Source organism: Marinovum sp., assembly GCF_034669705.1.
GTDB lineage: Bacteria > Pseudomonadota > Alphaproteobacteria > Rhodobacterales > Rhodobacteraceae > Marinovum.
The window spans coordinates 1-110257 of sequence record NZ_JAXMOR010000015.1 but is presented as its reverse complement, the minus strand read 5'-3'; the positions used below and the strand labels follow the sequence as shown (position 1 = coordinate 110257).

Sequence of the window (110257 nt, the reverse complement as noted above, 5' to 3'; positions counted from 1 at the left end):
GTGCCGCCCAGAACCTCTTCGGCATGCGGCGTGACCGCGCGCATCACCGTGTCGGTCGAGCCGCCGGCCCCCCACTGGATGATGCCCTGAATTTCCTTTTCCGGGTACTCCGCCGCCGCGGTGGTCGCGGTCAGTGCAAGCGCACCGAGGGCGCCGATGATAACGCGTTTCATAAATGTCCTCCCAAGGATCGTTGAAATGGGACAGGCGCCTGCCCTGCCCGAAGGTTAACACCGGGGTAAGCCGATGCAAGAAGCCGCATGTGACGTGACGCTCCCGGGGTCTGCCGGGCAGAGACCGGCCGGCCGGCTTGCGCGCACCGCGGCGGCGCCTATCTATGCCCTCATGAGCGATCTCGCCACCGATATCTCTGCCTGCCGGCTCTGCGCCGAGCGCTTCGCCGCGACCCGGACCCGCCATGCCCCGCGCCCGGTGGTCTGGTTCGCGCCCGAGGCGCGTCTGCTGATTGCCAGCCAGGCACCGGGGCTCAGGGTACACGAGGCCGGCATGCCGTTCTGGGACCGCTCGGGCGACCGGCTGCGCGACTGGCTGGGCGTCGACAAGGACACGTTCTACGACCGCAGCCGGATCGGCATCCTGCCCAACAGCTTCTGCTTTCCCGGCTATGACGCCAAGGGCAGCGACCTGCCTCCGCCGCCGCTCTGTGCGAAAACATGGCATGCGCGGGCCATGGCGGTGATGCCCGACCTGCGGCTCAAGCTGCTGATCGGCGGCCATGCCCAGCGCTGGCATCTGAGCACGCGGCGGCCGGTGACCGAGGTGGTGCGCAACTGGCGCGATGCGCCCGAGAACACGATCCCGCTGCCGCATCCCTCGTGGCGCAACACCGCCTGGCTGAAGAAGAACCCCTGGTTCGAGACCGAGCTGGTGCCCGAGCTGCAGCGCCGGGTGCGCGCGGTGCTGGCGGGCTGAGGCCTTGCCACCGGGCGCGCAGCGCAATACCCGAGAGCAACGCACCCGGGCGAGCCCCGTCCGGGCCAAGGAGATGCCGAGATGACCGATCCCACGCCGCTCGATCTGGCCCATGCCGCGATGGAGGCCGCGCCCGAAGACGAAGCCGCCCGCCTGCGGTTCTACGAGAGGCTGGCCGATGGCGAGGTCTTTCTGCTGCTGGCACGCGATCCCGATGGCGAGGCGGTCGAGCCCGAGCTCTTCGACGTGGCCGACGCCCGCTTTGTGCTGGTGTTTGACCGCGAGGAGCGGCTGGCGCAGTTCACCGGCCGGATTTCGCCCTATGTGGCGCTCTCGGGGCGGGCGATTGCCGGCATGCTGACGGGTCAGGGCATCGGACTTGCGGTCAACCCAGAGGTGGCGCCGTCGCAAATCCTGATCCCGCCAGAGGCGGTCGACTGGCTGGCCGAGACGCTCTCTGGCGGCCCGGCCGAGGCCGAGGCGCGGCCCGAGGAGATCACCGCGCCGCGGGGCCTGCCCGATGCGCTGCTGACCGCGCTCGATGCCAAGCTGGCGGCGGCCGGCGGGCTGGCGCGTTTTGCCTATCTCGCCGGCGTCACCTACGAGGGCGGCGCGCGGGGCCACCTGCTGGGCTTTGTCGAGGCCGCCCCGGGGGCCGAGCCGGCGCTGGCGCTGGCGATCAACGAGGCGCTGACTTTCTCGGGGCTTGAGGCGGCGGCGCTCGACGTGGCCTTCTTTGCCGCCTCCGATCCGATGGCGGCGCGGCTGGCACGCCATGGGCTGCGCTTCGACCTGCCGAAACCGCCCGAGGCCGAGGCCCGCCCGGCCCCGGGCAGCGACCCCGACAAGCCGCCGATCCTGCGCTGAGCCGGGGGCGCACCGCCGCACCCGCCCCCCGTGACAAGCCAGAGCCCGCCGCCTATAAGGCGGCAACCCCCACGTTTCCAAGGACGACATTCATGACCATCCAGGTTTTCGGCCACAAATCTCCCGACACCGATTCCACCGGCGCCCCCCTCGTCTGGGCCTGGTATCTCTCCGAGATCAAGGGCACCCCGGCCGAGGCCAAGCTGCTGGGCGAACCCAACACCGAGGCCGCCTTCGTGCTGCAGCACTGGGGTCTCGACAAGCCCGAGATCATCTCGGGCGTCGAGGCCGGTGCTCCGGTGGTGATCGTCGACACCAACAACCCGGCGGAACTTCCCGAGGGGATCAACGACGCCGACATCCAGGCGATCATCGACCACCACAAGCTGGTCGGCGGGCTGGAAACCAAGGGCCCGATCGACATCCGCATCGAGCCGCTCGCCTGCACCGCCACCCTCATGTACAAGATGATCGGAGACGACCTCGCGCAGGCGCCCAAGGCGATCAAGGGCGCGATGCTGTCGTGCATCCTCTCCGACACGCTGGAATTCCGCTCGCCCACCACGACGCAGGAAGACACCGCAATCGCCCATGCGCTGGCCAAGGACCTGGGCGTCGATATCGCCGATCTGGCCGAGAAGATGTTTGCCGCGAAATCCGATGTCTCGGCGTTTACCGATGCCGAGCTCTTGCGGATGGACAGCAAGGAATATGCCGTCGGCGACACCAAGTTCCGCGTCTCGGTGCTGGAAACCACCTCGCCCAAGATCGTGCTCGACCGCAAGGACAGCCTGATGCGCTCGATGGAGGATGTGGCCAAGGAAGACGGCGTCGATCAGGTGCTGCTGTTTGTCGTCGACATCCTGAACGAGCAATCCACCCTGCTGGTGCCCAACGACCTTGTGAAGTCCGTCGCCGCCAAGAGCTTTGACGCCGAGGCCACGGGTGACACGCTGGTCCTGCCCGGCGTGGTCAGCCGCAAGAAGCAGATCATTCCGAACCTCAAGGTCTGATCGCCGTGGGCCTGTTCGGCTTTGGCAAATCCGCGGGCGCGCTGCCGGACCTCGGCGCGCTCCCGGTCGAACAGGCCATTGCGCGGCTCAGGGCCCTGCCGGCCGCGCAGATGAACCGGGCCGCGGGTTCGGTGCTTTATTCCGCCCGCGCCCGGCCTGCCGCCCTCGACGATCAGATCGCCCTGTTTGACGCTATCGCCGCCCTGCCCGGCCTCGCCGCGCATCACCGCGCCAATGCCCGCATCGCCCGCAGCCACAAGGCGCTGGAACTGGGCGACGCGGCCGCGCTCTCAGCGGGCCTGCCGGCGCTGCTGGCCCTGGGCCCCGAGATCGCCGGGTTTCCCCCAAGCGACGACATCCGGCAGGATCGTTGCCACGTCACGTTTTCAAGAGCCTACGTCGGGCTCAACGCGGCGCTGATGCTGGGCGACGGCGCGCTGCTCTCCGAGCTGATGGACGAGGCCCTGGCAGCCGCCCGGCACCATCTCGATGCGCCCCTGCCCGGCGGCTTCTACCGCAGTTCGGCCAATGTAATGCGCTGCCTGGCCTTTGCGCTGGTCGCGCGGCGGCATGGCACCGAACCGGCGCAGCGCGCGGCTCTGGCGACGCTGGCGCAGCAGGTCTTTTCCCGCGCGCTCGACCTGCGTCCGCCGGCAGGGCGCAGCACCAAGGCCCGCAAGGTCGCCACCGGCATCCCGATGCCCGACGCGGAGTTCATGCGGACGGCGGCGCTGGCGCAGCTCCTGACCCGATGGGCCGAGGCCAGCGCAGGCGGGACGCTGGACGAGACCATCGGCGCGCTGGCGGTGGCGCAGCGCACGCCAGACCAGCGCGACAGGCTAAGCGCCGCCTGGCAGGCTCAGCGACAGTAGGCACCGCCGCGGTGGCGCGCGGTATCGTAGTGGAAATGATCTTCGTGATAGCCGTCGGACCCCGGCCCGAGCGTGGTGCCGAAGGTGCCGCAGGCGGTCTTGTGCGCCCGGCGCAGCGCCGTTCCCTTGGCCCCCCGCCCCCAGTCGCGCAGCACGTTGAGCGTGTCGCCATTGACCAGCACGACCTCGGAGATGTCGATCGCCCTCGCCTTGCCGTGCTCGCTGATTTTGGCGCCGGGGCGGTTGTTGCGGGTGCGGCAGGCATAATGCGCGGCGACCCGCAGGCCGGCGACGCCGCCGCCCAGCTTGCCCACCGCCGGGCGCAGCCCGATGTCGACCCAGGCCTGCAATGCCTTGGCGGTGCCGCAGGTCAGCACCGCCTGCTGGCTGAGCCGCACCCCCGAGACCGCCGAGACCCGCACCGCCCGCTCGGTGCCGCAGCCGGCAATGCGGCCGGCGACCGGGCCGATCTCCTCGCCCTCGATCCCGGGCACGCCGCACAGCTGGCCGCGCAGCGGCTCGCGCTGGGCCATGGCCCTTTTCAACAGCCCCTCGGGGCGCAGCGTCGGCCGGGGCGAGCGCAGCGGCCGCGCCGGCAATGGCGGCAGCAATTGCACTGGCGACATGGTGGAGAGAAAGAAGCCGACCGACCGCGCCAGCGGCCGCTGGCTGGTCTCGGGGGCGGCAGCGCCGGCGGCACTGGCAAGCACCCCCGCGGCCACCATCGGCAAGAGCAGCCGTGTCAGAACCCGTCTCGCCAATCGCCGCATGAAACCTGCCCCTCGTTACCCTACATCTCGCCCGACATCACATGTCGTGCTTCTTCGCCCGGCCGAAATCGGGGGCGTCCGTGTCCTGTCCGGCCTCGATGATACCACGGCGGATCGCCCGCGTCCGGGTGAAATAATCGAACAATTCCTCACCGTCGCCGGTGCGGATGGCGCGCTGCAGGGCAAAGAGCTCTTCGGTGAACCGGCCCAGCATCTCGAGCGTCGCCTGCTTGTTGGTCAGGAAGACATCGCGCCACATGGTCGGGTCGGAGGCGGCGATCCGGGTGAAGTCGCGGAAACCGGCGGCGGAGAACTTGATCACCTCCTGATCGGAGACCCGCGACAGGTCGTCGGCGACGCCCACCATGGTATAGGCGATCAGGTGCGGGATGTGGCTGACCACGGCGCAGACCAGGTCGTGGTGCTCGACCTCCATGCGTTCGCAATTGGCGCCGAGCGCGCGCCAGAAGGTCTCGACCGTCTCGACGGCGGCCATGTCAACGCCCTCGGGTGGCACGATCAGGGTCCAGCGGTTGTCGAACAGCGAGGCAAAGCCCGCCTCGGGCCCGGAATGCTCGGTGCCGGCCATCGGGTGGCTGGGCACGAAATGCACGCCGTGGGGGATATGCGGCGCGACCGCCTCTACCACCGCGGCCTTGACCGAGCCGACGTCGATCACCGTGGCGCCCGGTTTCAGATGCGGCGCGATCGCCTCGGCCACGCCGCCCATGGCGCCCACAGGCACCGCCAAAACGATGAGATCGGCATCCATGACCGCCGCCTCGGCGCTGTCGCAGACCGTGTCGCAAAGCGCGATCCGCCGAGCGGTGTCGCGGGTGGCCTCGGAGCGGGCATAGCCGCTGATCTCGCCCGCCACGCCGCCGCGGCGCATGGCATGCGCCAACGACGAGGCGATCAGCCCGAGACCGATCAGCGCCACCTTGCCATAGACCTGCGCCATCAGCTGCCCTCCCGCCAGCGCGTGAGCGCGGCGATCACCCGGCCGGTCTGGTCGGCGTCACCAACGGTGATCCGCAGCCCCTCGGGAAAACCGTAGCCGGTGACCCGGCGCACCAGGATGCCCTCGGATTGCAGCGCCCGGTCGGCCGCCGCGGCCTCGGCCTCATCGGCAAGGCGGGCCAGCACGAAATTGGCGTCGCTGTCGTCGCAGGCGATGCCCATCTGCCGCAGCGCGCCGGTGAGCCGGGCGCGCTGGTCGGCGTTGAGGGCGGCGCAGTCGCGCATCCAGTTGCCATCGCGCACCGCTGCCTCGGCCGCTGCCATTTGCAGTTCCGACAGGTTGAACGGCTGGCGCAGCCGGCGCAGCACGTCAATGATCTCTTGCGGACCATAGCCCCAGCCGACACGCAGCCCGCCGAGCCCGTAGATCTTGGAAAACGTCCGCGTCATCAGCACGTTGGGCCGCTGGGTGGCAAGGCGGGCACCGCCATCGTAGCCCTCGGCATATTCCGCATAGGCGGCATCGATCACCAGGATGACGTTTTCCGGCAGGCCATCGGCCAGCCGCGTGAGCGCGTCGTCGCTGAGCCGGGTGCCGGTGGGGTTGCCGGGGTTGGTGAGCAGCACGATCCGGGTGCGGTCGGTCACCGCGTCAAGGATGGCGTCGACATCGACCCGGCGGTCGGTCTCGGACACGCAGACCGGGGTGGCGCCGCTCATGTGGATCAGCACCGGGTACATCGAGAAGCCATGCTCGGTGTGGATGATCTCGTCGCCCGGGCCGGCAAAGCCCTGGGTCACGAATTGCAGCACTTCGTCTGAGCCGACGCCGCAGATGATCCGGTCGGGGTCGAGCCCGTGGACCTCGCCGATGGCGCGGCGCAGGGCGGCGTGATCGGTCGAGGGATAGAGATGCATCCGCCCCGCCGCCGCCGCCATCGCCTCTTGCGCGGCCGGCGGCACGCCGAGAGGATTCTCGTTCGACGACAGCTTGAGCACGTCGTCACGGCCGGCGATCTGCGACTTGCCGCCTTCGTAGAGGGCGATCTCCATGATCCCGGGTTGCGGGGTGATCAGCGTCATGAGGGGGCTCCTTTCCGGGAAACCTCTTAGAGCGCTCCGCCCGGCAAGGGAAGGTGCTGCTTGGCCGCGGTGCTTTTGTGCGCCTGGCCTGCCCTGGGGCGTGGTCGCGGGTGTCGAAGGGGGAGGCGCCGGATCAGGTCCGGCGCGGGGTCGCTGCGGTTGGCGGGGGTCGTGCAGAGTGCCGCGAGCCGGGCCAGTGGCTGCCCGCGGGGTGCCGCTTTGACGGTGGTGACTTGACACTTTATGGCAACAAAATCCGTAGAACCTTTATGGGAACCGCCTGCAGTAGCCAAAGCGGCAGCCCGTCACGCCGAAAGCGTGCCACTATCATCGGCGCACCATTGGTGCGACGGGGCGGGCAGCCGCTGGCCTCTCACACTTTGCAGGCAAAGTGCTGTCGGCAGGCGTTTGCGCTGCAAACGCCGAGAGACCGGCGGGCTGCAGCCTTGTTCCGGGCCGGCGTCCCCCAGCAGCAGGAGGCGGGTCGCGGCAATGCCCGGCTCAGCTTGCCAGCACGTTGCGGAACAGCCAGGGGTCGCTCTCGTCGATCTCCTCGGGGAAGTGCTCCCAGCGGTCCTGAAGCGGCGTCCAGTCGGTGTAATGCGCCTCGACCGGGCCGAGATAAGGCCGCTGCACCTCGAGACAGCGGGCATGGTCCATCTCGTCGGTCTCGACAATCCCAGCCTGCGGGTTCTCCAACGCCCAGACCATCCCCGCCAACACCGCCGAAGTCACCTGCAACCCGGTGGCATTCTGATAGGGCGCCAGGTCGCGGGTCTCTTCGTTGGACAGCCGTGAGCCGTACCAGAGCGCGTTCTTCTCGTGACCGAAGAGCAGCACGCCCAACTCGTCGATGCCTTCGACGATCTCGTCCTCGGTGAGGATGTGGTGCTTTTGCTGCTGCTGGCCCGAACCGAACATCTCGTGCAGCGACAGCACCGCGTCGTCCGAGGGGTGATAGGCGTAGTGGCAGGTCGGACGGAACTCCGGCGCGTGGCCCTCGCCCACCGTGTAATAGTCCGAGATCGAGACCGCCTCGTTATGGGTCACAAGGAAACCGAACTGCGGGCCGGGGGTGGGGCACCACGAGTGCACGCGGGTGATCGCGCCGGGACGCTCCAGCCAGATCGCGGACTGGCAGCCTTTGTCCTGACGATGGGCGTTCTCGGGGAACCAGGTCTCATGCGTGCCCCAGCCAAGCTCGGCCGGCTGGAAGCCCTCGGCAATGAAGCCCTCGACCGACCATGTGTTGACGAAGACGCCCCGCGGCCGCGGCGTGCGGCGGGCCTGGGTGTCGCGCTCGGCGATGTGGACGCCCTTGACCCCGAGCGATTGCATCAGCTTCGCCCAGCCGTCGCGGTCCGCAGGCGTCTCGGTCTCGCGGCCGGTGTCCTTGGCCAGGGTCAGCAGCGCCTCCTTGACGAACCAGCTGACCATGCCGGGATTGGCGCCGCAGCAGGAAACGGCAGTGGTCCCGCCGGGGTTGGCCGCCTTCTCGTCGCGCACCTTCTGGCGCAGGGCATAGTTGGTGCGCGCGGCATTGTCCTCGGTGTCGAAGTAATAGCCCGCCCAGGGCTCGACCACGGTGTCGATATAGAGCACGCCCAGCTCACGGCAGAGCTTCATGATATCGAGCGAGGAGGTGTCGACGCTGAGGTTGACGCAGAAGCCTTTTCCGTCCGGGAACAGCCCGCCCAGCACCTCGCGATAGTTCTCGGGCGTCAGCGCGGTGTCGACGAAGCTCAGCTTGTGCTGGCGCAGGAAGTTGTGATGGCCCTTGTCGGGCTCGATCACCACGAACTGATCCGCATCATATTCGAAGTGCCGTTCGATCAGCGGCCAGGTGCCCTTGCCGATCGAGCCGAAGCCGATCATCACGATGGGCCCGTCAATGCGGCCGTAGATGGGATAGTCCTGTGTCATGCGCCCACTCCCCGGGGTCTGAATGAACAAAAGGCCGCGCTGACGAGCGCGGCCTTTCGGAACATCGGTGCCAGAACGGATTAGTTCTGAGCGTAATATTCGATGACGAGATTCGGTTCCATGACGACCGGGTACGGCACGTCCGACAGGCCGGGGGCGCGCACGAAAGTCACCTTCAGCTTGGAGTGGTCGGCGTCGATGTAATCGGGCACGTCACGCTCGGGCAGCTGGGTGGCTTCGAGGATTGCCGCCATCTGCTTGGATTTCTCGCGAACCTCGATCACGTCGCCCTCTTTCACACGGTAGGAGGGGATGTTGACCTTCTGGCCGTTCACGGTCACGTGGCCGTGGTTCACGAACTGGCGCGCGGCAAACACGGTGGCGACGAACTTGGCGCGGTAGACCACGGCGTCGAGACGGCGCTCGAGCAGGCCGATCAGGTTCTCACCGGTGTCACCCTTCACACGTTCGGCTTCGCGGTAGATGCGGCGGAACTGTTTCTCGGTCAGGTCGCCGTAGTAGCCTTTCAGCTTCTGCTTGGCGCGCAGCTGCAGACCGAAGTCCGACAGCTTGCCCTTGCGGCGCTGGCCGTGCTGGCCGGGGCCGTATTCGCGGCGGTTCACCGGGGACTTCGGGCGGCCCCAGATGTTTTCGCCCATGCGGCGGTCGATCTTGTACTTGGCAGAGGTGCGTTTTGTCACCGTCTGGTCTCCTTTATATTGGCATGTCGGCTTGTTCCGAAAACCGGTTGCCACTTCTCGGGCCGAAATCGCGTCTCCGCCTCGGACCGTAAGTGCGCGCCGGACCCGGAAAGGGCCTCGTGCCATCTGCAAAGGGCGTTGTCCTCTAAGACCTCGGTTCCGAGGCTTCGACAGGCATCCCCTTGCGGGGGCCACCAACACCAATGAAGCCGCGCGTATACACCAGCCCATGGCAGAGTCAACAGCGCCGGTCCCGGTTTCGGCCCGGCTTTCGGCGCCGAGGCTCAGCCGCGGGCCAAAGCGGCGCAGGCGGCGTGGCGCGGGCAGCAGGTCAAGTGGTCGTTGACCAGCCCGCAGGCCTCCATGAAGGCATAGGTGATCGTCGGGCCGCAGAACCGGAAACCCGCCTTCTTGAGATCCTTCGACACCTGCTCCGAGAGCGGCGTGAACGGCGGCACCTCGGCATCGCTGGCAAAGCGGTTCTGCAACGGCACCCCGTCAACATAGCGCCACAGGAAGTCGTCGAACCCCTGCCCCAGCTCGAGATAGGCGCGGGCATTGGTGATCGTGGCCTCGATCTTGCCGCGGTGGCGGATGATGCCGGGGTTGGCCAGAAGGCGCGTCACCTCGGGCGCGCCCCATCCGGCGATCACCTCCGGGTCGAAACCGGCAAAGGCGGCGCGGAACGCCTCGCGCTTCTTGAGAATGGTGATCCAGCTCAGCCCGGCCTGAAAGCCGTCGAGGATCAGCTTTTCCCAGAGCGCGCGGGCGTCATATTCCGGCACCCCCCATTCAGTGTCGTGATAGGCGATGTAGATCGGCTCCGGCCCGGCCCAGCCGCAGCGCCTGCTGTCATGATCCATCTGCGCCTCCGCTTTTGTTGGGCGATGTAAACCCGAGATTAAACCTTGTTGCCCAGATTGGCCCTGACCGCAACGGAGGGTCCGGCAATGGATGAGCGAGCGAGGCAGCACGCCCCGCGCAGGGAAAGCCGCAACGCGCTGGCAGAGGCGCTGATGCTGCGCGACGGCGACACCCTGCGCATGGTCGAGGAGGCGGTGCGTCACAAGCAGGTGATGCTGGCCTATCAACCGGTGGTGCAGGCCCGCCGCCCCGACCGCATGGCGTTCTACGAGGGGCTGATCCGGGTGCTGGACGAAACCGGGCGGGTGATCCCCGCCGCCGAGTTCATCGACACCATTGAAGAGACCGAGACCGGCCGCCGGATCGACTGCCTGGCGCTGGAAAAGGGCCTGCTGGCGCTGGCGCGCACGCCCTCGCTGCGGCTGGCGATCAACATGTCGGCCCGCTCGATCGGCTACCGGCCCTGGACCCGCACCCTCGAGCGCGGGCTCAGATCCGATCCGACCGTGGCCGAGCGGCTGATTCTCGAGATCACCGAAGGCTCGGCAATGCTGGTGCCAGAGCTCGTCATCGGCTTCATGTCGGACCTGCAGAAACGCGGCATTGCCTTCGCGCTCGACGACTTCGGCGCCGGCTTTACCGCCCTGCGGCATTTCAAGCGGTTCCAGTTCGACATCCTCAAGATCGACGGCCAGTTCATCCGCAACATCCACGCCGACCCCGACAACCAGGTGCTGACCCAGGCGATCCTGTCGATCGCGCAGCAGTTCGACATGTTCACCGTGGCCGAGAATGTCGAAAACGCCGAGGATGTTGCGACACTTACCGCGATGGGCGTCGATTGCCTGCAGGGCTATTTCTTCGGCGCTCCAACGGTCTCGCCCGGCTGGCTGGCCCCGCGCGAGAGCCGCGCCAGCGCCTGACAGTGATGCTTTTTCGGGCAGTTTGAGAACACCTCGCCGCGAGCGCCGCCCGCGGGCACGGAACGGTTGTGAGAACGGCAGGCATAGGCTATTTCATCGTCTCGAGCGGCGGGGGGATATCGGGCCGCAAGGTGAGGTCCTGATATCGTCCCTGCGCCACAAACGGTGAAGGAAGAAACCATGACCAATGTCGTTATCGCCTCGGCCGCCCGGACCCCTGTCGGGTCTTTCCTGGGCTCGTTTGCCAATACGCCCGCCCATGACCTCGGCGCCACCATGCTCCGGGCGCTTGTCGAGCGCGCCGGCATCGACGGATCCGACGTGAGCGAGACCATCCTCGGCCAGGTTCTGACCGCAGGCCAGGGGCAGAACCCGGCCCGCCAGGCGCATATCAACGCCGGTTTCCCGCAGGAATCCGCCGCCTGGGGCATCAACCAGGTCTGTGGCTCGGGCCTGCGCGCCGTGGCGCTCGCCGCCCAGCACATCCAGCTTGGCGATGCCACGATCGTGGCCGCCGGCGGCCAGGAAAACATGTCGATGTCGCCCCATTGCGCCAACCTGCGCCAGGGCCAGAAGATGGGCGACATGAAATACATCGACACGATGATCCGCGACGGACTCTGGGATGCCTTCAACGGCTATCACATGGGCCAGACCGCCGAGAACGTGGCCGAGAAGTGGCAGATCAGCCGCGACCAGCAGGACGAATTCGCCGTCAGCTCGCAGAACAAGGCCGAGGCCGCTCAGAAGGCCGGCAAGTTTGCCGATGAGATCGTGCCCTTCACCGTCAAGACCCGCAAGGGCGACATCGAGGTCAAGGACGACGAATACATCCGCCATGGCGCCACCATGGAAGCGATGCAGAAGCTGCGCCCGGCCTTCACCAAGGACGGCTCGGTCACCGCGGCCAATGCCTCGGGTCTCAATGACGGTGCCGCCGGTGCGCTGCTGATGTCGGCCGACGAGGCCGAGCGCCGCGGCATCGAGCCGCTGGCCCGCATCGCCTCCTATGCCACCGCCGGGCTCGACCCGTCGATCATGGGCGTCGGCCCGATCTATGCGTCGCGCAAGGCGCTGGAAAAGGCCGGCTGGAAGGTCGAGGACCTCGACCTGGTGGAAGCCAACGAGGCCTTCGCCGCCCAGGCCTGCGCGGTCAACAAGGACATGGGCTGGGATCCGGCGATCGTCAACGTCAACGGCGGCGCCATCGCCATCGGCCATCCGATCGGTGCCTCCGGCGCCCGCGTGCTCAACACCCTGCTGTTCGAGATGAAGCGCCGCGACGCCAAGAAAGGCCTCGCCACGCTCTGCATCGGCGGCGGCATGGGCGTGGCGCTCTGCGTCGAACGGCCCTGATTCATGCGTCGGCCGGGGCGACTCGCCGCCCCGGCCACCCCGCGAAAAGCTTAGGATAAATCTTGTCGCGTCCGAATAGCGCAATAAAGTTGCGCGGTATTTTGTGACGCGGTACCCCTATTACAATGCAGTTTGATTTGGAGGAAGATCATGGCACGAACAGCACTCGTCACCGGAGGATCGCGCGGCATCGGCGCGGCGATTTCCAAGGCGCTCAAGGAACAGGGTTGCACGGTGGTCGCCACCTATGCCGGCAATGACGAGGCCGCGGCCAAGTTCACCGAGGAAACCGGCATCAAGACCTACAAGTGGAACGTCGCCGATTACGACGAATCCAAGGCCGGGATCGAAAAGGTCGAATCCGAGGTCGGCCCGATCGACATCGTGGTCGCCAACGCCGGCATCACCCGCGACGCGCCGTTCCACAAGATGACGCCGCAGCAGTGGAAAGAGGTGATCGACACCAACCTCACCGGCGTGTTCAACACCGTCCACCCGATCTGGCCCGGCATGCGCGAGCGCAAGTTCGGCCGCGTCATCGTGATTTCCTCGATCAACGGCCAGAAGGGCCAGTTCGCCCAGGTGAACTATGCCGCCACCAAGGCCGGCGATCTCGGGATCGTGAAGTCTCTGGCCCAGGAAGGCGCCCGCGCCGGCATCACCGCCAATGCCATCTGCCCGGGCTACATCGCCACCGAGATGGTGATGGCCGTGCCGGAAAAGGTCCGCGAATCGATCATCGGTCAGATCCCCGCAGGCCGTCTCGGCGAGCCCGAGGAAATCGCCCGCTGCGTGAGCTTCCTCGCCTCCGACGACGCCGGCTTCATCAACGGCTCGACGATCTCGGCCAACGGCGCGCAGTTCTTCGTCTGAGCGTCTTTGCTCCGCGCCCGCCGGGCAGCTGAACACCACCAGATGGCCGGTCCCCGCGACCGGCCATTTCTTTGCAGGCCCCAGTGCGGCAGATGCCAAGACAGCAAAAAGGGGCGGAAAACCGCCCCTGTCCAGTCACTTCGCGGCCGGCCCGGGGCCGGCGCACGGGTCACAGCAGACGACACGCCGCGGCGTGCCGTCGCCGGAGTGTCTTAGTGAACTTGCTCCGCAATCCGCGAAATTTCTTCCTTCAGTCGCAACTTCTGCTTTTTGAGGTCCGCGATCGTCAGGTCATCCGTACCGGGCGCCCGCTGGGCTTCCTCCACCCTGTCCGACAGTACCTGATGCTTCTTCTTCAATTCGTGCAGGTGCGAACTCAAGCTCATGAGGATCCTCCTATGGTATCGTGTGGACTCTCAGTGCAGCACATATTTCCGGTTGTGTCACGCTGCGTCTGCGAAAGCCTGCAAGCCGCCGCCTATGCCAGACCGGACGCCGCGCCGAACGGCAAGGCTGCCCCGTTTCGCAGCACATCCGAGATCACCGGCGCATAGTCGTCGCCGTCGCCGGCATGCACTGCGCCGCAATGCAGCACCAGCGGCGCATGCAGGCGGAACGCCGCCCCGCCGCCCTTGCGCCCACGCAGCAGCACCAGCCGCGCCGGGCGGCCCGCTCGCGGCGCCAACGGCTGCACCTCGAGCGATCCCAGCCGGCCTTCGCAGCCCGCCAGCATCTCCGGCAGCCGCTCGGCGCGCTGGATGACAGTGGCAGTACCGCCGGGCTTCAGCCGCCGCGCCGCCACGGCGATCCAGTCCGACAGCGCCAGCGCCTCGCCACGGCCGGTCTCGCGCCCGGCGTCGGGGCTGGCGGAACTGTTGTCGCGCCGGAAATACGGTGGGTTTGCAATCACATGGTCGAAACTGCGGGCCTTGAGCGCAGCGGGAAGCGTGGTCAGGTCGGCGGTGGTGATCTCGACCGAGAGCCCGTTGCGCGCCGCGTTCTCGCGCGCCAGCAGCGCGTATTCGGGCTGCAGCTCGACCCCATCCAGTCTCAGCCCCGGCACCCGCGCGCCCAGGCACAAAAGTGCCGTGCCGACACCGCAGCCCAGCTCCAGCACCGCCTGACCGGGCCGCGCCGCGACGCTGGCCGCCAGCAGGACCGGATCGATGCCGGCGCGATACCCCCGGCGCGGTTGCAGGATCTGCAGCCGGCCGCCGAGAAAGCCATTGTCGGTGGTCTCAGTCGAGACGGATGTCATGGTCATGCATCAGCACCCGGGCGCGCGCCAATTCATCTCTGCGCACCATCAGCCGGCGCGGCAGGATGCCGATCGATCCTTCGAGCACGCTCATATTTACGTCCAATTCAAACCATTCTATACCCTCGTCCTGCAACAGGGCGGTGGCATAGGCGATGACGGTGATGTCATTGGTGCGCAACAGCTCTTCCATGTCGGCGATGTAAGGGCAAGGCGGCGCGCATGTCGAGCCTTGTGACGGGAGTGTGATGAGCTTGGACAATGCGGTGGCAAAACCTCACGAACGGCTGGCCGAACTCCTCGCCGGTGATCTCGAGGCCGTGGGCTGCGTGATCCGCGCCCGCATGGCGTCGAAACACGCGCCACGCATCCCCGAGGTGACGGCGCATCTGGTCGATGCCGGCGGCAAGCGGCTGCGGCCGATGCTGACGCTGGCCTGCGCGCGGATGTGCGGCTACGAGGGCGAGGATCACGTCAAGCTGGCGGCGACGGTGGAATTCATCCACACCGCGACGCTGCTGCACGATGACGTGGTCGACGAGAGCGCCCAGCGCCGCGGCCGACCCACGGCGAACCTGCTCTGGGACAACAAGTCGAGCGTGCTGGTGGGCGATTACCTCTTTGCGCGCGCCTTTCAGCTGATGGTCGAGCCGGGCGATCTGCGGGTGCTCGACATCCTGTCGAACGCCGCCGCGACGATTGCCGAGGGCGAGGTGCTGCAGCTTTCGGCCGCGCAGAACCTGGCCACCGGCGAGGACATCTACCTGCAGGTGATCCGCGGCAAGACCGCCGCGCTGTTTTCCGCCGCGACCGAGGTCGGCGGGGTGATTGCCGGCCGTCCGGAGGCCGAGGTGCAGGCGCTGTTCGACTTCGGCGATGCGCTGGGGATCGCCTTTCAGATGGTCGACGACCTGCTGGATTACTGGGGCTCCGAGGCCACCGGCAAGAACGTCGGTGATGATTTCCGCGAGCGCAAGCTGACCCTGCCGGTAATCAAGGCGGTGGCGCTGGCAGACACCGAGGAACGCGCCTTCTGGAAGCGCACCATCGAGAAGGGGCAGCAGGACGAGGGCGACCTTGAACACGCACTGGTGCTGCTCGACCGGCACGGCGCGCTCGAGGCGGCGCGTCAGGACGCGCTGGCCTGGGCCGACAAGGCACGCACGGCGCTGACCCGCCTGCCGGAGCATCCGATCCGCGAGCTGCTCGACGACCTTGCGAGCTACGTGGTGGCCCGGGTCAACTGACGCATTCCCGTCCCGGGCCCGACCCGGGACCTCATGGTTTTCAGCACGCGAGAGGCCCCGGATCAGGTCCGGGGCGCAGGGTCAGGCCAGCCGCGCCGCTGTCACCCACCAGTCGGGCTGCGCCTGTTGCAGCCGGTGCGCCGCCGCCTCGGCGGCTGTCCGGTCCGCGAACAGCCCGAAACAGGTGGCGCCAGACCCCGACATCCGCGCCAGCCCGGCGCCTGCCCGTGTCAGCGCTGCGAGGACCGTGCCGATCACCGGCGCCGCGGCCAGCGCCGGCGCTTCGAGATCGTTGCGCTGATCGCCCAGCCAGCGGACCAGCTCCCCGCCCGCGGGCAGTGCCGCCATCGGCGGGTTCTGCTTCGACGCCAGGCCGCGAAACACGACCGGGGTGGGCACTTCGACGCGCGGGTTGACCAGCACCGCATGCAGCACCGGCAGGGTCAGCGGCTCCACAGCCTCTCCGATCCCCGACATCCGCGCCGCGCGCGCCAGCAGGCAGACCGGGACATCGGCCCCGAGCGCCAGCGCATCGCCATCAAACGGTCGGTCAAAGGCCGCCGCCATCGCCCGCAGCACCGCCGCCGCGTCGGAAGAGCCGCCGCCAATCCCTGCCGCGGCTGGCAGGCGCTTGTCGAGAGTGATCGCCACCGGTGCGCCGAAGGCCTGCGCCGCGCGCCAGCAGAAGTTGCGGGCGTCCTCCGGCACGCCCGAGGCCATCGGACCGGTCACGCACAGCGACATCTCATCCGCCGGCGTTACCCGAACCACGTCGCCCACATCGGCAAAGACCACCAGCGACTCGAGCAGGTGATAGCCATCGGCGCGCTGGCCGGTGACATGCAGCGTCAGGTTGATCTTCGCCGGGGCGAAGGCCTCAGTCGGCGCCATACTCCACCACCTCGAGCGGCGGCGCGCCCTCCTCGGCCAGCACCGCATCGAGCCCCACATCCAGCTTGCGGCGGATGCGCTCGGGGTCGGCCTCGCCGTCGGGATCATCGGGATCGACAAAGCTCAGCGCCCGGTGCCACTGGAACCGCGCCTCGAGCTTGCGGCCCACCGCCCAGTAGACATCGCCGAGGTGATCGTTGACCACCGGATCGACCGGCATCAGCTCGGCGGCGCGCTCCATGTGGCCCACCGCCTCGCCATAGCGGCCAAGGCGGTAGAGCACCCAGCCGAGGCTGTCGACGATATGGCCGGACCCGGGCCGCATCTCGACCGCGCGTTCGATCATCGCCAGCGCCTCGTCGAGGTTCTGCCGCTTTTCGACCAGCGAATAGCCGAGGTAGTTGAGCACCTGCGGCTGGTCCGGGCTGAGATCGAGCGCGCGGCGGAAATCGGCCTCGGCCTCGGCCCAGTCGTCGCGCCGCTCATGGGCGATGCCGCGGGCGAAGAACACGAACCACTGCGCCTGTTCCGGCTCGCCATAGAGCGTCACGGCGCGGTCATAGGCCTCGACCGCGGCGTCGTAATCGGCCTCGCCGCGATAGAGATCGCCGAGCGAGACATGCACGATCGGCAGGTCACCATGGGTCTCTGCCAGCGCCTCGAGCGTGGCGATCGCACCGCCGATATCGCCAGAGGCGCGCAGCGCGTCGGTCTTGCCCAGCGCCGCGGCGTGATAGGCGGGGTGATCCTCGGCCACCCGATCATAGGTCGCCACCGCCAGCTCGTGGCGGCCCAGATCCTCCATCAGCTGCGCGGTCAGCAGGATGGCGTCGACATGGCCGGGCCGCAGGTACTCGGCGATCTGGGTATAGAGCAGGGTGTAGTCGTCGCCTGCCTCGCCCTCGAGCGCGCCGGCGATGGTATAGAACACCTCGGCCATGCCCTCGCGCGGCGAGCTGACGATGTCGAAGCTCACCGGCGCCTCGGCCTGCAGCGCCTCGCGCAGGGCGCTGAGGCCGGGGTCGAGCCGGGCGTTGAAGCTCTTGTCCATCAGCGCCGCCGCCTCGTCGTTGCGACCCAGCTGGCTCAGCACCTGCACCCGCGCGACAATGCCGCGCCGGGTCAGCAGCGCGCCGCCGGCAGCGTCGTCCGACATGATCTCGGCGGCGCGTTCGAAATCGCCGACCGAGGCCAGCGCCAGCGCCTTGTGATAGGCGGCAAAGCTGCCCAGCCCCTTTTCTTCGGCAACGTCGTCGAAGGCCACCAGCGCAGCGCTCATGTCGCCCTGCCCGAGCCGTGCCCAGGCGGCGAGCAACCCGTCGACCAGCGGGCCGATGCCGCGGCTGTCGTCGATCATCGCGAGAATGTCGCCGTAGCGGCCCTCATGGGCGTGGCCGGCGGTCAGCGCCATCTGCGCCAGTTGCGAGCGGATGCCCATCTCCTCGAGCTGGCGGGCATGGCCAAGCGCGCGCTCGACCTCGCCCAGCGACAGGCGGGCGGCGCCGGCGGCCTCGATCAGGCTGGGGTTTTCCGTGTCGAGCGACAGGGCCTGTTCGTAGTAATCCGCCGCCGCCTTGAAATCGGTCTGATAGCCGGCCTGCCGCGCCGCCAGATAGGCGCCCGACAGGGTCGCGGCCGTGGCCGGCGCCGCCGTGGCAAGCGCAAGGCCCGTGGCCACGATCCATCCAAATCTCTTCGCTGTCACCCGCTGCTCCTCATTCGCTTGCCATCAACCTAGATTGGTGTCGGTAAACAGGCAATGCAGCGGGCCGATATATCCCCTCGTCGGCGATTTCACGTCACCGTGAGGGGGAGGGTCAATGGCGTCGCGACAGCCTGTCGTGCATCTGGCGCACCAGCCGGCTCGCCGTTGTCTCGCAGAGCGCCGGGAACACCGCGTGCACCAGCGCCGCACCGCCGGCCAGAAACAGCAGCCCGGCAAACCCCAGGGCAAAGCGCATGTGCTGGAAATAGCTCTCGTTGACCGAGGCGGGGTGGGCGGTGAAGAAGGCGACGGGGCCGGTGGGTGCAGACATGAGGTTCTCCGTTTCTGGTTGCCTGCAGTCTAGCGCCGCCGGGCCGGGCGCGGATCCCATTCCGCCTTGCCAAACGCAGGTTTCCCGGGACATCATCCCAATCATGACACAACTCGACCCATTCGATCTCAAGATCCTCGCCGCCTTGCAGCGCGATGCCACGCAAAGCATGGATGCACTGGCCGAGGCCGCCGGCCTGTCGCGCAATGCCTGCTGGCGGCGGATGCGCAACCTCGAAGAGCGCGGGGTGATCCGCAAGCGGGTGGCGCTGCTCGATCCGCAGCGCGCCGGCTGTCCTCTGCAGGCCTTCGTCATGGTGCGGACCAATGCCCATGATGCCGATTGGATGGAGAAATTCGACCGCGCCGTCAGGGTGCTGCCGGAAATCATCGGCGCGCATCGCATGACCGGCGATCTGGACTATGTGTTGCGGGTGCGGGTCGCCGATGTGCCGGCCTATGATGCCTTCTACAAGAAGTTGATCGCCATGGTGCCGGTTTCGGATATCTCTGCCAGCTTTGTTATGGAAGACATCAAGGACACCACCGAACTGCCGCTCTAGAGCCGGAGACCCCATGACCGACACCGAGATTGCCACCACCGCCGAGGCCTATGAGGCGACCGCCCTGCCCCGCCGGCTCGAGGCGCATACCGACGACAGCCCGCGGGGCGTGCGTGACGATTGTGTCACCGACCGGCCGGTGGCGCACAAGAGCGCGGCGGAATGGGCCTACGAGCGGCTGGTGCTCTATATCCGCGACTTCGAGGCCGATCTCGACAATGCCCATGAGGTGGCGATGGGGTTCACCGGCTCGCAGGCCGGGGTGATGCGGATCGAGGGCATGGGGTTCTTCGATCCCGACATCCTCACCTTCTACGGCACCGATCCGCAGGGCGGGCGCAGCCAGCTTGTGCAGCACGTCAGCCAGCTCAACGTGATGCTGCGCGCGCTGCCGAAACTGGTCGAGACCGAGGCGCCGCGGCGGATCGGCTTCCGGCTGGCGCAGAAGCTCGAGGATGCGGCCCGCGACCCGGTTGAAGAAGCGACATAATCGCGCGCCGAAGGAGGCGTGACAGGCCGAAAGGAATCCGCTACATCCGCGGACGAACCAGTTCAGAGGAAGTGACAGATGGCTGATCACAAGCACGGCGAGATGGACATCACCGTCCAGGAAGAAACCTTCAACGGCTTCGTCAAGGCGACGATCCGGGTCGTGGTGGCCTCGATCCTGATCCTGCTGTTTCTCGCGATCTTCAACTCCTGACACCTGGCCGGGGCCTGACAGATGAACAAGCTGATCGCGGCCTGCCTGGGCCTCGCGCTTCTGGCGGGTTGCGCGGCCACGCCGGACCGGTCGCGGCAGGATGACCTTGCTGTGGTGCAGCGCGCCGCGTATCGCCACGATGGCCCGCCGGCGCTGACGCTCTACACGATGATCAACAATCGCACCGGCGCGGGGGCGCATTCCAGCCTGATGATCAACGGCTCGCAGCGGGTGATCTTCGATCCCGCCGGCTCGGTCCAGCACTCCCAAATCCCCGAACGTGGCGACGTGCTCTATGGCATCACGCCGCGGATCGAGGAGTTCTATGCCCGCGCCCACGCCCGAGAGACCTTTCACGTGGTGATCCAGCGGATCGAGGTCGATGCCGCCACCGCCGAGAAGGCGCTGCAGCTGGCGATGGAAAATGGCGCGGTGAGCCAAGCGTTCTGCGCCCAGGCCACCGGCGCGATCCTGCGCCAGCTTCCGGGGTTCGAGAGCATCCGACCCACGTTCTTTCCGGTGGGTCTCAGCGAGCAGTTCGGCGCCCTGCCCGGCGTGACGAGCCGTACGCTGCGGGAAAACGATTCGGACGACAAATCCGAGGCGATCGCCCGGTTCGATGCCGAACAGCGGGCGCGACAGGGTCAATAAACCCATCCCTCCAAAGGGACGTCTGGCCTCAAAAAGGCGACAGGCCCGCTTCCCTCAGCCCAGCAGGTAGAGACTGAGATAGAGCCCCGTGGCCCCCGCCACGATGGCCGCCAGCACGTTGCGCGTGACCAGCCCCACCAAGATCGTCGCGGCGGCGGCGATCATCCGCGGGCCGTCCGGGCTGCCGCCGGTGGCCGCCGGCCAGACCACCAGCGGCGCCACCAGACCCGGCAGCAGCGCCACCGCGGTATAGCGCAGGTGGCGCAGCACCCAGGCCGGCAGGTTGCGGGCGCCGACCATGCCGGTAAAGCTGAAGCGCAGCAGGAAGCTGCCCAGCCCGAGGCCCACGATCACCACCCAGATCTCCGACGTCGTGATCATTGCACCGCCTCCGTCCCGCGGCGGCGGTTTTCGATCTGCCGCTCGGCCTCGGCCCCGGCCATCATCGCCGCGACACCGGCGACCAGCAGCCCGAGATTGTAGGGCAGGAAGGCAAAAAGCAGCGCCATCACGACCGACACCAGCGCTGCGATCACATGCGGCAGGGTGCGCAGCATCGGCGCAATGATGGCGAGAAAGGTGATCGGAATGGCGAAATCCAGCGCCATCCACTCCGGCACGCTCTTGCCCAGAAGCGCCCCCGCCACCGTCGCCGCCCACCACAGCGGCGAGACCGCCAGCGCCGCGCCGAGGAAATAGGCCACCCGGTTGCTCACCGGCATCGCCGGCTCCCTCTCGAAGGTGACCGAGCTGACCGCGAAGCTCTGGTCGAGGGTGAAATAGGCCACTAGCGCCCGCTGCCAGACCGGTGCGGCGCCGAGATAGGGCGTCAGCGCGGCGGAATACATCGCCATCCGCAGGTTGACCGCCAGCGCCGAGATCAGCACGATCACCAGCGGCACATCCTCGGCCATCAGCTGCAGCGCGGTGAATTGCGCCGCACCGGCGATCACCACCACCGAGAAGGTCAGCACCTCGAAGACGTTGAGCCCGGCCTCGGTGGCGACCACGCCGAACAGTGCGCCGAAGGGAATGATGACGAGGATGAAGGGCGCGCCGTCGCGCATCCCGCGCCAGAAATCGCGTTTGGGGGTGGAGGGTGGCATGGCTCTATCCTAGGTTCGCCCAAGCCCTACTAAGAGACGCCGGGAGACGCAATTGCCCACCGACCGTGACCCCCGCCCCTATCTCATCGCCCCCGACCCCGCCGCGCCACGCCTGACGCGGGCGGTGCGCGGGGTCGATCATACCGGCACCGAACAGGAGATCTCGGTGGTCGAGGAACGGCCGCTGACGATCTATCTCAATGCCCAGGAGATCGTCACCGCGATGACCATCGGCGACTACCCCGAGTACCTGGCGCTCGGTTTCCTGCGCAACCAGGCCATGCTGGCCGATGACGACGAGGTGACGGGCGTCGACTATGACGCGGATCTCGAGGTGGTGGTGGTGCGCACCGCCCGCCAGACCAGCCACGAGGACAAGCTGAAGAAGAAGACCCGGACCAGCGGCTGCGCCCTGGGCACCGTCTTTGGCGACATGATGGAGGGGCTCGAGGGGCTGACCCTGCCCGCAGCCCGGCTGCGCGCCAGTTGGCTCTATGCGCTCTCGGCGCGGATCAACACCACCCCGTCGCTCTACCTCGAGGCCGGGGCGATCCATGGCACCGTGCTCTGCCAAGAGGACCGCCCGCTGGTCTACATGGAGGACGTGGGCCGGCACAACGCGGTCGACAAGATCGCCGGCTGGATGCTGCAGGAGGGGGTCTCGGGGGCCGACAAGATCCTCTACACCACCGGCCGGCTGACCTCGGAGATGGTGATCAAGACCGCGCATATGGGCATTCCGGTGCTGGCCTCGCGCTCCGGCTTTACCGCCTGGGGGGTCGAGATCGCCCGTCAGGTGGGGCTGACGCTGATCGGCCGGATGCGCGGCAAGCGCTTCGTCTGCCTCTCCGGCGAAGACCGCATCGACTGGGACGTCGACCCCGAGACCGTGCCGGACGAGCCGAAAAAGAGCCGCCGCAAGGGCGCCGGGTCGTGAGCGTGCTCGGCGTGATCCTCGCCGGCGGTCAGGCGACGCGGATGGGCGGCGGCGACAAGGGGCTGCTCGCCCTGGGCGGTGACACGATCCTCGGCCATGTCACCCGCCGGCTGGGGCCGCAGGTGGCGGCGCTGGTGCTCAATGCCAATGGCGATCCCACGCGCTTTTCGGGGTTGGGCCTGCCGGTGGTGGCCGACAGCATCCCCGGTTTTGCCGGGCCGCTGGCCGGGGTGCTGGCCGGGCTCGACCACGCCGCCGCGCAGGGCTACGACCGGATCGTCACCGCCGCCGCCGACACGCCGTTCCTGCCCGCTGATCTCGTGGCGCGGCTCGAGGCCGAAAGCCGCGGCCAGGTCCATCCGCTGGTCCTTGCCGCCACGCCGCGCGCCGCCGGCGAGGCGACCAGATCGATGTCGCAGTCGGGCCTCGTGCGCCACCCGACCTTCGGCCTTTGGCCGGTGGCGCTGCGCGATGACCTGCGCGCCGCCTTGGCCGACGGGCTGAAAAAGGTGGTGCTCTGGACTGACCGCCACGGCGGCCGCGAGGCGCGCTTTCCCGACCCTGAGGCCTTCTTCAACGTCAACACGCCCGAGGACCTGGCGCAAGCGGAGGCGCTGCTGGCATGAGGCTCTATGGCGTGACCGGCTGGAAGAACTCCGGCAAGACCGGGCTGATGGAGCGGCTGGTCGCCGAGATCACCGCCCGCGGCTTCACCGTCTCGACGGTGAAACACGCCCACCACAGCTTTGACGTCGACCAGCCAGGCAAGGATTCGCATCGTCACCGCATGGCCGGGGCGGCGCAGGTGCTGCTGGCCTCGCGCAACCGCCTGGCGCTGATGACCGAGCTGCGCGGCGAGGACGAGCCGCCGCTCGAGACCCTGCTGACGCAGCTCGCGCCCTGTGACCTGGTGCTGGTCGAGGGCTACAAGCGCGACCGTCATCCCAAGATCGAGGCCCAGCGCGCCGCCACCGGTCAGCCGCTGATCGCACCGGGGGATCCGACGATCCGCGCCGTGGCCTCGGATGCGGCGCCATCGCTCGACCGGCCGGTGTTTCACCTCGACGACACCGGCGCGATTGCCGATTTCATCCTGCGGGAGGTGGGATTGTGAGCTTTGACACCATTGCCATTCTCGACTGGTCCGGCGGCAATGACCGCGGCCCGCGCCCCAAGGCCGATGCGATCTGGCTGGCCGTGGTGCGACAGGGCGTGGCGGAGGAGCCGGTCTATCTGCGCAACCGGCAGGTGGCCGAGGCGGCGCTGTCGGAACTGATGGCCGAGGAACAGGCGGCCGGGCGGCGACTGTTTCTGGGCGTCGATTTCCCCTTCGGCTACCCGCAGGGCTTTGCCGAGGCGCTGACCGGCCGGGCCGATCCGCTGGCGCTCTGGGACTGGTTCGAGACCCGGATCGAGGATGCGCCGAAGTCGAACAACCGCTTCGATCTGGCCGGCGAGATCAACCGGCGCTTCGGCGGCACGGGCCCGTTCTGGAGCAACGGGCTGCCGCGCGACATCGACGGGCTGCCGCGCACCAAGCAGGGCTACCGCAATCCCTTTCCCGACCGGCGGGCCTGCGAGGACCGGGCCAACGGCGCCTTCACCTGCTGGCAGATGGCCGGCGCCGGCGCGGTGGGCTCGCAGGTCTTCATGGGGCTGCCGGTGCTCGAACGGCTGCGGCGGCGTTTCGACGTGGCGGTCTGGCCGTTCGAGCCGCTCGACCGGGCGGTGGCCCTGGTCGAGGTCTGGCCCTCGCTGCTGGCACCGCGCATCGCGGCCGAACGCGCGCCCGGCGAGATCAAGGACCGCGCCCAGGTGCGGGTGCTGGCCCGGGGGATTGCCGATCTGCCGGCCGAGACGCTGACGGCGATGCTGGATGTCACCGCGCCGGAGGAAGGCTGGATCTTCGGGCTGGGCTTCGAGGCGGCGCTGGCCGGCCCTGCCCTCGCCCCGCCGCCGCTGTCGAACGACTGCTTTGCCTTGCCGCCGGGGGTGGACTGGGTGCCGGTCGATGACGCGCTGGCGCATCTGCGCGACACGCTCGACCCGGTGGTCGCGGTCGAGGAGGCGCCGCTCGACGAAGCCGAGGGCCGCATCCTGGCGCAGGAGATCACCGCCCGCCGGTCGAACCCGCCGCAGGCCAATTCGGCGGTCGACGGCTATGGCTTTGCCGGTCCGCTGCCCGAAGGCGTCGCCCGCCTGCCGCTGGTCGCGGGCCGGGCCGCCGCCGGGGTGCCCTTCGCGGGCGCCGTGCCGTCGGGACAGGCGCTGCGCATCCTCACCGGCGCTGCCCTGCCTGTGGGGGTGGACACGGTGGCGCTGCAGGAAGACGTGACCACCGATGGCGGGCAGATCGCCCTCAACGGCCCGCTCAAGCGCGGCGCCAATGCGCGGCGGGCGGGCGAGGATGTCGGCGCGGGCGACACGGTGCGGCGCGCCGGGCGACGGCTGACGCCGGCGGACCTGGCGCTGCTGGCGGCGGTCGGGCATGGCGCGCTGCCGCTCAGGCGGCGGCTCAGGGTCGGCGTGCTCTCGACCGGCGACGAGATTCGGCCGCCGGGATCAGAGGCCGGACCGGGGCAGATTTTCGACGCCAACCGCCCGATGCTGCTGGCGCTGGCGCGGCGCTGGGGGTTCGCGGCGGTGGACCTCGGCATCGCGCCGGACGACCGCGCCGGCCTGCGGGACCGGCTCGATGCCGCGGCGGCGCAGGCGGATGTGGTGCTGAGCTCCGGCGGGGCCTCGGCCGGCGACGAGGACCACATGTCGGCGCTCTTGCGCGAGGAAGGCGCGATGCAGCTCTGGCGGATCGCGGTCAAGCCGGGACGGCCCCTGGCGCTGGGCACCTGGGGGCGCGTGCCGGTCTTCGGTCTGCCCGGCAACCCGGTGGCGGCGCTGGTCTGTGCGTTGATCTTTGCCCGGCCGGCGCTCGAGGTGCTGGCCGGCGGCGACTGGTGTGTGCCGCAGGGCTTCGACGTGCCGGCAGGCTTTGCCAAGCTCAAGAAGCCGGGGCGACGGGAATACCTGCGGGCACGGATGCGCGGTGGGCGGGCCGAAGTCTTCGGCTCTGAGGGCTCCGGCCGGATCAGCGGACTGAGCTGGGCCGAGGGGCTGGTGGAACTGCCCGACGGCGCGGCGGAGATCGCCGAGGGCGATCCGGTGCGGTTCCTGCCGTTCGCGAGTTTCGGGGTCTGACGGGCGCGGAGCTCAAGAGGTCCCGGGTCAAGCCCGGGAGGGCGGCGCGCATGGTGACCGCGCCCCGGCCCCCGAGCCGGGGCCTCTGGGTTGCGGGTGATGAGGTCCCGGATCAGGTCCGCGACGGAGATCCGGGGAACTGCGTCTCGGGCATCGCGTCACGGTCTCTGCGTCGTGAATCAAGAGCTCCCGGGTCAAGCCCGGGACGGGGGAGCGCTCCCTGACCGCGCCCCGGCCGCCGAGCCGGGGCCTCTGCCTCAACCGCAGGGATCAGTCGAGGAACGGCGTCAGTCGAAGGTGCCGGCCACCCGGCCCAGCAGCATGAAGGCGCGGGAGGTGCGGGTGTTGGAAAAAGCCGCCACCTCGGCATCCGAGGCGCGTTCGGAAAAGCTCTGAAACGCGCGGTCATAGACCCGCAGGAAATGATGCGCCGCGTCGCGGAAGATCGGGTCCTGCTTCATCCGGCCGGCCGAAAGCGCCAGCGACGAGCGGTCGCGCACTCCGCCGAGACCGGCGATGGCGCGGCCCCGTGCACCTTCGGCAAAGCGCCGCCAGACGTCGGGCTTGGCCATGTCGGGACGCAGGTCGTCCATGTAGATGCCGTCCTGGCTCAGCAGGGTCAGCACGTCCTGCGCCGCCTGCACCAGCTGCGCGGTGGGCCGGTGCTTGAGCGCCCGGCGCAGGGCGGAAAAGCCCTCGCGGTCCTCGGCGGTCTCGGGGAAGTTCAGCGCGCGGATGAAATCATCGTTCGACAACTCCGGCGTCAGGGCCTCGGCCGGGGTGCCGAGCGCCAGTGCCGGCTGGTCGTCGACCTGGGCCTGCGGCGGTGCCATCGGCGGCTTGCCGGACGGCTGGGCCGGGCGGTGGCTGCCGATCTCTCGGGTCGAGGAGAACATCGCCAGCGTTGCCTCTGCCTTGCGCTGGGCCGCCGCGATCTCGTCGAGCTTGCGACCGACCGAGGTGGCCGAGGCGCCGCCCTGGCTCTGGCTGACATAGGCGTGGCGCAGGGCGTCGATCGCGGTCTGCAGCCGCACCGCCTCGTCGCGCATCACCTTGGAGGCGCGCGCGGCAGTGGCGGCGACCCAGATCATCCCCACCGGCATGAAGACCGCCAGCATGGTCATCAGAAAGCGCAGCCCGTCTTCGCCGTCCGTGCTGGGCTCGAGCACCACGAAGAACACCGCCGCCCCGAGCAGCCAGATCAGTGACAGCGCCACCGCGACCACCTCGACCCCGCTGACCTGCGGGCCGCGGCTGCGGTCGTAGATGCCCAAGGGCGTGGGCGCCGAGGGCGCGAGCCTCGCGCCGGCCTCGGGGGTCTGTGTCTCGGATGTCGCGTCGGGCATGGCCGGGCTCTTCATGATGGGGCGCGCAAGGGGAGAGTTCTCGGGGCGCGCGCCGTCAGATATAGGCGATCTTGAGGATTTCGTAATCCTTTGTCCCGCCGGGTGTGCGCACTTCGACGCTGTCGCCCTCTTCCTTGCCGATCAGGGCGCGGGCAATCGGCGATTTCATGTTCAGCAGGCCCTTTTCCACATTGGCCTCATGCTCGCCGACGATCTGCCAGGTCTTTTCCTCGTCGGTCTCTTCATCGACGACGGTGACCGTAGCGCCGAACTTGACCGATCCCGAGAGCTTGGTCGGATCGATCACCTCGGTCAGGCTGAGCACGCCTTCGAGTTCCTTGATCCGGCCCTCGATGAATCCCTGCTTTTCCCGCGCCGAATGGTACTCGGCGTTCTCCTTCAAATCCCCCAGTTCACGCGCCTCGGCAATCGCCTGGATCACCGCGGGGCGCTCGATGGATTTGAGCGTCTTCAATTCTGTCTCGAGCGCGGCATGGCCGGCGCGCGTCATAGGTATCTTTTCCATTGGCCTTACCAGAAAGGGCCGCCAGCCCTGTGCGGGGCGGCGGCGAATTCATCACAGCTCGTTTCAGCGACATTGCCCCGAGCATCGGACCGGATGCAAGGGTGATTTGCCCGCATGGGCAAAGCCCCGCGTGATTCGCCGCCGCGGCAGAGCTTGGGCGCTAACATCAGGAAATTGCGCCTCGCGGGCCGAAATTGTTCGATTATGACGCAGCGCCGGACGTTGACCGGAGGGCATTTTCCGGGCAGGACTCTGCGGATCATGATGCAGGTGCAGCACAGGCCAGGGGGATGAGATGAGCGACGTGACGCGCGAAGCGATGGAATACGATGTGGTGATCGTGGGCGCGGGCCCCGCCGGGCTCTCGGCCGCGATCCGGCTCAAGCAGCTCGACGCCGATCTCGAGGTGGTGGTGCTGGAGAAGGGCTCAGAGGTGGGTGCGCATATCCTCTCGGGCGCGGTGCTCGACCCCTGCGGTCTGGATGCGCTGATCCCCGACTGGAAGGACAAGGGCGCGCCGCTCACCGTGCCGGTCAAGGACGACAATTTCTACATGCTGGGTGAGGCCGGCAAGGTGCGGGTGCCGAACTGGCCGATGCCCAAGCTGATGTCGAACCACGGCAATTACATCGTCTCGATGGGCAACGTCTGCCGCTGGATGGCCGAGCAGGCCGAGGCGCTCGGCGTCGAGATCTTCCCCGGCATGGCCTGCTCCGAGCTGGTCTATGGCGCGGATGGCGAGGTCAAGGGCGTGGTCGCCGGCGAGTTCGGCCGCAACCCCGATGGCAGCGAGGGCCCCAGCTACGAGCCCGGCATGGAACTGCACGGCAAATACGTTTTCCTCGGCGAGGGGGTGCGCGGCCATCTGTCGAAGGAGGTGATTGCCAAATTCGACCTCTCCGCAGGAAAGGAACCGCAGAAATTCGGCCTCGGCATGAAGGAGATCTGGGAGATCGACCCGGCCAAGCACCGCGAGGGCTCGGTCACCCACACCATGGGCTGGCCGCTGAATGCCAACGCCGGCGGCGGGTCGTTCATCTATCACCTCGACAACAACCAGGTCTACGTCGGTTTCGTGGTGCACCTGGGCTACAAGAACCCGCATGTCTTCCCCTACATGGAATTCCAGCGGTTCAAGCATCACCCGATGGTGGCCGAGTTGCTCGAGGGCGGCAAGCGCGTGGCTTACGGCGCGCGGGCGATCACCGAGGGCGGCTGGCAGTCGATGCCCAAGATGGTGGCGCCGGGCGTGGCGCTCCTGGGCTGTTCGGTGGGCATGGTCAACGTGCCGCGGATCAAGGGCAACCACAACGCCATGCTTTCGGGCAAGGCGGCGGCCGAGGCGGCCTTTGCGGCGATCAAGGCGGGGCGCGCCTCCGACGAACTGTCGGACTACGAGACCGAGGTCCGCGAGGGCGCGATCGGCCAGGACCTCAAAAAGGTGCGCAACGTCAAGCCGATGTGGTCGAAATGGGGGCTCACCGCTTCGCTGGCCTTTGGCGGGCTCGACATGTGGACCAATTCGCTGTTCAACGCCTCTTTGTTCGGCACCATGGCGCATGGTACGTCCGATGCTCTGGCGACCGAGCCGGCGGCCAAGCACAAGGCGATCGACTACCCCAAGCCCGACGGCAAGCTGAGCTTTGACCGGCTGACCAACGTGGCGTTCTCCTTCACCAACCACGAGGAGAGCCAGCCCTGCCACCTGCGGCTGATCGACCCCTCGGTGCCGATCGACGTCAACCTGCCGAAATACGCCGAACCGGCGCAGCGCTATTGCCCGGCCGGGGTCTATGAGGTGGTCGAGAAGGGAGGCAAGCCGGAGTTCGTGATCAACTTCCAGAACTGCGTGCATTGCAAGACCTGCGACATCAAGGACCCGTCGCAGAACATCAAATGGGTGACCCCGCAGGGCGGCGACGGGCCGAACTATCCGAACATGTGAGATAGGCGCCTGAGCCCGGTCGACGCTTTGCGGAAGCCGGGCCAGCGGCTGCCCGCGGGGTGCCGCTGCAACGGTCATGTATTCCACTTCATGCCGGCAAAGTCCGTACGACCTTTGATCGGAGCGCTTGGCTCAGCCAAAGCGGCAGCCCGTCGCGCCGGAGGCGCGCCAATACTTTGTGGCGCACCTTTGGTGCGACGGGGCGGGCAGCCGCTGGCCCGGCGGCCTTCGGCCTTGTTCCGGGCCCGTTGCGATGGGATCCGTGCCTGCCTACCGAGGCGCCGCCGCCCGCCGCAGCCGGTCGTTGATCGCCCGGCCCAGCCCGACCTCCGGGATCGGCGCCACCGCGATCACCCGCGCCCCCTGCCCGTCAAGCGCATGCAGCGCGCCGAACAGCCGCGCCGCCGCCTCGTGCAGATCACCGTTGGCCGACAGGGTGCACGCCCCGCCCACAGGCCCGAAGCCCAGCAAGACCTCGCCCTCCCGCGCTTCGGTGGCATTCATCCGCAACCCCGCCTGCGGCGCGTAATGCGACAGCAGCTGGCCGGGCGCATTGGGCGCCTCGGCCGAGCCGCCCTCGGCCAGCCTCTCGCCCAATAGCGCCTCGAGCGCCTCTACCGGCAGCCCGCCGGGCCGCAGCAGCACCGGCGCGGGCGCGAGGCCAAGGATCGTCGATTCCACCCCGACCTCGCAAGCCCCGCCGATCAGCACCGCCTCGATCGCCCCGTCCAGACCGGCCAGCACGTGTTCGGGCACGGTCGGGCTGATCCGCCCCGAGGGGTTGGCTGAGGGCGCCGCCAGCGGCCCGTCGACGGCGCGCAGCAGCTCCTGCGCCAGCGGATGTGCCGGCACCCGCACCGCCAGGGTGGACAATCCGGCAGTCACCAAAGGCGAAATTCCGGCCCCGTCGCGCAGCGGCAGCACCAGCGTCAAAGGTCCCGGCCAGAAGGCCTGCGCCACCCTGTCAGCCGTGTCGTCCCAGATCACGTAGCGCTGCGCCATCGCGATATCCGCCACATGGGCGATCAGCGGATTGAAGCTCGGCCGGCCCTTGGCGGAATAGATCCCCGCCACCGCCGTGCCGTTGCAGGCATCGGCGCCAAGGCCATAGACCGTCTCCGTGGGAAAGGCGACGCGCCCGCCGGCGCGCAGCAGCGCCGCCGCCCGCGCCACCCCGCCCGAGGCCGGGTCAAGCCGTTCTGTCTGGATTTGGCTCATGGATCGTGACGCCGCGTTCTGGTTGCCGCTCAAGTGGCCGAGCGTATAGCTGTTGACCAACCGAAAGCAAAGCCTTTGCAAGGGGGTATTCCCATGGCCTATTCCGCCCCGCTGAATGATTACGACGTGATCTTTCGCCATGTCGTGCCACTGGCCCCCGTCACCGCGACCGAGCGGTTCTCGGAAGCCACCGGCGACATGGCGCAGGCGGTGCTCTCGGAAGCCGCCAAGCTCTGCGAGGAGAAGCTCTCGCAGTATCAACGCAATGGCGATCTGCACCCGGCACGGCTGGAAAACGGCGTGGTGCGCACCTCGCCGGGCTTTGCCGAGGGTCACAAGGCCATCGGCGACGGCGGCTGGATCGGCATGTCGGCCAGCCCCGAGCATGGCGGCATGGGCCTGCCGATGATGCTGACTACGGCGGTCAACGACATGCTGTCTGGCGCCTGCCTGTCGCTGCAACTGGCGCCGCTGATGAGCCAGGGCCAGATCGAGGCGCTGGAAAACCACGCCTCCGACGACCTGAAGGCGCTCTATATCCCCAAGCTGATCTCGGGCGAATGGACCGGCACGATGAACCTGACCGAGCCGCAGGCCGGATCGGACGTCGGCGCGCTCAGGACCAAGGCCGAGCCGAACGGCGATGGCACCTACGCGGTCTCTGGGCAGAAGATCTACATCTCCTGGGGCGACAATGACTTCGCCGGCAACGTCTGCCATCTGGTGCTGGCCCGGCTGCCGGACGGCAAACCCGGCACCAAGGGCATCTCGCTCTTCCTGGTGCCGAAGTTCCTGCCCGACGACGCGGGCAACCCGGGCACGGCCAACAGCCTGCGGGTGGTCTCGCTCGAGCACAAGATGGGGCTGCATGGCTCGCCCACGGCGGTGATGGAATATGATGGCGCCACCGGCTGGCTGGTGGGCGAGGCGCATGACGGCATGCGCGCCATGTTCACCATGATGAACAACGCCCGGCTCGGCGTCGGCGTGCAGGGGCTGGGCCAGGCCGAGGCGGCGACCCAGGCGGCGCTGGCCTATGCGCTCGACCGCAAGCAGGGTCGGACCCCGGTCGACGGCGGCAGCGGCACGATCATCGACCACGCCGACGTGCGTCGCATGCTGGCCGAGATGCGCGCCGATACATTTGTCGCCCGCGCCATCGCGGTGGCCTGCGCCCAGGCGATCGACATGGGCCAGGCCACCGGCGATCCGGCCTGGACCGCGCGCGCCGCGCTGCTGACGCCGATCGCCAAGGCCTTTGGCACCGAGACCGGCATGCGCGTCGCCGAGACCGGCGTGCAGGTGCATGGCGGCATGGGATTCATCGAGGAGACCGGCGCGGCGCAATTCTACCGCGACGTCCGCGTGACGGCGATCTACGAGGGCACCAACGGCATTCAGGCGATGGACCTTGTGGGCCGCAAGATGATGGACGGCGGCGAGGCGATGAATGCGCTGCTCGACGAGGTCGAGGCCCATGCCGAAGGCCTGCGCGCCACCCTGCCCGACCTGGCCGAACCGGTCTGGCAGGCCTCGGAAACCCTGCGCGAGACCGTCGAGGCGCTGGTGGCCAAGAGCGACCTGAACGAACGTTTCGCCGGCGCGGTGCCCTTCCTGATGGGCTTTGCCCGGGTGCTGGGCGGGCATTTCCACCTCAGGGCAGCCGAGGCCGAGGGTGCCGACAGCGCCCGTGGCCGGTTGGCGCGGTTCTACATCGAGCGGCTCCTGCCGGAACACGCCAGCCTGCTCGAGCAATCGCGCGCCGGCGCGGCCTCGCTCTATGCGCTGCGCCCCGAAGACCTGGCCTCCTGATGATGGACGGCGGGACCTCCGGCATCCGGTATCCTTGGCCAGAGCCGCCTGCCGAGGGCGCCGCCACCGAGGTGGCCCCCGGTGTGCTGTGGATGCGGCTGCCGCTGCCGATGGCGCTGGATCACGTCAATGTCTATGCGCTGGATGACGGCGACGGCTGGACGGTGATCGACGCCGGCATGGCCTCGAATCGCAGCCGCGCGATCTGGCAGACCCTGCTGGACGGGCCTTTGGCAGGCAAGCCGCTGCGCCGGATCGTCTTGACCCATCACCACCCCGATCACGTCGGGCTTGCCGGCTGGTTCAAGGCCGAGCATGGCGCCGAGCTCTGGGCCACCCGCACCGCCTGGCTGATGGCGCGGATGCTGACGCTGGACGAGCAGCACAGCCCCACCACCGAGACCCTGGAGTTCTGGCGCGCCTGTGGCATGGCGCCGGAGATCCTTGCCCGGCGCAGCGCCGACCGGCCGTTCAACTTCGCCGACGTGGTGGCGCCGCTGCCGCTCGGGTTTCGCCGGCTGGCCGAGGGCCAGGAGGTCAGCATGGGCGGCCGCCGCTGGGCGGTGCGCATCGGCAATGGCCATGCCCCGGCGCATGCCACCTTCTGGAGCCTTGACGACAACCTGGTGATTGCCGGCGACCAGATCCTGCCGTCGATCTCGTCGAACATCGGCGTCTATGCCACCGAGCCCGAAGCCGATCCGGTGGCCGACTGGCTGGAAAGCTGCGAGCGGTTCCTGCCGCTGGCGCGCGAGGATCACCTGGTGCTGGGCGGCCACAAGCTGCCCTTCACCGGGCTGCCGCTGCGGCTGCACCAGCTGATCGACAACCACCACGGCGCGCTCAAGCGCCTCTTGACCTGTCTCGAGACGCCGAAGACCGCCTGCGAGTGCTTCGCGCCGCTGTTCAAGCGCCGGATTGGCGAGAGCGAATACGGTCTGGCGATGGTCGAGGCGATGGCGCATTGCCTGCACCTCTGGCACGCGGGCCGCGCGACGCGGGAGATCCGCGCCGACGGCGCTTGGGTCTGGCACAGCGTGGCGCAGTAGTCGCGGCGTCGCTGCAAGAGGTCGCGATTGGGCGTGGATGGATCACCCCGCGCCCCGGACACCACCGCGCGCCCCGGGCCCGCTCCGGGGCCTCATGGTCGCCGCAAGAGGTCCCGGGTCGAGCCCGGCACGGCGTTGTTGGCTCGCGCCTGCGCCCCGCACACCCCCCGCGCGCCCCGGACTTGATCCGGGGCCTCCCGGTTTGAAGGCGAGGTCCGCGCTCACCCCCGGCACGGCATTGTTGGCTCTCGCCCCCGTCCCGCCCACTCACACGCGCCCCGGACTTGATCCGGGGCCTCTCGGCTTCCAAACGAGGTCACGGCTCACCCCTGTGACGGCGAGGTGGGATCGCTCCCGCGGCTCACCCTTCCAGAGCCCCGGACCTGCTCCGCGGCCTCAGGATCGCCGCAAGCAGCCCCGACCCACCCCCGTGATCACTGGGCCAGCACACGCCTCACGCATGCCCCGCGGTCGCCGAGAGCGCCAGCGCATCCACGCCAAGCACACCCAGCGCCGCCTCCCATTTTTCCGCATCCGGCCGATCAAAGATCAGCGCTGCATCGGCCTCGCAGGTCAGCCAGCCGTTCTGCCCCAGCTCCATCTCGAGTTGGCCCGGCCCCCAGCCGGCATAGCCCAGCGCCACCAGCCGGCGGCGCGGGCCGCGGCCGGCGCCGATCTCCTCGAGGATGTCCATCGTCGCCGTCATCGACACCGCCGCGTCGACCTTGAGCGTCGCCACCGGCGATTCGTAGTCCGGCGTGTGCAGCACAAAGCCCCGCCCCTGCTCCACTGGCCCGCCGAAATGCATCGGCGCGCGGCGGAAATCATCGGTCACCGGCACCTCGAGCTGCTCGAGCAGCTCACCGAGGCCGAGGTCGGCCACCGGCTTGTTGAGGATCAGCCCCATCGCCCCCTCGGGCGAATGGGCGCAGAGATAGACCACGGAATGGGCGAACCGCGGATCCAGCATCCCCGGCATCGCGATCAGCAACTGGCCGGTCAGTCCGCTGTCATCTGCTGTGGTCATGGGCTCGGTCATCGCCTCTGTGCTCCCCTTGCTGCCTTGCGGTCAAAGATGGGCCGTGGGGCCACATGACGCAAGGCTCGCCACAACGTGAGTTGGATTTCACCCGCCTTTCCCGCATCTGATATCGCATGATGCGACATCTCCTGACCTTTCTGGCGCTTGTTCTCGGCCTCGCCGGGCCCGCCCTCGCCCAGAGCCCCGTGGCCGACCTGACCCGGTCCGACATAACCCGCGGCGAGGTCGCCCGTGCGGCGTTGATCCCCGGCTGGCGGCAGGCGGACGGCAGCCATGTGGCCGGTCTGCTGATCGATCTGGCGCCGGGATGGAAGACCTATTGGCGCAGCCCCGGCGATGCCGGCATCCCGCCGCGCTTCGACTGGGCCGGCAGCCGCAATGTCGCCGGGCTGCGCACCCTGTGGCCGACGCCCAAGGCGATGGACCAGAACGGCATGACCTCGATCGGCTATCCCGGCGACGTGGTGATCCCGCTGGTGATCCGCCCCGACAGCGCCGGCAGACCGATCACCCTGACGGGCCGGATGGAGCTTGGCGTCTGCAAGGAGGTCTGCGTGCCGGCCGAGGTGCGGTTTTCCGCCAGCCTGACCCCCGGCGGCGCCCGCGATCCGCGGCTGGTGGCGGCGCTGGTCGACCGGCCACTGACCACGCGCGAAGCACGGGTCGGCCGGGTGACCTGCCGGATTGCGCCGATCAAGGGCGGCGTCGCGCTTACTGCCGACATCGCCATGCCGAGCGCCGGTGGGCGCGAATACGTGGTGGTCGAGACCGCCAACCCGGCGATCTGGGTGGCCGAGGCCCAAACCCGGCGCACCGGCCCGGTGCTGACCGCGCGCACCGAGATGCAGCACGTCGAGGGCGCGCCCTTCGCGCTCGACCGCGCCGGCCTGCGGTTCACCGTGCTGGGCAGCAGCCACGCCGTCGACATCCGTGGCTGCGTGGCCGGCTAGGCCAGCGCCCGGCGCAGCTCCGGCGGCAGGCGCAGCACCTGGCCCTCGGACCCCAGCACCACCACCGTCACCAGCGCCTCGAACAGCAGCGCCGCGCCGCGCAGCACCTGCTGGCGCAGAACCATGCGCGCGCCGCCGATCCGCTCGGGCGTGGTCAGCACCATCAGGTCATCGCCGTAATGCGCCGGGCTCAGGTAGTCGCATTCGATCCGCCTGACGACAAAGACCTGCCCCGAGGCCTCCCGCATCGCCCGCTGGTCGATGCCCAGCGCGGCCACCCATTCGCTGCGGCCGCGTTCGATGAACTTGAGGAAATTGGCGTGATAGACGATCCCCGCCATATCGGTGTCCTCGTAATAGACCCGGCAGTCGAAACGGTGCATCGCAAATCCCCTGTTGCCCGCTCCCGTCAAACCACCCCGCGGCCTCTCGCGCAAGCCGCGGGGGCCAATTCCCCAATGGCCCCGCGCCGATGCCGCAACGCCGGTTGATTGGCGGGGGATTGTCAGAGCTTGTCTCGACTGGTCAGCCCACCCGACCCGGCGGCTGATCTGCGAAATGCGCCACTCGGTCTTCGGCGGGTCCGGCTGGCACCGGGCGACCTCGACCGACAACGAGAGACTGTCTGACGCGCCGAAACCCGACCGGCGGCGATCCTGCCTCGGAATCCCGGCCCATCAGACCGGCCGGGCGCGCGTCGACCGGAAGGCCTGCGCGACAGCGGACCGGGCCCTGAGGTCTAGCCGGGCAGATTTACCCGGGCGGACAGCCGCAGCGCATGGGATGGGTCTTCAGCAACCGCCGGCATCACCGGATCATAGGCCGCCCGGATCACCGCGCCGATCTCGGGGCGCAGCACCGTCCGGCCGCCGGCGATGGCCAGCGGCGAGACCTCGGCAAAAGCCTGCTCGGACCACAGCAGCATCACCTGCACCACCTGCCCCAGCGCCAGATCCTCGGCCGGTATCGCCGCCAGCGTCTTGTCCATCCGCAAAAAGACGAAGGCGGCCTTGATCGCGCCCTGCGCATCGAAGCGGAAGGCCCGGTACTGGGTGGCGCCGGCCTGCTTCAGCCGCGCCACCAGCGGCGCCAGATCCGGCACCAGCTTGTCGAGATCGGGCACTTCGGTCAGCTCGTCCCAGTCGCGGAAGAAGAAGAACATGCAGTTCGAACCCAGCTCCGGGTCGGTCTCGGCCATGTGGTGACCGGCCATGGCAACCACCGCCTCCATCGCGCCCTTGATCACCGGCAGGGTCTCTTCGGTGACGCCAAAGACGATGGGCGCGATCGGCCGGCCCCAGCGGGCAAACAGGTAGCGCCCGTCGGCGCGGGAGAACAGCGGGGTAATGTCGTCTGGCGTCAGCATGGCGCCGTCCTTAGCACCGGGCGGCGGCGGGATAAACCGGGCTCTGCACGGCTCTGTGCATTCCTGCAGAGACGGTTGCGCGGCGGATGGTCTCGCCTTTGTGCGCGACCGGGCGTAAGGCACTATCATGTTGCGCCTGTTCCCTCTGTCCGATGCCGATGACCTGCCTGTCTGGCAGCGGCCGGTGGTGCTGCTCTTCGTGATGGCGGCGGCAATGCCTGTGGCCTTTGCCACCTGGTCGGCGCTGCTCAACAACTTCGTCATCGAGGTGGCGGGTTTTGACGGCAAGGATATCGGCTGGCTGCACACGGTACGCGAGATCCCCGGGCTTCTGGCGGTGGGCGTGATCGCGCTGCTGCTGCTGATGCACGAACAGGTGCTGGGGGTGGTGTCGCTGCTGCTTCTGGGGGTGGCGACGGCGCTGACCGCGTATTTCCCCTCGATGGGCGGCATCCTGACGATCACCATGCTGTCGTCGATCGGCTTTCACTACTACGAGACGGTGAACCAGTCGCTGCAGCTGCAATGGCTCACCAAGGCCGAGGCGCCGCGGGTTCTCGGCCTGCTGCTGGCGGCCGGCTCGGCGGCGACGTTGCTGGCCTATGGTGCCATCGTGCTCACCTGGGAGGCGCTGGGCCTGTCCTACGCCGATGTCTACCTGATCGCCGGCGGCATCACCGCCCTGCTGGCGGTGCTGGCGATGCTGGCCTATCCGCGGTTCGAGGCGCGCGAGCCACAGATCAAGACGCTGGTGTTGCGGCGGCGCTACTGGCTCTATTATCTGCTGCAGTTCCTGTCCGGCGCGCGACGACAGATCTTCGTGGTCTTCGCCGGCTTCATGATGGTTGAACGCTTCGGCTTTGCGGTGCATGAGGTCACCGCGCTGTTCCTGATCAATCTGGTGGCCAACATGATCTTTGCGCCGCTGATGGGCCGCGCGGTGGGGCGGTTCGGCGAACGGGCGACGCTGCTGTTCGAATACGCCGGGCTGATCGCGGTGTTTCTGGCCTATGGCGGCATCTACCACTTCGGCTGGGGCGTGCTGCTGGCGGCCGCACTCTATGTCATCGACCACCTGTTCTTTGCCCTGGCGCTGGCGCTCAAGACCTACTTCCAGAAGATCGCCGACCCGCGCGACATTGCCCCCACTGCCGCCTTGGCCTTCACCATCAACCATATCGCGGCGGTGTTCCTGCCGGCGGCGCTGGGCTATCTCTGGCTGGTCTCGCCCGGCGCGGTCTTTGTGGCGGCGGCCGGGATCGCCTTGGCGTCGTTCCTGCTGGCCCTGCTGATCCCGCGCCATCCGGCGCCGGGTCACGAGACGATCTTCGCCAGCCCACTGGCCACCGCACCGGCCGAATGAGAGATCGCCTCGTCCCGGACCTGATCCGGGACCTCCCCCGCCAGTCAAGAAGCCCCGGCGCGGCGGCCGTGGCACGCGACCCGCTGGACGGAGCGACGGACACCCGCACCGGCCCAGTAGAGCATCACCCGTCCCGGACCTGATCCGGGACCTCTCCTGCCAGCCAAGAGGCCCCGGCGCGGCGGCCGGGGCGCGCGACGCGGCAGACAAGACGCGGCTGGCCTTGGCGGCCGCTTCGGGCTAGAGACCGGAAACCCCATGTCACGAGGCCCCAAATGCCCACTTTCACCGCCTTCACCACCCTCACCGGAAAAGACCAGGCCCATGCCCTTGGCGAGGCGATGGAGCGGCTGGAGCCCGAGCCCACTGGCATCGGCGTCTTCGAGATGGAAGACGGCTCGGGCCTGTGGGAAATCGGTGGCTATTTCACCGAAGCGCCCGATGCCGCGGCGCTGGCGCTGCTCACCGCGGCCTTCGGCGCCAGAGAATTTGTCGTTTCGGAACTGCCGGAGACCGATTGGGTCGCCAAGGTCCGCCGTGACCTCGCACCGGTCGAGGCCGGGCGCTTCTTTGTTTATGGCAGCCATGACGCCGACAAGGTGCCCGAAGATGCCGAGCCGCTGCTGATCGAGGCCGCCATGGCCTTTGGCACCGGCCATCATGGCACCACCCTGGGCTGCCTGCGGGCGCTCGACCGGCTGGCCAACGAGGGCTTCGAGGGGCAGCGCGTGGCCGACATCGGCTGCGGAACCGCGGTGCTGGCGATGGCGGCTGCGCGGATCTGGCCGCAGACGGTGCTTGCCTCCGACATCGACCAGGTGGCGGTCGACGTGGCCCTGGCGAATGTCCGTGCCAACGGGCTCGAAGGCCGTGTCACCTGCCTCGAGGCCACCGGCTTCGATCACCCCGAGATCGCCGACCGCGCGCCGTTTGATCTGGTGTTCGCCAATATCCTGATGGGACCGCTGATCGCGCTGGCGCCCGACATGGCGCGGCATCTCGGGACGCAGGGCTATGCCATCCTCTCGGGCATTCTCAACGAACAGGCCGACGAGGTGATTGCAGTTTATGCCGAAAATGGTATCAATCTGGTGCAACGCGAAGAGATTGTTGAATGGACGACCCTGACCCTTCGCAAAGCGGGCTGATTTGCAGGGTATTTTCGATCAAACCAGCGATTTCGCCTCAAATTTGCCTTATTTGCATCGCATAAAAGACGCTGTGTCTGGTGGGGGCCAGATAAATAGAGGCTGTCATGTCGGAAACATTGTTTCATTTCGACAAACGTGTGAATCGCATTGCCAAGAAGAATCGCAAAATGGCGCGCGGGCACGTTAATTTCATTGATCGTACAGGGCTGGTCCGTCAACGCCCGCGCCGCAGCCTGTCGGCTGTGCCACTGCGCGGCCTTCTGGTCATCGGGCTGGGTTTCGTAGGCTTCAAGGGGCTGCTGATCGCCCATCAGGGGCCGGTACAATATGAAGAAAAGCTGGCGCTGCTGGCCGAAGGCTCGATTTTCGAGCAGGGCGCAGCCTGGGCGATGCAGATCGAACCCGCCTCGCAGACGCTGGCCCGTTTTCTGTCACCGCTGCTCTGAGCGTCAGACCGCGGTGACCGGGCCATCCCCGGTCCGTGACGGTCCGCTTGCCAAGTTTGGTTAACCAGTGCCCCGATCCGGCGTGCCGCAGGCCTTTCGGATCGGCTTCGGGCGGCTCACCCCACGCACCCAGACACATGAGCCGCATTTTCGGACTTACCCGCCCTCTTTAACGAGTAAAGGCCGCGACTTCATCTGAAGGCGCGGCCCGAAACCGGTTGCATGCAGGTACTCTCAGCGCGCGCCGTCGCGCGCCACACGGTCGATATCGGCGCGGGTCAGGCCAATGTCGTCGAGCTCGGCTGCGGTCAGTTTCGACAGCATCGTCCGGGTCTGGCGGGCGTCGTTCCATTCCTGCACGGCCGAGATCATGGCAATGATGACGCGACCGATGCGTTCGGCAACGCCGGCAATGGCGATATGGGCGTGGCTCTGTTCGGATACTGCCATTGTTTTCGCTCCTGGGCTAAAGCGCCATGGCGGCGCGTGTTTTCATTCTGCGCAATTAATGGGCAAAATCGGCCCCCGCAAGCGACGTGATTGCAATCCCCATATGCGTTTTCCGCATGGCTTGCCGTCCCGACAAGACTCTGAAACAAATCAATAAATTACGGTTTTCGATGTCGCTTTCGGCCATTTGCATGTCGCTTCCGGGTGGTGCGGATGCGCCACCGACGGACCTACCGATGCGCCAGGGTCACGGGACGGAGCCTTGCGCCGGGGCTGCCGGATAAGATTGGCCTTTGTTCCCGGTTCGTGCTAGCGAGGCAAAAAAGCAACAAACGGGGCAGTCATGCGGGTTCTGGGCATCGATCCGGGTTTGCGCAACCTGGGCTGGGGCGTGATCGACGTCACCGGCAACAAGCTGTCGCATGTGGGCAACGGCGTCTGCCACTCGGAGGGCCGCGATCTCGCCTGCCGGCTGGTGTCGCTGCACGACCAGCTCTCGGCGGTGCTGGCGCGGTTTGCCCCGACCACGGCGGCGGTGGAACAGACCTTCGTCAACAAGGATGCGGTGGCGACGCTGAAACTGGGCCAGGCCCGCGGCATCGCGCTCTTGGTGCCGGCGCAGGCCGGGCTCGCGGTCGGCGAATACGCCCCCAACGCGGTCAAGAAATGCGTGGTCGGCGTCGGACACGCGGACAAGAAACAGGTGGCCCACATGGTCAGGATGCAATTGCCCGGCGTGGTGCTGGCCGGCCCGGACGCAGCCGACGCGCTGGCCATCGCCATCACCCATGCGCTCTATTTCCGCTCGCCGGCGCTGCGCGAGGTGGCCCGATGATCGGCAAGCTCTCGGGTCGGATCGATTACCGCGGCGAGGATCACGTGCTGCTCGACGTGCGCGGCGTGGGCTACGTAGTCTATTGCTCAGAACGCACCCTGGCCACCCTGCCCGGCCCCGGCGAGGCGGTGGCGCTCTACACCGACATGGTGGTGCGCGAGGACCTGCTGCAGCTCTACGGCTTCCCCTCTCTGGTCGAGAAGGAGTGGCACCGGCTGCTGCTCACCGTGCAGGGTGTCGGCGCCAAGGCGGCGCTGGCGATCCAGGGCGCGCTGGGGCCCGAAGGCGTCAGCCGGGCGATCGCATTGGGCGACGTGACGGCAATCAAGGCGGCCAAGGGGATCGGTCCCAAGACCGCGCAGCGGGTGGTGCATGAGCTGAAAGACAAGGCGCCGGCGGTGATGGCCATGGGCGGCGCCCAGGCGGCCGAACTCGGCGATGTCGAGGAAGCGGTGATCGCACCGGCGCGCCCGGCGAAACCGGCAAAAGCCGCGCCCCGGGCCTCCAACGCCCAGGCCGAGGCGCTTTCGGCGCTGAGCAACCTCGGCTACGGTCCCGGCGAGGCGGCGGGCGCGGTGGCGCAGGCGGCAGGCGAGGACCCCGAGGCCGAGACCCCGGCGCTGATCCGCGCGGCGCTGAAGCTTCTGGCACCGAAAGGATGAGCGGCGCGAGGAAAGCCCGCACGGGCTTGAGGAGCCTCTGAGATGAGCGAACCGGACCCCACCCTGCGCCCCGAAGAGCGCCCAGAGGATTACGACCGCGCCCTGCGGCCGCAGCAGCTTGGTGATTTCATCGGCCAGGCCGAGGCGCGCGCCAACCTGCGGGTCTTCATCCAGTCCGCGCGGCAGCGCGGCGAGGCGATGGACCACACGCTGTTTCACGGCCCCCCCGGCCTTGGCAAGACGACGCTGGCGCAGATCATGGCGCGCGAGCTCGGCGTCAATTTCCGCATGACCTCCGGTCCCGTTCTGGCCAAGGCCGGCGATCTGGCGGCGATCCTGACCAACTTGGAAAACCGCGACGTGCTCTTTATCGACGAGATCCACCGGCTCAATCCGGCGGTCGAGGAGGTGCTCTACCCGGCGCTCGAGGATTTCGAGCTCGATCTGGTGATCGGCGAAGGCCCGGCGGCGCGCACCGTGCGGATCGAGCTGCAACCCTTCACGCTGGTCGGCGCCACCACCCGCCTCGGCCTGCTCACCACGCCGCTGCGCGACCGCTTCGGCATCCCGACACGGCTGAATTTCTACACCATCGACGAGCTGCACGAGATTGTCAGCCGCAACGCGATCAAGCTCGGCGTGCCGGCCGATGACGCCGGCGCGCGCGAGATTGCGCGTCGCGCCCGCGGCACGCCGCGGATTGCCGGCCGGCTGCTGCGCCGGGTGGTGGATTTCGCCGTGGTCGACGGCGATGGACACATCACCCGCGAACTGGCCGATGGCGCGCTGACCCGGCTGGGCGTCGACAACCTTGGCCTCGACGGCGCCGACCGGCGCTATCTCACGCTGATTGCCGAGAATTACGCCGGTGGCCCGGTGGGGATCGAAACGCTCTCGGCCGCGCTCAGCGAAAGCCGCGATGCGCTGGAAGAGGTGATCGAGCCCTACCTTCTGCAACAGGGCCTGATCCAGCGCACCCCGCGCGGCCGGATGCTGGCGCAGAAGGCCTGGACCCACCTCGGCCTGCCCGCCCCGCGCCCGCCGGGACAGACCGACCTGTTCGGCTGATCGCCGCGCGCTACCATCCACGCGTTGACTGTTGCGGTGGCTTCGGCATTCTGCGCCAACGCCGCGGCGCTCGACCGCTTGACCCATGACAGGAGACCGACCCGTGACCGACGATCTTCACAGCGCCCGCAGCGATTTCCCGCCCGGCTTCCTCTTCGGAGCCGCCACTGCCGCCTACCAGATCGAAGGCGCCAGTTTTGGCAGTGCCGGCCCGAGCCATTGGGACAGCTTTGCGGCTACTCCCGGCAATGTGGTCGGCGGCGATGACGGCTCGATCGCCTGCGAACATTACCACCGCTGGCCGGAGGATCTCGACCTGATGCAGGCGGCGGGCTTTGACGCCTACCGCTTCTCCACCTCCTGGGCGCGGGTGATGCCCGACGGCACCGGTACGCCCAACCCCGAAGGACTGGATTTCTACGACCGGCTGGTCGACGGTGTGCTCGAGCGCGGCATGAAGCCATATCTCACGCTTTATCACTGGGACCTGCCCGCGGTTCTGGCAATGAAGGGCGGCTGGACCAATCGCGACATCGCCGGCTGGTTTTCGAACTATGCCGAGGTGGTCTATGACCGCATCGGCGACCGCGTCGCCGCCACCGCCACCATCAACGAGCCCTGGTGCGTCGCCTGGCTGTCGCATTTCGTCGGCGTCCATGCGCCCGGCCTGCGCGACATCCGCGCCGCCGCCCATGCCATGCACCACGTGCTGCTGGCCCATGGCACCGCGATGCAGGCGTTGCGCGCCAAGGGCGCGAAGGATCTCGGCATCGTGCTCAACTTCGAGACCGCCAGCCCCGCAACCGACACGCCCGCAGACATCGCCGCCGCCGGCCGCGCCGATGCGATCTTCAACCGCTGGTTCATCGAGGCGATGACCGGCCAGGGCTATCCGCAAGAGGTGCTCGACGGCATCGGCCCGCATATGCCCGCAGGCTGGCAGGACGACTTGGACACCATCGCCCAGCCGCTCGACTGGCTTGGGGTCAACTACTACACCCGCGCGCTCTATGCCGATGCGCCCGACATGCCCTGGCCCGCCTGTCGCGCGATCGAAGGCACGCTGCCGAAAACCGCCATGGGCTGGGAAATCCGCCCCGAAGGGCTGCGCGAGTTTCTCGTCCGGATGGGGCAAGGCCCGGCCCGCGGTCTGCCGATCTACGTCACCGAGAACGGCATGGCAGGCGATGACATCCTCGAAGGCGGCGCGCTCCATGACCCGGTGCGCATGGGCTTTATCGACGGCCACCTTGCCGCCGCCCGCGAGGCCATCGCCGAGGGCGTCGACCTGCGCGGCTTCTTCTACTGGTCGCTCTTGGACAACTACGAATGGGCCTTCGGCTATGCCAAGCGCTTCGGCATCGTCCACGTCGATTACGACACGCAAAAGCGCACGCCAAAGGCCTCCTACCACGCGCTGTCCCGCGCGCTGGCGCGCTAGCTGACGGCCCGCGCGTCAGAAAAAGCTCTGCGGATCGATATCCACCGCCAGCCGCAGCGAGCCGCGCAGCGGGAACTGGCCGATCCATTCGGCCAGCGCCCCCTGCAGCGCCACCCCCTTGTCGGCCTTGACCAACAGCCGGACCCGGTGGCGCCCGCGCACCCGGGCAATCGGCGCGGGCGCCGGGCCAAAGACCTGCGCGCCCACCCGCCGCAGCGCTGCGTCATTGCGCGCCAGCGCGGTGCCGAGATCATAGGCCGGCTGCGCCTCCTCGGCGGAAATGATGATTCCCGCCAACCGGCCGTAGGGCGGCACCCCCGCGGCGCGGCGCTCGTCGGCCTCGGCCTGCCAGAAGCTCTCCTCGTCGCCGGCGATGATCGCCCGGATCACCGGATGCTCGGGCTGGTGGGTCTGGATCAGCGCCCGGCCCGGCTTTTCCGCCCGCCCGGCCCGCCCGGCCACCTGCCGCACCAGCTGAAAGGTCCGCTCGGCGGCGCGCAGGTCAGAGCCATGCAACCCGAGGTCGGCATCGATCACGCCCACCAGCGTCAAGAGTGGAAAGTTGTGCCCCTTGGCCACCAGCTGGGTGCCGATGATGATATCGGCCCCGCCGCCGGCAATCTCCTCGATCTGCGCCTTCAGCGCCCGGGCCGAGCCGTACATGTCAGACGAGAGCGTCGCCACCCGCGCCTGCGGAAACAGCGCCACCGCCTCCTCGGTCAGCCGCTCGACCCCAGGCCCGACGGCGGCCAGCCGGTCTTCGGCCTCGCAGGAGGGGCAGGCCCCGGGCACCGCCGTGCTCTCGCCGCACTGATGGCAGACCAGCCGCTTGAGAAACCGGTGCTCGACCATCCGCGCGTCGCATTGCGGGCATTCGATCTGGTGACCGCAGGCGCGGCAGAGCGTGATCGGCGCATAACCACGCCGGTTGATGAAGAGAAGCGACTGCTCGCCCCGCTCGAGCCGCGCCTCAACCGCCTTCTGCAACGTCGGCGACACCCAGCGATCTGACGGCAGGCTCTCGGCCCGCATGTCGATCGCCCGCATCTCCGGCAGCACCGCCTCGCCGAACCGCGAGGTCAGCTCGATCCGCGTGTATTTGCCGGCCTGCGCATTGGCCCAGCTCTCCAGCGAGGGTGTGGCCGAGGCCAGCACCACCTGTGCCTCCTCCAGCGAGGCGCGCAGCACCGCCATGTCGCGCGCATTGTAGAGCACCCCGTCGCCCTGCTTGTAGGAGGTGTCATGCTCCTCATCGACGACGATCAGCCCGAGGTCGCGGAACGGCAGGAACAACGAGGACCGCGCGCCCACCACCATCTGCGCGCCGCCCTCGCCGACCATCTTCCAGCAGCGCCGCCGCTCGGTCTGGGTGATGCCCGAGTGCCATTCCGCCGGCTTGGCGCCAAACCGCGCCTCGACCCGGGTGAGGAACTCCTGGGTCAGCGCGATTTCGGGCAAGAGCACCAGCGCCTGTCGGCCGCGCCGCAGGCACTCGGCGACCGCCTCGAGATAGACCTCGGTCTTGCCCGACCCGGTGACCCCGCGCAAAAGCGTCGTCGAATAGCCCTGCGCCGCGCCGTCCTGCAGATGCGCCACCGCCCCCGCCTGGTCATCGGTCAGCGCCTTGCCCGGCAGGGCGGGATCGAGCGGCAGGTAGGGCGTGTCGCGCGGCGCCTCCTCCTCGAACACCACGCCCTGCGCCGCCAGCCCCTTGACCACAGAGGTCGAGACCCCGGCCATCTCGGCCAGCTCCTTGAGGGTGAAACTCAGCCCGCCATAGTCCTCGAGCACCTCGAGCACCGCCCGCCGCGCCTTGGTGTCGCGATCGGGCAGCCCCTCGCCGCGGCGATAGACCTTGCGGCTGCCCGGCGGTGCGCCCAGGCCCGGCGCCCGGGTTGCCAGCCGCAGCATCGCCGGCAGCGGCGTCAGCGTGTAGGCGCCGGCGCGGGTCAGAAAGGCGCGCATGCCGTCGCGCATCGGCGCCGCATCGAGCACCCGCAAGACCGGCCGCAGCTTGGCGCGGTCAAACCCGCCCTCGCCCTCGCCCCAGACCACCCCCAGCATCCGCCGCGGTCCCAGCGGCACCTCGACAAAGGCGCCGAGGTGACAGCCGCCCTCCGGCGCGAGGTAATCCAGCACGCCGGCCAGATCGCCCATCGCCTGGGTCAGCAGCACCCCGATCCGGTCGCCTTCGTCGAAATAGCTGCGGCTCATCCGGCCCTGCCCCTCACGCCTGTCATCTCAGCCGAGAGGTATGCCACCCACCCCCGATTGCCAAGCCGGTCCCCCGCGGCGCGGGCGCGTCCCGCCCTTCTTCCGGCCCCAAATATACCCGGGGAGCTTGAGGGGCTGGCCCCGCACTCCCGCCGCCGGCCCGAAACGCCCCCGCCGGCGTTCTCCACAGCCGTCGCAACCCCACCGTTGACAGAAAGGCACAACCTGAAGAAAACCGTCAAAGCCGCTCGAAAAGCTGGCGAAAACCGCACCGGCGCCTGCTAGCCTCCGGCAACCAGCCAGGGATTCGCCAAAGGGACACGCATGACCTCCAGCCTAAAGATCGACGACGACCTCCGCGCCAGGATCATCTCGCGCCCCTCGGTGATCCTTGACGACAAGGACCTGATGCATGCGCTGATCGCCGCCAACGAAAAGGCCATGGGCAGCAATATCGTCGACCTCCGCGGCATTGCCATGGAACGGCTCGAACGTCGGCTCGACCGGCTCGAGGACACCCACCGCAGCGTCATCGCCGCCGCCTACGAGAACCTCGCCGGCACCAACCAGGTGCACCGCGCCATCCTGCGCATGCTCGATCCGGTGGATTTCGAGACCTTCCTGCGCGGTCTCGGCGGTGAGGTGGCCGATATCCTGCGGGTCGACGCGGTGCGGCTGGTGCTGGAAAGCGCGGAACGCGCCGAGGACGACCCGGCGCTCAGACGGCTGGGCGACGTGCTGATGGTGGCCGAGCCGGGCTATGTCTCGAACTATGTCACCGAGGGCCGGATGGGCGGGCTGCGCCCGGTCACCCTGCGCCAGCTCGCGACCGGCGACCCGGCGCTGTTTGGCGCCCGCGCCGGCGACATCCGCTCGGAGGCCTGCCTGGTGCTTGATCTCGGCGAGGGACGGCTGCCCGGCATGCTGTCGCTCGGCGCCGAGGATCCGCATCTCTTCACCCCGCAACAGGGCACCGACCTGCTGGCCTTCTTTGCCGGCGTCTTCGAGCGCGCCATGCGCCGCTGGCTGGCGTGAGCGCGCCGGCCACCTTCATCTCTCCGGCAGCGCGCGATGCGCTGGACGACTGGCTGACCCAGGCCCGCGCCCTCAAGGGCCGGGCCGAGAACACCGTCGAGGCTTACCGCGCCGACGTGCTGGGCTTTCTCGCCTTCATGACCGAGTACCACGGCGGCACCCAGGGCCTCGGCCCGCTGTCGCGGATCACCCTGCGCGACATGCGCGCCTGGATGGCGCATACCCGCGGCCCCGATGTCGGGCCGCGGACGCTGGCGCGCAAGCTCTCGGCGGTCAAAAGCTTCTACCGCTGGTTGGCCGAGCGCGAGGGCTTCGAGCCGACCGCCGTGCTCTCGACCCGGGCGCCGAAATACACCCGCAGGCTGCCCCGCCCGCTGGCCGAGGACGCCGCCCGCGCGATGATCGACACCGTCGAGCTGCAGAGCCAGACCGGCTGGATCGCCGCCCGCGACATGGCGGTGGTGACGCTGCTCTATGGCTGCGGGCTGCGGATCTCGGAGGCACTGGGGCTGAACCGCGGCGCGGCACCGCTGGGCGACAGCCTGCGGGTGCTGGGCAAGGGCCAGAAGGAGCGGATCGTGCCGGTGATCCCAGTCGCCGCCCGCGCCGTCGATGGCTATCTGGCGCTCTGCCCCTTCGACCTCGACGCTGATGCGCCGCTGTTTCTCGGTGCGCGGGGCGGCCGGCTGAACCCGCGGCTGGTGCAGAAGGCGATGCAGCAGGCCCGCCTGCAGCTCGGCTTGCCTGCCACCGCGACGCCGCACGCCATGCGCCACAGCTTTGCCACCCATCTGCTCAACGCCGGCGGCGACCTTCGGGCGATCCAGGAGCTGCTCGGCCATGCCTCGCTGAGCACCACCCAAGGCTACACCGGCATCGACAGCGCGCGGCTCCTCGAGGTGTATGACAGGGCGCATCCGAAGGCCGGCTAGCCCGCGGCGGTGGGTTGCAAACCCACCCTACGCAGCGGAGCGATGCCGGGGCGGGTCGCATCCCACGGTCCCGAAATGCAGCGCACCCCGAAGGGTGGATCAACAACAAGCGATCCCAAAGCCGCATGTCCCGTAGGGTGGGTTTGCAACCCACCGCCCCCACAGACCCGCGCATCTCATAGGGCGGAGATCGCTCTGTGCGGGTGTCATCTGTCGTTTTCCCGTTTCAACGTGCCGCCCCGGGCCTGCCCGGTCCCGCCGCCGCAAGTCTCGCGCCTGTTTCCTCCCTCATGCGCCGCACCGGCGCTGACAGGGCCGCACCCGGCCTGAAACACACCTCTGTCGCGCGCAGTTTGCTGCGCCGTCGCAACGGGCGTTCACGCGTAATTTCATCACCCTGCCAGTGCTTTCGATTGAATCCAGCGGCCATATCGGGGATGACAGGTCAATGACCGATCTGCGCGCCCTCTCGATCCACTGGCTCACCGCGACCGGAGCCGTCTTTGCCATGCTGGCGCTGCTCGAGGCGGTGCAGTCGAACTGGCCGATGATGTTCGTCTGGCTGGTGGTGGCCTTTGCGGTCGACGGCATCGACGGGCCGCTGGCGCGCAAATATGACGTCAAACACCGCGCCCCGCGCTTTGACGGCGTGCTGCTCGACCTGATCATCGACTACCTGACCTATGTGTTCATCCCCGCCTTCGCGCTGTTTCAGTCCGGCCTGCTGCCCGGCTGGCCCGGCTGGATGGCGATCATTGTGGTCACATTTGCCAGCGCGCTCTATTTCGCCGACACCGGCATGAAGACAAAGGACAATTCCTTTGCCGGCTTTCCCGGTTGCTTCAACATGGTGGTGCTGGTGATGTTCGCCCTCGCACCGCCGCCGCCGGTGATCCTGGCGATCGTGCTGGTCTGCGCGGTGGCGATGTTCCTGCCACTGAAATTCATCCACCCGGTGCGCACCGAGCGTTGGCGCGCGGTCTCTTTGCCGATGGCGCTGGCCTGGACCTTCTTTGCCGGCTGGGCCGCCTGGGTGAATTTCCACCCGCAAAGCTGGGCGCATTGGGGCCTCGTGGTGACCTCGCTCTACCTGATCTCGGTGGGCATCGTGCAGCAGCTCTTGCCAGAGACCCCGGCGTGAGCAGCCCCGACGTCGCGCCGCGCGCCGACGTTTCCCTGCTGCGCCTGATCGGGCTGACGGCGCTGGTGATGGTGGCTTTCGCGGCCAATTCCGTGCTCAACCGCATGGCGCTCGAAGGCGGCGCCGGCCCGTCGAGCTTTGCCCTGATCCGGCTGATCTCTGGGGCGGCGATCCTCGCCCTGCTGGTGCTGCTGCGCGGCGAGGGGCGCGCGCTGCGGCCGGCCCGCGCGGTCTGGCCCGGGGTGGCGACGCTGACGCTCTATATCCTCGGCTTCTCCTTTGCCTACCAGACCCTGCCCGCCGGCATCGGCGCGCTGATCCTGTTTGGCGGGGTGCAGATCACCATGTTCGCCGGCGCGGTCGTGGCGCGCGAACCGCTGCCGCCGCTGCGCATCCTCGGCGCGGTGATCGCCTTTGCCGGTCTGGCCTGGCTGATGGGGCCGGGGGCCGAACGGCCCGACCCGCTTGGCGCGGCGCTGATGCTGGCGGCGGCGCTGGGCTGGGGGCTGTTCTCGCTGATCGGCCGCAAGCGCGGCGCGGCGCTGGCCACCATGAGCGCCTCCTTCCTCTGGTCTGTACCGCTGGGCCTCGCGGCCTTTGCCCTCTGGCCCGATGACACCGATCTCGCCGGCGTGGCGCTGGCGGTGACCTCCGGCGCGGTGACCTCGGGGCTTGGCTATGCGCTGTGGTACGCCGTTCTGCCGCAGCTGCGCGCCGCCACCGCCGCGGTGGTCCAGCTCACGGTGCCGATCATCGCCATGGCCGGCGGCATGGTCTTTCTCGCCGAACCGCTCACCCTGCGCTTCGCCCTCTCGGCGCTTTTGGTGCTGGGCGGCGTGGCGCTGTCGCTGCGCGCAAGGTAACCCCTTTCCGTCGGCCGCCGCGCCGCCTATCTGAGAGCCCATGCGCCACGTCCTCGCCCTCGCTCTCCTGCTGCTGCCCGGCCTCGCCCGCGCCGAGTGCATCGTTTTCCTGCACGGACTGGCGCGCAGCGAATACAGTTTCGCGGTGATGGAGCAGGTGATGCGGCTCGAAGGCTATCGCACCGTGCTGCCCTCCTACCCCTCGACCTCGGCCGATGTCGAGACGCTGGTCGGCCGCACCCTGCCAGAGGCGCTGGCCGAATGCGGCGAGGAGACCACGCATTTTGTCACCCACTCGATGGGCGGCATCCTGCTGCGGGTCTGGCTGCGCGATCACGGCACCCCGGAAAACCTCGGCCGCGTGGTGATGCTCGCGCCGCCCAATCACGGCAGCGAGCTGGTCGACGAACTGGGCGGGCTCGAGCTGTTCCGCTGGATGAACGGCCCCGCCGGGCTGCAGCTCGGCACCGATCCCGAGAGCCTGCCGCCGCAGCTGCCGCCGATCGAGGCCGAGCTCGGGGTGATCGCCGGCAACCGCTCGCTCAATCCTTATTTCTCCTCGCTGATCGCGGGGCCTGATGACGGCAAGGTCTCGGTCGTCTCGACCAAGGTCGCTGGCATGGACTGGCACATCACCCTGCCCGTCACCCATACCTTCATGATGAACAACCCGCGGGTGATGCAGCAGGTGCTGCTGTTCCTGCGCGAGGGCCGGTTCGACCCCGAGATGGACCTCGCCGACATGCTGTTCGGAGACGACGATGCCGATTGACCTCACTTTCACCGGCGCTCGCTGGCTCGCGCCGGAAGGGCTGCGTGACGACCCCCTGTCAGTCTGCGGCGGGCTTGTGGCCGAGGGAGACGGGCGCGCGGTCGAGCTGCCCGGCAAGCTGATCCTGCCCGGCATCGTCGACCTGCACGGCGACGGGTTCGAGCGTCACCTCGCCCCGCGCCGCGGCGCGATGACCAACCTCGCCGCCGGGCTGGTCTCGGCCGAGGCGGAGCTCGCCGCCAATGGCATCACCACCGCGGTGCTGGCGCAATTCTACTCGTGGGAAGGCGGGCTGCGCAGCCCCGAGTTCGCCACGCGCATGCTCGAGGCGCTGGCTCGTGCCCGCCCCGCTCTCGACACCGACCTGCGGGTGCAGCTGCGGCTCGAGACCCATATGCTCGACGACTTTCCCGCGGTGCTCGCGCTGCTGGCCCGACATGACATCCGCTACGTCGCCTTCAACGACCACCTGCCGCATGCCCGGCTGGCGGCAGGCCGTTCGATCCCGCGGCTCACCGGCACCGCACTGAAATCCGGCCGCAGCCCGGAGGCGCATCTGGCGCTGATGCAGGCGCTGCATGCCCGCGCGTCCGAGGTGCCGGCCGCCCTCGATACGCTCTGCGCCACGCTGGGCCAGCGCGGCATCCGCTGCGCCAGCCACGACGATGCGACCGCCGAGGACCGCAGCACCTGGGCCGCGCGCGGCGCCCTGATCAGCGAATTCCCCGAGACCCGCGAGGCCGCCCTCGCCGCCCATGCCGAGGGCCAGCCGGTGATCCTCGGCGCGCCCAACGTGGTGCGCGGGGCCAGCCACAAGGGCAAGGTCTCGGCGCGGGCATTGGTCGAAGAGGGGCTCTGCCGGGCGCTGGCCTCAGACTACCACTACCCCGCCCCGCGCAACGCGGTCTGGGAGCTGGTCGATCTTGGGGTACTGGACCTGCCGGCGGCCTGGGCGCTGGTCTCCGCCGGCCCGGCCGGGGTGCTGGGGCTGGAGGATCGGGGTCGTCTCGCGCCCGGCAACCGCGCCGACCTTCTGGTGCTCGATGCCGAGACCCGCCGCGTCGAGGCCACGCTCTGCGGCGGAGTTTTCACCTATCTGTCGGGCGACACCGCGCGCCGCCTCACTGGCGCGTAACCCCGTCCCAGACCTGATCTGGAACCCCGCCCGGCCCACGACCAAGAGACCCCGGCACAAGGCCGGGGCGTGTGTCGTGCAAAAACTCGCCGTCCCGGACCTGATCCGAGACCTTGCCCAGCCCGCAACAAAGAGCCCCCAGCGCAAGGCCGGGGCGTATGTCATGCAAAACCTCGCCGTCCCGGACCTGATCCGGGACCTCGCCCAGCCGTCAACCAAGAGGCCCCGGCGCAAGGCCGGGGCGTATGTCGCGCAAAACCTCGCCGTCCCGGACTTGATCCGGGACCTCACCGTCGCAACTTCTGACTCAACGGACCCCTAGGCCGCACGCCCAACGTGCCAGCCTCAACCCTGAGCCTGCACCCGGTTCACATGCCCCATCTTCCGCCCCGGCTTGACCTCGGTCTTGCCGTAGAGATGCAGGCTGGCATGCCGCTCGCCGGCGATCTCCGCCACCCGGTCCATGTCGTCGCCGATCAGGTTCTCCATCACCACGTCCGCATGCCGCCCGCCATCGCCCAGCGGCCATCCCGCCACCGCACGGATATGCTGCTCGAACTGGTCGACGGCACAGCCGGCCTGCGTCCAGTGTCCGGAATTGTGCACCCGCGGCGCGATCTCGTTCACCACCAGGCCCCGCCCGGTGACAAACAGCTCGACCCCCATCACGCCCACATACTCCAGCGCATTGAGGATCCGCCCCGCCAGCAGCACCGCATCGGCCTGCATCATCGGCCGGATCTCGGCCGGCACCGTGGTGGTGCGCAGGATTCCGCCCTCATGCACGTTTTCGCCCGGATCGAAACAGGCCACCTCACCGGTGACCCCGCGCGCGGCAATCACCGAGATCTCGCGCTCGAAGTCGACAAACCCCTCCAGCACCGCCGGCGCCCCGGCCATGTCGGCCAGCGCCTGATCGGCCGCGTCGGGCGACATGATCCGCGCCTGTCCCTTGCCGTCATAGCCGAAGCGCCGGGTCTTGAGGATCGCCGGCGTGCCGATCCGGTCCAGCGCCGCCGCGAGCGAGGCCGCATCACTGACATCGGCATAGGGCGCCACCGTCAGCCCCAGTCCGGACAGGAAATCCTTCTCGATCAGCCGGTCCTGACTAACCCGCAGCGCCTCGCGGCCGGGGCGGATCGGCCGCAGCGCCTCGAGCACGTCGAGCGCGGCGGTGGGGATGTTCTCGAACTCATAGGTAATGACGTCGACGCTCTCGGCAAAGGCCTTGAGTGCCGCCGTGTCGTCATAGCCGGCGGTGGTCACCCGCCAGGCGACGTCGCCGACAGGCGGATTGGCCCCCGGCTCGAAGACATGGCAGCGAAAGCCCAGCCGGCTCGCCGCCACCGAGAGCATGCGGCCCAGCTGGCCGCCGCCGAGAATGCCGATCACCGCGCCCGGCGCCAGAGCCTCACTCATCGACAGGCACCTCCGGGATCGAGGCCGAGAGCGCCGCGCGCCAGGCGTCGAGCCGCTCTGCCAGGCCGGGGTCCTGCAGCGCCAGGATGCCTGCCGCCATCAACCCGGCGTTCTTGGCCCCCGGTGCGCCGATCGCCATGGTCGCCACCGGGTAGCCGCGCGGCATCTGCAGGATGGAATAGAGCGAATCGACGCCCGAGAGCGCCCGGGTCTGCACCGGGACGCCGATCACCGGCACCCGGGTCTTTGACGCCATCATGCCCGGCAGATGGGCCGCGCCACCGGCGCCGGCGATGATCACCTGCAAGCCGCGATCCACAGCCGTCTTGCCATACTCCCAGAGCCGGTCCGGCGTCCGATGCGCCGAGACGATGCGCGCCTCATAGGCCACGCCCAGCTCGTCCAGCACATCCGCTGCTTCCTTCATGGTGGGCCAATCCGACTGGCTGCCCATGATGATGCCCACTACCGGCTCTGTCATCGCCTTCCCTCGCTTTAGGAAGGCCGCACTATAGCCAGAGCGCCCCCTTTGGCAACGCCCCCGCCCGGCACACCGGCGCCATTTTCGCGCCTCCAGCCCTTCTTCTGTTCAAAAATACCCTCGGGGGAGGCCGCAGGCCGGGGGCAGAGCCCCCAAACCCCGAACGATCCCCACCGACGCCAGCCCAGCGGCGCCCTGCGCCGACGGTCGTCACGGGAAATACTTCCCCCCGCGGGCGTCCAAAGACCCGTGCGAGCCGTAATACCCCCTACAGAGACCCGCAGTCCCCTGCGCTCCGCTGCCGCGCCCTCAGGCGATGATATCCGGCAACAGTCGGTCCTCGATCTGGGCGATCCTGTCCTTCAGCAGCAGTTTCTTCTTCTTCAGCCGCTGGATGGTCAGCGCATCGGCCCGCCCTTCGGCCTGAAGCGCATCAATCGCCTCATCCAGATCGCGGTGCTCGCGCTTGAAGACCTCAAGTTCAACCCGCAGGACCTCGTCGGTCTTCATCGCCAGTTCCGACTGCATGTTCATGCCAAAGCTCTCCATCGCGGGCCAGGTTTCAGAATAGAGCGTCCAAAGGCTTTTGGCAAAGGTCTTGCAGGCCGCCGGATGCCGCCCCATATTCGTAGCGAACCGGCTGCCGCTGACGGGGCCGGTCAAGAGATGTCGCTTTGCCAAAGGACGTGTCATGACAAAACTGACCCTGGGCTCATACCCCCATATGCTGGGGTTCGAGCAGCTGGAGCGCCTGCTGGAACGCACGGCGAAGACCGGCAACGAAGGCTACCCGCCTTTCAATATCGAACAGACCTCAGACCATTCCTATCGCATCACCCTGGCCGTGGCCGGGTTCGCCGAGGCCGATCTCTCGATCACCGTCGAGGACCGCCAGCTGGTGATCCGCGGCCGCCAGCGCGATGACAATGGCGAGCGGGTCTTTCTGCATCGCGGAATCGCGGCGCGCCAGTTCCAGCGCAGCTTCGTGCTGGCCGATGGCGTCGAGGTCGGCGAGGCGGTGATGGAAAACGGGCTGCTGCACGTCGACCTGACGATGCAACGCCCCGAAACGGTGGTGCAGACCATCAATATCAGGAAAGGGTGACTGTCATGAACACGAGCTATGATTTCGGCCAGGATCTGCCGCGCAACATCGTCTACGTCAAGCCGGTGGCGGTCGCCGACCTGCCAGAGGAAATCCGCAAACAGGCGCAGGGCGCGACGACGCTCTACGCGGTGCACCGCGAGGATGGCGAACAGCTGGCACTGGTGGCCGACCGCAAGCTGGCCTTCGTGCTGGCGCGCCAGCATGACATGGCGCCGGTGGCCGTGCACTGATGGCAGAGCATGCCGTCGATTGGGTCGATGCCTTCAGCGCGCGGCCCTTCGGCGGCAACGGCTGCGCGGTCGTGCATGACGCAGCCGGGCTCGACGCCGAGACCTGCAAGGCCTTCGTCCGCGAGACCTCGCTGGTGGAATGCACCTTCCTCGGGCCCTCCGACACGGCCGATCTCAAGGTCCGCTACTTCCTTGCCAGCGGCGAGATCCCCTTTGCCGGCCACCCCACCGTGGCCAGCGTTGCGGCGCTGCTGCATCGCGGGCTGGCGGAACCCGGCCGGATGGTGCTTGAGACCGGCGCCGGACTGGTGCCGATCGAGGCCTCCCGCGGACCGGCCGGGCTCGGCGTGACCATGACCCAGATCGCGCCGGTCTTCGGACCGGAGCTGCCGCGGGCGATGGTGGCCGAGGTCCTGAGCCTTGCGCCAGAGGACATCCTCGCGCCGCCGCAGATCGTCTCGACCGGCCTGCCGTTCTGCATCACGCTGCTGCGCGACCTCGATAGCGCCCTGGCCGCCCGGCTCGATGTCGCGGCGCTGACCCGGATGATGCGCCACCTGGGGACCGGGCCGGGCGAGATGAGCGAGCCCTATATCATCGTGCGCCAGGGCATGACCGGGGCGGGCGACAGTTTTGGCCGGCTGCTCCTGCCGCCGCCCAACCCGCCGGAGGATGCCTTTACCGGCTCGGCCACCGGCGCGGCCGCGGCCTGGCTCTGGCATCACGGTCTGATCGAGCGCCCGCGCTATATCGCCGAACAGGGCCACGGCATGGGGCGGCCGGGATCGGCCGAGGACGAGGTGCTGGGCCCGCGGGATGCGATCACCGGGGTGCGGGTGTCCGGGCGGGCGCATGTGCTGATGAGCGGGACGCTCTACCTCTGAATGACCGCCACACGACAAAGGCCGCGGAGTCATCCACGGCCTTTTTCTTTATGTTGACCTGCTCCTCGGCCCCTGCGGCGCCTCCTCGCGAAGACGCCCGCAAGGGCGGAGGAGCGCCGCCGTCAGCCGGCGATCAGCCCCATGCTCTCGAGCTTCAGGATCACCTGGTGGGCGCAGTTGTCGACATCGACGTTCTCGGTCTCGACGCTGAGCTCGGGGTTGGCGGGCACGTCATAGGGGTCCGAAATGCCGGTGAACTCCTTGATCTTGCCTTCGCGGGCCAGCTTGTAGAGCCCCTTGCGGTCACGCCGTTCGCATTCCTCGAGCGCGGTCGCCACATGCACCTCGATGAAGGCGCCGAACTGCTCGACATCCTCGCGCACCGCGCGCCGCGTGGTGGCATAGGGTGCGATCGGCGCGCAGATCGCGATGCCGCCGTTCTTGGTGATCTCGCTGGCGACATAGCCGATGCGGCGGATGTTGAGGTCGCGATGCTCCTTGGAGAAGCCCAGCTCGGAGCTGAGGTTCTTGCGCACGATGTCCCCATCGAGCAGCGTCACCGGCCGCCCGCCCATCTCCATCAGCTTGACCATCAGCGCATTGGCAATGGTCGACTTGCCCGAGCCCGACAGGCCGGTGAAGAACACGGTAAAGCCCTGCTTGGCCCGCGGCGGACGGGTGCGGCGCAGCTCGGTGACCACTTCGGGAAAAGAGAACCACTCGGGGATCTCGAGGCCTTCCTGCAGACGCCGGCGCAGCTCGGTGCCCGAGATGTTGAGGATGGTGACGTTGTCGCGGTCCTCGATCTCGTCGGCGGGTTCGTATTGCGCGCGCTCCTGGACATAGACCATGTGCTTGAAATCGACCATCTCGACGCCGATCTCGGACTGGTATTCGCGGAACAGGTCCTGCGCGTCATAGGGGCCGTAGAAATCGTCACCGGCCGAGTTCTTGCCCGGACCGGCATGGTCGCGGCCGACGATGAAATGGGTGCAGCCGTGGTTGGCGCGGATCAGGCCGTGCCAGACCGCTTCGCGCGGGCCGGCCATACGCATGGCGAGGTTCAGCAGGCTCATGTTGGTGGTCGACTGCGGGTACTTGTCGAGCACCGCCTCGTAGCAGCGCACGCGGGTGAAGTGATCGACATCGCCCGGCTTGGTCATGCCCACCACCGGGTGGATCAGCAGGTTGGCCTGGGCTTCCTTGGCCGCCCGGAAGGTCAGCTCCTGGTGGGCGCGGTGCAGCGGGTTGCGGGTCTGGAAGGCCACGACCTTGCGCCAGCCCAGCTTGCGGAACAGCGCGCGCAGCTCGTTGGGCGTGTCGCGACGGCCGCGGAAGTCGTAATGCACCGGCTGCTGGATGCCGGTGACCGGACCGCCGAGATAGACCTTGCCGGCCTGGTTGTGCAGGTAGTTCACCGCCGGGTGCGCCGGGTCGTCGGCGCCAAACACCTTCTCGGCCTCGCGCGACTTGTCCGGCGTCCAGCGGTCGGTGACGGTCATGGTGCCGAGGATCACGCCCTCCTGGTCGCGCAGCGCGATGTCCTGGCCGATCTCGAGGCTGGCCGCGAACTCTTCCGATACGTCGAGGGTGATCGGCATCGGCCAGAGCGCGCCGCTCGACAGGCGCATGTTCTCGACCACGCCGTTGTAATCCTCTTCCGACAGGAAGCCCTTGAGCGGGTTGAAGCCGCCGTTCATCAGAAGCTCCAGATCGCAGATCTGGCGCGGGGTGAGATCGTGGCTGACCAGGTTGCCGGCCTCCACCTTCAGCTTCTGGGCGCTCTCGTAGGAGACATAGAGTTCCGAAATCGGAGCCAGGTTGTTCTGCATCAATTCGATCCTGTGTTTGATGGGGACGAGACCGCTTGAGGTGCCCGTCAATTCGGCATGAAGTGCGTCGTATTCCGCCAGCTTGCGGGCGAGGAAACTCTCGGTCAGCCGGTTCTTCTGCGCTGCCCCGCGCGGGGTCAGCACATAGGCGAAACGCTGGCGCCGGTCGGGGCCGGGGCGCGCGCTGATCTTGATGAACCCGGCCGCCTCGGCGGATTTGAGCCGCGTGTTCAGCGTGCCCAGCGACACCCCCAGCGCCTCGGCGATCGACCGCTGAGACGCGTCCGGCGCCAGATCGAGCTGGCGCAGGAGGCGGAAGACATGTCCGTCCTCATCAGTGATTGCCGGGGGCTTGGGCGGGAGCATCTGGGGCGACTCAAAGTATGTTCAACGCTGAACGCATCGCACAGGACGTTGGGTCAGGAAAGCCCGAAAACACAGGTTGCGCGCGTCGTTGCCGAAATGCCGCTCTGCAGCAGGCGCATGACGCATGCAAAAGCCGCCAGCACGTGCGGGCGGCGTTTCTCATGATGATGGCCGTGGGGTGGGTTTTCAACCCACCGCCCCCGGTAGGTGGGTTACAAACCCACCCTACGCAGTCTCGGCACCGTAGCCCAGCGGCTCGGTCACGGCGTCGGCGCTGCGCTCGGCCTCGCCATGTTCGGCGAGGAACTTCTCGGCATCGAGCGCCGCCATGCAGCCCATGCCGGCGCTGGTCACCGCCTGGCGATAGACGTGGTCGGTCAGGTCGCCGGCGGCAAAGATCCCCGGCACCGAGGTCCGCGTGCTGCCCGGCTCGACCTTGACATAGCCGCCGTTGTGCAGCTCGAGCGTGTCCTTGACCAGCTCGGTCGCCGGCGCGTGACCAATGGCGATGAACACGCCCTTGCAGGGGATCTCGGTGATCTCGCCGGTCTTGACGTTCTTCACCCGCACGCCCTCGACACCCTTGGGCATGTCATTGCCAAAGACCTCGTCGAGCTGATGAAACCACAGGGTCTCGATCTTGGGATGCTTGAGCAGCCGCTCCTGCAGGATCTTCTCGGCGCGCAGCTCGTCGCGGCGATGCACCAGCGTCACCTTGGAGGCGAAGTTGGTCAGAAACAGCGCCTCCTCGACAGCGGTATTGCCGCCACCGACCACCACGATCTCCTGGCCGCGATAGAAAAAACCGTCGCAGGTGGCGCAGGCCGAGACGCCGAAGCCCTTGAACGCCTCTTCCGAGGGCAGCCCCAGCCATTTGGCGCGCGCCCCGGTGGCGAGGATCACCGCGTCGGCGGTATAGGTGGTGCCGCTGTCGCCCTTGGCCACGAACGGCCGCTTGGAGGTGTCGAGCGCGGTGATGATGTCGCCGATGATCTCGGTCCCCATCGCCTTGGCGTGCGCTTCCATCCGCACCATCAGGTCCGGCCCCTGCACCTCGGTATCGCCCGGCCAGTTCTCGACCTCGGTGGTGGTGGTCAGCTGGCCGCCGGGCTCGATCCCCTGCACCAGGATCGGGCTCAGCATGGCGCGGCTGGCATAGACCCCGGCGGTATAGCCCGCAGGCCCCGACCCGATGATCAGAACTTTGGTGTGGCGTGTCTCACCCATGTGGTGCCCCTTTGGCTTGCGCTTGCGTGTCAGAGGCCGCATATAGCCATCCTGCCGCCTGACGAAAAGACCATGCAACCCCGTGCCGCGCCACGGACATGGCCGGCCGCGGGAGGCAAAAACAATCTTGCGTAAATGCGAAACATTATTGCGCCGGCTGGCTGGGCTGGTATAACAAACGCAATTTCGGCGGAGGGACACATGCCGGGAACTCGACTAGACCCGATCGATCGCAAAATCCTGGCCGAACTGCAGGCCGACGGACGGATGACCAATGTCGAACTGGCGCGCCGGGTCGGCATCTCGGCTCCGCCCTGCCTGCGCCGGGTGCGCACGCTCGAGGAACAGGGGTACATCCGCGGCTACCACGCCGAGATCGACGCCCGCGAGCTGGGCTTCGAGGTGCAGGTCTTTGCCATGGTGGGCCTCGTCAGCCAGGCCGAGGCCGATCTCTCTGCCTTTGAGAACCGCTGCCGCGAATGGCCGCTGGTGCGCGAGTGCCACATGCTCAACGGCGAGGTGGATTTCATCCTGAAGTGCGTGGCACCCGATCTCTCGAGCTTCCAGAGCTTTCTGACCGGTGACCTGCTGACCGCGCCGAATGTCGCCTCGGTCAAGACCTCGCTGGTGATCCGCGGTGCCAAGGACGAGCCGGGCGTGCCCTTCGACGTGCTCGAGGACCGGCTCAGCCGCAGCGCCTGAGCCGACTCACTCCTCCTCGCGCCAGAGCGCGTGCAGTGCCTCGTAATATTCCGGGTCGTGCTGCCATTTCGGCATCAGGTTGCGCGCCATCTCGAAGGTGATCTCGGGATAGGCCTCGCGCCATTTGCGTGCCGCCGCCTTTGCCTCGTCCTTGCGACCGGCCAGCCAATGGGTACCAAAGAGCATCCGGTAAGCCCAGGTCACACCGGCCCCCTCGCGCAGCCCCTGTTCGCAGAGCGCCACCGATTCGTCGAACCGCCGCATTGCCCGTAGCGCGGCCGAGCGGCCGAACAACCCGTTGAAATGGAACGGATCGAGCGGGCTGAGCTGGTCATAGCGGTCAAAGGCGGCCATGCCGGTGTCGAACTCGCCGACATAGATCGCGGTCCAGCCCAGCCGCAGCCAGCCCCAGGCGTTGTTCGGATCAAGCAGCAACGCCCTGTCCACCAGCGCCCGCGCCCTGGCGAAATCATTCAGCGCCAGCCCGGAGGCCGCCGAGAGCGCCACCAGCGCGCCGGGATCGTCCTGCACCAGCGGCGCGGCGCGCGCCACCAGCGTCTGGGCCGCGGCCCGGTCGGTCTCGCCATCGGTGGTCCAAGTGTAGCAGCACTGATGCGCGTGGCACCACGCCTTGTAGGCCATCGCCGGGGCGTAATCCGGCTGATGCGCCAGCGCCTGATCGAGCAGCGCGATGGCGCGGGCGTTCTCCTCGCGGCGATGGGCCCAGAAATGCGGCAGCGCGGTGAGCATCAGCTCATAGGCGGTGCGGTCCTGCGGCGGCCTGGCGCGGGCGCGGGCAATCTCGGCGGCGCGCAGGTTGGGCAGGATCTGTCCCGCCACCTGGGCCGCGATCCGGTCGAGAAGGTCGAAGAGATCGTCGAGCCGGTCATCAAAGCGCGCGGTCCAGAGCGTGTGGCCGTCGCGCCCGCGCACCAGCTGGACCGAGATCCGCACCCGCGCGGCCGCGCGCCGCACCGAGCCCTCGACAATGTAATCTGCCTTCAGCCGCGCCGCCGCCTCCGGCACCGAAAGCCCGGGATCGCCCAGCGCAAAGGCCGACTGCCGGGCAATGACCCCGAAATCCCGGCAGCGGCTGAGCGCGCTGGTGATCTCGTCGACCACGCCATCGGCGAACATGTCGGCCTCGGCCGCCCCGAATTCCTCGAAGGGCAGCACCGCCAGCGTCGGCCCCTCGCCGCGCGCCGGCACCGCCGCCGCCACGGGCGGGGCGTCGTGGGCGGCGTCACGGGCGGCGTCACGGGCGGCGCGCGCCTGCCGCAGCCAGTCCTCGAAGCCCTCGGAGGCCAGGTCAAAGCCCTCCAGCACCGCGCCCGGCCCTGCGGCCTCCACCGTCACCGCGCCCGGCTCGAGCCAGACCGCCTGCCGGTCGGCCGACAGGACCGCCGCCGGCAGCACCCGCCGCAACACCGACAGCTCCTGGCGCAGAGAGGCCCGCGACTGTTCCTCGGACCGGTCGCTCCAGAGCAGCTCGGCCAGATAGCCGCGCTCGGCCCGCATGCCGGGCTGCAGCGTCAGGCAGGCCAGCAGCGCCTGGCCCCGCCGGGTCAGCCCGGCGACCGGCTGGCCCGCGCCGGTGACGATCCGCAAGGGACCACGCAGATGGATCACGAGCTGGGTCATTTCCGGTGTCACGCTCCTCTCACCGCCGATTTTACGGCGCGTCAGGGTTATTTTACGAAAGTCTTGCACGCAGGGCGGGCCAATGCACCCGGCATTTTGCGCCGGGTTTGCGGCCGGCTGTCACCTTGAGGACATCAGATGACACAGCCCCGCAAGGAGACAGACCATGCAGACCGCAACAAGCCTCACCCGCCAATTCCGCCGCCCCGCCGCCGCCAGGCTCTTCGCCCGCGCCCTCGCCTGGCTCATCGCCGCCGACAGCGCCTACCGTCAGCGCCAGCAGCTCCGTCGCCTCGACGACGCCGCCCTGCGCGACCTGGGCCTCACCCGCAAGCAGGCCAGAACCGGCACGCGTTGAGCCCGGACCACTGTCCGGCTCTTCACCGGTCAAAAATATCCTTCGGAGGGTCGTCAGCGGCGATGGTGGCCCCCGAACCGCCCCGCTCAGAACGGCGCCTTCGCGCGAAACTTTACGCCCTCACCGCCGTCCGGATGCCGCAGCCGCAGCTCTTCGGAATGCAGCATCAGCCGTGGAAACGCCAATGCCGCGCCGCTGGCATAGAGCGGATCGCCCAGGATCACGTGCCCCAGCGCCAGCGCATGCACGCGCAACTGGTGGCTGCGCCCGGTCTTCGGCATGAAGCGCACCCGGGTCTCGGTGTCCTTGTAGGACTGCACCCGCCAGTCGGTCTGCGCCGCCCGGCCGGTCTCATGGCAGACCTTCTGCAGCGGCCGGTTCGGCCAGTCGACGATCAGCGGCAGATCGACCGTGCCGCTGCGCGGTTCGAGCCGGCCCCAGAGCCGTGCCACATAGGTTTTCTTCACCCCGCGCTTTTCGAACTGCAGCCCGAGGTGACGCTGGGCATGCGGCGTCAGACCAAAGACCATCACGCCGGATGTGTCGCGGTCGAGCCGGTGCACCAGCAGCGCGGTCGGAAAGGCCTCCTGCACCCGGCTGAGCAGGCAATCGGCCAGATGCGGTCCCTTGCCCGGCACCGAGAGCAGCCCGGCGGGCTTGTTGACGATGAGGATCTCGTGATCCGCGTGCAGCACGTCGAGCGGTGTATCGGGGGGCTGGTAGCTGTCATCCATGGCTCGAGGGTGTGGCAAAAGCGCAGAGCGCCCGCAAGGGCCGATAAGCGCCCCGCAGCGTCAGACCCCGGCGCGTCGCATGCCGCGCAGCATCGCCACCGAATAGATCACCAGCGCCAGCCAGATCATCGGAAAGGCGATCATTCGGGCCTGACCGAACGGCTCCTTGAACACCAGCACGGCGCAGAGAAAGATCATCGTCGGCGCGATATACTGCAGCACGCCGATGGTCGAGAGCCGCAGCCCCTTGGCGCCATTGGCATAGGCCATGAGCGGCACCGCGGTGACCACGCCACAGCCCAGCAGCAGCCAGGTGTCAGGCCCGAAGCCCGGGTCGAAATGCGACTGCCCGGTGACCACCAGCCAGCCGATATAGGCCAGCGCCGGCGGCGTCAGGATCAGCACCTCGAGCAGGAAGCCCTGGTTCGGGCCGATCGGCAGCTGTTTCTTGGCCAGTGCGTAAAACCCCCAGGACAGCATCAGCCCGACCGCGGCCCAGGGCAGCCGCCCGGCATCAAGCGCCAGGATCAGCACCGCTGCCGCGGCCAGTCCGATGGCCACCAGCTGCGCCCGGTTCAGCCGCTCGCCCAGCAGCACCGCGCCAAGCAGCACCGAAAACAGCGGGTTGATGTAATAGCCGAGCGCCGCATCGAGCGTCCGGTCGTTGGCGATGGCCCAGACGTAGATCCCCCAGTTGATCGAGACCAGCGCCGCGGTCACGCAGCCCATCGCCAGCATCCGCGGGGTGCGCAGCGCCTCACGCAGGGTGGCGGTGCGCCCCAGCGCTACCAGCACCGCCGCCGCGATCGGCAGCGACCAGATCACCCGGTGCGCCACCACCTCGGCCGGCGGGATATGCGCCAGCAATTTCATGAAAAGCGGCAGGAAGCCCCAGAACACATAGGCCGAAACGGCGAAGGCCAGACCCCGGGCGGTGTCCTCGTTGGTCTTGGGGGCAAGGGCTTCGGCAGGGCGCATCTGGCGGGTCCTTCGGCAAGGGGCTCGGATCCTGTTGCCAGAACCGCGTGCCAAAGGCGACCCGAAACCTGCACTCACCGCGGCGCGCGGGGCGTTCCTGCCGCGGGGTCAAGAGCTGGGACCTCGCCCTGGAATGAACCGGAGCCTCGCCACCTTGCCCCCTGTTTGGCGAAGAAGTCCCGGCTCGGGGGCGGGGACGCGGGGGCCTTCATGCGCGGCCCGTCGCCCGAATCCATTGTTGCCCGGCCCCGCTTTGCACTCCGCGCCGGCCTTGCGCAGGGCCTCACGCACAGCCAACACGTCGCTCTTTGGGAGCAAGGTCCCGGCTCGGAGGCCGGGACGCGGGAGCCTTCCGGCGCGGCCCGACCGCCTGAGCCAACTGTCGCCGGCCCGCGCTCCAAATCCCGCCCCGGCCTTGCGCCGGGGCCTCACGCCCCCCCTGTCATCAGGTCGGTGTAGAGGTCCCGGCTCGGGGGCCGGGACGCGAGAACTCTCGCCGCGCGATCGTCACACCCGCACGATCACAGCCCCTTGGCCAGCCGGTCAAACGCCGCCAGCCGTCCGATCAGCGCTTCCATCTGGTCGACCGGGATCATGTTCGGCCCGTCAGAGGGCGCGGTGTCGGGGTCCTCATGGGTCTCGATGAAGAGCGCCGCGACGCCCACCGCCACCGCCGCCCGTGCCAGCACCGGGGCGAACTCGCGCTGGCCGCCCGAGGTGGTGCCCTGGCCGCCCGGCTGCTGCACCGAATGGGTGGCGTCAAAGACCACCGGGTAACCGGTCCGCGCCATCGTCGGCAGGCCACGGAAATCGCTCACCAGCGTATTGTAACCGAACGAGGTGCCGCGGTCGCAGAGCATGATCCGCCCGTTGCCGGTCGAGGCGATCTTCTCGGCGACGTTGCCCATGTCCCAAGGCGCGAGGAACTGGCCCTTCTTGACGTTGATCGCCGCGCCGGTCTCGCCCGCGGCCAGCAACAAGTCGGTCTGACGGCACAGGAAAGCGGGGATCTGCAGCACGTCGACCGCCTCGGCCGCAGGCGCGCAATGGGCCTCGGAATGCACGTCGGTCAGCACCGGGCAGCCGAATTCGTCGCGGATCTTCGACAGGATCGTGAGCCCCTCCTCCATCCCCAGCCCCCTCTGGGTCGAGATCGAGGAGCGGTTGGCCTTGTCGTAGCTGGCCTTGAAGATGAACTTCGTGCCGGTCGGAGCGCAGGCTTCGGCGATCTTCTCGGCCATCATCCGCGCGTGGTCGTGGCTTTCCAGCTGGCAGGGCCCGGTGATCAGCGCGAAGGGGTCATTGGCGCTGATGGCGATCTCGCCGATGGTGACGGTTCTTGCTTCGGTCATTGCTCTTTCAGCACCTTTTCGATCCGCGCCACGTCGGCGGGGTTGTTCAACTCCCAGAACATCCGGCCCCGGGCTTCGACCACGACGCAGCGCACCGGCACGCCGTGCACCAGAAAGCGCAGTTGCTCCAGCCCCTCCAGCGTCTCGAGCCGGCTGACGCCCCAGAAGGTATAGGAGCGCAGCGCCTCGGGCCGGTAGGCGTAGACGCCGACGTGGTGATAGACCGGGATGTCGCGCTCGGGCACCTTGGCCGGATCGATATAGGGCACGATCTCCTTGGAGAAATAGAGCGCCCGGTGATCCTCGCCAAAGACCGCGGTGGTGCCGCCGACGCGGCCGTTCTGGCGGTCCTCGACGAACATCTCATAGGTCGCAGGATCGCATTGCAGCACCGGGGTGGCCATCTGCGCGCCGGGGTCGGATTTCATCGCCGCGATCAGCTCTTCGACGAACCACGGCGGGGTCAACGGCGCATCGCCCTGAAAGTTCACCACCAGGTCGGCCTTGACCGCGCCCGAGGCCACCGCCTCGGCGCAGCGGGCGGTGCCATTCTCGGCCTCCGGCGAGGTCATGATCACCGAAGCGCCGAAGCCCTCAGAGGCGGCACGGATGCGCTCGTCATCGGTGACCACATGCACCTCGTCGACACCGGCGATCTGGCCGGCGGCCTCCCACGACATCTGGATCAGGCTCTTGGTGCTGCCGTCCTTCTGGGTCAGCTCGGCCAGCGGCTTGCCGGGATAGCGGGCCGAGGCATAGCGGGCGGGAATGAGGATAACGGTTTTCATGCAACACCTGCGCGCAGAACATCATGGATATGGAGAATGCCGACCGGTCGGTCATCGTCATCGACGACCATCAGCGCGCCGATCTTGCGTTCGTTGAGCAGCGCCAGCGCCTGGGCGGCAAAGACCTCCGGCGTCACCGTCACCGGGTTGCGGCTGGCCAGCTCGCCGGCGGTCATCTTCATCAGCCCCGCCATGTTGCGCCGCAGGTCACCATCCGAGATCACGCCCACCAGCCGCTCGCCGTCGACCACCGCGGCGATGCCAAAGCTTTTGGAGGTCATGGTGATCAGCACGTCGGCCATCGCCATGTCGGCGGGCACCAGCGGCAGCATGTCCGGCCCGTGCATCAGGTCGGAGACGCGGGAAAGCTGCGCGCCGAGCTTGCCGCCGGGGTGGAAGACCTGAAAATCCTCGGAACCGAAGCCACGCAGCTCCATCACCGCCACCGCCACCGCGTCTCCCAGCGCCAGAGTCAGCGTGGTCGAGGTGGTGGGGGCGAGGCCCATGGGGCAGGCTTCGGGCAGTTTCGGCAAGGTCAGCTTGAAATCGGCCGCCTGCATCAGGGTGCTGTTCGGGTTCGAGGAGATGCCGATCATCGGGATCGAGAACCGCCGCGTGTGCAGCAGGATGTCGCGCAGCTCTGCGGTCTCGCCGGAGTTCGAGATCAGCAGGCAGACATCATGCTTGGTGATCATGCCCAGATCGCCGTGGCTCGCCTCCGAGGCATGCACGAAGTACGATGGCGTGCCGGTCGAGGCCAGCGTGGCCGAGATCTTGCGGCCAATATGGCCCGACTTGCCGATGCCCGAGACGATCACACGCCCCTCGAGCCCGGCCAGTAGATGCGCCACCGCGTCGAAATCCGGCGGCAGCGCCTTTGAAAGCGCCATCAGCGCCTCGGCCTCGGTCTGCAACACCCGGCGTCCGGTCTCTGCCACCGCCGCGATCTCCGCCGCCTGTCTGCTCATGCTGCCGCCTTCATCCGTGAATTTGCCCCCGGATACACCTTTGCCGCCCGCCGCGCCAGTCCGTGCCGCTGCCGTCACCGTCAGCCTCCCTGGCCAAAGATCGCCGCGGCGTGATCGGCCATGTAGATTCGCATCCACGGCGTATAGGTCTCCGGCGCCTCGGCAATCTCGGCGATCAGCGCCGCGCGGGTCATCCAGCGCACCGCCTGCACCTCTTCGGGGTTGGGATTGACCGGCAGGTCGCGGCTGGCCTCGACGGTGAAGATCTCGACCACCTCATGCTCGGTCAGCCCGCCGCCGACATCGGCGCGGTATTCCGCCTGGTGCCGCCAGACCGGCGTGACCGCGGTGATCCCCAGCTCCTGCTCCAGCCGGCGCACCGCGCAGGCCTCGGCCGGCTCGCCCCAGAGCGGATGGGTGCAGCAGGTGTTGGCCCAGAGCCCCGGCGTGTGGTACTTGCCTGCCGCCCGCTGCTGGATCAGCACCGCGTCGCCCGCCAGCACGAAGACCGAGACCGCCTTGTGCCTGAGGCCGCGCTGGTGCGCCTCGAGCTTGCCCACCGGGGTGAGGTTTCCGTCGACCCAGGCGGGCACCATGTCTTCCATCCTGCCCTCCTGCGGCGATCCTAGGCGCGGGCCGCACCCCGGCGGGGCGCGGCATCTTGTCCGCCCGCCTACCCTCTCGCGCCCAGTAAAATCAAGGCTCCGGAGCGCGCTGCGCCGGGATTTGCCAAAACGTCGCGCTTGACCTCGGCGGGGCGAACATATGTCCTTGCCGCAAAAGCCGAGGAGACCTGACCGATGAAAACCCTAGCCCTGACATCGCTGCTGAGCATGGCGCTGGCCCTGCCGGCGCTGGCCGAGAGCCATGGCCTCGACCTGACCGCCACCGGCGACGCCGCCGCCGGCGAAAAGGCGTTTCGCAAGTGCCAGTCCTGCCACGTGGTGATGGATGACGCCGGCGAAGTGCTGGCCGGCAAGAAGGCCAAGACCGGCCCCAACCTCTATGGCGTGGTCGGCCGTGCCGCAGGCCAGGTCGCGGATTTCCGCTATGGCAAGGACATGATCGCCGCCGGCGAGGCCGGGCTGGTGTTCGACGAGGCGCATTTCGTGGCCTATGTGATGGACCCGAAAGCCGCCGTTCAGGAGGCCACCGGAGATGGCTCGGCGCGTTCCAAGATGAGCTTCCGGGTGCGCAAGGAAGACGAGGCCCGCGACCTCTATACCTTCCTCAAGGAGATCGGCCCGGATACCGCCGGCGGCAGCTGAGCCCGGTTACCGATTGTTGCAATTGTGATGCGCCGCAGCGGCGCATCGCCCATCCGGCCGCGCCAGACGCTCGACTTTCAACGGCGCTCTGTCACATTCGGCCCATGTTGAACGCCGTCTCCCCCGCCCTGCCTGACCTGACCCTGACGAACGCCCGGATCGTCCTGCCCGATGGCGTGGCGCATGGCGCGCTGCAGGTCCGCGACGGGCGGATCACCGCGATCGAGCGCGCCACCGAAAACGCTCCGGGCCACGCCACGGACAGCCCCCCTGACGGGGGTGTCCTCGACTGCGCCGGCGATCTGCTGATCCCCGGGCTGATCGAACTGCACACCGACAATCTCGAACGTCACATGCAGCCGCGCCCCGGCGTCGACTGGCCGCATATGGCCGCCATCCTCGCGCATGATGCCGAGCTGGCCTCGACCGGAATCACCACCGTGTTCGACGCCATGCGCGTGGGCTCGATCCTCGCCACCGGCCAGAACCGCTATCGCGCCTACGCCCGCGCGCTGTCGCAGGAGCTGCTGTCGATCCGCGCCGCGGGGCTGCTCAAGATCAGCCACTTCCTGCACCTGCGCGCCGAGGTCTGCTCGGAGACGCTGACCGAGGAGCTCGAGGCCTTTGCGCCCGAGGACCGGGTCGGCATCCTGTCGATCATGGATCACACGCCGGGCCAGCGGCAGTTCCGCGATCTGGAGAAATTCCGCCACTACGTGCGCGGCAAGCACGGTCTGACCGAGGCACAGCTTGCCGACCACGTGGCACATCTTACCGCCACCCGCGCCCGGCTGGGTGCCGCACATGAGGCGGCGGCGGTGGCCCATGCCCGCCGGCTGGGCGCGGTGCTGGCCAGCCATGACGACACCACCGCCGCGCAGGTCGGGGTGAGCCACGGCCACGGGGTGCGGCTGGCCGAGTTTCCCACCACCCGCGAGGCCGCAGAGGCCTGCCGCGCCGGTGATATCGCGGTGATGATGGGCGCGCCGAACCTGATCCGCGGCGGCTCGCACTCCGGCAATGTCGCGGCGGGCGACCTCGCCCGGTCCGGGCTGCTCGACATCCTGTCATCGGATTACGTGCCCTCGTCGCTGCTGACCGCCGCCTTCCGGCTGGCCGACCTCTGGGACGACCTGCCGCGCGCGATCCGCACCGTCACCGCCGCCCCGGCCGAGGCCGCCGGCCTGACCGACCGCGGCCGCATCGCGCCGGGGCTGCTGGCCGATCTGGTGCGGGTCCACACCGAGGCCGCGGTGCCGGTGGTGCGCGGCGTCTGGAGCCATGGCCGGCAGGTCGCCTGAGCCGCCTCAATGCGTCGCGAACCCGGCCCTGCAGCGCGCCAGGTCCGCATCCGAGGGCTCGGGGCCGGAAAAGGTGCGCACAAATTGACAGAAAGGCACGGTGCCGCCATCGTCGGCGCAAAGAGACAGGAGCTGCCCCATGTCCTCCGATCCGCTTCTCCAACCCTATCAGCTGCGCCATCTGACCCTGCGCAACCGGATCATGACCACTGCGCATGAGCCCGCCTACCCCGAGGACGGCATGCCCAAGGAGCGTTACCGCGCCTATCACGAGGCGCGCGCCAAGGCCGGGGTGGCGCTGGCGATGACCGCCGGATCGGCCTCGGTCTCGCGCGACAGCCCGCCCGCGTTCAACAACGTTCTGGCCTACCGCGACGAGGTGGTGCCCTGGGTCCGCAGGCTCACCGATGCGCTGCACGAACACGGCTGCGCGGCGATGATCCAGCTCACTCACCTCGGCCGCCGCACCGGCTGGAACAAGGGCGACTGGCTGCCTTCGATCGCGCCCGGCCCGCACCGAGAACCGGCGCACAGGGCGTTTCCCAAGCTGATGGAGGATTGGGACATTGCCCGCGTTACCCGCGACTTCGCCGACGCCGCCGAGCGGATGCAGGCCGGCGGCATGGACGGGATCGAACTGGAGTGCTACGGCCACCTGCTCGAGCAGTTCTGGTCGCCGCTGACCAACGGCATGGAGGGCGACTACGGGCTTGCCAGCCTCGACACCCGCCTGCGGTTCTCGCTCGAGGTGCTGGCGGCGATCCGCGAGCGCGTCGGACCGGAGTTCATCGTCGGCGTCCGCTTTACCGCCGACGAGGCCGCACCGGGGGGCACCACCCCGGAAGAGGGGCTGGAGATTGCCCGCATCCTCAAGGTCACGGGCCACGTCGATTTCCTCAACGTGATCCGCGGCCGCATCCACACCGATCCGGCGCTGACCCAGGTGATCCCGCTGCAAGGCATGCCCAGCGCGCCGCATCTGGATTTCGCAGGTGCGGTGCGCGCCGAGACAGGCCTGCCCACCTTTCACGCCGCGCGCATTCCCGACGTCGCCACCGCACGTCATGCGGTCTCGGCCGGGTTGCTCGACATGGTCGGCATGACCCGCGCCCATATCGCCGATCCACAGATCGTGCAGAAGATCGTCGAGGGCCGCGAGCACGACATCCGCCCCTGCGTCGGCGCCACCTATTGCCTCGACCGGATCTACGAGGGCGGCGAGGCGCTGTGCATCCACAACCCGGCCACCGGCCGTGAATTGCAGATCCCGCATGAGATCGCCCCCGCCGCCAGACCCCGCCGGGTGGTGGTGGTCGGCGCTGGCCCGGCCGGGCTCGAGGCCGCGCGGGTGGCGGCCGAGCGCGGCCATCAGGTGACTGTCTTCGAGGCCGCGCCGGACCCCGGCGGCCAGATCCGCCTGACCGCGCAAAGCCCGCGACGGCGCGAGATGATCGGCATCATCGACTGGCGCATGGCGCAATGCGCCGCCCGCGACGTGCGGTTCCAGTTCAACACGCTGGCCGAGGCCGATGACGTCACCGCGCTCGCGCCCGACCTGGTGATCGTGGCCACCGGCGGGCTGCCCAACCTCGCGCTGCTCGAACAGAAAGACGAGCAATTGCTCGCGGTCTCGACCTGGGACATCCTGAGCGGAGACGTCACTCCGGCGGGCGCCGTTCTGGTCTATGACGAGAGCGGCGACCACCCCGGGCTGCAGGCCGCCGAGATGGCGGCCCGCGCCGGCGCGCAGGTCGAGGTGATGACGCCCGACCGCAGCTTTGCCGCGGACATCATGGGGATGAACCTGACGCCCTACATGCGCGCGCTGCAAGAGGCGGGGGCGCGGCTGACGGTGGCCGCACGGCTTCTGAGCCTTGCCCGCGCCGGCAACCGGATCGAGGCCACCATCGGCAGCGATTACACTCCGCGAACCCAGACGGCGCACTACGACCGGGTGGTGATCAACAACGGCACGCGGCCGCTCGACGAGCTCTATTTTGCCCTGCGCGAGGCCTCGGTCAATCGTGGCGAGGTCGACCAGGCGGCGCTGATCGAGGGCCGGCCGCAGACCCTGCGCACCAATCCCGCAGGCCGCTACCAGCTGTTTCGAATCGGCGACGCGGTCGCGCCGCGCAACACCCACGCGGCGATCTATGACGCGCTGCGGCTGATGCGGGTGTCGTGAAACGACGGCGGGGCGGACGTGTCCCTCCGCCCCGCCGTTCAGACTGTGTCCTGCAGGCTCAGCCCAGCACCTTGGCCACCGCCACCCGGGTCTTTTCGGCGACTTCCTCGGCCTCGGCCGGCGTCAGGCAGAACGGCGGCGCAAAGCCCAGGATATCGCCCTGCGGCATGGCCCGGCCGATCACCCCCTGTTCGAGCAGGGCGGCGGCGACGCTCGGACCGATCTTGTCGGCGGGGTCAAAGAACGTGCGGCTGTCGCGGTCCTTGACGAACTCGACCGCGCACATCATGCCCGCGCCGCGCACCTCGCCCACATGGGCATGGTCGCCCACCGCCTCGGCCATCACCTTGTTGAAATAGGCCCCGGTCTCGCCGGCGTTCATGATCAGCCCGAGATCGTCGATCAGCTTGAGATTGGCGACCCCGGCGGCCGCACCGATGGGATGGGCGGAATAGGTCCAGCCGTGGCCGATCGGGCCGTTCTCGTCGGTGCCCTGCTCCAGCACCTTCCACATCCTGTCGGACACGATCGACCCCGACAACGGCGCATAGGCCGAGGTCAGCCCCTTGGCGATGGTGATCAGGTCGGGCTTCAGCCCGTAGTGCTCCGAGCCGAACATGGTGCCGAGACGGCCGAACCCGGTCACCACCTCGTCGGCCACCAGCAGGATGTCATGCTTGTCCAGCACCTCCTGGATCGCGGCCCAATAGCCCTCTGGCGGCGGTACGATGCCCCCCGTACCCAGCACCGGCTCGCCGATGAAGGCGGCGATGGTGTCGGCGCCTTCGCGCGCGATCAGCGCTTCAAGTTCCGAGACGCAATGCGCCACGAACTCCGCCTCGCTCTGACCCAGATCATCGCGGCGGAAATAGTACGGCGCCTCGGTGTGGACCACCTGCGCCAGCGGCAGGTCGAACTTCTTGTGGAACAGCTCCAGCCCGGTCAGCGAGCCGGTCATCAGCCCAGAGCCGTGATAGCCGCGCCAGCGCGATATGATCTTCTTCTTCTCGGGACGGCCGAGGATGTTGTTGTAGTACCAGATCAGCTTGATGTTGGTCTCGTTGGCATCAGAGCCGGACAGGCCGAAATACACCTTCGACATATGGTCCGGCGCCCGGTCGAGGATCATCTTGGCCAGGGTGATCGAAGCCTCTGTGCCATGGCCCACGTAGGAGTGGTAATAGGCCAGCTCATGCGCCTGTTCGGCGATTGCCTCGGCGATCTCCTTGCGGCCGTAGCCGACGTTGACGCAATAGAGCCCGGCAAAGGCATCGAGCAGGCGGTTGCCGTCGCGGTCCTCGATGTGACAGCCGTCGCCGGTGGTCACCACCCGCTGGGCGACATTGCCGCGGGCGAATTCCGCCAGATGGGTGGAGGGGTGAAAGAAGTTCTCCCGGTCCCATTGTTCGAGCATGTCGTTCTTGAGCATCTCTGTCCTTTCCGCGAGCAGCTGCGCCAGCCGCCCGTCAGCATTTCCCTCGGAAAAACGCAGCCCGTCCCGCGGGCCCCGCGCGCGCACCGGACCGCAGCACGGGCGGTCGGACGGCGGCTCGGGCCAGGTGGGCTGCGCCAATACTGGTCGAGCGTTTCACGCCGGATCGGCGATTGCAAGGCGGCTTGGCTCAGCCGATCAGCGCGTCCTTGCGCAGCGGCGATATCAGCCCGGCGCGGCGCAGCGTGGGCACCGGGTACTGCGGATCGGTCAGGAAGCGGTCGAGGGTGAACCCGGGCTCCAGCGCCTGGATCTGGCGCAGGTAGCGGCGCGCGCCCTTGATGTCACCGGCATGGGCGCAGAGCGCCACCAACTGCCGGCGCGGGGTGATGAACCCCGGCGCGGCCAGGCTGGAACGGGCGGCGGCATGACGCGCCTCGTCGAGACGGCCGGCCGAGATGCAGACCAGCGCGTGAAACAGGTCCCAGAGGTGGCTGAGGTCGTCGTCGGGCTCGGCCCGGCGCGCCGCGGTCGAGAGCCTGTAGGCCTCGGCCGGGTTGCCCAGCGCGCTGTGGGCCAGCGCCAGGGTCTGCTGGGCAAAGAGGTTGTACTGGTTGTACTGGATCGCCTGCATCGCAAGGTCGGCCGGGTCCGAAGGGTCAGATTGCAGCCCGATCCGGGTCAGCGCCACCAGCGAGACCGCGAGCGCATTGTCAGGCGCGCTTTCCAGCGCCTGGGCCAGCAGCGCGTCGGTCTCTTCGCGGTCGGCCGGGTCTGCGCCCTGACCGGATTCGTTGAGCTGGGCGATGCGGACAAAGGCCTGCCAGGCCAGGTAGACGCCGTTGCCATCGGCCTCGTAGGCTTGGCGAAAGTATTGCCGTGCCTCCTGCAGCGCGGCCCCGTCGAACTGTGCCATCTTGCGCATCCCGAGGCTGGCATAGCCCGCCGCCGCCGTCTCTGGCCGGTCGAGCGGCACCATGGCCGGCAACCGGTGCAGGATGCGCGACGCGGCCGAATGCGCCAGCCCGGTGATCGTCTCGGCGCTGATCATCTCGGTCACCGGTCCGGCGACGCTGCGGTAGTCCGAGAACATCACCCGCCCGTCGGTGCCGTTCTCGACCCGCAGAAAGGCCACCGCGCGGCCACCGTCCTCGGCCACGTCGCAGCGCACCTCGATATCCGGCATCAGCTCGGCCGGCATCTTCTCGCCCCAGGCGTAGCGCAGCACCGAAAACCGCTCCTCGAGGCTCTTGGCCACCTGGTCGGCGAGGATCTGGCCGGTGATCCGTTCCGCCGCCGGCCCTTCGCCGGCGGGCGCGGTGCGCACCACCAGGCCGATGGTGTCGCGCGGCCGCGCGATCTGCGCCAGCGGCGAGGCGGCCGGGCGCATGTGGCGCACCGCCAGGTCAGCCTTCCACTTGACGAACTCCGGGTCGCGCACGGTCAGCCCCTCGAACATCTCGCGATCCGCGCGCACAAGCCCGCCGGCGGGGTCGAGGTCGGTGCGCACCCGCTTGGGGTCGAGCCAGGCATTCAGCCGGCTGGCCTGAAAGAGCGGGACCGCCTCGTCTGGCAGGGCGGCGCGGATCTGGCTCAGGGTCTGGCGCAGGCTGCCGCTGGCTTGGGTCTGCGACCGGTCGCTCCAGAGCTTGTCCTCGAGCCAGCGGCGGCCGCGACGCATGTCCTGTGCCGAGGCCAGCAGCGCCAGCACCGCGCGCGCCTTGGAGCCACGCGGCGTTACATCGCGCCCGTCGGGCGCAAGCACGGAAAACGTGCCGAAAAATCTTATCTCGTAAATGCCAGCCACCTGCCCGCCCTCAAATACCTGCGGTATTGTTGGCGTTTGTCGCACGGTTCTGCCAGCGAGCCTACGCAATCCGCGCGTGAAAAAATCGTTAAATCAAGTATTTCCGGGCTTCCGAGGCCGCCCAGGCGTAATCCCTGCGTCAGACAGCCGGCGGAAGTGCCGCGTATTCAGGCGCGCATCCGGTCATTGCCGGGGTCGTACATCGGCCGCGATGACACTTCTGCCGGCACCCGCCTGCCGGCGACGTCGATCTCGTAGCGCGAGGCTTTCAGCCCCGCCAGACTTTCGCCCGTGCAGGGCACATAGCCCAGGCCGATGGCGCCGCCAAGATGGTGGCCGTAGGCGCCGGAAGAAAGGTAGCCCACGATCTGGCCGTCGCGCAGGATCGGCTCGTTGTGATAGAGCAGCGGCTCGGGGTCGGTCAGGCGGAACTGCAGCAGGCGCCGGTCGAGCCCGGTGTCGCGCTTGCGCAGCACCGCGTCGCGGCCGATGAACGCGGGCTTGTCTGTCTTGACGGCAAAGCCAAGGCCCGCCTCGAGCACGTGATCCTCGCAGGTGATGTCATGGCCGAAGTGGCGGAAGGCCTTTTCGATCCGGGCGCAGTCCATCATGTGCAACCCGCAGAGCTTCAGCCCATGGTCCTGCCCCGCCTCGTGCAGCACCTCGAAGACATGCGCCGCCATGTCGGTGCTGACGTAGATCTCCCAGCCCAGTTCGCCGACATAGGAGACCCGGTGCGCGCGGGCCAGCCCCATGCCGATCTCGATCTCCTGCGCGGTGCCGAAGGGATTGACCGCATTGGAGAAATCATTCGGAGAGACAGCTTGCAGCAGAGCACGCGCCCGCGGCCCCATCACAGCCAGAACGCCCTCGGCTGCGGTCATGTCGGTGATGGTGACGCGGTGGTCGCCGAGGTGACGGCGCAGCCAGGTCTCGTCGGCGAGACGCGTGGCCGCAGGGGTGACGACGAGGTAGGTGGTCTCGGTGAGGCGAGTGACGGTGACGTCGGCCTCGATGCCGCCCCTTGAGTTGAGAAACTGGGTGTAGACGATGCGGCCCCGCGCGACACTCATGTCATTGCTGCAGACGTGGTTCAGGAAAGCTTCGGCGTCCGGGCCTTCGACGCGCAGCTTGCCGAAGGAGGTCATGTCGTACATGCCGACGTTGGTGCGGACGGCCTGCACCTCTTCGGCAACGTTGTCGAAGAAGTTCTGGCGCTTCCAGGAATAGTCGTAGGCGCGCTCCTGCCCGGCTCGGGCGAACCAGTTGGCGCGTTCCCAGCCGGCAAGCTCGCCAAAGACCGCGCCTTGGGCCGCCAGATGCGCATGAAACGGCGAGCGGCGGATGCCGCGGGCGGTGGCTTTCTGGCGGTACGGGTAGTGGTCGGCGTAGAGCAGGCCGAGGGTCTCTTTCGACCGCTCGAAGAGGTAGTGGCGGTTGTTCTGCACCGGGGCCATGCGGGCGATATCGACATCGCCGAGGTCGAAGGGTTTCTCGCCGGTCTGCATCCAGTCCGCCAGCGCCATGCCGGCACCGCCCGCCGACTGGATGCCGATGGAGTTGAAGCCGGCGGCGACCCAGACATTGTCCATCCCGGGGCAGAGCCCAAGGTGATAGGCGTCGTCAGGGGTAAAGCTCTCGGGGCCGTTGAAGAAGGTGTGGATGCCGGCCTCGGCCAGCATCGGCAGGCGGTTGACGGCGGCCTCGAGGATCGGCTCGAAGTGGTCGAAATCTTGCGGAAGCTGGTCGAACTCGAAGCTCTCGGGGATGCCCGCCATGCCCCAGGGTTTCGACACCGGCTCAAAGGCGCCGAGCAGGATCTTGCCGGCATCCTCCTTGTAATAGGCGCATTCGTCCGGCACCCGCAGCACCGGCAGCTGGGTCAGCCCGGCGATCGGCTCTGAGACGATGTAGAAATGTTCGCAGGCCTGCAGCGGCACATTCGTGCCGAGCATCGCGCCGACCTCGCGGCCCCACATGCCGGCGCAGTTGATCACCTGCTCGCAGGCGATATGGCCACTCTCTGCCCCGCTCTGCCAGTCGATGCCGGTGATCCGCGCGCCCTGCCGCGTGACACCGGTGGCCTTGGTCCGCTCGGCAATCACCGCGCCGCGCTGACGCGCGCCCTTGGCCAGTGCCAGTGCGATATTGCCCGGATCGCCCTGACCGTCCTTTGGCAGATAGACGCCGCCGGTCACGCCCGCGAGGTTGAGATGCGCGTAGCGCCGGCCGATCTCCTCCGGTCCGATCTCCTCGATCTCGACGCCGAAGGCGCGGGCCATGGCGGCGGAGCGCTTGAGCTCTTCCATCCGCTCGCCGGTCAGCGCCACGGTGATCGAGCCCACGCGTTTGAAGCCGGTGGCCAGGCCGGTCTCCTCCTCCAGCGCGCCGTAGAGCTCCTGGCTGTATTTCGCCAGCCGGGTCATGTTGGCGGTGGCGCGGAGCTGCGCGATCAGGCCGGCGGCGTGCCATGTGGTGCCCGAGGTCAACTGCTTGCGTTCGAGCAGCACCACATCCCGCCAGCCCAGCCTGGTCAGGTGGTAGGCAACGGAGCAGCCGATGATGCCACCGCCGATAATGACGGCGCGGGCCTGTGAGGGGAGATGCGGCATGGGGTTTGGTCCTTGGCGGGCCGGGTTTCGGGGGCGCTGCCCCCGGACCCCCGGGAATATCTTCGGCCAGAAGTAGGATCAGGTGAGGGTGTGACCCCTGGCCTTCAGGCGGTGGGCGATCTCGGCGATATGGGCGGGACCGACCTCGCAGCAGCCGCCGAGGATGCTGGCGCCGTGGTCGAGCCATCCAAGGGCGTGATCGGCGTAGGGTTCCGGCCCCATGTCGCGCCGCGCCGAGAGCGCGTCGACGGTGGGGTTGGCCTTGAGGAAATCCTTGGTGATCTGGGTGAAGCCGTTGGCATAGGCGCCCGTCGGCAGGTCGGCGGAGGCCATGGCGTCGAGCGCGGCGGGCATCGCCTCTGGTGCGGAACAATTGGCGAGGATCGCGGCAGCCCCGAGGTCTGCGGCGCGGCGCGCGGCCTCGCGGACCGGCTCGCCGGAGCGCAGGCGGCGGCCATCTTCATCATCGACCGTGCAGGCCAGCCAGACGGGTTTGCCGCAAGGGACCGTGGCGGTGAGGATGTCGCTGGCATGGGCCAGAGAGGCCACGGTCTCGCAGATCATCAGGTCGACGCGGGGGGCGTGCAGCGCGGCGATCTCGCGATAGATCGCCTGTGCCGTCTCGGGGTCGGGATGCAGATCGGGGCGGTAGGAGGCACCGATCGGGCCGAGGGCGCCGGCGATGCGGCCGGAGCCATGCGCCGCGCGGGCGGTTTCCGCCTCGGTCAGGGCGCGGTCGTGCAGATCGGCGAACTGGTCCTCGATGCCAGCGTGGATCAGCCGGTCGCGCAGGATGGCATAGGTGTTGGCGGTGGCCAGGGTGGCGCCGGCGGCAAAGAAATCCGCGTGCACCTGCGCCACCAGCCCGGGATGGTCGCGCATGACCTGGGTCGACCAGAGCGCCGTCGGACGGTCGCCAGCGCGCTGCACCAGCTCCTGTCCCATGCCGCCGTCGAGAAGTGTGATCTCGGTCATCTGATCCCCCTGAGTGCGTGTTTGACGATGATCTTGTGCGGGATGAGCACCACGGCAAGATAGAGCCGCCCGGCCCAATGGTTGACCCAGATCGAGGTGGTCAGGCTGGCGCGGCCGCCCGCCGTCTCGGTCAGGATGGTGAAGGTGAGGTGCCTGTCGGGAAGGCCCACTTCGTAAGCCTCCGGCGTTTCCCGCAAAACCGGCAGCGAGAGCATCAGCGCCTTGCCGGCGCCCTCACCTGTGCCCGCGCCCCAGTTGGTGAGCCCGAATCGCGCCACCACCCGGTGGCGCAGGCGCATGGCCGTGCTGACCCAGCCGCGCAGTCGCAAGAAGCCATCCTCATAGGACTGGCGCGCGGTGGCGATGCGTGGCGGGATCGGGCCGGAGGGACTGTCCTGCCAGTCTGGCGGGCCGTCCGGGCGGGCGAAGGTCATGCGCGGATCCTTTCGTTCTTCGGATCCCAAAGCGGGGCGTCGGGCTGGACCTCTGCCTTGCAACGCTGTCCATAGATGTCGACTTCGAGCAGGGTGCCGGGGTCGGTCAGGTCGGCGCGCAGCATGGCCAGCGCGATCGAGCCGTCGACCCGGTAGCCCCAACCGCCCGAGGTGACCTCGCCCACCACCTCGTCGCCGCTCCAGATGGTGGCCATGTAGGGGGCGTCGCTGTCCTTGGCGTCGATCTTTAGGGCGACGCAGCGCTTGGCGGAGCCCTGTTGGCGCTCGGCCTCCAGTGCGGGTTTGCCGGGGAAGTCCTTGGACCAGTCGATGAAGCGGTCGAGGCCGCCTTCCAACAGGGAATAATCGGTGGAGAGATCGCCCTTCCAGGCGCGGTAGCCTTTTTCCAGCCGCAGGGAATTGAGGGCATACATGCCGAAGGGTCTGGCCCCGGCCCCCGTGACCGCGTCCCAGATGGCGGGGGCGTCCTCGGGGGCACAGTGGATTTCCCAGCCGAGTTCACCGGCAAAGGAGACGCGGATCAGGGCGCAGGGTTTGCCCGCCACGGTGCCTTCGAAGCTGACCGAGAGCCAGGGTTTCGACAGGTCGTGGCCTTGCGCGAGGGGCGCGAGGATGTCGCGGGCTTTCGGTCCGGTGACCAGCAGGCATTCGACCTTGTCGGAGTGATCGGTGACGGTGATGCCCTCGGGGGCTTGGCGCGAGAGGTGCTCGGCGTCGTGCCATTGCGCGGTGGCGGCGGTGATCAGGCCGATCTCGTCGGGGCCATGAACCATGGCGGACATCTCGGTGACGATGCGCCCGCGAGTGTCGGGGAAGTAGACGAGGCCGATGCGGCCCTCTTTCGGCAGGCGCGAGGCGGTGAGGCCATCGACGAAGTCCTTCGCGCCGGGGCCTTCGACCTTGAGACGCGTGAAGCCGGAAATGGCGAGGATGCCGCAGTGGTCGCGGACGGCTTCGCATTCTTCCTTGACGCGCGGGGCCCAGGGGCCGTTGCGCTCCCAGCTCTGGGTGGCCGCCTCGGAAATGTCGTCGCCGTCCTTCGCGAACCAGTTGGCGCGTTCCCAGCCGTTGTAGGCGCCGAACTGGGCGCCGGCCTTTTCAAGCCGCGCGTGCAGGGGGGAGAGCCGTTTGCCACGGCCGGCGGGCCAGCTATGGTGCGGGAAGTGCATGGCGTATTCGTGGCCGTAGGTCTCGATCGCCTTGGCATCGGCGTAGTCCTGATCGGCATAACCGGTGAACCGGCGTGGATCGACGGCCCACATGTCCCACTCGGTCTGCCCCTCGGTGACCCATTCCGCCAGCACCTTGCCCGCGCCCCCTGCCTGCGTGATGCCGAAGGTGAAGACGCAGGCCTCATAGGCATCGGGCACCCCCGGCATCGGCCCGATCAGTGGCAGGCCATCAGGGGCATAGGGGATCGGCCCGTTGATCACCCGACCGACGCCGGAGGCGCCGAGGATCGGCACCCGCGCCATGGCATCCTCGATGTACCACTCCAGCCGTTCGAGATCATCGGGGTAGAGCTGGAACGAGAAATCGTCGGGCATCGGATCGTCGGGCGTGACCCAATGCGCCTTGCAGTTGCGCTCGTAGGGGCCGAGGTTGAGACCGAACTTCTCCTGCCGCAGATAGTAGGAGCTGTCGACGTCGCGCAGGAGCGGCAGCTTGCCGTGCTGTTTCGACCACGCTTCCAGCGCGGCCACCGGCTCGGTCAGGAAATACTGGTGGGACATCACCGTCATCGGAACGGTGCGGCCGCCGTAAGGCTTGAACCACTCGCCCACCCTTTGCGCATAGTAGCCGGCGGCGTTGACCACCTTTTCGCAGGTGATGTCGCCCTTGTCGGTGTGCACGATCCATTGGCCGTTCTTGCGGGTCACGCCGGTGGCCGGGCAGAACCGCTCGATCCGCGCACCGGCGTGGCGCGCGCCGCGCGCCAGCGCCTGGGTCAGCTGTGCCGGGTCGATATCGCCATCGTCGGGATCATAAAGCGCGCCGGCCAGGTCATGGGTTTCGAGAAACGGATAGCGGTCCTTGAGGTCGGCAACCTGCATCATTTCCAGCGAGAGGCCCTGATAGTTGCCCATGCTGCGGGCGCGCTCGAATTCCATCACCCGCTCCCTGCTGTGCCCCAGCCGGATCGAGCCGGTGACATGGTAGTTCATCGGGTAATCCACCTCCTCCGACAGGCGGCGGTAGAGCTCCAGCGAATAGCGCTGCATGTTCATCACCGCCCAACTGGTCGAGAACGACGGACAATTGCCAGCGGCATGCCAGGTGCTGCCGGCGGTCAGTTCGTTTTTCTCCAGCAGCACCACGTCCCATCCCGCGCGCGCGATGTGATAGGCGCAAGAGGCGCCGACCGCGCCGCCGCCGATGATGACCACGCGGGCTTGGGTGGGGAAATCGCTCATGGGGTCACCTCCTTGCGGCTGGCTGGCAGGACCGGCCGGCGACCGGGTTGCAGATCGTTCGGCGAAGTTGCGGGCGCGGCCATCAATAGACCGGCGGCGCGATGACCCAGATCGCCACGGCGGGGTCATCATAGGGGTTGGCCCAGCGGAACGGCTCGCCGCGGATGCGAAAGCTGTCGCCGGGATCGAGGGTGAAGCGGCGCGCGCCGATCTCGAGATCGAGCCGGCCGGTGACGAGGTAGCCCACCTCCTGGGTCGGGCGGGTCACGGGCTCGGCGATCTCGCTGCCGGGCAGAAAGGTCGAATGCAGCATCTCGAAATCATCGGTGAGATCGGGCGAGAGCAGCTCCTCCACCAGCCCCGCCGCGCCGGAGCCCAGCCGGCGGCGGGCATCGCGGCGCACCACAAGCCCGGCCTCCTCGGACGGGATCGGCGCATGGCCGAAGAGCATCGAGACCGGCGCGCCGAGCGCCGCGCCGATCTGGCGCAGATCGGTGATCGAGGGCTCGGAGAGATCGCGCTCGACCTGGCTGAGCCAGCCGACCGACCGGTCGAGCCGCAGTGCGAGATCGGTCAGGGTCAACCCCCGCGCCCGGCGCAGGGCGCGCAGATCGGCGCCAAGGCTCTGGCTCTTCGTGCTTTGCTGGTCCATCGGCGATCCCGTGCATCCAGACCCGATGAAATTTCGGGCCTGTTTTTCACGGTGACCTGAGTCGTGAAATTTCGCAAGAAATTTTCACGCCGCGGCGCGGCGGTCAGAGCCGACCGAAGACCTGTGCCAGCAGCGCAGCCAAGCCCTCGGCATCGGCTTGCGTGAAGGCCGCCGGCCGGTCACTGTCGATGTCGAGCACACCGATCAGCGTGCCGTCGCCGCGACAGACCGGCAGGACGATCTCCGAGCGGGTGGAAGTGGCACAGGCGATATGGCCGGGAAAGGCCTCGACGTCCTCGACCAGCTGTACCTCGCCGGTGCGTGCCGCCGCGCCACAGACGCCGCGGGAAAACGGAATGCTCAGGCAGCCATGGCCGCCCTGGTAAGGCCCGATCTTGAGCATCTCCGGCGCCGTGACCCGATAGAACCCGGTCCAGTCGAAGCGGTCATCGGCATGGTGCAACTCGCAGGCCATGGTGGCCATCAGCGCAACGTCGTCGCGCTCGCCCTCGGTCAGCGCCGCCAGCACCTTGGAAATTTCCGGGTAATCGATATCCGCCATGTGGGCCCCGCTCGCGTTGGCAAGAGCCGGGGTCCGGCCCTTCGCTGGTTTCTGAAATACCTTGGGGGGAGGCCGCAGGCCGGGGGACAAAGCCCCCCGCCCCGTCGCCGCGCGCCGGCGCGGCGACGGGGCGCGCCTCAGACTTCTTTCTTCAGCGCCTCGACCAGGTCGGTCTTTTCCCAGCTGAAGCCGCCATCCGCTTCCGGTTCGCGACCGAAGTGGCCATAGGCGGCGGTGCGGGCATAGATCGGCTTGGCGAGGTCCAGGTGCTCGCGAATGCCGCGCGGGGTCAGGTCCATGACCTTCGGAATCGCCCGCTCGATGGCCTCGATATCCGCCTTCTCGGTGCCGAAGGTGTCAACGTAGATTGACAGCGGCTTGGCCACGCCGATGGCGTAAGACAGCTGCACCTGGCACTTGTCGGCGAGGCCGGCGGCCACGACGTTCTTGGCGACGTAGCGCGCCGCATAGGCCGCCGAGCGGTCGACCTTGGTCGGGTCCTTGCCGGAAAACGCGCCACCGCCGTGCGGGGCTGCGCCACCGTAGGTGTCGACGATGATCTTGCGGCCGGTCAGGCCGGCGTCACCATCCGGGCCCCCGATCACGAAGGTCCCGGTCGGGTTGACCCACCATTCGGTCTCCTCGGTGATCCAGTCGGCGGGCAGAACCTCGCGGATATAAGGCTCGACGATGGCGCGGATGTCGGCGGATTTCTGGTACTCGCTCTCGTGCTGGGTCGAGAGCACGATCGAGGTCACGCCCACCGGCTTGCCATCCTCGTAGCGCACGGAGATCTGCGATTTCGCATCCGGGCGCAGGGTCGGCTCGTCGCCGGATTTGCGCGCCTCGGTCAACCGGCGCAGGATGGCATGGGCATACTGGATCGGTGCCGGCATCAGCTCGGGCGTCTCATCGGTGGCGTAGCCGAACATGATGCCCTGGTCGCCGGCCCCGTCCTTGTCGACGCCCTGTGCGATATGCGCCGACTGCTCGTGCAGGAAGTTCAGCACGTGGCAGGTGTTCCAGTGGAACTTCTCCTGCTCGTAACCGATGTCGCGGATGCAGTCGCGGGCGATCTGGCCGATCCGGCCCATGTAGTTCTTGAGCAACTCCTGGTCGGTCAGCCCGACCTCGCCGCCGATGACCACAAGGCCCGAGGTGGCAAAGGTTTCGCAGGCGACGCGGGCCATCGCATCCTCGGCCAGAAGTGCGTCGAGCACGGCGTCGGAGATCCGGTCACAGACCTTGTCGGGGTGGCCTTCCGAGACGGACTCGGAGGTAAAGATGTAGTTCTGACGGGACATTGGGAATTGCTCCATTGATTGCCGGCGTCACGCCAGGAAGCCGTTGTGACGCCCGAATGAAGAGATGCGCTATGCCGGACGCGGTTGAGCGTCAAGCCGGAAAGCGGCGGCGGACGGCGATTGCGCCCGCACAGAGAGCAATCAGCAACACCGTCAGCGGCCAATCGCCTGTCCGCGCATAGATCGTGGGCGGCAGCGCCGGGGGCAGCCGCGCATCGAGATAGCCGGCCTGGTTCAGCGGCAGCGCCTCGGTGATGCGCCCCTTGGCGTCGATCACCGCCGAAACCCCGGTGTTGGCTGCGCGCACCATCGGCAGCCCGCTCTCGATGGCGCGCATCCGGGCTTGCGCCAGGTGCTGGTAGGGCCCGGTATTGGCCCCGAACCAGGCGTCATTGGTAAGCTGGATCAGCACATCCGGCCGCGGGCTGTGACGGGCGTATTGCGGAAACACGGCCTCGTAGCAGATCAAAGGCAGCGCCTGCGCAAACCCCAGATCGAGCAGCAGCGGACCGGGCCCGGCGGCATAGCCGCTGTCGACCCGCGCCGCCAGACCGGTGATGCCGAGCCGCTGCCAGACGCCCGGAAAGGGCATGTATTCGCCAAAGGGCACAAGGTGGTGCTTGTCATAGACCTGCCCGGCCCGCCCTGCCCCGTCCACCAGCACGGCGGAATTGTAATAGGCCAGGCCCTCGGCGCGCTGGATGCCCAGCAGCAGCGGCACGCCGCCGGCCGCCTCGGAGATGTAATCGAGCGTCGGGCCGGCTTCCTCGAGCAGCACCGGCACCGCGCTTTCGGGCCAGAGGATCAGGTCGGGCCGCGGCCCCTCGGCCGAGAACCCCACCATGCGGTTGAAGAACACCGGGATCCTCTCCGGGTCCCACTTCTGGTCCTGCGGCGCATTGGGCTGGACCAGCCGCAGCACCGGCGCGTCCCCTGCCGTCTGGGGAAGATCGCGGGCTTCGAGGGTGACCGCGGCGTACCACAGCAGCGTGCCGAGCCCGACGGTGAGGCCGAAAACCCGGCCGGCCTTGAGCAGCGGCAGGGAAACCTGCAGACGTTGCCAGAGCCAGACCGGCAACGCCGCCATGGCGAAGGTCAGACCGGTCAGACCGTAAGGCCCGACCACGGCGGCAAGCTGGGCGAACACGGTGTCGGTCCAGATGTAGCCCGGCAGCGCCCAGGGAAAGCCGGTCAGAACGTAGCCGCGCGCCAGCTCGACAGCGGTGAGCGCGCCCGCCAGCCGCAGCACCCCGCCGCCCATGCGCGCCGCGCCCCAGAAGGCCAGCGCCCAGAACAGCGCCAGCCCGCCCGCCAGACCGATCAGCCCGAAGGGCGCCATCCAGCCGTAGATCTCTGGCTCGATCAGGAAGGGCTCGACGATCCAGTTCAGCCCGGCAGCGAAATACCCCGTCCCCGCGGCCCAGCCGAGGAGCGCCGCGCGGCGGGGCGCTGCGGCGAGACCAGAGAGCGCGAAGAGGCCGGCCAGCGCCGAAAAGGCCAGCGCAGCCCAGCCCAGCGGCGCAAGGCCTGTGGCGATGAGCGCGCCGAGCCCCGCGGCGCAGAGCCGCAGGCGCCAGGGATACCGGCGCAGGCCTCGGGCCAGGGCCAGAGCGGGGGCAACGGCCATCGCTCAGGTGGCGTCAGCGACGGCGTGCTGCTCGGGGCCGGTCCGTGGCAGCGCCTGCAACCGCACCCGCAGCCGCTTGATGCGGCGCGGATCGGCATCGACCACCTCGAACTCCGGTCCGTCGGGATGCGGCACCATCTCGCCGCGCGCCGGCACGTGGCCGGCCAGCACGAAGACCAGCCCGCCAAGGGTGTCGATCTCCTCGGCGTCAACCGCATCGGTGGCGGTGAGATCCATGCCGATCTCGGCCTGGAACTCGTCGAGCGGGGTCTTCGCCAGCGCCAGGTAGGTGCCGGATTTCTCCACCGTCCAGTTCTTGTCCTCGTCGAGATCGTGTTCATCCTCGATCTCGCCGATCACCTGTTCGATCAGGTCCTCGATGGTCACCAGACCGTCGACGCCGCCGTATTCGTCGATCACCAGCGCCATGTGGCGGCGTTCGGCCTGCATCTTGGTCAGCAGCACGCCGATCGGCATCGACGGCGGCACATAGAGCAAGGGCCGCAGCATCGCCTTGAGCGAGAACCGGCCGCCCTTGCCGTTGAAACCGTGCTTGAGGGCGAAATCCTTGAGGTGAACCATGCCGACCGGGGTGTCGAGCGTGCCGTTGAACACCGGCAGCCGCGACAGGCCGCTGTCGCGGAACACGTCGACCAGGTCATCGCGGGTGATGGTCACCGGCACGGCGACGATATCGGCCTTGGGGATCGCCACGTCCTCGACCGCGAGACGGCGGAGGTTGATCATGCCGTGGGTCTGGGGCATCGGCAGCGCGTGACCATTGCCGGTCTCGGTCTCGTCTTCGCCGTCAGAGGGCCGCAGCGCCGAGAATACCCGGCTGAAGAGGCCGGGGCGCGGGCTGCTGTCGGTCTCGGTGTCGGAATGCGCGCTTTGCGCCGCGTTAGAGCTTGGGTCTGTGTCGTCCATCATTCTGTCCGTTGCGGGCCGGGCCGGCCCTGATCGCTCCCATATGGGTCTGGAATGCCCAGTTTGCCAAGTATGGCACGCTCACATGCCTCCATCAAAGTGGCATCCTTGTCGCGGATATGGTCAAAACCCAGCAGATGTAAGACCCCATGCACCAGCAGATGGCTGACATGAGCGGCAAATGGCTTGCCCTGCTCGGCGGCTTCGCGGGTGCAGGTCTCCCAGGCGATGGCGATGTCACCGAGGTGATGGGGGTCCTCCTCGCCGCCTTGCGGCGGCTCCTCGGGGTCTGCGCCGGCCTCTTCCGGAGCGAGATCCTCCTCCGGCCAGCTCAGCACGTTGGTGGGTTGCGGCTTGCCGCGGAAATCGGCGTTGAGCACGGCGATGCGGGCATCGTCGCAGGCCAGCACGGCGATCTCGTAGCCCGCGGGGTCGTGGTTCAGGTGGGCAAGCGTCGCGCGCGCCGCGGCCTCGGCCAACGCATCAAGGCCGGCCTCTTGCCAGCGGTCGTCTTCAAGGATGGTTTCGGTGAGCATGTGGCCTGTCGCCGGGGCACTGCCCCGGACCCCGGAGTTTTTCTGGCAAGATGAAAGAGGAGCGGATCAGGGTTTCTCGGCGTCCTTGTCATAGGCCTCGATGATGGCGGCGACCAACGGGTGACGGACGACATCCTTGGCGGTGAAGTAGTTGAAGGAAATCTTGGGGATCATCTTGAGCAGCCGTTCGGCATCGGCCAGCCCCGACTGCACCCCGCGCGGCAGGTCGATCTGGGTGCGGTCGCCGGTGATCACCATGCGCGAGCCCTCGCCCAGACGGGTCAGGAACATCTTCATCTGCATCGAGGTGGCATTCTGCGCCTCGTCGAGCACCACGAAGGCGTTCGACAGGGTGCGGCCGCGCATGAAGGCCAGCGGCGCGATCTCGATCTTCTTTTCCTCGAGCAGCTTGGCCAGCTGCTTGGCCGGCAGGAAATCGTTGAGCGCGTCGTAGAGCGGCTGCATGTAGGGATCGACCTTGTCCTTCATGTCGCCGGGAAGGTAGCCCAGCTTCTCGCCGGCCTCGACCGCCGGGCGCGACAGGATGATCCTGTCGACATGGCCGTTGATGAACATGTTCACCCCGACGGCAACGGCGATATAGGTCTTGCCGGTGCCGGCCGGGCCGATGCCGAAGGCCAGCTCCTTCTCGAACAGGCTGCGGACATAGGCCTTCTGGGCGTCGGTGCGCGGCTCGACCAGTTTCTTGCGGGTCTTGATCTCGACCGCGCCCTTGGGAAACATGTCGAGCTGGTCACCGCCCTGCGGCCCGCCGGCCTCGGGGTTGTTGCCCATCCGCAGCTCGCGGTCGATATCCGCAATCTCGACCGGGCGACCGGCCTCGAGCCGCTCGTAGAGCGCGGTGAGCAGGGCCGCGGCGCCGGCGCGGGCCTCGGTCTCGCCGATCAGGGCGAGGTGGTTGCCGCGGCGCAGGATCTGCACCGAGAGCCGCTGCTCGATGGCGGCGAGGTTGGCGTCGAATTCGCCGCAGAGGTCGATCAGCAAGCGGTTGTCGGGAAACTCAAGCACCGTCTCCTGAAGGGTGTCAGGGGTGATCGGGTCGTCGAGATGCGGTGCGCTCAATGGGGTCTCCGTCGGATATCTGCCTCGAGCGTGGCCGAGTGCGCCGGGCTTGGCAAGGGGGCGGATGGAAATGTCATTGCCGGGTCACGAAAAACAGCCGCGGAGAAGCGCCGCGGCTGTATCGATGGTCACTGGCTGGCACCCCGATCAGTTGGGATCGGGGATCGGCGAGCCGCCCTTGAAATCGCCGGCGGTATAGGTCGGCGGGGCGACGCCGGAGCAGACCGGCTTGCCGTAGCGGTCGAGCCGGTTGACCTGGTAGCCCTCGACACCGTCGTCGGAGATCCAGTGGTCGCAGCCGTCCGGGTCGACATAGACGCCCCATTTCAGCGATTTCAGCGAATGCGCGTTGATGCCGCGGTCGATCGACTTGTCGGCCGGATAGCCGCGCAGCCCTTCGTCGCAGGCCGAGACCAGGAAGCCCAGCGAGAGGGCGGCACAGAGTTTGACGATTTTCATGTCGCTTGTCCCCTTACTGGAAGCACAGGATTTCGACGCGGCGGTTGCGCGCCATGCCTTCGGTCGAGCTGTTCGGTGCCACCGGCGCGGTTTCGCCCATGCCGCGGACGTCGGCGATGCGGGCGCCGACCGATTCCGCCACCTTGGCCACCGCGATGGCGCGGTTGTAGCTGAGCCGCTGGTTGTATTCATGGCTGGCGCGGCTGTCGGTATGGCCGACGATGGTATAGGCAAAGGCGGTCGAGCCGCGGAAGAAGGCCTGCAGCCGGGCGCGGCCCTGAGCGTAGATGCGGTAGCTGTCGGTGGCAAAGAACTGGTCGGTGTTGACCATGCCGCAGGGGGTGACGTCGTGGCAGATCGGCGTGCCCTTGCGGGTCAGCCGGTTGGAGGCATAGCCCTCGGCGCCGTCATCGGCGGCCCAGACCTCGCAGCCATCCGGCGTGAGCACGATGTTGGGTATGTACTGGCCCTGATCGCGACCGCCCTGCGACGGCGTGTCCCGCCCGAATCCCTGTGCGCTGGCCATGCTGGCCGAGAGCAGGGCGGCGGCGGCCAGGGCGGCGCATCCGCTGGCCGCGACCCGAAAGGCTTTGGTGATTGTGATCCCCACGGCAATGTCCCTTGTGAAAAGCGTTTCCCCCGGAAGCCCCGAGACGAGAGAATCGCCTGGCCCGGAGCTTGAACTCATTTGACATCAACACATTAGCAAACAATTGAAGGCTGTGAAGGAGAAAAACCAGATATTGCGGTAGCTTGCAGGGTGTTCCGCTATATCGTCCGTCTGCACGGCCTCTTGGTTGCAAAATAGTGCAAATATTCTCAGACAGTTACACGATCCCCGTCGCGGACGCCGAAATCCGCGGCGCCGGCGGTAACCAATTGAATTGCCGAGATTGCGCGGACAATCGGCCTGATATGGCGGGTTTGATGCGACAGGCGCAACAAAGTTAAAATTGTCTTTCAGAAACGTTAACGTGGACGTAGTCTTGCGGACAGTCTCGCCGAGATGCGCCGGCTCGCTGAGATGCGCCGATCCGGTCCCCTTGCGAAACGGGATCGCCGGCGCTTGTCTGGGCGTATGCTTGGCCGAAGAATTGGCCTTCGACTTAGGTTAGGGTAAATGACATGAAAAAAGCAATTGTACTTGCCGCCGTTGTTGCGGCGCTCGCGGCCCCCGCCATTGCGGGCGGCAAGCACCACAAGAAACACCACGCCGAATACGGCCCCACCGGCAACAGGATCGTCGTGAGCTGCTTTCGCGGCCCCTGGAACGAGGTGATCTGGGACCGTCCGAACGCCGTCTTCGTCGACAGCCTGGTGTCGGTCGGCTACGAGTATCCGACCGCCCATGCCATTGCCGAGCGGGTCTGCCGCGACAAGGCGCTGGTCGGCAACCCGGAGGGGCTGAAGGCGACCATGCTCAGCATCTATCGCGACCGCGCGTCGCACCGGAAGCACAATTACTGAGACCTTGCGGTCTTGGGCGTGAATGAGGGCGGGCCTTGGGGCGCGCCCTTTTTCGTGGCGTTAGGTGGGTTGGAAACCCACCCTACGTGGGCGGTGGGTTGGAAACCCGCCCTACGTGGCGGGGTGGCTCTATGGCTGATCTTTGCGCGCGGTGGAGAGGGGGCAATCGGGGGCTCTGCCCCCATCGCCGCAGGCGGCGATTCCCCCGGAGGTTTCTTGGCAAGATGAAGCGGGAAGCGGCGCGGTTTGTGGCCGATCAGACCAGCACGCCGGCAAGGGAGTTGGCGGCGCTGTCGGTAATGCGGACGCGGGCGATCTCGCCGCGGGCGACATCGGCATCGGCGACATGGACCGCATGCAGGTATTCCGACTTGCCGCCCATCTGGCCGGGCAGACGGCCCGCTTTCTCGAACAGCACCGAGACGTCGCGGCCGACCATGGCGTCCTGCAGCTCGCGTTGCTGCTGGCTGACCAGCGCCTGAAGGCGCTGCAGGCGGTCGCTCTTGACGTCTTCGGCGACCTGAGCGCGCTCGGCCGCGGGGGTGCCGGGGCGGGTGGAATACTTGAACGAAAAGGCGGTGCCGTAGCGGGCCTCGCGGATCAGATCGAGCGTCGCCTGGAAATCCGCTTCGGTCTCTTCCGGGAAGCCGACGATGAAATCGCCAGACAGGTGCAGATCGGGGCGCACCTCGCGCAGCCGCTCGATCAGCTTCAGGTAGCTCTCGGCGGTATGGGCGCGGTTCATCCGCTTGAGGATCCTGTCGGAACCGGCCTGCACCGGCAGATGCAGGTAGGGCATCAGCTTGTCGCACTCGCCATGCGCCGCAATCAGGTCGTCGCCCATGTCGTTGGGATGCGAGGTGGTGTAGCGGATGCGCGCCAGCCCGTCGATCTCGGCCAGCGCCCGCACCAGCTGTGCCAGCGACCAGTCGCCGCCCGCGCCGGCACCATGGTAGGCGTTGACGTTCTGGCCCAGCAGGGTGATCTCGCGCACCCCGCGCGCGACAAGGTCGCGCGCCTCGGCGAGCACCTGCGCGACCGGGCGCGAGACCTCGGCGCCACGGGTGTAGGGCACGACGCAGAAGGCGCAGAACTTGTCGCAGCCCTCCTGCACGGTGAGAAAGGCGGTCGGGCCGCGCGCTGCCTTGGGGCGGGATTTGAGCCGCTCGAACTTGTCCTCCTCGGGGAAATCGGTGTCGAGCGCCGTGACGCCCTGCCGGGTCTTCGCCTCCATCTCGGGCAGGCGGTGATAGCTTTGCGGCCCCACCACCAGATCGACCAGCGGCTGGCGGCGCATGATCTCGGCGCCCTCGGCCTGGGCGACACAGCCGGCGACGCCGATCTTGAGGTCGGGCTTTTCCGCCTTCAGCCCCTTGTAGCGGCCAAGCTCGGAATAGACCTTCTCGGCGGCCTTCTCGCGGATGTGGCAGGTGTTGAGCAGGATCATGTCGGCGTCATCGGGGGACTGCGTCTCGACATAGCCCTGCCCGCCCAGCGCCTCGGCCATGCGTTCGCTGTCATAGACGTTCATCTGACAGCCGTAGGTCTTGATGAACAGCTTCTTCGGGGCGGGCTTCAGGTCGGACATTTCTGGGATTCCTCGGACGCGCGTCTGAGCCGGGTGCCTACAGCAAAAGACCCCTCTCTTGCAATGCACACAAAATTCACCGAGTCTGCGGCAAAACGAGGCCTTGATGCAGTATTCGTCGCTTTCCGATTTCCTCGACCGGGGCAAGCCGGCGCTGGCCCGCGGGCCGGTGGCGCTGATCCTCTGCGAGGACGAGGCCGAGGTCGCCTCGACCCTGCGCCACCACCAGTATCAGGGGTTCCGTGCGGTGGTGGCCTTCATGCCACCGCGGATCGTCCTGCCCGAGGACTTGGTCGAGAGCATCCACCGGGTCGACCACAGCCACGTCCGCGACGGCGGCATCGCGGCCATCGTCAACGCCGTGATCCCGCACGCGGGCGATAGCTGGCTCTATTACTGCTACAATGCCGAGTACCTGTTCTATCCGTTCTGCGAGACCCGGACCATCGGCGAGATGCTGGCCTTTCACGCCGAGGAGCGGCGCGACGCGATGCTGAGCTACGTGGTCGATCTCTATGCCGGCGACCTGAAACGACATCGCAACGCGGTCTCGCTGGAGAATGCGCATCTCGACCGAACCGGCTATTACGCCCAGGCCCGGCCCGATCCGGAGAACCACGGCCATCCCAAGGAGCGGCAGCTGGATTTCCACGGCGGGCTGCGCTGGCGCTACGAGGAACATGTGCCGGCGGCCCGGCGCAAGATCGATCGGATCTCGATCTTTCGGGCCAGTCCCAAGCTGGTGATGCGGCCCGATCACACCTTCTCCGACGAGGAATACAACACCTACGCCTGCCCTTGGCATCACAACCTGACGGCGGCGGTGGCCTCGTTCCGCACCGCCAAGGCGCTGAAGCTCAATCCCGGTTCGACCTATGACATCGCCGGCTTCACCTGGCACAATTCGGTGCCCTTCGAATGGCACTCGCGGCAATTGCTGGATCTGGGGCTGATGGAGCCCGGGCAGTGGTTCTGACGCCCTAGCTCGCGGTGCAGAGCCGCTCGGCCTGCATCTGGCTGGACAGGTCGCCGCCGCCCTTGAGGCTGCAGAGCGCCCTGACCGCATGGTCCCCGGCCCGGCCGGTCACGGTGCAGCGCAGGCGCTCGGCGCGGGTGAGCTGCTGCAGGCCACGCATGGCCTTGCGCCCGGCGTCACTGCCGGGTGCGCCACAGGTGAGACCGTCGAGCACCACCGGCACGTCTTCGAGCAGAAAGGCATTGCCGGCCAGCACATCCTCGACCGCGCCGCTCAGCACCCTTGGGGCGGCCGAGCCGGTGTTGCGATTGACCGTGACGCGATCGGCGAACATCGCCACCGGTGGCGCGTCGGGCGCGCCCTCCCCCATCGCATCAAGCGCGTCCGCGGCGGCCCTGGCCTCGACCTGGGCGCGCTCCTCGGCGAGGAAAGCCTGCACCGTGGCAAGCCCCTCGTCCCAGAGCGCCCGCACCTCTGGCGTCTGCATCAGACCGCGGGTGATCATCAACGACAGCGCAAGGCAAAGCAGCCTGACCGTCCAGCGAAAGCCACGCGAGGCCGGTTTGCGCGCCGGTGCGGGCCGCGCGCGGCGCCGGGTCGGGGCGGTCTCGCCGATCATGGCGGTCTTGAGGGCTTGATCAGGTGTCATGGCAAAAAGCTAGCCCAGCTCCTTGGCAGGAACGGGGCGGGAAATTGCCGGAGTTGGGGCGCGCTACAGGTTTTCCGCCTGCGGCATGCCCAGAACGTGAAATCCGCCATCGACGCGGATGATCTCTCCGGTGGTGCAGGCCCCGGCATCGGAGGCGAGATAGACCGCCGTGCCGCCCACCGCCTCGAGCGTGGCATTGGCGCGCAGCGGCGCGTTCTGGTCGGTATGCTTGTAGGTCTTGCGCGCACCGCCGATCGCCGCCCCGGCCAGCGTCTTCATCGGGCCGGGCGAGATCGCGTTGACGCGGATGCCCTCGGGACCGAGGTCATTGGCGAGGTAGCGCACCGAAGCTTCGAGCGCCGCCTTGGCGATGCCCATCACGTTATAGTTCGGCGTCACCCGGTTCGAGCCCATGTAGGTGAGCGTCAGCAGCGTGCCGCCGTTTTCCACCATCAGCGGATGCGCCCGGCGGGCGACCTCGATGAAGGAATAGGCCGAGATGTCCATCGAGGTCTTGAAGTTCTGCCGCGAGGTGTTGAGCACCCGGCCAGTGAGCTCGGTCTTGTCGGAAAAGGCGATGGCATGGACCAGGAAATCGATCGTCGGCCAGCGCGCGCCGAGCTTGTCGAAGGCTGCGTCCAGCGAGGCATCGTCGGTCACGTCGACATCGACGAGGAAATCCGAACCCACCGAGGCCGCCAGAGGCTCGACCCGCTTGCCGAAGGCCTCGCCCTGATAGGTAAAGGCCAGTTCGGCACCGGCCTCGGCCATCGCCTTGGCAATCCCCCAGGCGATAGAGCGTTCGTTGGCGACGCCCATGACCAGCCCGCGTTTGCCCTTCAAGGAATGAGACATGATCAGATCACCCGTTGTACTTGCTCAGGATCATCGATCCGTTGGTGCCGCCGAAGCCGAAGCTGTTGGTCATCACGCTGTCGAGACCGGCGTTCTCGACCAGAGAGGTGGCGATCTCCTCGGGCTTTAGCGCCGGATCGAGGTTGTCCACGTTGATCGACGGGGCGATGAAATCATGCTCGAGCATCAGCAGGCAATAGATCGCCTCCTGCGCGCCGGTGGCGCCCTGGCTGTGGCCGGTCATCGACTTGGTGGAACTCACCGGCGGGGTAGAGCCCTCGCCAAAGACCCGGCGCACCGCCTCGATCTCGCCGACGTCGCCCACCGGGGTCGAGGTGCCATGGGCGTTGATGTAGCCGACCTTGCGCCCCTCCGGCAGGGTCGAGAGCGCCACGCGCATCGCCCGTTCGCCGCCTTCACCCGAGGGCGCCACCATGTCGGCACCGTCAGAGGTGGCGCCATAGCCGGTGACCTCGGCATAGATCTTGGCGCCGCGCGCCTTGGCCCGTTCCAGCTCTTCCAGCACCACCATGCCGCCGCCGCCGCCGATGACGAACCCGTCGCGGTCCGCATCAAAGGCGCGGGAGGCCTTCTCGGGCGTGTCGTTGAACTTCGAGCTCATCGCACCCATCGCGTCGAACAGGCACGACAGCGTCCAGTCGAGCTCTTCGCCGCCGCCGGCGAACATCACGTCCTGCTTGCCCATCATGATCTGCTCGGCGGCATTGCCGATGCAATGCAGCGAGGTCGAGCAGGCCGAGGTGATCGAGTAGTTGATGCCCTTGATCTTGTAGGCGGTCGAAAGGTTGGCCGAGACGGTCGAACACATGGTCTTGGGCACCGCGAAGGGCCCGATCCGCTTGGTCGCGCCGCTTTTCAGCACCGTCTGATGCGCCGCCAGCATGGCAGAGGTCGAGGGCCCGCCGGAGCCTGCCACCAGACCGGTGCGCGGGTTGACGACATCGTCCTCCTCAAGCCCCGCGTCGGCGATTGCCTGGCCCATGGCGATATGAGCATAGGCCGCGCCCGGCCCCATGAAGCGCAGGGTCCGCTTGTCGACGTGATCGGCGACGTTCAGCTTGATGTCGCCGGCGATCTGGCTGCGGAAGCCATGCTCTTTCATCTCTTCATTGGCGGTGATGCCGGACTTGCCGGCCTTGAGCGAGGCGAGGACCTCTTCGACATTGTTGCCGATGGAGGAAACGATCCCCAACCCGGTGACGACGACACGGCGCATGAACGCACTCCCTTTGGCTTGTTGGCGCCCTGTGTAGGACAGGCGGGGGGGATGGGGCAAGCGGATTGGGCTTGTTGAGGTGGTGCGTTACGGGGCCGGTGGACAGGGCAGACCCTCCCTTTGTGTCACGCTGGCGATGAACAACCCAGCGCGTTAAACGAGGCCGCATGCCTCCGCGCATCGTCATGCCGGAGGCATGCCTTTGGCATGACGCCGCCCCCAGGCGCGGCGATTTGGCTGCCACCTGTGTGACTGTCGGATGGCGTACGGGCTTTGCGGCATAAACTGCCACACACCACTGCCGCACCGCGGCCCGTCGCTGCGCGGCTCCCGTCGTCGCCCCCTTCCAAACGCAACGCGGCGCCGGAACCCCGGCGCCGCGTCGTTAGTCCCGCAATCAGCCTCAGCCGATGGTCGCGCCATCCTCGCGCCACACGGCCACCACGGAGGACCGCGGCGCACCCTCGCCATCGGGCCATGCGCCACCCGGGTGCTGCACGCCGACAAAGGCCACCGTCTTGTCGAGCGAGAAGCACAGGCCGGTCACCTCGGCCCCGTTCGGCACCGTCATGAAGCGCGCGATCTCGCCGGTCTCGGGGTTGCCCACCAGCATCTGGTTGTTGCCCATGCCCTCGAAATCGCCCTCGTTGTCGTCATCGCCGTCGGTCTGGATCCAGAGCATCCCGTCCGAGGAGAAGACCATGCCGTCGGGCGAGTTGAACATGTTGCCCTCGGTCACATTCTCGGAGCCGGCATAGGCGTTGTCATAGACCGCCGGGTTGCCGGCCATGACATAGAGGTCCCAAGAGAACCCATCCGCCGCGTGATTGCCGCCCTCGGGGGTCCAGCGCGCGATCTGACCGTAGTTGTTGGTTTCGCGCGGGTTGGGCGCATTGACCGACATGTCGTCGCCACCGGCATTGCTGGCACCTTCGCCCCGGCGCGAGTTGTTGGTCAGCGCCACATAGGCCTCGGCCTTGAGCGGGTTGACCGCGACCCATTCGGGACGGTCCATGGTGGTCGCGCCGGCCGCCGAGGCCGCCATGCGGGTAAAGGCGAGGATCTCCGGCAGGTCCATGCCGGTGGTCTCGGGCGTCAGCGCCAGCCATTGGCCGGTCTGGTCGTCGTTGAACTTCGCCACATAAAGCGTGCCGTCATCGAGCAGATCGCCGCCGTCCTGGCCCTCTTCCCAGGTGCCGTTCGAGACGTATTTGTAGAGGAACTCGCCGCGCTCGTCGTCGCCCATGTAGACCACGACCCGGCCGTCGGAGGCCTGCACCATCGCCGCGTTCTCATGCTTGAAGCGGCCCAGCGCGGTGCGCTTTTTCGGCGTCGAGGTCGGATCGGCCGGGTCGATCTCGGTGACGAAACCGTGGCGGTTCGGCTCGTTCGGCTCCTGGCTCAGGTCGTAGCGCGCGTCAAACTTCTCATAGGCATAGCGACCTTCGCCGCCGATGCCGTAGCGGGCATAGCCCTCGCCCACGGGCTCCGCCCCGGTGGCGCCGAAATAGCCGTTGAAGTTCTCTTCGCAGGTCAGATAGGTGCCCCAGAGCGTGCGGCCGGAGCCGCAGTTGTTCATCGTGCCCTTGACGGTGCGCCCCTCGGGATCGGCATTGGTCTTGACCAGCGCATGACCGGCCAGCGGGCCTTCGAGGGTCATCTCGGTTTCATGGGTGATGCGGCGGTTCAGCGGGCTGTCCTTGACCACTTGGTAGCCGTCCTCGCCACGGGTCACTTCCATCACCGTCACGCCCTGCAGGTTCTTCAGCAGGGTGACCTCATCGGCCGACTGCGGCACGCCCTCCGAGGCGGCGGGCAGGTTGATCTTGGGGTTGACGTATTCCGAGTTCACCGCGATCACCTCGCGGCCATCGACCTCGAAGAGCTCCATGCCGTCGGTGTTCTCGCCAAAGACCTTGTCGGACATCTCGACCGACACGCCGGTCTCGGGCGAATAGGCACCCTCGGCCTCGGACCAGAGCGCATCGCCCCAGCGCACCAGCACCTTGTGGGCATAGCCCTCGGGCACATGGATTTCGTGGTCGGTGGCAATCCCGATCGGGGTGAAGGCAAAGCCCGATGCGCCCTGCGCCCGCGCCGCGGTGGTCGAGGACATCAACCCGCTGCCAAAGACCGCGGCCCCCGAGCCAAAGGCCAGCGCCCCGCCAAGAAAGCCGCGGCGCGAGATCGCGCGGTCGACCACCTTGTCGAAGTCATTGCCCGCGGGGCGCGGATCGCGCTGTTCGTCGAAATCGTCCCAGGAAAGGTCGATGAGCGATTTGTCCACCATGTGAGTGTTCCTTGCTGTGTAATCTGGCTGAGTGACGCGCCGCCATCTGGCAGCACCGGTCCGCCCAGCGCCTAAGCCCGGATCGTAACGCTTTTGCGACCCCCTCATGACATTGCGGTTACGCCGCGATTTGCGCGCCGCTCCCCTGCTTCATCTTGCCAGATAAACCTCCGGGGGGCGGCCGCTGGCCGGGGGGCAGAGCCCCCGAATTCCACCACCTGCCAGACATGCAGACGCCGGCGGTGAGGGCTCCACCGCCGGCGTCGAATGCGCGCCTCAAATCCTGCGGATCAGCTCTCCGACAGCGCGACCTTCATGTCCTTGACCTGATAGATCACCTCGCCATCGGCCTCGACGATGCCGTCGGCCACGCCCATGGTGAGCCGGCGGGTCTGCAGTGCCTTGGTGAAATCCACCTTGTAGGTCAGCATCTTGCGGTCGGGCCGCACCATGCCGGTGAGCTTGACCTCGCCGACGCCCAGCGCATAGCCCCGGCCCTGCCAGCCGCGCCAGCCAAGGTTGAAGCCGGTCAGCTGCCAGAGCCCGTCAAGACCGAGGCAGCCCGGCATGATCGGGTTGCCGGGGAAGTGGCAGTCAAAGAACCACAGGTCCGGGGTGATGTCGAACTCGGCCACGACATGGCCCTTGCCGTGTGCGCCGCCATCGCCCGAGATCTCGGTGATCCGGTCCATCATCAGCATCGGCGGTTCCGGCAGCTGCGCATTGCCGGGGCCGAAAAGCTCGCCCCTTGCGCATTTCAGAAGGTCGTCTTTGTCAAAGCTGCTGGGATAATCGGCCATTCAGGCGCCTTTCTGGAAGGGTCATCAATTCTGCGCTCCGGTCTAGCATTCCCGCGGCAATCCATGCAAGGCCGCAGCCTTTTCAGCCGTTTGCCGGTGAAACAGTGCCCCGGCGCGACAGCTCGTCATTGAAAACCGCCGGCGAAGCCCCCTATATTGAATGCGAGCAAGCAAGCGAGGCACGATCATGACGTCCCCAGCACTGTCCCGCGGAGCCACCTGGCTCTCTGGCGCGGGTCTGCGTCCGACGCGGCAGCGGCTGACCCTGGCGCAGCTTCTGGTGGGCGACGGCAAGAACCGCCATGTCACCGCCGAGAGCCTGTTCACCAAGGTGCAGGAGGCCGGCGAAAGCGTGTCGCTGGCCACCGTCTACAACACCCTGCGCGCCTTCTGCGAGGCCGGGCTGATGCAGGAAGTCACTGTCGACGGCCAGAAAAGCTATTTCGACACCAACACCCATGACCACCCGCATTTCTACTGGGAGGACGACGGCCATCTGACCGACGCCCCGGCCGACCAGCTCAAGATCGTGGCGCTGCCCGATGCGCCGGAAGGCGCCGAGATCGCCAGCGTCGACGTGGTGATCAGGCTGCGCCGCAAGGAGCGCTGATCGCCCGCGCCCGGCAATTCCACAGACCGGCCGCAGTTCCGCCGCAATTCGCGCCAAAGATGTATCTGGGGCGCAACAAATTGCCAGAGGACAAAATGGCGAAACTCACATTCAAGAACACCGCATCCTGGCTTCTCATGGCCGCCATGATCGCACTCTTCATTACCGCGAGCTGGCATCTCTTTGCCGGGGTCGCGCAGCAGCGGGCCGAGGGCCTGATGGCCGGCGGATGCATGATGTTCGGCGCGGTCACCCTGGCGTGGTTGCGGCTCTGGCTGCACAACGCGCTGGAGGCAAACGGCGCCAGAATGCACACCCGCTGGGCCAGCGTGATGGACCCGAGAGCGATCTGAGCGACCACCGAACGCCGGGCGGGGATCACAGGCTGGTACCCGCGGCCGGGATCGAACCGGCACGGCCATAAGGCCTGGAGATTTTAAGTCTCCTGTGTCTACCATTCCACCACGCGGGCCAGCGGGGCCGACCATAAGCCCCCCGGACGCGGTGGAAAACCGCAAAATTCACCTAGAGATCGGTTTCCGCCTCCGCCGGCGGCAGCGCGTCCAGAAAGCGCCGCTCCGGCAGCCAGGGATTGAGCGCCAGCGCCGCCAGCAGATCGGCACGCGCCGCATCGCTCCGGCCCAGCGCCATCAGCGTCAGCCCCCGGCCGGTCAGCGCCCCCACATGCCGCGGGCTGAGCGCGAGCACCCGGTCGAGATCGATCAGCGCGGCCGCGTAGTCGCGCTGGATGAAGCGGATGAAGCCGCGCTGGTTGTAGCCCTCGGCATAATCCGGGCAATAGGCGATCAACCGTTCGAAATCCTGCAGCGCGCCAAGGAAATCCTGCGCCCCGCGCCGCCGCAGTCCGCGGTCGAGGATCTCCTGCGCCCGGGCATCCGGCGCATCGGCCCAGAGGTCCCACATCCGGTTCACCACCCGCTGCGCCGCGGCGGCACTGGGCGCCGCCTGCACCTCGTCGAACAGAACGTCCAGCCGCCCGCCATGGTCCGGTGCCGCCGGGCAGGTCTCGGCCCGGGCCGGGGGTGGCAGCAGCAGTGCCAGCGTGACCAGCCCCGCCGCGACAGGTGTCAACGTGAGGCGGGCGAAAGCGGGGACAAGGGCAAGGCGCGACATGCCTTAATGGTGACACGCCGGTGCCAGCGATCAAGTCACATCGCCGAGACCGCTCTCCTTGATCGCCTGCATCGCCACATAGGTCGATGTGTTCGAGACATGCGGCAGGGTCGAGATTTTCTCGGCCAACACCTTGCGATAGGCCCGCATGTCCGAGGTCCGCACCTTCATCAAGTAGTCGAAATTGCCGGCAATCAGGTGGCATTGCTCGATCTCGGGGATCTTGGCCACCGCCGCCGCAAAGCTTGCCAGCGCCGCCTCGCGGGTGTCCTCGAGCCGCACCTCGACAAAGGCCACGTGATCGAGCCCCAGCCGGATCGGGTCGAGCAGCGCCCGGTAGCCGCGGATCACCCCGGCCTCTTCCAGCCTTCTGAGCCGCGCCTGGGTGGGGGATTTCGACAGCCCGATGCGCTTGGCCAGGTCGGTGATGGAGATCCGGCCATCCTCGGCCAGGACGGTGACGATGGCGCGGTCAAAGCGGTCTAGTTCTATCTGGTCGAGTTGCACTGGAAACACCTGTAATTTCGATCGATATGACCTCTAGATAAGCCAACATCAGGCGAAAGGGCCAGTAAAATCGCGCTACATTGCGCAAACAGGATAACGAGGATTCGCATGACACATACCGATCTGGCAGCGCTGCGCGCCCGCATCGACGCGCTGACCTATGCCGATGAGGCCGCGACCGTGGCAGAGCTGGTCGAGACCGCCGCGCTCTCGCCCGAGGACCGGGCGCGCATCTCGGTCGCCGGCGCCGCGCTGGTGCGCCGCATCCGCGAGGGCTCCGACCCCGGGATGATGGAGGTCTTCCTCGCCGAATACGGCCTCTCGACCGACGAGGGCGTGGCGCTGATGTGCCTCGCCGAGGCGCTGCTGCGGGTGCCCGACCCCGAGACCATCGACGCGCTGATCGAGGACAAGATCGCTCCCTCGGACTGGGGCCGGCACATGGGCCATTCGACCTCGCCGCTGGTCAATGCCTCGACTTGGGCGCTGATGCTGACCGGGCGGGTGCTGCGCGAGGATGCCGAGCCCGGCCCGGTGGGCCACCTGCGCGCCGCCGTCAAACGGCTGGGAGAGCCGGTGATCCGCACCGCGGTCGGCCGCGCGATGAAGGAGATGGGCCGGCAGTTCGTGCTGGGCGAAGACATCCGCGCGGCAATGAAACGCGCCTCGGCGATGGAGCAGAAGGGCTATACCTACAGCTATGACATGCTGGGCGAGGCCGCGCGCACCGATGCCGACGCGATGCGCTATCACGCCGCCTATGGCCGCGCGATCGAGGCGATCAGCGCTGCCTGCCACTCAGACGACGTGCGCCGGAACCCCGGCATCTCGGTCAAGCTCTCGGCGCTGCATCCGCGCTATGAGGAGGCGCAGAAAGATCGCGTCGCCGCAGAGCTCTACCCCCGCCTGCGCGACCTGGCCCTGATGGCGCGCGCCCGCAAGATGGGGCTCAACATCGACGCCGAGGAGGCCGACCGCCTGTCGCTCTCGCTCGACCTGATCGAACGGTTGATGCGCGATCCGGGTCTTGGCGGCTGGGAGGGCCTGGGCGTGGTGGTTCAGGCTTTTGGCCAGCGCTGCGGCGCGGTGCTGGAGTACCTCCATGCGCTGGCGGAAGAGACCGACCGCCGGATCATGGTGCGGCTGGTCAAGGGCGCCTACTGGGACACCGAGATCAAGCTGGCGCAGGTCGAGGGGCTCGCGGGCTTCCCGGTCTTCACTTCGAAACCCGCCACCGACGTGAGCTATATCGCCAACGCCCGGCGGCTTTTGAACATGACCGACCGGATCTATCCGCAGTTTGCCACGCATAACGCACATACGGTGGCCGCGGTGCTCGACATGGCCAAAGACCGCGATGCCTTTGAATTCCAGCGGCTGCACGGCATGGGCGAGGCCATGCACGACATCGTGCTGAAGGCCGAGGGCACGCGCTGCCGGATCTACGCTCCCGTCGGCGCGCACAAGGACCTGCTGGCCTACCTGGTGCGGCGGCTGTTGGAAAACGGCGCCAACTCCTCCTTCGTCAACCAGATTGTCGATGAAGACGTGCCGCCAGAGGTCGTCGCCCGCGATCCCTTTGACGCGCTCGACGAGGCGCAGCCGCACCTGCCGCGCGGCCCGGAGCTGTTCCAGCCCGAGCGGGGGAACGCCCGCGGCTGGGACCTGTCGCACCGCCCGACGCTGGCAGAGATCGACGCGGCCCGCGCGCCTTTCGAGACGCACCAGTGGCAGGCCGCGCCTCTGCTGGCCGGCGCTGCTGCCCCGCAGGCGGCCGTCGCGGTGACCAACCCGGCGCAGCCTGCGGAAACCGTCGGCGCGGTGCGCTTTGCCAGCCCGGCAGATTGCGAGACCGCGCTGGCCGGGGCCCGACCCTGGGACGCCTCCCCAGAGGCGCGCGCCGCGATCCTCGAGAAGGCCGCCGATCTCTACGAGGCCAACTACGGCGAGATCTTCGCACTGGTCGCCCGCGAGGCCGGCAAGACCCTGCTCGACGCCGTCGCCGAACTGCGCGAGGCGGTGGATTTTCTGCGCTACTACGCCGCCAATGCGCCCTCGGACGCACCGGTCGGCACCTTCACCTGCATCAGCCCGTGGAACTTCCCGCTGGCGATTTTCACCGGACAGGTCTCGGCGGCCTTGGCGGCGGGCAATGCGGTGCTGGCGAAACCTGCCGAACAGACGCCGCTGATCGCCTGCCGCGCCGTTGAATTGCTGCACGAGGCCGGCGTGCCGCGCGAGGTGCTGCAATGGTTGCCCGGCGCCGGTGACACCGGCGCAGCGCTCACCTCAGACCCGCGCGTCGATGGCGTCGCCTTCACCGGCTCGACCGAGACCGCGATGAAGATCCGCCGCGCCATGGCCGACACCCTCGCCCCCGGCGCGCCGCTGATCGCCGAAACCGGCGGGCTGAACGCGATGATCGTCGATTCGACCGCCCTGCCGGAACAGGCGGTGCAGGCGATCATCGAGAGCGCCTTCCAATCCGCCGGCCAGCGCTGCTCGGCCCTGCGCTGCCTTTACGTGCAGCGCGACATTGCCGGTCCGTTCATCGAGATGCTGATGGGCGCGATGGAGGCGCTGCGGCCCGGCCGGCCCTGGCAGCTCTCGACCGACCTCGGCCCGGTGATCGACGCCGAGGCACAGGCCGGCATTGCCGACTACATCGCCAAGGCGACCTCCGAGGGCCGCATCATCAAGCAGATCGCGGTGCCGAAAGACGGTTATTTCATCCCCCCCACCCTGCTGCGGGTGAACGGTATCGAGGAAATGCAGCGCGAGATCTTCGGCCCCGTCCTGCACTTTGCCACCTTTGAGGCGGAACAGCTCGATCAGGTGATCGACACCATCAACGCCACCGGCTACGGGCTGACCTTCGGGCTGCACACCCGCATCGACGACCGGGTGCAGCATGTCTCGGAACGCATCCACGCCGGCAACATCTACGTCAACCGCAACCAGATCGGCGCCATCGTCGGCTCGCAACCCTTTGGCGGCGAGGGTCTGTCCGGCACCGGGCCCAAGGCCGGCGGACCGAACTACCTGGCGCGCTATTGCAGCCACCCGGCACCGCAGACCGAGGCCGAGGCCGAGGCCGGCGCCCAGGTCGACCCGCTGGCGTTGCAGGAGGCGCTCAAGGCCCGCGCCCTGCCGGAGGCCGACCCGCCACTGTCGCTGCCCGGGCCGACCGGCGAATCGAACCGGCTGACCGCCCTGCCCCGCCCGCCGCTGCTCTGCCTCGGGCCGGGCGACGCCGCGGCGCAGGCGCAAAAGGCCGCGGTCGAGGCGCTTGGCGGCACCGGCATCCGCGTCGGCGGCGCGCTGGAGCCCGAGGCGCTGACCACGCTTTCCCGCATCTCCGGCGCGCTCTGGTGGGGCGGGGCCGAGACCGGCCGCGCCTATGCCAGGGCGCTGGCCCGGCGCGACGGCCCGATCCTGCCGCTGATCACCGGCCTGCCGGACAAGGGCCACGTGGTGCACGAACGCCATGTCTGCGTCGACACCACGGCCTCTGGCGGCAATGCGGCCCTGCTCTCGGGAATGTCATGAGCCGCGGGTAATGCCTTGACCTTCGGGGGGAAAGTCCCAAGCTTCCCCCCATGTTCCCGATCCGCGATCACAACCCCTCCGGCCGCACGCCCTTCGTCACCTACGGGTTGATGGCGATCAATATCCTCGTCTTCCTGCATTACGTCGACATGGACGACCGGACGCTGTCGTTCTTCTACTGGGACTACGCGCTGATCCCGGCGCGGATCACCGCCGGCGAGGGTTACACCGGGCTGATCAGCTCGATGTTCCTGCATGGCGGCTTCATGCATATCGCCGGCAACATGCTGTTCCTGTTCATCTTTGGCGACAATATCGAGGACGAGATGGGCCACCTGCCCTATCTCGGATTCTATTTGGTCTGCGGGCTGGCGGCCTCGGCGCTGCAATGGGCCAGCGCGCCGCAATCCATGGTGCCGGTGGTCGGCGCCTCTGGCGCGATTGCCGGGGTGATGGGCGGTTACCTGCTGCTGTTTCCCAAGGCCAAGGTCGACATCCTGCTGATCTTCATCGTCTTTTTCAAGGTGATCCCACTGCCGGCCTGGATCATGTTGGGGCTCTGGTTTGGGTTGCAGCTGTTCGGCGGCTTCGGCACGCCGGGCGACTCGGGCGGCGTGGCCTACTGGGCCCATGCCGGCGGCTTCATCGCCGGGATCGTGCTCTGCCTGCCGCTCTGGATGCGCCTGGGCGGGCCGCGCTTCTGGTCGCAGACCCACGGCCATCCGCCGCATCCCGAGGCAAAATATACACTGTCGCGCAGCTCGATCCCACGGGCCGGCAAGCGCCGGCGCTGATCAGGTCACGGCGCGGGTGATCATCACCCCGGCCCAGGCGGCAAAGCCGGTGAGGAAGATGCCCCAGCTCAGATCGGTCAGCACCATCGGCCAGGACCAGCCCTTGAGCGTGGCGAGATTGGTGAACTCGTAGGTGCCATAGGCCAGCGCGCCCAGAAATGCCCCGCCCAGCGCCGCCTGCACCGGGGCGTTCTCGCGCAGCGCCGGCAGGCTGACGAACCACAACACCCCGACCACGTAAAACAGGTAGAACACCAGCGCCGGGACAAACCGGAAGCTGTCGACCAGCAGGTCGCCGATGTGGCGTTCGAAGACCGGCCGAATCAGAAACCGCAGCCCGAGAACATCGAGGCCGAGAAACACCACCGCCGTGGCGACATAGAGGATGAGTATCTGCATGCAGCGAAGATAGGCCGCGCCCGGGCGATGACCAGAGCGCTCAGCCGTTTCGCGCCGCCTCGAGCGCCTGCGGCAGCGCCGCGGCGAGCGCGTCGAGCATCTCGGGCGGGCCGGCGCTGATCCGGATGCAGCGGTCCTCCGGCGCCACGAAGGGCATGCGCACAAAGACCCCGCGCGCCACCAGCGCGCCCAGCACCCGGCGGGCGAAATCACCGTCACCGCCGCAATCAACCGCCACGAAATTCGTGGCCGAGGGTATGGGCACCAGCCCGTTGTCCCGCGCGATCGCCGCAATGCTCTCGCGCGCCGCCACCACCGCGCTCTGCACATGCGCCAGCCAGTCGTGGTCGCGCAGCGCCGCCAGCGCGCCGATCTGCGCCGAACGGTTCATGCCGAAATGATTGCGCACCTTCTCGTAGGCGGCGATTACATCGGACCGGCCAAGCGCATAGCCGACCCGCGCCCCGGCCATGCCATGTGCCTTGGAAAAGGTCCGGAACCGCAGCACCGCCGGGTCGGTCACATCCAGCGCCGGCACCGCGTCCGCCGGCGCAAACTCGACATAGGCCTCGTCGAGCACCAGAACGCAGCCCTCGGGCAACGCGGCGATCATCGCCTCGATCCTCTCGGCCGAAAGCCATGTGCCCATCGGGTTGTCGGGATTGGACAGGTAGACCAGCTTTGCACCCACCTCATGCGCCTTGGCGAGCAGCGCGTCCGGGTCCTCGTGATCGTCGCGATAGGGCACCTTGTGCAGGGTGCCGCCATAGCCCGCGACGTGGAAGTTGAAGGTCGGATAAGCACCGTCCGAGGTCACCACGTGATCGCCGGTTCCCACCATCAGCCGTACGGTGGAATCGAGCAGCCCGTCGATCCCGGCACCGACGACGATATTTTCCGGCGCCACCCCCAGGTCGTCAGCCAGCGCGTGGCGCAGCTCGAAACTGGTGCTGTCGGGGTATTTCCAGATCTCGCCGGCCGAGGCCTGCAACGCCGCCAGCGCTTGAGGAGACGGCCCGAAAACGCTCTCGTTCGCCCCCAGTCGCGCCGCGAAGGGCGCCCCGCGGTCGCGCTCCATCTGCTCGGGCCCGACAAAGGGCACGGTGGCCGGCAAGGCCTGAACGATCGGGGTGAAACGCGGACCTCTCATGCCTCAGACCTATCCCGAGCCTCCTGCCGGATGCAAGCCATCCGCCACTCCGCGCCAACCTCACCCCACCAGATACTCTCCCGCCCGCGGCTCTGCCAACGCCAGCGATCTCCCACCCCGCTCCTCCTTCATCTTGCCCACCAAACTCCCGCCGGAGGCTTCCTCGCCCGCACCACAGCCCGGCGCCGCGCATAAAAGGCGCTACTCACCCAAATCAAACCCTTTGCCCGGCGCGCAGGCACGGGCGACCCCGCACCCCGCTCCCCCTTCATCTTGCCAAATAAACTCCCGCCGGAGGCTCCCCAGCCAGCCAGTACCGCGACACCGGCGGCCCGCCCGCGACCGCGCCGCACCGCACAATCGCGCCACCCCGCCGCCGCCGTGCCATTCCCCGCTTGACCCTCACCGCCCCTTTCCCCACTTTCCGCGCGAAACAAGGAAAGCCGATGAGCAGAGCCACCCCGCGCACCCCCGCCCCGTTTGCGGCCTTCGAATGGATGATCGCCTGGCGCTACCTGCGCGCCAAGCGCGCCGAGGGCGGCGTCAGCACCATGACCTGGATCAGCCTGCTCGGCATCACGCTGGCGGTCTTTGCGCTGATCGCCACGCTGGCGGTGCGCTCGGGCTTTCGCGAGGAATTCGTCGACACCATCGTCGGCACCAATGCCCATGTCACCGTCTACTACCAGCAGGAGGTCAACGAGTTCGGCCAGATCGAGCGCAGCATCGCGGATTTCGCGGCGCTGCAGGCGCGGGTTTCGGCGCTCGCGTTCGTCACCCGGGCCGCGCCGCTGGTCAAGGGCCAGGTGATGGCCACCGCCAATGGCCGCAACTCCGGTGTCGAGGTCTTCGGCATCGCCGCCGATGACCTGGCCACCATCCCGCGCGTTGCCGATCCCGAGGCCAGCCAGGGCACGCTTGCGGGGTTCGGACCGGGGCTGGCCATCGGCTCCGGCGTGGCGCGCGAACTGGGGGTGACGGTGGGCGACCGGATCAGGCTGATCTCGCCCGACGGGGTCAAGACGCCCTTCGGCACCTCGCCGCGGGTGCAGGCCTACGAGGTGGGTTATGTCTTCACCGCCGGGCGCTACGACATCGACCGCACCCGCATCTACATGCCCTTTGCCGAGGCGCAGAGCTATTTCAACCGCGAAGGCGTGGCCGACGAGCTCGAGGTCATGGTCGACGATCCCGACGCGGTCGACCGCCACGCGCTGCCCTTGCTGGAGGCCGCGGGCGAGCGGGCGTTGGTCTGGACCTGGCGGGATGCCAGCGGGGCGTTCCTCAGGGCGCTGGAGATCGAGGACAACGTGATGTTCGTGATCCTCGCCATCCTGGTGCTGATCGCGGCGATGAACATCGTCTCGGGGCTGATCATGCTGGTCAAGAACAAGGGCCGCGACATCGGCATCCTGCGCACCATGGGGCTTTCCGAGGGTTCGGTGCTCAGGGTGTTCTTCATCTGCGGCGCCTTCACCGGGCTGATCGGCACGCTCATGGGCGTGATCCTCGGCAGCCTCTTCGCGATCTACATCGACGAGATCTTCTCGGTGGTGAACTACGTGGCCGGCGGCGGTGTCTGGGATCCGGAGATCCGCGGGCTCTACGCCGTGCCCGCCAAGCTCGAACTTGGCGATGTGCTCTCGGCAGTGGCCCTGTCGCTGGGGCTGTCCTTCGTGGTCACGATCTTTCCTGCCCGCCGCGCGGCGCGGCTCAACCCGGTGGAGGCGCTGCGCTATGAGTGATCCGGTGCTGGCCCTCGAAGGGGTCGAAAAGACCTACAACAAGGGCCGCGAGAACGCGGTCACGGTGCTCCGCGGCGTCGACCTGCGCCTTGCACCGGGCGAGGTGGTGGCCTTGGTGGCGCCCTCCGGGGCAGGCAAGTCGACGCTGCTGCATATCGCCGGGCTGCTGGACACGGCGGATGCCGGCTCGGTGCGGATCGGCGGCCAGGAGATGACCCGGCTCAGCGACCGCAAGCGCACCGCGGCGCGGCGGCGCGACGTGGGCTTCGTCTACCAGTTTCACCACCTGCTGCCGGAATTCAGCGCCGAGGAGAACGTCGTTCTGCCGCAGCTGGCCAACGGCGTGGCGCGCTCCGCCGCGCAGGCGCGCGCGGCAGAGCTGCTGGCCTCGGTCGGCCTGCAGGGCCGCGCCGATCACCGCCCCGGCGCGCTCTCGGGCGGCGAGCAGCAGCGGGTGGCCTTCTGCCGGGCGCTGGCCAACCAGCCGCGGCTCTTGCTGGCAGACGAGCCCACCGGCAACCTCGATCCGGCGACCTCCGACACGGTGTTCGACACGCTGATGGGGCTGGTGCGCGAAACCGGGCTCTCGGCGCTGATCGCCACCCACAATCTCGAGCTGGCGGCGCGGATGGACCGGCAGCTGCGGATGACCGACGGCCACCTCGCCCCGGCCTGACCCCGCGAGACCCCGCCCCGGCCGCCGCGCCGGGGCCTCCCGGCTCCGCCATGCCAAACGTCACATCGGTCGGGACAGCCGAGGGTCAGAGCGCAAAAGGCACGATCTCGTCCTGACGCTCACCGCGGGTTGCGCGCAGGAGGTCCCTGTCTAACCAGTTTTCTGTATAATGGAGGTGCGGACGGCATCCCGTGAGGTCCCTGGGCAAGAGCCCGTGTGCCGGATTGGGAGCCGTCCGCATTCTTGGTCGTCAGCCTGAACGGTTGATTGGGGCTGCGCAAACAGACCCCGTACAGACAGGGACAGGAGGCTATCATGCATCACTTCATCGTCGGAGTCGACGTCTCGAAACAGCGTCTGGATGTCTGCGGACCGGGCGGCGCGCCCCGCCAGATCGCCAACCAGCCGGCGCCCCTCGCGGCCTTCGCGCAGGACCTGGCGCAGCGCCGCGCCTTTGTCGTCTTCGAGGCCACCGGACGCTATTCCTGGCCGCTGCGCGATGCGCTTGAGGCCGCCGGCGTGGCCCATCACAGCGTCAATCCGGCGCGGGCGCGGCACTTTGCACGGGCCTGCGGGATCATCGGCAAGACCGACCGGGTGGACGCGCGGGTCCTGAGGGCGATGGGCGCGGCGCTGGACTTGCCTCCGAGCCTGCCGCCGGGCCCCGGACGGCGGCAG

At 68.0% G+C, this 110257-nt stretch carries 110 protein-coding genes, 1 tRNA gene and 1 riboswitch (1 of these 112 cut by a window edge); of the genes, 50 read left to right on the top strand and 61 right to left on the bottom strand.

What is annotated here, in order from left to right; all coding sequences use genetic code 11:
• Nucleotides 1–173, bottom strand: partial view of a tripartite tricarboxylate transporter substrate binding protein gene (locus VOI27_RS12490; RefSeq protein ID WP_323765679.1) — the beginning only. It extends 829 nt beyond the left edge of the window; only the first 173 of its 1002 coding nucleotides appear in the window; its start codon is at nucleotides 171–173; the stop codon falls past the left edge of the window.
• Nucleotides 174–345: 172 nt separating this feature from the next.
• On the opposite strand from VOI27_RS12490, the gene VOI27_RS12485 reads away from it, so the two are divergent.
• From VOI27_RS12485 to VOI27_RS12470, 4 genes are all read left to right on the top strand, one after another.
• Nucleotides 346–933 carry a uracil-DNA glycosylase family protein gene (locus VOI27_RS12485; RefSeq protein ID WP_323765678.1) on the top strand — a complete coding sequence of 196 codons (588 nt, stop codon included), beginning with the start codon at nucleotides 346–348 and terminating at the stop codon, nucleotides 931–933.
• A gap of 81 nt (nucleotides 934–1014) precedes the next feature.
• Nucleotides 1015–1800: an SseB family protein gene (locus VOI27_RS12480; protein ID WP_323765677.1), complete on the top strand. Its 786-nt coding sequence runs from the start codon at nucleotides 1015–1017 to the stop codon at nucleotides 1798–1800.
• Nucleotides 1801–1892: 92 nt separating this feature from the next.
• Nucleotides 1893–2813: a manganese-dependent inorganic pyrophosphatase gene (locus VOI27_RS12475; protein ID WP_323765676.1), complete on the top strand. Its 921-nt coding sequence runs from the start codon at nucleotides 1893–1895 to the stop codon at nucleotides 2811–2813.
• Nucleotides 2814–2818: 5 nt separating this feature from the next.
• Nucleotides 2819–3685, top strand: coding sequence for a hypothetical protein (locus VOI27_RS12470; RefSeq protein WP_323765675.1), 867 nt, complete (start codon nucleotides 2819–2821; stop codon nucleotides 3683–3685).
• Here the strand turns inward: VOI27_RS12470 and VOI27_RS12465 are convergent.
• From VOI27_RS12465 to VOI27_RS12440, 6 genes are all read right to left on the bottom strand, one after another.
• The gene (locus tag VOI27_RS12465) at nucleotides 3673–4455 is read right to left on the bottom strand and encodes an extensin family protein (RefSeq protein WP_323765674.1); all 783 of its coding nucleotides are present in this window, start codon (nucleotides 4453–4455) and stop codon (nucleotides 3673–3675) included. The two genes, VOI27_RS12470 and VOI27_RS12465, sit on opposite strands and share 13 nt — an antisense overlap.
• Nucleotides 4456–4492: 37 nt before the next feature.
• Nucleotides 4493–5416: a prephenate/arogenate dehydrogenase family protein gene (locus tag VOI27_RS12460; RefSeq protein WP_323765673.1), complete on the bottom strand. Its 924-nt coding sequence runs from the start codon at nucleotides 5414–5416 to the stop codon at nucleotides 4493–4495.
• Nucleotides 5416–6498 carry a histidinol-phosphate transaminase gene (hisC, locus tag VOI27_RS12455; RefSeq protein ID WP_323765672.1) on the bottom strand — a complete coding sequence of 361 codons (1083 nt, stop codon included), beginning with the start codon at nucleotides 6496–6498 and terminating at the stop codon, nucleotides 5416–5418. Before hisC ends, VOI27_RS12460 begins: the two co-directional genes overlap by 1 nt.
• Before the next feature lie 501 nt (nucleotides 6499–6999).
• Nucleotides 7000–8421, bottom strand: coding sequence for a homospermidine synthase (locus tag VOI27_RS12450; RefSeq protein WP_323765671.1), 1422 nt, complete (start codon nucleotides 8419–8421; stop codon nucleotides 7000–7002).
• 80 nt (nucleotides 8422–8501) lie between these two features.
• On the bottom strand, nucleotides 8502–9122 hold the full coding sequence (rpsD, locus tag VOI27_RS12445; RefSeq protein ID WP_323765670.1) for a 30S ribosomal protein S4: 621 nt from the start codon (nucleotides 9120–9122) through the stop codon (nucleotides 8502–8504).
• Nucleotides 9123–9406: 284 nt separating this feature from the next.
• Entirely contained in the window at nucleotides 9407–9985 is a 579-nt protein-coding gene (locus VOI27_RS12440) for a DNA-3-methyladenine glycosylase I (RefSeq protein ID WP_323765669.1), read from the bottom strand.
• Between the two features lie 87 nt (nucleotides 9986–10072).
• Between VOI27_RS12440 and VOI27_RS12435 the strand changes: the two genes are divergently transcribed.
• The 3 genes from VOI27_RS12435 to phbB all read left to right on the top strand — a co-directional run bounded on the left by VOI27_RS12435 (nucleotide 10073) and on the right by phbB (nucleotide 13138).
• Nucleotides 10073–10909, top strand: coding sequence for an EAL domain-containing protein (locus VOI27_RS12435; protein ID WP_323765668.1), 837 nt, complete (start codon nucleotides 10073–10075; stop codon nucleotides 10907–10909).
• 180 nt (nucleotides 10910–11089) lie between these two features.
• Nucleotides 11090–12265 carry an acetyl-CoA C-acetyltransferase gene (locus VOI27_RS12430; RefSeq protein ID WP_323765667.1) on the top strand — a complete coding sequence of 392 codons (1176 nt, stop codon included), beginning with the start codon at nucleotides 11090–11092 and terminating at the stop codon, nucleotides 12263–12265.
• Nucleotides 12266–12415: 150 nt separating this feature from the next.
• Nucleotides 12416–13138, top strand: a complete 723-nt coding sequence (gene phbB, locus VOI27_RS12425) for an acetoacetyl-CoA reductase (RefSeq protein ID WP_323765666.1) — start codon at nucleotides 12416–12418, stop codon at nucleotides 13136–13138.
• A gap of 212 nt (nucleotides 13139–13350) precedes the next feature.
• Here the strand turns inward: phbB and VOI27_RS12420 are convergent, their stop codons facing one another.
• The 3 genes from VOI27_RS12420 to VOI27_RS12410 all read right to left on the bottom strand — a co-directional run bounded on the left by VOI27_RS12420 (nucleotide 13351) and on the right by VOI27_RS12410 (nucleotide 14589).
• Nucleotides 13351–13524: a YdcH family protein gene (locus tag VOI27_RS12420; protein WP_323765665.1), complete on the bottom strand. Its 174-nt coding sequence runs from the start codon at nucleotides 13522–13524 to the stop codon at nucleotides 13351–13353.
• 92 nt (nucleotides 13525–13616) lie between these two features.
• Nucleotides 13617–14402, bottom strand: a complete 786-nt coding sequence (locus VOI27_RS12415) for a tRNA1(Val) (adenine(37)-N6)-methyltransferase (protein WP_323765664.1) — start codon at nucleotides 14400–14402, stop codon at nucleotides 13617–13619.
• Nucleotides 14377–14589, bottom strand: coding sequence for a DUF2007 domain-containing protein (locus VOI27_RS12410; protein WP_048532770.1), 213 nt, complete (start codon nucleotides 14587–14589; stop codon nucleotides 14377–14379). Before VOI27_RS12410 ends, VOI27_RS12415 begins: the two co-directional genes overlap by 26 nt.
• 55 nt (nucleotides 14590–14644) lie before the next feature.
• Between VOI27_RS12410 and VOI27_RS12405 the strand changes: the two genes are divergently transcribed.
• Nucleotides 14645–15643, top strand: coding sequence for a polyprenyl synthetase family protein (locus tag VOI27_RS12405; RefSeq protein ID WP_323765663.1), 999 nt, complete (start codon nucleotides 14645–14647; stop codon nucleotides 15641–15643).
• Nucleotides 15644–15724: 81 nt separating this feature from the next.
• On the opposite strand, the gene VOI27_RS12400 is transcribed toward VOI27_RS12405, so the two are convergent.
• The 3 genes from VOI27_RS12400 to VOI27_RS12390 all read right to left on the bottom strand — a co-directional run bounded on the left by VOI27_RS12400 (nucleotide 15725) and on the right by VOI27_RS12390 (nucleotide 18570).
• Nucleotides 15725–16534: a 4-(cytidine 5'-diphospho)-2-C-methyl-D-erythritol kinase gene (locus VOI27_RS12400; RefSeq protein WP_323765662.1), complete on the bottom strand. Its 810-nt coding sequence runs from the start codon at nucleotides 16532–16534 to the stop codon at nucleotides 15725–15727.
• Entirely contained in the window at nucleotides 16521–18239 is a 1719-nt protein-coding gene (locus VOI27_RS12395) for a tetratricopeptide repeat protein (protein ID WP_323765661.1), read from the bottom strand. The genes VOI27_RS12400 and VOI27_RS12395 overlap by 14 nt, the downstream gene beginning before the upstream one ends.
• 112 nt (nucleotides 18240–18351) lie before the next feature.
• Nucleotides 18352–18570, bottom strand: coding sequence for a DUF6356 family protein (locus tag VOI27_RS12390; protein ID WP_323765660.1), 219 nt, complete (start codon nucleotides 18568–18570; stop codon nucleotides 18352–18354).
• A 103-nt stretch (nucleotides 18571–18673) separates the two neighbouring features.
• On the opposite strand from VOI27_RS12390, the gene VOI27_RS12385 reads away from it, so the two are divergent.
• From VOI27_RS12385 to VOI27_RS12370, 4 genes are all read left to right on the top strand, one after another.
• Nucleotides 18674–19132 (top strand): Lrp/AsnC family transcriptional regulator, encoded by a 459-nt coding sequence (locus VOI27_RS12385; RefSeq protein WP_323765659.1) that lies wholly within the window; start codon nucleotides 18674–18676, stop codon nucleotides 19130–19132.
• Nucleotides 19133–19145: 13 nt separating this feature from the next.
• Nucleotides 19146–19622, top strand: a complete 477-nt coding sequence (locus VOI27_RS12380; protein WP_323765658.1) for a DUF6173 family protein — start codon at nucleotides 19146–19148, stop codon at nucleotides 19620–19622.
• Nucleotides 19623–19700: 78 nt separating this feature from the next.
• Nucleotides 19701–19835: an aa3-type cytochrome c oxidase subunit IV gene (locus VOI27_RS12375; protein ID WP_323765657.1), complete on the top strand. Its 135-nt coding sequence runs from the start codon at nucleotides 19701–19703 to the stop codon at nucleotides 19833–19835.
• 21 nt (nucleotides 19836–19856) lie between these two features.
• Complete coding sequence (locus VOI27_RS12370; protein ID WP_323765656.1) at nucleotides 19857–20486, top strand: hypothetical protein; 630 nt, start codon at nucleotides 19857–19859, stop codon at nucleotides 20484–20486.
• 54 nt (nucleotides 20487–20540) lie between these two features.
• On the opposite strand, the gene VOI27_RS12365 is transcribed toward VOI27_RS12370, so the two are convergent.
• Nucleotides 20541–20867, bottom strand: a complete 327-nt coding sequence (locus VOI27_RS12365) for an AzlD domain-containing protein (protein ID WP_323765655.1) — start codon at nucleotides 20865–20867, stop codon at nucleotides 20541–20543.
• Nucleotides 20864–21592 carry an AzlC family ABC transporter permease gene (locus tag VOI27_RS12360; protein WP_323765654.1) on the bottom strand — a complete coding sequence of 243 codons (729 nt, stop codon included), beginning with the start codon at nucleotides 21590–21592 and terminating at the stop codon, nucleotides 20864–20866. The genes VOI27_RS12365 and VOI27_RS12360 overlap by 4 nt, the downstream gene beginning before the upstream one ends.
• Nucleotides 21593–21644: 52 nt before the next feature.
• On the opposite strand from VOI27_RS12360, the gene VOI27_RS12355 reads away from it, so the two are divergent.
• The 4 genes from VOI27_RS12355 to glp are packed head-to-tail and all read left to right on the top strand — an operon-like array spanning nucleotide 21645 to nucleotide 25724.
• On the top strand, nucleotides 21645–22529 hold the full coding sequence (locus VOI27_RS12355; RefSeq protein WP_323765653.1) for a formate dehydrogenase accessory sulfurtransferase FdhD: 885 nt from the start codon (nucleotides 21645–21647) through the stop codon (nucleotides 22527–22529).
• The gene (gene mobA / locus VOI27_RS12350; protein WP_323765652.1) at nucleotides 22526–23155 is read left to right on the top strand and encodes a molybdenum cofactor guanylyltransferase MobA; all 630 of its coding nucleotides are present in this window, start codon (nucleotides 22526–22528) and stop codon (nucleotides 23153–23155) included. Before VOI27_RS12355 ends, mobA begins: the two co-directional genes overlap by 4 nt.
• The gene (mobB, locus tag VOI27_RS12345) at nucleotides 23152–23643 is read left to right on the top strand and encodes a molybdopterin-guanine dinucleotide biosynthesis protein B (RefSeq protein ID WP_323765651.1); all 492 of its coding nucleotides are present in this window, start codon (nucleotides 23152–23154) and stop codon (nucleotides 23641–23643) included. The genes mobA and mobB overlap by 4 nt, the downstream gene beginning before the upstream one ends.
• The gene (gene glp / locus VOI27_RS12340; protein ID WP_323765685.1) at nucleotides 23637–25724 is read left to right on the top strand and encodes a gephyrin-like molybdotransferase Glp; all 2088 of its coding nucleotides are present in this window, start codon (nucleotides 23637–23639) and stop codon (nucleotides 25722–25724) included. Before mobB ends, glp begins: the two co-directional genes overlap by 7 nt.
• 287 nt (nucleotides 25725–26011) lie before the next feature.
• Here glp and VOI27_RS12335 read toward each other — a convergent pair whose 3' ends face one another.
• Both VOI27_RS12335 and greA read right to left on the bottom strand, forming a co-directional pair.
• Nucleotides 26012–27070, bottom strand: coding sequence for a hypothetical protein (locus VOI27_RS12335; protein ID WP_323765650.1), 1059 nt, complete (start codon nucleotides 27068–27070; stop codon nucleotides 26012–26014).
• 55 nt (nucleotides 27071–27125) lie between these two features.
• Nucleotides 27126–27596 (bottom strand): transcription elongation factor GreA, encoded by a 471-nt coding sequence (greA, locus tag VOI27_RS12330; RefSeq protein ID WP_323765649.1) that lies wholly within the window; start codon nucleotides 27594–27596, stop codon nucleotides 27126–27128.
• A 295-nt stretch (nucleotides 27597–27891) separates the two neighbouring features.
• Between greA and VOI27_RS12325 the strand changes: the two genes are divergently transcribed.
• On the top strand, nucleotides 27892–29541 hold the full coding sequence (locus VOI27_RS12325; protein ID WP_323765648.1) for an electron transfer flavoprotein-ubiquinone oxidoreductase: 1650 nt from the start codon (nucleotides 27892–27894) through the stop codon (nucleotides 29539–29541).
• A 270-nt stretch (nucleotides 29542–29811) separates the two neighbouring features.
• Here VOI27_RS12325 and VOI27_RS12320 read toward each other — a convergent pair whose 3' ends face one another.
• Nucleotides 29812–30759, bottom strand: coding sequence for an L-threonylcarbamoyladenylate synthase (locus VOI27_RS12320; protein WP_323765647.1), 948 nt, complete (start codon nucleotides 30757–30759; stop codon nucleotides 29812–29814).
• 93 nt (nucleotides 30760–30852) lie between these two features.
• On the opposite strand from VOI27_RS12320, the gene VOI27_RS12315 reads away from it, so the two are divergent.
• Together VOI27_RS12315 and VOI27_RS12310 are read left to right on the top strand one after the other, a co-directional pair.
• Nucleotides 30853–32571 carry an acyl-CoA dehydrogenase gene (locus VOI27_RS12315; protein WP_323765646.1) on the top strand — a complete coding sequence of 573 codons (1719 nt, stop codon included), beginning with the start codon at nucleotides 30853–30855 and terminating at the stop codon, nucleotides 32569–32571.
• 2 nt (nucleotides 32572–32573) lie between these two features.
• Nucleotides 32574–33620 carry an MBL fold metallo-hydrolase gene (locus VOI27_RS12310; protein WP_416374676.1) on the top strand — a complete coding sequence of 349 codons (1047 nt, stop codon included), beginning with the start codon at nucleotides 32574–32576 and terminating at the stop codon, nucleotides 33618–33620.
• Between the two features lie 454 nt (nucleotides 33621–34074).
• Here the strand turns inward: VOI27_RS12310 and VOI27_RS12305 are convergent, their stop codons facing one another.
• Complete coding sequence (locus VOI27_RS12305; RefSeq protein ID WP_323765644.1) at nucleotides 34075–34647, bottom strand: YqgE/AlgH family protein; 573 nt, start codon at nucleotides 34645–34647, stop codon at nucleotides 34075–34077.
• Nucleotides 34648–34775: 128 nt separating this feature from the next.
• On the opposite strand from VOI27_RS12305, the gene VOI27_RS12300 reads away from it, so the two are divergent.
• Nucleotides 34776–35612, top strand: a complete 837-nt coding sequence (locus tag VOI27_RS12300) for a protein-disulfide reductase DsbD domain-containing protein (RefSeq protein ID WP_323765643.1) — start codon at nucleotides 34776–34778, stop codon at nucleotides 35610–35612.
• Here VOI27_RS12300 and ybgC read toward each other — a convergent pair.
• Both ybgC and VOI27_RS12290 read right to left on the bottom strand, forming a co-directional pair.
• A complete protein-coding gene (gene ybgC / locus VOI27_RS12295; protein WP_323765642.1) occupies nucleotides 35609–35995 on the bottom strand; it encodes a tol-pal system-associated acyl-CoA thioesterase in 387 nt (128 codons plus the stop codon). The two genes, VOI27_RS12300 and ybgC, sit on opposite strands and share 4 nt — an antisense overlap.
• A gap of 356 nt (nucleotides 35996–36351) precedes the next feature.
• Nucleotides 36352–36978, bottom strand: coding sequence for a hypothetical protein (locus VOI27_RS12290; protein WP_416374675.1), 627 nt, complete (start codon nucleotides 36976–36978; stop codon nucleotides 36352–36354).
• 127 nt (nucleotides 36979–37105) lie between these two features.
• Here VOI27_RS12290 and VOI27_RS12285 point away from each other — a divergent pair, with 127 nt between their 5' ends.
• The 3 genes from VOI27_RS12285 to VOI27_RS12275 all read left to right on the top strand — a co-directional run bounded on the left by VOI27_RS12285 (nucleotide 37106) and on the right by VOI27_RS12275 (nucleotide 39938).
• Nucleotides 37106–38341, top strand: a complete 1236-nt coding sequence (locus VOI27_RS12285) for an MFS transporter (protein ID WP_323765641.1) — start codon at nucleotides 37106–37108, stop codon at nucleotides 38339–38341.
• 275 nt (nucleotides 38342–38616) lie between these two features.
• Nucleotides 38617–39489: a 50S ribosomal protein L11 methyltransferase gene (locus tag VOI27_RS12280; RefSeq protein ID WP_323765640.1), complete on the top strand. Its 873-nt coding sequence runs from the start codon at nucleotides 38617–38619 to the stop codon at nucleotides 39487–39489.
• Nucleotides 39490–39596: 107 nt separating this feature from the next.
• On the top strand, nucleotides 39597–39938 hold the full coding sequence (locus tag VOI27_RS12275; RefSeq protein WP_323765639.1) for a hypothetical protein: 342 nt from the start codon (nucleotides 39597–39599) through the stop codon (nucleotides 39936–39938).
• 234 nt (nucleotides 39939–40172) lie between these two features.
• Here VOI27_RS12275 and VOI27_RS12270 read toward each other — a convergent pair whose 3' ends face one another.
• Nucleotides 40173–40388: a DUF1127 domain-containing protein gene (locus tag VOI27_RS12270; protein ID WP_323765638.1), complete on the bottom strand. Its 216-nt coding sequence runs from the start codon at nucleotides 40386–40388 to the stop codon at nucleotides 40173–40175.
• Between the two features lie 343 nt (nucleotides 40389–40731).
• Here VOI27_RS12270 and ruvC point away from each other — a divergent pair, with 343 nt between their 5' ends.
• From ruvC to VOI27_RS12250, 4 genes are all read left to right on the top strand, one after another.
• The gene (ruvC, locus tag VOI27_RS12265; protein ID WP_323765637.1) at nucleotides 40732–41223 is read left to right on the top strand and encodes a crossover junction endodeoxyribonuclease RuvC; all 492 of its coding nucleotides are present in this window, start codon (nucleotides 40732–40734) and stop codon (nucleotides 41221–41223) included.
• Nucleotides 41220–41885: a Holliday junction branch migration protein RuvA gene (gene ruvA / locus VOI27_RS12260; protein ID WP_323765636.1), complete on the top strand. Its 666-nt coding sequence runs from the start codon at nucleotides 41220–41222 to the stop codon at nucleotides 41883–41885. The genes ruvC and ruvA overlap by 4 nt, the downstream gene beginning before the upstream one ends.
• A gap of 42 nt (nucleotides 41886–41927) precedes the next feature.
• Nucleotides 41928–42953: a Holliday junction branch migration DNA helicase RuvB gene (gene ruvB, locus VOI27_RS12255; protein ID WP_323765635.1), complete on the top strand. Its 1026-nt coding sequence runs from the start codon at nucleotides 41928–41930 to the stop codon at nucleotides 42951–42953.
• Nucleotides 42954–43038: 85 nt separating this feature from the next.
• Nucleotides 43039–44394, top strand: a complete 1356-nt coding sequence (locus VOI27_RS12250; RefSeq protein ID WP_416374674.1) for a GH1 family beta-glucosidase — start codon at nucleotides 43039–43041, stop codon at nucleotides 44392–44394.
• 15 nt (nucleotides 44395–44409) lie between these two features.
• Here VOI27_RS12250 and VOI27_RS12245 read toward each other — a convergent pair whose 3' ends face one another.
• The gene (locus tag VOI27_RS12245; RefSeq protein ID WP_323765633.1) at nucleotides 44410–46608 is read right to left on the bottom strand and encodes a primosomal protein N'; all 2199 of its coding nucleotides are present in this window, start codon (nucleotides 46606–46608) and stop codon (nucleotides 44410–44412) included.
• 324 nt (nucleotides 46609–46932) lie between these two features.
• On the opposite strand from VOI27_RS12245, the gene VOI27_RS12240 reads away from it, so the two are divergent.
• From VOI27_RS12240 to VOI27_RS12215, 6 genes are all read left to right on the top strand, one after another.
• Entirely contained in the window at nucleotides 46933–47643 is a 711-nt protein-coding gene (locus tag VOI27_RS12240) for a DUF484 family protein (RefSeq protein ID WP_323765632.1), read from the top strand.
• Nucleotides 47640–48575: a tyrosine recombinase XerC gene (locus tag VOI27_RS12235; protein ID WP_416374673.1), complete on the top strand. Its 936-nt coding sequence runs from the start codon at nucleotides 47640–47642 to the stop codon at nucleotides 48573–48575. The genes VOI27_RS12240 and VOI27_RS12235 overlap by 4 nt, the downstream gene beginning before the upstream one ends.
• Nucleotides 48576–49023: 448 nt before the next feature.
• A complete protein-coding gene (locus tag VOI27_RS12230) occupies nucleotides 49024–49716 on the top strand; it encodes a CDP-alcohol phosphatidyltransferase family protein (RefSeq protein ID WP_323765631.1) in 693 nt (230 codons plus the stop codon).
• Nucleotides 49713–50579: a DMT family transporter gene (locus VOI27_RS12225; protein WP_323765630.1), complete on the top strand. Its 867-nt coding sequence runs from the start codon at nucleotides 49713–49715 to the stop codon at nucleotides 50577–50579. The genes VOI27_RS12230 and VOI27_RS12225 overlap by 4 nt, the downstream gene beginning before the upstream one ends.
• A 40-nt stretch (nucleotides 50580–50619) precedes the next feature.
• Nucleotides 50620–51351: an esterase/lipase family protein gene (locus VOI27_RS12220; protein WP_323765629.1), complete on the top strand. Its 732-nt coding sequence runs from the start codon at nucleotides 50620–50622 to the stop codon at nucleotides 51349–51351.
• A complete protein-coding gene (locus tag VOI27_RS12215; RefSeq protein ID WP_323765628.1) occupies nucleotides 51341–52486 on the top strand; it encodes an alpha-D-ribose 1-methylphosphonate 5-triphosphate diphosphatase in 1146 nt (381 codons plus the stop codon). Before VOI27_RS12220 ends, VOI27_RS12215 begins: the two co-directional genes overlap by 11 nt.
• Nucleotides 52487–52831: 345 nt before the next feature.
• Here the strand turns inward: VOI27_RS12215 and VOI27_RS12210 are convergent, their stop codons facing one another.
• From VOI27_RS12210 to VOI27_RS12200, 3 genes are all read right to left on the bottom strand, one after another.
• Nucleotides 52832–53905, bottom strand: a complete 1074-nt coding sequence (locus tag VOI27_RS12210) for a 5-(carboxyamino)imidazole ribonucleotide synthase (protein WP_323765627.1) — start codon at nucleotides 53903–53905, stop codon at nucleotides 52832–52834.
• On the bottom strand, nucleotides 53898–54386 hold the full coding sequence (purE, locus tag VOI27_RS12205; RefSeq protein WP_323765626.1) for a 5-(carboxyamino)imidazole ribonucleotide mutase: 489 nt from the start codon (nucleotides 54384–54386) through the stop codon (nucleotides 53898–53900). Before purE ends, VOI27_RS12210 begins: the two co-directional genes overlap by 8 nt.
• A 309-nt stretch (nucleotides 54387–54695) precedes the next feature.
• The gene (locus VOI27_RS12200; protein WP_323765625.1) at nucleotides 54696–54920 is read right to left on the bottom strand and encodes a YdcH family protein; all 225 of its coding nucleotides are present in this window, start codon (nucleotides 54918–54920) and stop codon (nucleotides 54696–54698) included.
• Nucleotides 54921–55077: 157 nt separating this feature from the next.
• On the opposite strand from VOI27_RS12200, the gene VOI27_RS12195 reads away from it, so the two are divergent.
• From VOI27_RS12195 to VOI27_RS12185, 3 genes are read left to right on the top strand one after another with little or no spacing between them, the layout of a single operon-like run.
• Nucleotides 55078–55491 (top strand): Hsp20 family protein, encoded by a 414-nt coding sequence (locus VOI27_RS12195; RefSeq protein ID WP_323765624.1) that lies wholly within the window; start codon nucleotides 55078–55080, stop codon nucleotides 55489–55491.
• Between the two features lie 5 nt (nucleotides 55492–55496).
• Entirely contained in the window at nucleotides 55497–55724 is a 228-nt protein-coding gene (locus VOI27_RS12190; protein WP_323765623.1) for a DUF1150 family protein, read from the top strand.
• Entirely contained in the window at nucleotides 55724–56608 is an 885-nt protein-coding gene (locus VOI27_RS12185; protein ID WP_323765622.1) for a PhzF family phenazine biosynthesis protein, read from the top strand. Before VOI27_RS12190 ends, VOI27_RS12185 begins: the two co-directional genes overlap by 1 nt.
• A 122-nt stretch (nucleotides 56609–56730) precedes the next feature.
• On the opposite strand, the gene VOI27_RS12180 is transcribed toward VOI27_RS12185, so the two are convergent.
• Together VOI27_RS12180 and trxB are read right to left on the bottom strand one after the other, a co-directional pair.
• On the bottom strand, nucleotides 56731–58806 hold the full coding sequence (locus VOI27_RS12180) for a bifunctional sulfate adenylyltransferase/adenylylsulfate kinase (RefSeq protein ID WP_323765621.1): 2076 nt from the start codon (nucleotides 58804–58806) through the stop codon (nucleotides 56731–56733).
• Nucleotides 58807–59031: 225 nt separating this feature from the next.
• Entirely contained in the window at nucleotides 59032–60033 is a 1002-nt protein-coding gene (gene trxB / locus VOI27_RS12175) for a thioredoxin-disulfide reductase (protein ID WP_323765620.1), read from the bottom strand.
• A 201-nt stretch (nucleotides 60034–60234) separates the two neighbouring features.
• Here trxB and VOI27_RS12170 point away from each other — a divergent pair, with 201 nt between their 5' ends.
• Nucleotides 60235–60735, top strand: a complete 501-nt coding sequence (locus VOI27_RS12170) for an Lrp/AsnC family transcriptional regulator (protein ID WP_323765619.1) — start codon at nucleotides 60235–60237, stop codon at nucleotides 60733–60735.
• Between the two features lie 6 nt (nucleotides 60736–60741).
• On the opposite strand, the gene VOI27_RS12165 is transcribed toward VOI27_RS12170, so the two are convergent.
• Nucleotides 60742–62376 (bottom strand): hypothetical protein, encoded by a 1635-nt coding sequence (locus VOI27_RS12165; RefSeq protein WP_323765618.1) that lies wholly within the window; start codon nucleotides 62374–62376, stop codon nucleotides 60742–60744.
• A gap of 166 nt (nucleotides 62377–62542) precedes the next feature.
• Between VOI27_RS12165 and VOI27_RS12160 the strand changes: the two genes are divergently transcribed.
• The gene (locus VOI27_RS12160) at nucleotides 62543–62734 is read left to right on the top strand and encodes a DUF1127 domain-containing protein (RefSeq protein ID WP_323765617.1); all 192 of its coding nucleotides are present in this window, start codon (nucleotides 62543–62545) and stop codon (nucleotides 62732–62734) included.
• 86 nt (nucleotides 62735–62820) lie between these two features.
• On the opposite strand, the gene VOI27_RS12155 is transcribed toward VOI27_RS12160, so the two are convergent.
• The 6 genes from VOI27_RS12155 to idi all read right to left on the bottom strand — a co-directional run bounded on the left by VOI27_RS12155 (nucleotide 62821) and on the right by idi (nucleotide 68159).
• Nucleotides 62821–63468 (bottom strand): pseudouridine synthase, encoded by a 648-nt coding sequence (locus VOI27_RS12155; protein ID WP_323765616.1) that lies wholly within the window; start codon nucleotides 63466–63468, stop codon nucleotides 62821–62823.
• 60 nt (nucleotides 63469–63528) lie between these two features.
• Nucleotides 63529–64446, bottom strand: coding sequence for an EamA family transporter RarD (gene rarD, locus VOI27_RS12150; RefSeq protein ID WP_323765615.1), 918 nt, complete (start codon nucleotides 64444–64446; stop codon nucleotides 63529–63531).
• A gap of 521 nt (nucleotides 64447–64967) precedes the next feature.
• Complete coding sequence (kdsA, locus tag VOI27_RS12145) at nucleotides 64968–65798, bottom strand: 3-deoxy-8-phosphooctulonate synthase (RefSeq protein ID WP_323765614.1); 831 nt, start codon at nucleotides 65796–65798, stop codon at nucleotides 64968–64970.
• Nucleotides 65795–66586, bottom strand: a complete 792-nt coding sequence (locus VOI27_RS12140; protein ID WP_323765613.1) for a manno-octulosonate cytidylyltransferase — start codon at nucleotides 66584–66586, stop codon at nucleotides 65795–65797. The genes kdsA and VOI27_RS12140 overlap by 4 nt, the downstream gene beginning before the upstream one ends.
• The gene (locus VOI27_RS12135; RefSeq protein WP_323765612.1) at nucleotides 66583–67554 is read right to left on the bottom strand and encodes a KpsF/GutQ family sugar-phosphate isomerase; all 972 of its coding nucleotides are present in this window, start codon (nucleotides 67552–67554) and stop codon (nucleotides 66583–66585) included. The genes VOI27_RS12140 and VOI27_RS12135 overlap by 4 nt, the downstream gene beginning before the upstream one ends.
• Nucleotides 67555–67634: 80 nt before the next feature.
• On the bottom strand, nucleotides 67635–68159 hold the full coding sequence (gene idi / locus VOI27_RS12130) for an isopentenyl-diphosphate delta-isomerase (RefSeq protein WP_323765611.1): 525 nt from the start codon (nucleotides 68157–68159) through the stop codon (nucleotides 67635–67637).
• Between the two features lie 195 nt (nucleotides 68160–68354).
• Between idi and VOI27_RS12125 the strand changes: the two genes are divergently transcribed.
• From VOI27_RS12125 to VOI27_RS12115, 3 genes are all read left to right on the top strand, one after another.
• Nucleotides 68355–68822: a cytochrome C gene (locus tag VOI27_RS12125; RefSeq protein WP_323765610.1), complete on the top strand. Its 468-nt coding sequence runs from the start codon at nucleotides 68355–68357 to the stop codon at nucleotides 68820–68822.
• A 104-nt stretch (nucleotides 68823–68926) separates the two neighbouring features.
• Nucleotides 68927–70123 (top strand): alpha-D-ribose 1-methylphosphonate 5-triphosphate diphosphatase, encoded by a 1197-nt coding sequence (locus VOI27_RS12120; protein ID WP_323765609.1) that lies wholly within the window; start codon nucleotides 68927–68929, stop codon nucleotides 70121–70123.
• Between the two features lie 139 nt (nucleotides 70124–70262).
• Entirely contained in the window at nucleotides 70263–72308 is a 2046-nt protein-coding gene (locus tag VOI27_RS12115; protein ID WP_323765608.1) for an NADH:flavin oxidoreductase, read from the top strand.
• A 58-nt stretch (nucleotides 72309–72366) separates the two neighbouring features.
• Here the strand turns inward: VOI27_RS12115 and VOI27_RS12110 are convergent, their stop codons facing one another.
• The 15 genes from VOI27_RS12110 to VOI27_RS12040 all read right to left on the bottom strand — a co-directional run bounded on the left by VOI27_RS12110 (nucleotide 72367) and on the right by VOI27_RS12040 (nucleotide 89763).
• Nucleotides 72367–73737, bottom strand: a complete 1371-nt coding sequence (locus tag VOI27_RS12110; protein WP_323765607.1) for an aspartate aminotransferase family protein — start codon at nucleotides 73735–73737, stop codon at nucleotides 72367–72369.
• Nucleotides 73738–73930: 193 nt separating this feature from the next.
• Nucleotides 73931–75547: a hypothetical protein gene (locus tag VOI27_RS12105; RefSeq protein WP_323765606.1), complete on the bottom strand. Its 1617-nt coding sequence runs from the start codon at nucleotides 75545–75547 to the stop codon at nucleotides 73931–73933.
• A gap of 167 nt (nucleotides 75548–75714) precedes the next feature.
• Complete coding sequence (locus VOI27_RS12100) at nucleotides 75715–78159, bottom strand: FAD-dependent oxidoreductase (protein WP_323765605.1); 2445 nt, start codon at nucleotides 78157–78159, stop codon at nucleotides 75715–75717.
• A 78-nt stretch (nucleotides 78160–78237) separates the two neighbouring features.
• On the bottom strand, nucleotides 78238–79134 hold the full coding sequence (locus VOI27_RS12095) for a homocysteine S-methyltransferase family protein (protein ID WP_323765604.1): 897 nt from the start codon (nucleotides 79132–79134) through the stop codon (nucleotides 78238–78240).
• Nucleotides 79131–79568 (bottom strand): DUF2867 domain-containing protein, encoded by a 438-nt coding sequence (locus tag VOI27_RS12090; protein ID WP_323765603.1) that lies wholly within the window; start codon nucleotides 79566–79568, stop codon nucleotides 79131–79133. The genes VOI27_RS12095 and VOI27_RS12090 overlap by 4 nt, the downstream gene beginning before the upstream one ends.
• Nucleotides 79565–82003 (bottom strand): FAD-dependent oxidoreductase, encoded by a 2439-nt coding sequence (locus VOI27_RS12085; protein WP_323765602.1) that lies wholly within the window; start codon nucleotides 82001–82003, stop codon nucleotides 79565–79567. The genes VOI27_RS12090 and VOI27_RS12085 overlap by 4 nt, the downstream gene beginning before the upstream one ends.
• An 82-nt stretch (nucleotides 82004–82085) precedes the next feature.
• Entirely contained in the window at nucleotides 82086–82655 is a 570-nt protein-coding gene (locus VOI27_RS12080; protein ID WP_323765601.1) for a helix-turn-helix domain-containing protein, read from the bottom strand.
• A gap of 103 nt (nucleotides 82656–82758) precedes the next feature.
• Nucleotides 82759–83217, bottom strand: coding sequence for a GAF domain-containing protein (locus tag VOI27_RS12075; RefSeq protein ID WP_323765600.1), 459 nt, complete (start codon nucleotides 83215–83217; stop codon nucleotides 82759–82761).
• Between the two features lie 137 nt (nucleotides 83218–83354).
• On the bottom strand, nucleotides 83355–84521 hold the full coding sequence (gene metK, locus VOI27_RS12070) for a methionine adenosyltransferase (RefSeq protein WP_323765599.1): 1167 nt from the start codon (nucleotides 84519–84521) through the stop codon (nucleotides 83355–83357).
• Between the two features lie 7 nt (nucleotides 84522–84528).
• Nucleotides 84529–84576, bottom strand: a riboswitch (SAM-SAH riboswitch).
• A 36-nt stretch (nucleotides 84577–84612) separates the two neighbouring features.
• Entirely contained in the window at nucleotides 84613–86148 is a 1536-nt protein-coding gene (lnt, locus tag VOI27_RS12065; RefSeq protein WP_323765598.1) for an apolipoprotein N-acyltransferase, read from the bottom strand.
• A gap of 3 nt (nucleotides 86149–86151) precedes the next feature.
• The gene (locus VOI27_RS12060; RefSeq protein WP_323765597.1) at nucleotides 86152–87075 is read right to left on the bottom strand and encodes a hemolysin family protein; all 924 of its coding nucleotides are present in this window, start codon (nucleotides 87073–87075) and stop codon (nucleotides 86152–86154) included.
• Nucleotides 87075–87611 (bottom strand): rRNA maturation RNase YbeY, encoded by a 537-nt coding sequence (gene ybeY / locus VOI27_RS12055; RefSeq protein ID WP_323765596.1) that lies wholly within the window; start codon nucleotides 87609–87611, stop codon nucleotides 87075–87077. Before ybeY ends, VOI27_RS12060 begins: the two co-directional genes overlap by 1 nt.
• 66 nt (nucleotides 87612–87677) lie before the next feature.
• Nucleotides 87678–88694 (bottom strand): PhoH family protein, encoded by a 1017-nt coding sequence (locus tag VOI27_RS12050; protein WP_323765595.1) that lies wholly within the window; start codon nucleotides 88692–88694, stop codon nucleotides 87678–87680.
• Between the two features lie 147 nt (nucleotides 88695–88841).
• Nucleotides 88842–89153 carry a hypothetical protein gene (locus VOI27_RS12045; protein WP_323765594.1) on the bottom strand — a complete coding sequence of 104 codons (312 nt, stop codon included), beginning with the start codon at nucleotides 89151–89153 and terminating at the stop codon, nucleotides 88842–88844.
• Nucleotides 89154–89166: 13 nt separating this feature from the next.
• The gene (locus tag VOI27_RS12040) at nucleotides 89167–89763 is read right to left on the bottom strand and encodes an OmpA family protein (protein ID WP_323765593.1); all 597 of its coding nucleotides are present in this window, start codon (nucleotides 89761–89763) and stop codon (nucleotides 89167–89169) included.
• Between the two features lie 515 nt (nucleotides 89764–90278).
• On the opposite strand from VOI27_RS12040, the gene VOI27_RS12035 reads away from it, so the two are divergent.
• A complete protein-coding gene (locus VOI27_RS12035; protein WP_323765592.1) occupies nucleotides 90279–90620 on the top strand; it encodes a hypothetical protein in 342 nt (113 codons plus the stop codon).
• Between the two features lie 256 nt (nucleotides 90621–90876).
• On the opposite strand, the gene miaB is transcribed toward VOI27_RS12035, so the two are convergent.
• Entirely contained in the window at nucleotides 90877–92208 is a 1332-nt protein-coding gene (gene miaB, locus VOI27_RS12030) for a tRNA (N6-isopentenyl adenosine(37)-C2)-methylthiotransferase MiaB (protein WP_323765591.1), read from the bottom strand.
• 106 nt (nucleotides 92209–92314) lie between these two features.
• On the opposite strand from miaB, the gene VOI27_RS12025 reads away from it, so the two are divergent.
• Entirely contained in the window at nucleotides 92315–93184 is an 870-nt protein-coding gene (locus tag VOI27_RS12025) for a hypothetical protein (RefSeq protein WP_323765590.1), read from the top strand.
• Nucleotides 93185–93188: 4 nt separating this feature from the next.
• Here the strand turns inward: VOI27_RS12025 and VOI27_RS12020 are convergent, their stop codons facing one another.
• The 5 genes from VOI27_RS12020 to fabA form a co-directional block, all read right to left on the bottom strand.
• Nucleotides 93189–93833, bottom strand: coding sequence for a hypothetical protein (locus VOI27_RS12020; RefSeq protein WP_323765589.1), 645 nt, complete (start codon nucleotides 93831–93833; stop codon nucleotides 93189–93191).
• Nucleotides 93834–93896: 63 nt separating this feature from the next.
• Nucleotides 93897–94688, bottom strand: coding sequence for an enoyl-ACP reductase (locus VOI27_RS12015; RefSeq protein ID WP_323765588.1), 792 nt, complete (start codon nucleotides 94686–94688; stop codon nucleotides 93897–93899).
• Nucleotides 94689–94695: 7 nt separating this feature from the next.
• Nucleotides 94696–95925 carry a beta-ketoacyl-ACP synthase I gene (fabB, locus tag VOI27_RS12010; RefSeq protein WP_323765587.1) on the bottom strand — a complete coding sequence of 410 codons (1230 nt, stop codon included), beginning with the start codon at nucleotides 95923–95925 and terminating at the stop codon, nucleotides 94696–94698.
• Between the two features lie 403 nt (nucleotides 95926–96328).
• Nucleotides 96329–98215: a PhoX family phosphatase gene (locus VOI27_RS12005; protein WP_323765586.1), complete on the bottom strand. Its 1887-nt coding sequence runs from the start codon at nucleotides 98213–98215 to the stop codon at nucleotides 96329–96331.
• Nucleotides 98216–98505: 290 nt separating this feature from the next.
• A complete protein-coding gene (gene fabA, locus VOI27_RS12000; RefSeq protein WP_323765585.1) occupies nucleotides 98506–99015 on the bottom strand; it encodes a bifunctional 3-hydroxydecanoyl-ACP dehydratase/trans-2-decenoyl-ACP isomerase in 510 nt (169 codons plus the stop codon).
• 187 nt (nucleotides 99016–99202) lie between these two features.
• Here fabA and irrA point away from each other — a divergent pair, with 187 nt between their 5' ends.
• Together irrA and VOI27_RS11990 are read left to right on the top strand one after the other, a co-directional pair.
• Entirely contained in the window at nucleotides 99203–99625 is a 423-nt protein-coding gene (irrA, locus tag VOI27_RS11995; RefSeq protein WP_323765584.1) for an iron response transcriptional regulator IrrA, read from the top strand.
• Between the two features lie 95 nt (nucleotides 99626–99720).
• Nucleotides 99721–99978, top strand: a complete 258-nt coding sequence (locus VOI27_RS11990) for a hypothetical protein (RefSeq protein ID WP_323765583.1) — start codon at nucleotides 99721–99723, stop codon at nucleotides 99976–99978.
• 33 nt (nucleotides 99979–100011) lie between these two features.
• On the opposite strand, the gene VOI27_RS11985 is transcribed toward VOI27_RS11990, so the two are convergent.
• The 3 genes from VOI27_RS11985 to VOI27_RS11975 form a co-directional block, all read right to left on the bottom strand.
• Nucleotides 100012–100097 (bottom strand) — tRNA-Leu (locus tag VOI27_RS11985).
• 53 nt (nucleotides 100098–100150) lie between these two features.
• Complete coding sequence (locus tag VOI27_RS11980; RefSeq protein WP_323765582.1) at nucleotides 100151–100759, bottom strand: hypothetical protein; 609 nt, start codon at nucleotides 100757–100759, stop codon at nucleotides 100151–100153.
• A gap of 30 nt (nucleotides 100760–100789) precedes the next feature.
• The gene (locus VOI27_RS11975; RefSeq protein ID WP_323765581.1) at nucleotides 100790–101266 is read right to left on the bottom strand and encodes an Lrp/AsnC family transcriptional regulator; all 477 of its coding nucleotides are present in this window, start codon (nucleotides 101264–101266) and stop codon (nucleotides 100790–100792) included.
• A 108-nt stretch (nucleotides 101267–101374) separates the two neighbouring features.
• On the opposite strand from VOI27_RS11975, the gene putA reads away from it, so the two are divergent.
• A complete protein-coding gene (gene putA / locus VOI27_RS11970) occupies nucleotides 101375–104815 on the top strand; it encodes a bifunctional proline dehydrogenase/L-glutamate gamma-semialdehyde dehydrogenase PutA (protein ID WP_323765580.1) in 3441 nt (1146 codons plus the stop codon).
• A 50-nt stretch (nucleotides 104816–104865) separates the two neighbouring features.
• On the top strand, nucleotides 104866–105609 hold the full coding sequence (locus tag VOI27_RS11965; RefSeq protein WP_323765579.1) for a rhomboid family intramembrane serine protease: 744 nt from the start codon (nucleotides 104866–104868) through the stop codon (nucleotides 105607–105609).
• On the opposite strand, the gene VOI27_RS11960 is transcribed toward VOI27_RS11965, so the two are convergent.
• Together VOI27_RS11960 and VOI27_RS11955 are read right to left on the bottom strand one after the other, a co-directional pair.
• On the bottom strand, nucleotides 105610–106008 hold the full coding sequence (locus tag VOI27_RS11960) for a DUF2177 family protein (RefSeq protein ID WP_323765578.1): 399 nt from the start codon (nucleotides 106006–106008) through the stop codon (nucleotides 105610–105612).
• Nucleotides 106009–106048: 40 nt separating this feature from the next.
• Nucleotides 106049–107158: a pyridoxal phosphate-dependent aminotransferase gene (locus tag VOI27_RS11955; RefSeq protein ID WP_323765577.1), complete on the bottom strand. Its 1110-nt coding sequence runs from the start codon at nucleotides 107156–107158 to the stop codon at nucleotides 106049–106051.
• A 446-nt stretch (nucleotides 107159–107604) separates the two neighbouring features.
• On the opposite strand from VOI27_RS11955, the gene VOI27_RS11950 reads away from it, so the two are divergent.
• The 3 genes from VOI27_RS11950 to VOI27_RS11940 form a co-directional block, all read left to right on the top strand.
• Entirely contained in the window at nucleotides 107605–108903 is a 1299-nt protein-coding gene (locus VOI27_RS11950; protein WP_323765576.1) for a lipoprotein-releasing ABC transporter permease subunit, read from the top strand.
• Complete coding sequence (locus tag VOI27_RS11945) at nucleotides 108896–109579, top strand: ABC transporter ATP-binding protein (RefSeq protein WP_323765575.1); 684 nt, start codon at nucleotides 108896–108898, stop codon at nucleotides 109577–109579. Before VOI27_RS11950 ends, VOI27_RS11945 begins: the two co-directional genes overlap by 8 nt.
• Before the next feature lie 315 nt (nucleotides 109580–109894).
• The coding region (locus tag VOI27_RS11940) for an IS110 family transposase (RefSeq protein WP_323765574.1) at nucleotides 109895–110257 on the top strand (363 nt) is incomplete at its 3' end.

Excerpts from the sequence above, each read along its gene's own strand:
- VOI27_RS12485 (WP_323765678.1), top strand. The coding sequence starts at position 346 with ATGAGCGATCTCGCCACCGATATCTCTGCCTGCCGGCTCTGCGCCGAG.
- VOI27_RS12480 (WP_323765677.1), top strand. The coding sequence starts at position 1,015 with ATGACCGATCCCACGCCGCTCGATCTGGCCCATGCCGCGATGGAGGCC.
- VOI27_RS12475 (WP_323765676.1), top strand. The coding sequence starts at position 1,893 with ATGACCATCCAGGTTTTCGGCCACAAATCTCCCGACACCGATTCCACC.
- VOI27_RS12465 (WP_323765674.1), bottom strand. The coding sequence starts at position 4,455 with ATGCGGCGATTGGCGAGACGGGTTCTGACACGGCTGCTCTTGCCGATG.
- VOI27_RS12460 (WP_323765673.1), bottom strand. The coding sequence starts at position 5,416 with ATGGCGCAGGTCTATGGCAAGGTGGCGCTGATCGGTCTCGGGCTGATC.
- hisC (WP_323765672.1), bottom strand. The coding sequence starts at position 6,498 with ATGACGCTGATCACCCCGCAACCCGGGATCATGGAGATCGCCCTCTAC.
- VOI27_RS12450 (WP_323765671.1), bottom strand. The coding sequence starts at position 8,421 with ATGACACAGGACTATCCCATCTACGGCCGCATTGACGGGCCCATCGTG.
- VOI27_RS12440 (WP_323765669.1), bottom strand. The coding sequence starts at position 9,985 with ATGGATCATGACAGCAGGCGCTGCGGCTGGGCCGGGCCGGAGCCGATC.
- VOI27_RS12435 (WP_323765668.1), top strand. The coding sequence starts at position 10,073 with ATGGATGAGCGAGCGAGGCAGCACGCCCCGCGCAGGGAAAGCCGCAAC.
- VOI27_RS12430 (WP_323765667.1), top strand. The coding sequence starts at position 11,090 with ATGACCAATGTCGTTATCGCCTCGGCCGCCCGGACCCCTGTCGGGTCT.
- phbB (WP_323765666.1), top strand. The coding sequence starts at position 12,416 with ATGGCACGAACAGCACTCGTCACCGGAGGATCGCGCGGCATCGGCGCG.
- VOI27_RS12420 (WP_323765665.1), bottom strand. The coding sequence starts at position 13,524 with ATGAGCTTGAGTTCGCACCTGCACGAATTGAAGAAGAAGCATCAGGTA.
- VOI27_RS12415 (WP_323765664.1), bottom strand. The coding sequence starts at position 14,402 with ATGACCATGACATCCGTCTCGACTGAGACCACCGACAATGGCTTTCTC.
- VOI27_RS12410 (WP_048532770.1), bottom strand. The coding sequence starts at position 14,589 with ATGGAAGAGCTGTTGCGCACCAATGACATCACCGTCATCGCCTATGCC.
- VOI27_RS12405 (WP_323765663.1), top strand. The coding sequence starts at position 14,645 with ATGAGCTTGGACAATGCGGTGGCAAAACCTCACGAACGGCTGGCCGAA.
- VOI27_RS12400 (WP_323765662.1), bottom strand. The coding sequence starts at position 16,534 with ATGGCGCCGACTGAGGCCTTCGCCCCGGCGAAGATCAACCTGACGCTG.
- VOI27_RS12390 (WP_323765660.1), bottom strand. The coding sequence starts at position 18,570 with ATGTCTGCACCCACCGGCCCCGTCGCCTTCTTCACCGCCCACCCCGCC.
- VOI27_RS12385 (WP_323765659.1), top strand. The coding sequence starts at position 18,674 with ATGACACAACTCGACCCATTCGATCTCAAGATCCTCGCCGCCTTGCAG.
- VOI27_RS12380 (WP_323765658.1), top strand. The coding sequence starts at position 19,146 with ATGACCGACACCGAGATTGCCACCACCGCCGAGGCCTATGAGGCGACC.
- VOI27_RS12375 (WP_323765657.1), top strand. The coding sequence starts at position 19,701 with ATGGCTGATCACAAGCACGGCGAGATGGACATCACCGTCCAGGAAGAA.
- VOI27_RS12370 (WP_323765656.1), top strand. The coding sequence starts at position 19,857 with ATGAACAAGCTGATCGCGGCCTGCCTGGGCCTCGCGCTTCTGGCGGGT.
- VOI27_RS12365 (WP_323765655.1), bottom strand. The coding sequence starts at position 20,867 with ATGATCACGACGTCGGAGATCTGGGTGGTGATCGTGGGCCTCGGGCTG.
- VOI27_RS12360 (WP_323765654.1), bottom strand. The coding sequence starts at position 21,592 with ATGCCACCCTCCACCCCCAAACGCGATTTCTGGCGCGGGATGCGCGAC.
- mobB (WP_323765651.1), top strand. The coding sequence starts at position 23,152 with ATGAGGCTCTATGGCGTGACCGGCTGGAAGAACTCCGGCAAGACCGGG.
- VOI27_RS12335 (WP_323765650.1), bottom strand. The coding sequence starts at position 27,070 with ATGCCCGACGCGACATCCGAGACACAGACCCCCGAGGCCGGCGCGAGG.
- greA (WP_323765649.1), bottom strand. The coding sequence starts at position 27,596 with ATGGAAAAGATACCTATGACGCGCGCCGGCCATGCCGCGCTCGAGACA.
- VOI27_RS12325 (WP_323765648.1), top strand. The coding sequence starts at position 27,892 with ATGAGCGACGTGACGCGCGAAGCGATGGAATACGATGTGGTGATCGTG.
- VOI27_RS12320 (WP_323765647.1), bottom strand. The coding sequence starts at position 30,759 with ATGAGCCAAATCCAGACAGAACGGCTTGACCCGGCCTCGGGCGGGGTG.
- VOI27_RS12315 (WP_323765646.1), top strand. The coding sequence starts at position 30,853 with ATGGCCTATTCCGCCCCGCTGAATGATTACGACGTGATCTTTCGCCAT.
- VOI27_RS12310 (WP_416374676.1), top strand. The coding sequence starts at position 32,574 with ATGGACGGCGGGACCTCCGGCATCCGGTATCCTTGGCCAGAGCCGCCT.
- VOI27_RS12305 (WP_323765644.1), bottom strand. The coding sequence starts at position 34,647 with ATGACCACAGCAGATGACAGCGGACTGACCGGCCAGTTGCTGATCGCG.
- VOI27_RS12300 (WP_323765643.1), top strand. The coding sequence starts at position 34,776 with ATGATGCGACATCTCCTGACCTTTCTGGCGCTTGTTCTCGGCCTCGCC.
- ybgC (WP_323765642.1), bottom strand. The coding sequence starts at position 35,995 with ATGCACCGTTTCGACTGCCGGGTCTATTACGAGGACACCGATATGGCG.
- VOI27_RS12290 (WP_416374675.1), bottom strand. The coding sequence starts at position 36,978 with ATGCTGACGCCAGACGACATTACCCCGCTGTTCTCCCGCGCCGACGGG.
- VOI27_RS12285 (WP_323765641.1), top strand. The coding sequence starts at position 37,106 with ATGTTGCGCCTGTTCCCTCTGTCCGATGCCGATGACCTGCCTGTCTGG.
- VOI27_RS12280 (WP_323765640.1), top strand. The coding sequence starts at position 38,617 with ATGCCCACTTTCACCGCCTTCACCACCCTCACCGGAAAAGACCAGGCC.
- VOI27_RS12275 (WP_323765639.1), top strand. The coding sequence starts at position 39,597 with ATGTCGGAAACATTGTTTCATTTCGACAAACGTGTGAATCGCATTGCC.
- VOI27_RS12270 (WP_323765638.1), bottom strand. The coding sequence starts at position 40,388 with ATGGCAGTATCCGAACAGAGCCACGCCCATATCGCCATTGCCGGCGTT.
- ruvC (WP_323765637.1), top strand. The coding sequence starts at position 40,732 with ATGCGGGTTCTGGGCATCGATCCGGGTTTGCGCAACCTGGGCTGGGGC.
- ruvA (WP_323765636.1), top strand. The coding sequence starts at position 41,220 with ATGATCGGCAAGCTCTCGGGTCGGATCGATTACCGCGGCGAGGATCAC.
- ruvB (WP_323765635.1), top strand. The coding sequence starts at position 41,928 with ATGAGCGAACCGGACCCCACCCTGCGCCCCGAAGAGCGCCCAGAGGAT.
- VOI27_RS12250 (WP_416374674.1), top strand. The coding sequence starts at position 43,039 with ATGACAGGAGACCGACCCGTGACCGACGATCTTCACAGCGCCCGCAGC.
- VOI27_RS12245 (WP_323765633.1), bottom strand. The coding sequence starts at position 46,608 with ATGAGCCGCAGCTATTTCGACGAAGGCGACCGGATCGGGGTGCTGCTG.
- VOI27_RS12240 (WP_323765632.1), top strand. The coding sequence starts at position 46,933 with ATGACCTCCAGCCTAAAGATCGACGACGACCTCCGCGCCAGGATCATC.
- VOI27_RS12230 (WP_323765631.1), top strand. The coding sequence starts at position 49,024 with ATGACCGATCTGCGCGCCCTCTCGATCCACTGGCTCACCGCGACCGGA.
- VOI27_RS12220 (WP_323765629.1), top strand. The coding sequence starts at position 50,620 with ATGCGCCACGTCCTCGCCCTCGCTCTCCTGCTGCTGCCCGGCCTCGCC.
- VOI27_RS12215 (WP_323765628.1), top strand. The coding sequence starts at position 51,341 with ATGCCGATTGACCTCACTTTCACCGGCGCTCGCTGGCTCGCGCCGGAA.
- VOI27_RS12210 (WP_323765627.1), bottom strand. The coding sequence starts at position 53,905 with ATGAGTGAGGCTCTGGCGCCGGGCGCGGTGATCGGCATTCTCGGCGGC.
- purE (WP_323765626.1), bottom strand. The coding sequence starts at position 54,386 with ATGACAGAGCCGGTAGTGGGCATCATCATGGGCAGCCAGTCGGATTGG.
- VOI27_RS12200 (WP_323765625.1), bottom strand. The coding sequence starts at position 54,920 with ATGAACATGCAGTCGGAACTGGCGATGAAGACCGACGAGGTCCTGCGG.
- VOI27_RS12195 (WP_323765624.1), top strand. The coding sequence starts at position 55,078 with ATGACAAAACTGACCCTGGGCTCATACCCCCATATGCTGGGGTTCGAG.
- VOI27_RS12190 (WP_323765623.1), top strand. The coding sequence starts at position 55,497 with ATGAACACGAGCTATGATTTCGGCCAGGATCTGCCGCGCAACATCGTC.
- VOI27_RS12185 (WP_323765622.1), top strand. The coding sequence starts at position 55,724 with ATGGCAGAGCATGCCGTCGATTGGGTCGATGCCTTCAGCGCGCGGCCC.
- VOI27_RS12180 (WP_323765621.1), bottom strand. The coding sequence starts at position 58,806 with ATGCTCCCGCCCAAGCCCCCGGCAATCACTGATGAGGACGGACATGTC.
- trxB (WP_323765620.1), bottom strand. The coding sequence starts at position 60,033 with ATGGGTGAGACACGCCACACCAAAGTTCTGATCATCGGGTCGGGGCCT.
- VOI27_RS12170 (WP_323765619.1), top strand. The coding sequence starts at position 60,235 with ATGCCGGGAACTCGACTAGACCCGATCGATCGCAAAATCCTGGCCGAA.
- VOI27_RS12165 (WP_323765618.1), bottom strand. The coding sequence starts at position 62,376 with ATGACCCAGCTCGTGATCCATCTGCGTGGTCCCTTGCGGATCGTCACC.
- VOI27_RS12160 (WP_323765617.1), top strand. The coding sequence starts at position 62,543 with ATGCAGACCGCAACAAGCCTCACCCGCCAATTCCGCCGCCCCGCCGCC.
- VOI27_RS12155 (WP_323765616.1), bottom strand. The coding sequence starts at position 63,468 with ATGGATGACAGCTACCAGCCCCCCGATACACCGCTCGACGTGCTGCAC.
- rarD (WP_323765615.1), bottom strand. The coding sequence starts at position 64,446 with ATGCGCCCTGCCGAAGCCCTTGCCCCCAAGACCAACGAGGACACCGCC.
- kdsA (WP_323765614.1), bottom strand. The coding sequence starts at position 65,798 with ATGACCGAAGCAAGAACCGTCACCATCGGCGAGATCGCCATCAGCGCC.
- VOI27_RS12140 (WP_323765613.1), bottom strand. The coding sequence starts at position 66,586 with ATGAAAACCGTTATCCTCATTCCCGCCCGCTATGCCTCGGCCCGCTAT.
- VOI27_RS12135 (WP_323765612.1), bottom strand. The coding sequence starts at position 67,554 with ATGAGCAGACAGGCGGCGGAGATCGCGGCGGTGGCAGAGACCGGACGC.
- idi (WP_323765611.1), bottom strand. The coding sequence starts at position 68,159 with ATGGAAGACATGGTGCCCGCCTGGGTCGACGGAAACCTCACCCCGGTG.
- VOI27_RS12125 (WP_323765610.1), top strand. The coding sequence starts at position 68,355 with ATGAAAACCCTAGCCCTGACATCGCTGCTGAGCATGGCGCTGGCCCTG.
- VOI27_RS12120 (WP_323765609.1), top strand. The coding sequence starts at position 68,927 with ATGTTGAACGCCGTCTCCCCCGCCCTGCCTGACCTGACCCTGACGAAC.
- VOI27_RS12115 (WP_323765608.1), top strand. The coding sequence starts at position 70,263 with ATGTCCTCCGATCCGCTTCTCCAACCCTATCAGCTGCGCCATCTGACC.
- VOI27_RS12110 (WP_323765607.1), bottom strand. The coding sequence starts at position 73,737 with ATGCTCAAGAACGACATGCTCGAACAATGGGACCGGGAGAACTTCTTT.
- VOI27_RS12100 (WP_323765605.1), bottom strand. The coding sequence starts at position 78,159 with ATGCCGCATCTCCCCTCACAGGCCCGCGCCGTCATTATCGGCGGTGGC.
- VOI27_RS12095 (WP_323765604.1), bottom strand. The coding sequence starts at position 79,134 with ATGACCGAGATCACACTTCTCGACGGCGGCATGGGACAGGAGCTGGTG.
- VOI27_RS12090 (WP_323765603.1), bottom strand. The coding sequence starts at position 79,568 with ATGACCTTCGCCCGCCCGGACGGCCCGCCAGACTGGCAGGACAGTCCC.
- VOI27_RS12085 (WP_323765602.1), bottom strand. The coding sequence starts at position 82,003 with ATGAGCGATTTCCCCACCCAAGCCCGCGTGGTCATCATCGGCGGCGGC.
- VOI27_RS12080 (WP_323765601.1), bottom strand. The coding sequence starts at position 82,655 with ATGGACCAGCAAAGCACGAAGAGCCAGAGCCTTGGCGCCGATCTGCGC.
- VOI27_RS12075 (WP_323765600.1), bottom strand. The coding sequence starts at position 83,217 with ATGGCGGATATCGATTACCCGGAAATTTCCAAGGTGCTGGCGGCGCTG.
- metK (WP_323765599.1), bottom strand. The coding sequence starts at position 84,521 with ATGTCCCGTCAGAACTACATCTTTACCTCCGAGTCCGTCTCGGAAGGC.
- lnt (WP_323765598.1), bottom strand. The coding sequence starts at position 86,148 with ATGGCCGTTGCCCCCGCTCTGGCCCTGGCCCGAGGCCTGCGCCGGTAT.
- VOI27_RS12060 (WP_323765597.1), bottom strand. The coding sequence starts at position 87,075 with ATGGACGACACAGACCCAAGCTCTAACGCGGCGCAAAGCGCGCATTCC.
- ybeY (WP_323765596.1), bottom strand. The coding sequence starts at position 87,611 with ATGCTCACCGAAACCATCCTTGAAGACGACCGCTGGCAAGAGGCCGGC.
- VOI27_RS12045 (WP_323765594.1), bottom strand. The coding sequence starts at position 89,153 with ATGAAAATCGTCAAACTCTGTGCCGCCCTCTCGCTGGGCTTCCTGGTC.
- VOI27_RS12035 (WP_323765592.1), top strand. The coding sequence starts at position 90,279 with ATGAAAAAAGCAATTGTACTTGCCGCCGTTGTTGCGGCGCTCGCGGCC.
- miaB (WP_323765591.1), bottom strand. The coding sequence starts at position 92,208 with ATGTCCGACCTGAAGCCCGCCCCGAAGAAGCTGTTCATCAAGACCTAC.
- VOI27_RS12025 (WP_323765590.1), top strand. The coding sequence starts at position 92,315 with ATGCAGTATTCGTCGCTTTCCGATTTCCTCGACCGGGGCAAGCCGGCG.
- VOI27_RS12020 (WP_323765589.1), bottom strand. The coding sequence starts at position 93,833 with ATGACACCTGATCAAGCCCTCAAGACCGCCATGATCGGCGAGACCGCC.
- VOI27_RS12015 (WP_323765588.1), bottom strand. The coding sequence starts at position 94,688 with ATGTCTCATTCCTTGAAGGGCAAACGCGGGCTGGTCATGGGCGTCGCC.
- fabB (WP_323765587.1), bottom strand. The coding sequence starts at position 95,925 with ATGCGCCGTGTCGTCGTCACCGGGTTGGGGATCGTTTCCTCCATCGGC.
- VOI27_RS12005 (WP_323765586.1), bottom strand. The coding sequence starts at position 98,215 with ATGGTGGACAAATCGCTCATCGACCTTTCCTGGGACGATTTCGACGAA.
- fabA (WP_323765585.1), bottom strand. The coding sequence starts at position 99,015 with ATGGCCGATTATCCCAGCAGCTTTGACAAAGACGACCTTCTGAAATGC.
- irrA (WP_323765584.1), top strand. The coding sequence starts at position 99,203 with ATGACGTCCCCAGCACTGTCCCGCGGAGCCACCTGGCTCTCTGGCGCG.
- VOI27_RS11990 (WP_323765583.1), top strand. The coding sequence starts at position 99,721 with ATGGCGAAACTCACATTCAAGAACACCGCATCCTGGCTTCTCATGGCC.
- VOI27_RS11980 (WP_323765582.1), bottom strand. The coding sequence starts at position 100,759 with ATGTCGCGCCTTGCCCTTGTCCCCGCTTTCGCCCGCCTCACGTTGACA.
- putA (WP_323765580.1), top strand. The coding sequence starts at position 101,375 with ATGACACATACCGATCTGGCAGCGCTGCGCGCCCGCATCGACGCGCTG.
- VOI27_RS11965 (WP_323765579.1), top strand. The coding sequence starts at position 104,866 with ATGTTCCCGATCCGCGATCACAACCCCTCCGGCCGCACGCCCTTCGTC.
- VOI27_RS11960 (WP_323765578.1), bottom strand. The coding sequence starts at position 106,008 with ATGCAGATACTCATCCTCTATGTCGCCACGGCGGTGGTGTTTCTCGGC.
- VOI27_RS11955 (WP_323765577.1), bottom strand. The coding sequence starts at position 107,158 with ATGAGAGGTCCGCGTTTCACCCCGATCGTTCAGGCCTTGCCGGCCACC.
- VOI27_RS11950 (WP_323765576.1), top strand. The coding sequence starts at position 107,605 with ATGAGCAGAGCCACCCCGCGCACCCCCGCCCCGTTTGCGGCCTTCGAA.
- VOI27_RS11945 (WP_323765575.1), top strand. The coding sequence starts at position 108,896 with ATGAGTGATCCGGTGCTGGCCCTCGAAGGGGTCGAAAAGACCTACAAC.